General features: G+C 60.3%; 66 protein-coding genes and 2 pseudogenes (1 of these 68 running past the window's edge). 51 read left to right on the top strand and 17 right to left on the bottom strand.

From position 1 onward, the window contains the following. The first annotated feature begins 1,862 nt into the window (after nt 1-1,862). Nucleotides 1,863-3,065 carry a DNA-binding protein gene (locus tag GH657_RS17935; protein ID WP_153102354.1) on the top strand — a complete coding sequence of 401 codons (1,203 nt, stop codon included), beginning with the start codon at nt 1,863-1,865 and terminating at the stop codon, nt 3,063-3,065. Nucleotides 3,066-3,141: 76 nt separating this feature from the next. Here GH657_RS17935 and GH657_RS17930 read toward each other — a convergent pair whose 3' ends face one another. The 3 genes from GH657_RS17930 to GH657_RS17920 form a co-directional block, all read right to left on the bottom strand. Further along, complete coding sequence (locus GH657_RS17930) at nt 3,142-4,179, bottom strand: tyrosine-type recombinase/integrase (RefSeq protein WP_153102353.1); 1,038 nt, start codon at nt 4,177-4,179, stop codon at nt 3,142-3,144. 5 nt (nt 4,180-4,184) lie between these two features. Continuing rightward, nucleotides 4,185-4,607, bottom strand: coding sequence for a DUF2471 family protein (locus tag GH657_RS17925; protein WP_174770024.1), 423 nt, complete (start codon nt 4,605-4,607; stop codon nt 4,185-4,187). 94 nt (nt 4,608-4,701) lie between these two features. Further along, nucleotides 4,702-5,361, bottom strand: a complete 660-nt coding sequence (locus GH657_RS17920; RefSeq protein WP_425495773.1) for a helix-turn-helix domain-containing protein — start codon at nt 5,359-5,361, stop codon at nt 4,702-4,704. 123 nt (nt 5,362-5,484) lie between these two features. Between GH657_RS17920 and GH657_RS17915 the strand changes: the two genes are divergently transcribed. From GH657_RS17915 to GH657_RS17905, 3 genes are all read left to right on the top strand, one after another. After that, nucleotides 5,485-6,684 carry a glycine C-acetyltransferase gene (locus tag GH657_RS17915; protein ID WP_153102351.1) on the top strand — a complete coding sequence of 400 codons (1,200 nt, stop codon included), beginning with the start codon at nt 5,485-5,487 and terminating at the stop codon, nt 6,682-6,684. A gap of 13 nt (nt 6,685-6,697) precedes the next feature. Next, on the top strand, nt 6,698-7,726 hold the full coding sequence (gene tdh, locus GH657_RS17910; RefSeq protein WP_153102350.1) for an L-threonine 3-dehydrogenase: 1,029 nt from the start codon (nt 6,698-6,700) through the stop codon (nt 7,724-7,726). Nucleotides 7,727-7,891: 165 nt separating this feature from the next. Beyond that, a complete protein-coding gene (locus tag GH657_RS17905) occupies nt 7,892-8,443 on the top strand; it encodes a hypothetical protein (RefSeq protein WP_174770023.1) in 552 nt (183 codons plus the stop codon). Nucleotides 8,444-8,545: 102 nt separating this feature from the next. Here the strand turns inward: GH657_RS17905 and GH657_RS17900 are convergent, their stop codons facing one another. Further along, the gene (locus GH657_RS17900) at nt 8,546-9,307 is read right to left on the bottom strand and encodes an SDR family oxidoreductase (protein WP_153102349.1); all 762 of its coding nucleotides are present in this window, start codon (nt 9,305-9,307) and stop codon (nt 8,546-8,548) included. 491 nt (nt 9,308-9,798) lie between these two features. Between GH657_RS17900 and GH657_RS17895 the strand changes: the two genes are divergently transcribed. Next, a complete protein-coding gene (locus GH657_RS17895) occupies nt 9,799-10,494 on the top strand; it encodes an FkbM family methyltransferase (RefSeq protein WP_220094869.1) in 696 nt (231 codons plus the stop codon). A 236-nt stretch (nt 10,495-10,730) separates the two neighbouring features. After that, nucleotides 10,731-10,991: a hypothetical protein gene (locus tag GH657_RS17890; protein WP_153102347.1), complete on the top strand. Its 261-nt coding sequence runs from the start codon at nt 10,731-10,733 to the stop codon at nt 10,989-10,991. Nucleotides 10,992-11,010: 19 nt separating this feature from the next. On the opposite strand, the gene GH657_RS17885 is transcribed toward GH657_RS17890, so the two are convergent. Both GH657_RS17885 and GH657_RS17880 read right to left on the bottom strand, forming a co-directional pair. Further along, nucleotides 11,011-12,000, bottom strand: coding sequence for a DedA family protein/thiosulfate sulfurtransferase GlpE (locus tag GH657_RS17885; protein ID WP_153102346.1), 990 nt, complete (start codon nt 11,998-12,000; stop codon nt 11,011-11,013). A gap of 86 nt (nt 12,001-12,086) precedes the next feature. Further along, nucleotides 12,087-12,338 (bottom strand): hypothetical protein, encoded by a 252-nt coding sequence (locus GH657_RS17880; protein ID WP_153102345.1) that lies wholly within the window; start codon nt 12,336-12,338, stop codon nt 12,087-12,089. Between the two features lie 417 nt (nt 12,339-12,755). On the opposite strand from GH657_RS17880, the gene GH657_RS17875 reads away from it, so the two are divergent. From GH657_RS17875 to GH657_RS17865, 3 genes are all read left to right on the top strand, one after another. After that, nucleotides 12,756-13,871 carry a porin gene (locus tag GH657_RS17875; RefSeq protein WP_153102344.1) on the top strand — a complete coding sequence of 372 codons (1,116 nt, stop codon included), beginning with the start codon at nt 12,756-12,758 and terminating at the stop codon, nt 13,869-13,871. 308 nt (nt 13,872-14,179) lie between these two features. Continuing rightward, nucleotides 14,180-14,467: a hypothetical protein gene (locus GH657_RS17870; protein WP_246174226.1), complete on the top strand. Its 288-nt coding sequence runs from the start codon at nt 14,180-14,182 to the stop codon at nt 14,465-14,467. A gap of 705 nt (nt 14,468-15,172) precedes the next feature. After that, nucleotides 15,173-16,774 carry a peptide chain release factor 3 gene (locus GH657_RS17865; RefSeq protein WP_153102343.1) on the top strand — a complete coding sequence of 534 codons (1,602 nt, stop codon included), beginning with the start codon at nt 15,173-15,175 and terminating at the stop codon, nt 16,772-16,774. 75 nt (nt 16,775-16,849) lie between these two features. Here GH657_RS17865 and GH657_RS17860 read toward each other — a convergent pair whose 3' ends face one another. From GH657_RS17860 to GH657_RS17840, 5 genes and pseudogenes are all read right to left on the bottom strand, one after another. Further along, the gene (locus GH657_RS17860) at nt 16,850-17,986 is read right to left on the bottom strand and encodes a type VI secretion system protein TssA (protein ID WP_153102342.1); all 1,137 of its coding nucleotides are present in this window, start codon (nt 17,984-17,986) and stop codon (nt 16,850-16,852) included. 15 nt (nt 17,987-18,001) lie between these two features. After that, nucleotides 18,002-19,063, bottom strand: a complete 1,062-nt coding sequence (gene tssG / locus GH657_RS17855) for a type VI secretion system baseplate subunit TssG (RefSeq protein WP_153102341.1) — start codon at nt 19,061-19,063, stop codon at nt 18,002-18,004. Further along, nucleotides 19,060-20,948, bottom strand: a pseudogene (gene tssF / locus GH657_RS17850) (type VI secretion system baseplate subunit TssF). Before tssF ends, tssG begins: the two are co-directional and overlap by 4 nt. A gap of 66 nt (nt 20,949-21,014) precedes the next feature. Next, nucleotides 21,015-21,584, bottom strand: a complete 570-nt coding sequence (gene tssE / locus GH657_RS17845) for a type VI secretion system baseplate subunit TssE (protein WP_153102340.1) — start codon at nt 21,582-21,584, stop codon at nt 21,015-21,017. Then, nucleotides 21,581-22,306, bottom strand: coding sequence for a TagK domain-containing protein (locus tag GH657_RS17840; protein WP_153102339.1), 726 nt, complete (start codon nt 22,304-22,306; stop codon nt 21,581-21,583). Before GH657_RS17840 ends, tssE begins: the two co-directional genes overlap by 4 nt. A gap of 580 nt (nt 22,307-22,886) precedes the next feature. Here GH657_RS17840 and tssH point away from each other — a divergent pair. The 20 genes from tssH to icmH all read left to right on the top strand — a co-directional run bounded on the left by tssH (nt 22,887) and on the right by icmH (nt 48,931). After that, the gene (tssH, locus tag GH657_RS17835) at nt 22,887-25,577 is read left to right on the top strand and encodes a type VI secretion system ATPase TssH (protein WP_153102338.1); all 2,691 of its coding nucleotides are present in this window, start codon (nt 22,887-22,889) and stop codon (nt 25,575-25,577) included. Nucleotides 25,578-25,622: 45 nt separating this feature from the next. Next, nucleotides 25,623-26,162: a type VI secretion system contractile sheath small subunit gene (gene tssB, locus GH657_RS17830; RefSeq protein ID WP_153102337.1), complete on the top strand. Its 540-nt coding sequence runs from the start codon at nt 25,623-25,625 to the stop codon at nt 26,160-26,162. 27 nt (nt 26,163-26,189) lie between these two features. Then, complete coding sequence (gene tssC, locus GH657_RS17825) at nt 26,190-27,683, top strand: type VI secretion system contractile sheath large subunit (protein ID WP_153102336.1); 1,494 nt, start codon at nt 26,190-26,192, stop codon at nt 27,681-27,683. Between the two features lie 109 nt (nt 27,684-27,792). Beyond that, nucleotides 27,793-28,278, top strand: a complete 486-nt coding sequence (locus tag GH657_RS17820) for an Hcp family type VI secretion system effector (protein ID WP_153102335.1) — start codon at nt 27,793-27,795, stop codon at nt 28,276-28,278. 80 nt (nt 28,279-28,358) lie between these two features. Then, nucleotides 28,359-28,862 (top strand): type VI secretion system lipoprotein TssJ, encoded by a 504-nt coding sequence (tssJ, locus tag GH657_RS17815; protein ID WP_153102334.1) that lies wholly within the window; start codon nt 28,359-28,361, stop codon nt 28,860-28,862. Between the two features lie 31 nt (nt 28,863-28,893). Next, complete coding sequence (tssK, locus tag GH657_RS17810; RefSeq protein WP_153102333.1) at nt 28,894-30,240, top strand: type VI secretion system baseplate subunit TssK; 1,347 nt, start codon at nt 28,894-28,896, stop codon at nt 30,238-30,240. Between the two features lie 31 nt (nt 30,241-30,271). Further along, nucleotides 30,272-32,794: a type VI secretion system Vgr family protein gene (locus GH657_RS17805; RefSeq protein ID WP_153102332.1), complete on the top strand. Its 2,523-nt coding sequence runs from the start codon at nt 30,272-30,274 to the stop codon at nt 32,792-32,794. Nucleotides 32,795-32,963: 169 nt separating this feature from the next. Next, entirely contained in the window at nt 32,964-33,245 is a 282-nt protein-coding gene (locus GH657_RS17800; RefSeq protein WP_153102331.1) for a PAAR domain-containing protein, read from the top strand. Between the two features lie 211 nt (nt 33,246-33,456). Beyond that, nucleotides 33,457-34,074, top strand: a complete 618-nt coding sequence (locus GH657_RS17795) for a DUF3304 domain-containing protein (RefSeq protein ID WP_246174224.1) — start codon at nt 33,457-33,459, stop codon at nt 34,072-34,074. A gap of 119 nt (nt 34,075-34,193) precedes the next feature. Beyond that, entirely contained in the window at nt 34,194-34,763 is a 570-nt protein-coding gene (locus GH657_RS17790; protein ID WP_246174222.1) for a DUF3304 domain-containing protein, read from the top strand. A gap of 131 nt (nt 34,764-34,894) precedes the next feature. Beyond that, the gene (locus tag GH657_RS17785; RefSeq protein WP_153102329.1) at nt 34,895-35,482 is read left to right on the top strand and encodes a DUF3304 domain-containing protein; all 588 of its coding nucleotides are present in this window, start codon (nt 34,895-34,897) and stop codon (nt 35,480-35,482) included. Beyond that, nucleotides 35,479-37,686 carry a T6SS phospholipase effector Tle1-like catalytic domain-containing protein gene (locus GH657_RS17780; RefSeq protein WP_153102328.1) on the top strand — a complete coding sequence of 736 codons (2,208 nt, stop codon included), beginning with the start codon at nt 35,479-35,481 and terminating at the stop codon, nt 37,684-37,686. The genes GH657_RS17785 and GH657_RS17780 overlap by 4 nt, the downstream gene beginning before the upstream one ends. Before the next feature lie 111 nt (nt 37,687-37,797). Continuing rightward, entirely contained in the window at nt 37,798-38,364 is a 567-nt protein-coding gene (locus GH657_RS17775) for a DUF3304 domain-containing protein (protein ID WP_343031295.1), read from the top strand. A gap of 113 nt (nt 38,365-38,477) precedes the next feature. Continuing rightward, nucleotides 38,478-39,062, top strand: a complete 585-nt coding sequence (locus GH657_RS17770) for a DUF3304 domain-containing protein (RefSeq protein WP_246174219.1) — start codon at nt 38,478-38,480, stop codon at nt 39,060-39,062. Further along, nucleotides 39,059-41,266 (top strand): T6SS phospholipase effector Tle1-like catalytic domain-containing protein, encoded by a 2,208-nt coding sequence (locus tag GH657_RS17765; RefSeq protein WP_153102325.1) that lies wholly within the window; start codon nt 39,059-39,061, stop codon nt 41,264-41,266. Before GH657_RS17770 ends, GH657_RS17765 begins: the two co-directional genes overlap by 4 nt. Then, nucleotides 41,227-42,180, top strand: coding sequence for a DUF4123 domain-containing protein (locus GH657_RS17760; protein ID WP_281349423.1), 954 nt, complete (start codon nt 41,227-41,229; stop codon nt 42,178-42,180). The genes GH657_RS17765 and GH657_RS17760 overlap by 40 nt, the downstream gene beginning before the upstream one ends. Before the next feature lie 4 nt (nt 42,181-42,184). Then, entirely contained in the window at nt 42,185-43,501 is a 1,317-nt protein-coding gene (tssL, locus tag GH657_RS17755; protein ID WP_153102323.1) for a type VI secretion system protein TssL, long form, read from the top strand. Between the two features lie 25 nt (nt 43,502-43,526). Beyond that, the gene (gene tssM, locus GH657_RS17750; RefSeq protein ID WP_425495767.1) at nt 43,527-46,217 is read left to right on the top strand and encodes a type VI secretion system membrane subunit TssM; all 2,691 of its coding nucleotides are present in this window, start codon (nt 43,527-43,529) and stop codon (nt 46,215-46,217) included. A gap of 4 nt (nt 46,218-46,221) precedes the next feature. Further along, nucleotides 46,222-47,658, top strand: coding sequence for a type VI secretion IcmF C-terminal domain-containing protein (locus GH657_RS18590; RefSeq protein WP_425495766.1), 1,437 nt, complete (start codon nt 46,222-46,224; stop codon nt 47,656-47,658). A 43-nt stretch (nt 47,659-47,701) separates the two neighbouring features. Beyond that, nucleotides 47,702-48,931: a type IVB secretion system protein IcmH/DotU gene (icmH, locus tag GH657_RS17745; RefSeq protein WP_153102322.1), complete on the top strand. Its 1,230-nt coding sequence runs from the start codon at nt 47,702-47,704 to the stop codon at nt 48,929-48,931. 143 nt (nt 48,932-49,074) lie between these two features. Here the strand turns inward: icmH and GH657_RS17740 are convergent, their stop codons facing one another. Both GH657_RS17740 and GH657_RS17735 read right to left on the bottom strand, forming a co-directional pair. Further along, nucleotides 49,075-49,617: a hypothetical protein gene (locus GH657_RS17740; RefSeq protein WP_153102321.1), complete on the bottom strand. Its 543-nt coding sequence runs from the start codon at nt 49,615-49,617 to the stop codon at nt 49,075-49,077. A gap of 98 nt (nt 49,618-49,715) precedes the next feature. Further along, nucleotides 49,716-50,546 carry an IclR family transcriptional regulator gene (locus GH657_RS17735; RefSeq protein WP_153102464.1) on the bottom strand — a complete coding sequence of 277 codons (831 nt, stop codon included), beginning with the start codon at nt 50,544-50,546 and terminating at the stop codon, nt 49,716-49,718. Nucleotides 50,547-50,860: 314 nt separating this feature from the next. Between GH657_RS17735 and GH657_RS17730 the strand changes: the two genes are divergently transcribed. From GH657_RS17730 to GH657_RS17690, 9 genes are all read left to right on the top strand, one after another. Beyond that, nucleotides 50,861-51,922 carry a sugar ABC transporter substrate-binding protein gene (locus GH657_RS17730; RefSeq protein ID WP_174770022.1) on the top strand — a complete coding sequence of 354 codons (1,062 nt, stop codon included), beginning with the start codon at nt 50,861-50,863 and terminating at the stop codon, nt 51,920-51,922. After that, nucleotides 51,919-53,475 carry a sugar ABC transporter ATP-binding protein gene (locus tag GH657_RS17725; protein WP_153102320.1) on the top strand — a complete coding sequence of 519 codons (1,557 nt, stop codon included), beginning with the start codon at nt 51,919-51,921 and terminating at the stop codon, nt 53,473-53,475. The genes GH657_RS17730 and GH657_RS17725 overlap by 4 nt, the downstream gene beginning before the upstream one ends. A gap of 24 nt (nt 53,476-53,499) precedes the next feature. Next, a complete protein-coding gene (locus GH657_RS17720; protein ID WP_153102319.1) occupies nt 53,500-54,534 on the top strand; it encodes an ABC transporter permease in 1,035 nt (344 codons plus the stop codon). 30 nt (nt 54,535-54,564) lie between these two features. Further along, complete coding sequence (locus tag GH657_RS17715; protein ID WP_174770021.1) at nt 54,565-54,888, top strand: UxaA family hydrolase; 324 nt, start codon at nt 54,565-54,567, stop codon at nt 54,886-54,888. 10 nt (nt 54,889-54,898) lie between these two features. Next, a complete protein-coding gene (locus GH657_RS17710) occupies nt 54,899-56,266 on the top strand; it encodes a UxaA family hydrolase (protein ID WP_174770020.1) in 1,368 nt (455 codons plus the stop codon). A gap of 101 nt (nt 56,267-56,367) precedes the next feature. Continuing rightward, complete coding sequence (locus GH657_RS17705; RefSeq protein ID WP_153102317.1) at nt 56,368-57,483, top strand: aldo/keto reductase; 1,116 nt, start codon at nt 56,368-56,370, stop codon at nt 57,481-57,483. Nucleotides 57,484-57,488: 5 nt separating this feature from the next. Continuing rightward, a complete protein-coding gene (locus GH657_RS17700; RefSeq protein WP_153102458.1) occupies nt 57,489-58,319 on the top strand; it encodes an amidohydrolase family protein in 831 nt (276 codons plus the stop codon). Nucleotides 58,320-58,403: 84 nt separating this feature from the next. Then, the gene (locus tag GH657_RS17695) at nt 58,404-59,147 is read left to right on the top strand and encodes an SDR family oxidoreductase (protein ID WP_153102316.1); all 744 of its coding nucleotides are present in this window, start codon (nt 58,404-58,406) and stop codon (nt 59,145-59,147) included. A gap of 89 nt (nt 59,148-59,236) precedes the next feature. Further along, nucleotides 59,237-60,082, top strand: coding sequence for an ureidoglycolate lyase (locus GH657_RS17690; RefSeq protein ID WP_153102315.1), 846 nt, complete (start codon nt 59,237-59,239; stop codon nt 60,080-60,082). On the opposite strand, the gene GH657_RS17685 is transcribed toward GH657_RS17690, so the two are convergent. Continuing rightward, nucleotides 60,079-61,200, bottom strand: a complete 1,122-nt coding sequence (locus GH657_RS17685; RefSeq protein ID WP_153102314.1) for an AGE family epimerase/isomerase — start codon at nt 61,198-61,200, stop codon at nt 60,079-60,081. The two genes, GH657_RS17690 and GH657_RS17685, sit on opposite strands and share 4 nt — an antisense overlap. 244 nt (nt 61,201-61,444) lie before the next feature. Here GH657_RS17685 and GH657_RS17680 point away from each other — a divergent pair, with 244 nt between their 5' ends. From GH657_RS17680 to GH657_RS17665, 4 genes are all read left to right on the top strand, one after another. Next, the gene (locus GH657_RS17680; RefSeq protein ID WP_174770029.1) at nt 61,445-62,107 is read left to right on the top strand and encodes an MgtC/SapB family protein; all 663 of its coding nucleotides are present in this window, start codon (nt 61,445-61,447) and stop codon (nt 62,105-62,107) included. 138 nt (nt 62,108-62,245) lie between these two features. Further along, nucleotides 62,246-63,181, top strand: coding sequence for a hypothetical protein (locus GH657_RS17675; protein ID WP_174770019.1), 936 nt, complete (start codon nt 62,246-62,248; stop codon nt 63,179-63,181). A 372-nt stretch (nt 63,182-63,553) separates the two neighbouring features. Continuing rightward, complete coding sequence (locus GH657_RS17670; RefSeq protein ID WP_153102311.1) at nt 63,554-64,285, top strand: helix-turn-helix transcriptional regulator; 732 nt, start codon at nt 63,554-63,556, stop codon at nt 64,283-64,285. A 202-nt stretch (nt 64,286-64,487) separates the two neighbouring features. Further along, entirely contained in the window at nt 64,488-64,709 is a 222-nt protein-coding gene (locus tag GH657_RS17665; RefSeq protein WP_153102310.1) for a hypothetical protein, read from the top strand. Between the two features lie 73 nt (nt 64,710-64,782). Here GH657_RS17665 and GH657_RS17660 read toward each other — a convergent pair whose 3' ends face one another. Beyond that, complete coding sequence (locus tag GH657_RS17660; RefSeq protein WP_153102309.1) at nt 64,783-67,281, bottom strand: heavy metal translocating P-type ATPase; 2,499 nt, start codon at nt 67,279-67,281, stop codon at nt 64,783-64,785. Nucleotides 67,282-67,316: 35 nt separating this feature from the next. On the opposite strand from GH657_RS17660, the gene GH657_RS17655 reads away from it, so the two are divergent. Then, entirely contained in the window at nt 67,317-67,457 is a 141-nt protein-coding gene (locus GH657_RS17655; RefSeq protein WP_153102308.1) for a hypothetical protein, read from the top strand. Here the strand turns inward: GH657_RS17655 and GH657_RS17650 are convergent. After that, nucleotides 67,454-68,098: an FMN-binding negative transcriptional regulator gene (locus GH657_RS17650; RefSeq protein WP_153102456.1), complete on the bottom strand. Its 645-nt coding sequence runs from the start codon at nt 68,096-68,098 to the stop codon at nt 67,454-67,456. The two genes, GH657_RS17655 and GH657_RS17650, sit on opposite strands and share 4 nt — an antisense overlap. Nucleotides 68,099-68,376: 278 nt before the next feature. Here GH657_RS17650 and GH657_RS17645 point away from each other — a divergent pair, with 278 nt between their 5' ends. From GH657_RS17645 to GH657_RS17610, 8 genes and pseudogenes are all read left to right on the top strand, one after another. Continuing rightward, nucleotides 68,377-69,837, top strand: coding sequence for a DUF1254 domain-containing protein (locus GH657_RS17645; protein ID WP_153102307.1), 1,461 nt, complete (start codon nt 68,377-68,379; stop codon nt 69,835-69,837). Between the two features lie 154 nt (nt 69,838-69,991). Continuing rightward, a complete protein-coding gene (locus tag GH657_RS17640; RefSeq protein ID WP_153102306.1) occupies nt 69,992-73,735 on the top strand; it encodes a DUF748 domain-containing protein in 3,744 nt (1,247 codons plus the stop codon). Nucleotides 73,736-73,976: 241 nt separating this feature from the next. Then, complete coding sequence (locus tag GH657_RS17635; protein WP_153102305.1) at nt 73,977-75,077, top strand: ABC transporter ATP-binding protein; 1,101 nt, start codon at nt 73,977-73,979, stop codon at nt 75,075-75,077. A gap of 194 nt (nt 75,078-75,271) precedes the next feature. After that, nucleotides 75,272-76,533 (top strand): annotated as a pseudogene (locus GH657_RS17630) (ABC transporter permease). A 35-nt stretch (nt 76,534-76,568) separates the two neighbouring features. After that, nucleotides 76,569-77,405 carry an ABC transporter permease gene (locus GH657_RS17625; RefSeq protein ID WP_153102304.1) on the top strand — a complete coding sequence of 279 codons (837 nt, stop codon included), beginning with the start codon at nt 76,569-76,571 and terminating at the stop codon, nt 77,403-77,405. A 254-nt stretch (nt 77,406-77,659) separates the two neighbouring features. Continuing rightward, the gene (locus GH657_RS17620; RefSeq protein ID WP_153102303.1) at nt 77,660-78,703 is read left to right on the top strand and encodes an OmpA family protein; all 1,044 of its coding nucleotides are present in this window, start codon (nt 77,660-77,662) and stop codon (nt 78,701-78,703) included. Between the two features lie 323 nt (nt 78,704-79,026). Continuing rightward, complete coding sequence (locus tag GH657_RS17615) at nt 79,027-79,665, top strand: response regulator transcription factor (RefSeq protein WP_153102302.1); 639 nt, start codon at nt 79,027-79,029, stop codon at nt 79,663-79,665. A 31-nt stretch (nt 79,666-79,696) separates the two neighbouring features. Then, entirely contained in the window at nt 79,697-80,401 is a 705-nt protein-coding gene (locus tag GH657_RS17610; RefSeq protein WP_153102301.1) for an Hpt domain-containing protein, read from the top strand. Nucleotides 80,402-80,476: 75 nt separating this feature from the next. Here the strand turns inward: GH657_RS17610 and GH657_RS17605 are convergent, their stop codons facing one another. Then, nucleotides 80,477-80,834, bottom strand: partial view of a lytic transglycosylase domain-containing protein gene (locus GH657_RS17605; protein WP_246174214.1) — the end only. 452 nt of this gene lie beyond the right edge of the window; 358 of the gene's 810 nt are visible here — the last part of the coding sequence; its start codon lies beyond the right edge, outside the window — the gene reads right to left on this strand; the stop codon is at nt 80,477-80,479.

The following is an 80,834-nucleotide window of genomic DNA, read 5'->3' as shown; positions in this document are numbered from 1 at the left end:
GCGTGGGTACGGTGTAGGAGGATTGGATCAAAGCATACCGTCCGGGGTGATGCCCGTCTACAGGAGCAGGCTCACCATTAGGGGTGAAATACGTTTACCGTTCGAGACTCACCTCGAATGATTCCCGCAAACCCTCACCTTGCCCAGATGATACTTTTTGAGTCCCCCTTTATGCTGCCGAAGCGCTCGGCTTATTTCCGCCAACGAGGCCCAGATCGGCGGAAATTTTTGCGCCTTTTTTGCTCCCGTATCACCTCACCAAAAATAGTTGTCGCAGTTTCACGACTGCCCGGTTCGGTTCTCATGCACCGGCGAGCTTTTTGCCATCCTCTCGCGCGACCTTCATACGAAACAATACTGAACAATACTGAAGTAGCGTCATAAGCGACCCGACATCGGCGACAGAATGCACGCCACCTATCCCTGAGCCGCTCCAGCAAACAGACATTAAATTTGACGCCAAATTGCCAGCACACCCTTCATCCCCTGAAAACCCTCACCTTTGCCTGCGCCAACGCCATAAAACACAAGGCATTCGGCCGACACAGCCAACACCCGTCACGTTATCGCACCCGAAAAGCCTCACCTTTACCCCTCTACCGTTCCCACCAGCGGCATGGGTGAACCTCAATCTGGCCAAGCCCTTCCTCCCCCGAAAAGTCTCACCATTCGTTCAGCCGGCCAAAATACTCAATCATTTCCTGTACTTACGCACTATGCCAAGCTTGTTCCAGCTACCGTTGAATCTCCCGAATCAGCTCACCTCAATGAGCCTTCAACCACCGAAGCTTTGCTATCAACGCGCCATCACAGAGTCCCGCAAAACCTCACCTCAAGCCTAAGCGAACCGATAGCGACGGCCTCTTACTCTATGATTTATATGTATTTTTATGAAAGTGACCACCAACTTTTAATTCAACAGACGGGTACGACAGGGTGCCCAAACAGGGCAATCTCTCCTGCAAACACTCACCTTTTACGTGGGAATCATCCCGCCACTCAAGACACAAAGCGCCCTCCACCCGCTCCCGAATGACCTCACCCTCTCAAGCTTTCGCTGCTTTCCTGGGCCCGGCTAGTCAAGTCTTCCTGCAAATACTCACCTCAGGAACAGAACAACCCCAATCCAGGCTTGAGCTTTGAAAGTAACCCCGAAAAATCTCACCTCACGACCTCGTTTTATCCCGTGATCGCTCACCCGTTCCTCATTTCGCCCTTGCAAACCCGGTCAAATACGGCCAATTAACTCGCCTGAACCTTCTCACCTGACTAATCCGCCCTCCAAACAGCCCAAACTAAGCCTGACCAAGCTTGCTGCTGTGTCAGATCCCGAAAAACCTCACCGTTGGGATATCTTGAAATGAAACCCTGTCCTGAACTCACTCACGTTCTATCCCGGACCCTCTCACGCTCATCCCTGAACCCCATCACCTGAAGATCCTGCAAGCCCTCACCCAGTCTCCCGCAAAGATTCACCTTTATTCGCTGAAACCCTTGCCAGTAAAGGTTTTGCCATGGCGTTAACGTTTTTAACTAGGTTCAAAGGTGTTTACTTCTATTACTCTCAAGAACAATGTCGAGCTTTCACAGATAACTTCATGAACCCCATCGCACCGGTTTTCCGTGAAACATCATGGCAAGATGGGAAAATACAAAATAATTGATTTATATCAATAGCTTATAGACAAAATTTAGCGTTGTTTCACAGAAAAAGGCAATAGCTCGATGAGTATCGGTTTTTCCCTCGCTCAGTACGCTAACTAGGTCATGGAATCACTTTAAACAGAACGATTTGTAGCAAAATACATGTAATTTGTTATTATTAAAACGTTTCACCCTATCCAATAGATCGATAGAGACGAATGAACCTTGACGAAACACGCCTGCTCATCCGGCAAGAACTCGAAGCTATGCGAAAAGCGGGCACTCGCAGGCAAGAACTTTCACTTCATGCCTGCAAACGGCTTTTCTTCGATTTGGGTGTGCGGCCCACCATGGCCGCAGTGCGCGATTTAACTCAAATCGGAAGCGCGAGCGATATCCCCAAAGACATTGATCATTTTTGGGAACGCATTCGTAACGTTTCAAAAATCCGGATAGGCACGGGCGCGATTCCTCCCGCTCTTGAAGAAAAAGCGGGTGAGCTGCTAGGCGCACTTTTTGAAGAAGCCCAAGCCTATGCGCGTGCTGAACTCGACAACGAGCGCGCAACACTGCATGAAAGTCGTCATTTGGCCGAGCAGCAAGCACATGACGCAGCCATTCGTCTGGACGAAACCAGCGAAACCATGCGCCGCGCAGAAGAAAAAACCCAGTTAGCCTGGGAGCGCATTCGCAAGCTGGAAACCGAACTGGTCAATGCACAGGCACGACACGATGCTCTGCAGGAAACACGGCAGGCACTAACGCAACGGGCAAGCGCTGAAAACACGGAGCTGCGCGAACAATTACAGGCTGAACAGGCGGCTAATACTGCTTTACGTGACCGGATTGAAACGCTGCACAACGATTTGCGCGACCGGACTGAACACTACGCGCAGCAAATCAAGGAAGCCGTCGATGCTGCGGAGCGTCGCGTGAAACCTATGCTGGTTGAGCTGGACGCGCTGCGCGGGATGGCTGCGACGTATCAGTCGGGCGTTCGTGATGCAAACCGCAAGGAATTCGATTTTCTTCAACAATTAGCCTTGACCAAGGCCCAGGCAGACCGCTTCGGCGCTCAGGTTGACGAGCAAGCGGAAGAGCTTGACGTACTGACAAAAGAACTGGCTCGATTGCGTATGCAACCGCATCACGATCCTGCTGTCACGGCTTTGCTGTACTCGCTGGCGCGCGATGGACGGCTAACGGCGCAGGAGCTCGATGCAATCGGTACGGCAATGGATAACCAGATACCACTGCTTTCGCATTGTCCTAAATGCGACAAGGGTGAACCAGAGCTTGTCCAGACGAATGACCAGCACGAACTTATTTGCCCCGAGTGTGAGCATTCATCAGGTGCGCGGTCATCAAGACTGGACGCTGTTGCCCATTTTTTCTCCCCATCGCCATCGGCGCTTTCGTGACTCGTGGAATAAATAAAACGGCTCTCGGGGCGGCGGGCCGCATTTTTGTGCGATGCGTTTTAAGCACAAGGTGAGCTTATTCGGGAGTGCTTTCAGCGTCTGGCAGACTGTCCCGCGCTGAAGGTTCAGCGCACTGTACTTGCCAGCACTTCCATGCCAGGTGTAGCCGGGCGACCGAAACAGGCTGTACAAAACCAAGCCACCGCTTGATTTCTTCAGGATCAGCGCCGTCATCAAACAGGCTGGCGGCAAACGAATTACGGAGTGTTTGTGGGCTAGCGCGTTGTGTTCTTGACGGGCTAATTCCTGCATCTTCAACTAGCGTATCGACCGCACGCAAAACCGTTGCCTTGTGCATCGGACGGCCCGACGGTGAAGCGGGAAACAGGAGCTCACCTGACAATGCCCGAAGACGTCGTTCGGCCAACCAGCGTTCCAGAATACAGGCGGCAAACGGCAAGAGACGTATCTGTCGCGTAAAGGCCGGATGAGCGGCGGTGACACGCAAGAAAGATGTTTCCTCAACGCAACTAATGCAACTAACGGTCAAGTTTTTAGCTTCGCCCACCTTCACACCCGCGCCAAGAAAAACAGCAATCAACGCCCGGTCACGACACGTTTTCCAGCGCTGGGAGGCCGATAACCCATCTGGGAGCGGCGAACGCAAATGTTCGACCAGCATGGCGCGTTCAGTCACGCTTAAGAACCCGGTAGGATCGTTATTGCGGGCATTGCGCCATGTGGCTTCACCGTCTTGCGCAATGAACCGTGCTGGATTGGAGGACGCGAATTCGATCGCCCTGACGTGGTCCAGCACCCGTTCGATCAAACGTAAATAACGAACGCGCTGTGGCTTGCGAATGGACAACCCGGCGACGAAATGCGCAATGGTTGGAGTATCGACCGTCAGGAGCGTCTTGTGCCGTGCGTTTAACCAGTCGAGAAAAAGCCCCCATTGCGCACGATAGACATCCGCTGACGAATGGCGAAAACGTTGTTGCGCCAGCCATGTATCAAAGGCGATACGTGGTTCAAGGTACCAGTCTTCACGTTTTTGATTGAAAAGGTCCGTGGGCGTGTGCTGTGAGATGGCGGTTGACGTGTTCGAGGGCATACGCGTTAGCCGCCCCAGGCACGGTTGCGATGAGATGTGGCCTGACGCGTGGCGGATGCGGACAGTGTTCGCGTTTGCTGCTGGGCGGCCTCGTAAGCGTTCACCGCGAAAGCAAAAACCGCCGGCAGTGCGTTAGAGGCGCCGAAATCAACGGGATCGTCGGTTTCAGGATAGGGCAGCGCGCCCGGACGCTGAAACAGGCCGAGCAAGGCGGCATCGTGGCGGCTGGCAAAACCAAGATCAGCAAGGGCTTCAGCTTCGATGGCATGCAGTAGCCGCCAGGTCAGCGGCACCTGCTGTGTGATGTATCGCGTAGCGATACCCCGAACGATATGGTTCAGGTCGCGCGCGGCTTGCTGATAGCGCCGGGCAGCCAGATCGTGGTCGGAAGGATCGGTCAGGTCGGTCAGGTCGGTCAAAGGGGTCATGAGCAACTCCGGGTAACGTCGCAATACTGTACAAAGATACAGTATTTTGCGCAACCGTAACGGCGGCTCCGGAGTGCTCGAAACTTGCTGGCCGCTAGCCGTGAATCACGACCAGTAACGCTTTCGCCTCGCTTTTGCCCGGGTTGCGTATGACATGCGGCTGATCTGCGACGTAACGGGCCGTGTCCGCTACTTTCAGCCGCTTCACCGTGCCCCCTGCTTCGATTTCAAGTGTGCCGTGCAGCACCGTTAGGTGCTCGCGGGTTCCGGGTTCGTGCGCCGCCGAAATCAGGGCGCCTCCTGGCCGCACGATCAGTTCGTACCATTCGAATTTACCCGCCAGTTCGATTGGTCCCCAGACCCGCAACTGATACTTCGCGTCGGGGCCGCTCAGTGTGGGAATGTCGTGCGGCCCCGCGATGCTGATCGCCTCTGGCGCCTTGGGCGGCGCAAACAGTGAATCCAGGCTGACACCCAGGGCGCTGGTCAGCCGCCAGGCAACTGCAATGGTGGGGTTAGCCTTGTCACGTTCGATTTCGGACAGCATCGATTTCGATACGCCTGTCGCACGCGATAGCTCATCGAGCGTCATGTGGCGCTCGCTGCGCAAACGCTGGATCTGTTCGCCGACACGGGGCGGAATACCCAGCGCTGGTTCGGGCGTCGCTGCGGCAACGGCTGTTACTGCAGACACCGTAGCCACTGCGGTGGAGCGACGACGCCGGTTTGCGGGGCTTGCCATGGCTTGACCTATCGTTTAGAGTCGTTCGATATACCGGAATTTAGTTCGAAAAATCGAAAATTTCCGGTAAAAAGAAATCGACTATAACAGGCCGCCCAGCCATCAAGGTGGCCAACCCTATCAGGAGCCAACATCATGCGTGAGCCATACCTTGCCCATCTGCGTCGCACACTGGAACAGATTCGCACCGATGGTTTTTATAAAGAGGAACGGGTGATCGTCAGCCCGCAAGCGGCGGATGTCCGTCTTGCAGACGGCACGCAGGTTTTGAATTTTTGCGCCAACAATTATCTGGGGCTGGCCAATGATGCCCGGCTCATCGCCGCAGCCAAAAACAGCCTCGACACGGAAGGCTTTGGCATGGCCTCTGTGCGTTTTATCTGCGGCACCCAGGCCGTGCACAAGACACTCGAAAGCGCGCTCGCCGCTTTTTTGCACACCGATGATTGCATCCTGTATTCAAGCTGTTTCGATGCCAATGGCGGCCTGTTCGAAACGCTGCTCGACGAATCCGATGCCGTTATCAGCGATGAGCTGAATCACGCGAGCATCATTGATGGCGTGCGTCTGTGCAAGGCAAAACGCTTCCGCTATCGCAACAATGATCTGGCCGACCTCGAACTCAAGTTGCGCGAGGCCGATGCGGCGGGCGCGCGCTTCAAGCTGATTGCTACCGATGGCGTGTTTTCGATGGACGGCATCATCGCCGATCTGGCGGGCATTTGCGACCTGGCGGACCGTTACGGCGCGCTCGTGATGGTCGATGATTCACACGCGGTGGGGTTTGTCGGTGAACACGGGCGTGGCACGCCTGAACAATGTGGTGTGCTGTCCCGGGTCGATATTCTGACGGGCACGCTGGGCAAGGCGCTAGGTGGGGCTGCGGGCGGCTATGTCGCCGCGCGCAAGGAGATCGTGGCATTGTTGCGCCAGCGTTCGCGCCCGTATCTCTTCTCCAATACGTTGACGCCCAGTATTGCCGCCGCTTCGCTCAAAGTGCTCGAATTGCTGGCCAGCGACGAAGGCGCACAGTTGCGCCAACGCGTGCGGGCCAATGGTGCCCATTTTCGTGAGGCGATGAGCACGCTGGGCTTCACCCTCGTGCCGGGCGCTCATCCGATCATTCCCGTCATGCTGGGCGATGCGCAAATAGCTTCACGCATGGCGCAGGCGCTATTGCAGGAGGGGGTCTATGTCACGGGCTTTTCGTTTCCGGTCGTACCCAAAGGGCGCGCCCGGATTCGCACGCAAATGAGCGCCGCCCACACCACTGAGCAGATTGACCATGCCGTGGATGCGTTTGCCCGTGTGGGCCGTGCGCTCGGTGTTATCTGATCCTGGAGCAGACATGAAAGCACTTGCCAAACTCGAACGCGCGCCGGGCCTGACGCTGACTCACGTGAAAAAACCTGAAGTCGGCCATAACGACGTCCTGATCCGCATCCGCCGCACAGCGATTTGCGGCACGGACATTCATATCTGGAAGTGGGACGACTGGGCGCAAAAAACGATTCCGGTGCCGATGCAGGTGGGCCACGAATATATCGGTGAAATCGTTGAAATCGGCCAGGAAGTGCGGGGCTTCGAGCTGGGTGACCGGGTGTCGGGCGAAGGCCATATCACCTGCGGGTTTTGCCGCAACTGCCGTGCGGGCCGCCGCCATTTATGCCGCAACACCGTTGCCGTGGGTGTGAACCGCGAGGGGGCCTTTGCGGAATATCTGGCGATTCCCGCACTCAATGCCTTCAAGATTCCGGCCGATATTTCCGACGATCAGGCGGCCATTCTCGATCCATTCGGCAATGCCGCGCATACCGCGCTGTCGTTCAATCTGGTTGGCGAGGACGTGCTGATCACCGGCGCTGGCCCGATCGGCATCATGGCCGTGGCCATCGCAAAGCATGTCGGTGCGCGCAATGTGGTGATTACGGATGTCAACGAATACCGGCTCGAACTGGCACGCAAGATGGGCGCCACGCGCGCGGTGAACGTTGCGCATGAATCGCTACGGGATGTCATGGCCGATCTGCACATGACAGAAGGCTTTGATGTCGGGCTCGAAATGTCGGGTGTGCCGAGTGCGTTTACCAGCTTGCTGGACGCGATGAATCATGGCGGCAAGGTGGCGTTGCTGGGTATTCCGCCGCCCCAGACGGCGATTGACTGGACCCATGTGATCTTTAAAGGGCTGGAAATCAAGGGGATCTATGGCCGGGAAATGTTTGAAACCTGGTACAAGATGATTGCGATGCTGCAAAGCGGCCTGGACCTGTCGCCTATCATCACGCACCGTTTTGCCATCGACGATTACGAGCGTGCGTTTGCCACGATGCTCTCCGGCGAGAGCGGCAAAGTTATCCTGAACTGGGCTGGCTGATGTGCCATGCACAGGCCGTGCTTCCCGTGTCGAGATAGCTGGAAAATCATTTGAGGTACAGTGCGCAGCGCAAGACGGTTAAACCGGAAAAGCGGGCCATTGCGGCTTGAATAGGCAATCGGTGACAAGAAAGGCATGGGGTTTCGGCGCATGGCAAAAAGGATAATGAGTGCGAAGGGTGCGAAGGGTGCGAAGGGCACGAAGGGTGCGAAGGGTGCGAAAAGCGCAAAAAGCGCAGTGGCTGCGGTTTTCGCCGGCGTTACGTTCATGCTGGCATCGAATGCCCAGGCGGCCAATTGGTGCAAGGGCGGTATCTGGTTCGATGCGATGCTGGGCTCGTACCACATTCACCCTAAAAAAGACTTCGAGCAGTTCAATCCCGGCCTTGGCGTCGAGTGCTGGCTCGGTTCGGAATGGGCTGTGACGGGAGGCGGCTTTCGCAATTCGCTGCGACGGCCTTCATGGTATGGAGGCATGGTCTGGGCACCGGAATTCGCTCACTGGGGCTTGATCCGTCTGGCGGCGATGGGCGGGGTCATTACCGGCTACAACTATGGCAACTGGGGGTTGGGCCGGAATCATACGATTGGCCCGGTCCTCGCCCCCCTGCTGATGGTCGAATACAAACGTGTTGGAATGAACATCATTCTGATTCCGCCGATTCCCTCCAACGATTTGCCATTCACGGCAGGATTTCAGGTGAAGGTGAAGTTCTAATCTCGGGATTCCAGATCAAAACGGGCGCTAAAGGTGAGGATTTCCGGGGGCCTGGCGGGTTCAGCATCTCACCTTGGCTTTACTTCACCGCACTTCCGCACTTCAAGCGATCTCCCGGATATCGGCGACAGGCATTTGACCGAAGGTTTCGCTCAACAGATAAGCGACGAGTTTTGCTGCGGTGTCTTCAGGTGTGGCCAGTTGTCCGCTGCGTTTGAGTTCATCGAATTTCTCGCGCAACGGAAACTGCGCGGTTGAGGCGCCACGAATCTCGGCTTGCATCGCGGTATCGACCACGCCTGGCGCGATGCTGCTGATGCGTAGCGTTGGGTTTTGATCTAGCGCGACCGTTTGTGCGTGATGATCGAGAGCGGCTTTGGTCGCGCAGTAGATGCTCCAGCCCGCATAGGCATGACGCCCTGCTCCGCTGGAGATATGCGCGATGCGCCGCTCGACCCCGTGGGCGCTGGCGGCAACGAGCGCGTTCGCCAGGATCAGCGGCGTTGCCACGTTCAGTTCGACGGCCTGTGCGATGGCCTCCGGTGCTTGTGCGCCCAGGGGCCCCACGGGTTGTACCGTTCCCGCATTGTTCAGCAGCATGACGCAATGCGCGCCTTCAATGAAGCGACGTAAATCATCGCGGGCAGCCCATTGCGCAACGTGCCGGGCATGGGCCAGATCGAGTTCGATTTCGCTGAGCCGGGTGCCATAGCGGTTGGCGAGGGCAGCATTGCGCGAGCGCGATAAGCCCAGCACAGCGATTTCACGTGACAGCAACTGTTCGGCCAGCGCCGCGCCCAAGCCACGGGTATGGCCCGTGACAACCGCGCGCGTTATCAGGATGCGAGACGAGGGAGATGTCATATTGCGGCTCCAGATAATGAGAGAAAAAACATGTGGCATTTTCTCATGCGTGTGCATTTCGCTTCGGTAGTGGCGCTAAGGTGAGGGTTTCCGGGGGTGGAATGGGGGTGAAAATAAGGGCTGGGTTTAGTTTCAGGATGTCACGCGGGAGGCGCGCATAACGTTATAACCCGGAGTGTTTTATTTGATATAAAAACTCTTTTATCCTGATTTTCAAGTATGCGACACTTACAATTTTCGTGGTTTTTATTGCTCGCCCGTTTGGCAAAATTCGGCAAAAAGTGCTGTGTGTTTAACTGGAACCCAATTTCTTCTGAATAAAAAACTCCTTCTTTAATATGCAAACAGACTCATTTCCACTTATTCCTGCTTCAGCGGCAGGAACGCTTGTCAAAACCCGCCACGGCTGGATGCTTGCCAATCCGCACGATTTTTATATTGGCCGCGCCATGCTCGAATACGGCGAATATGGCGAAATCGAATCGCAGTTTTTGCTGCAACTGCTGATACGTCCGGGCATGCTGGTCGAGGTTGGCGCCAATGTCGGCGCGCATACGGTTGCGCTGGCCCGCGAAGGCGCCAATCAGGGGCGGCAGCTTGCGGTGTTCGAGCCGCAACCGTTTATTTTCCAGAACCTGTGCGCCAACCTGGCGCTCAATGGCATCACCAACGTCCGGGCCTGGCCGTTTGCCTGTGGCGAAACAGAGCGCACGATTTATTTTCAGCGCCAGGATTATCTGCAAACAGGCAATTTTGGCGGCGTGGAGATGCAGGAGCAGGCCGACGGCGACAGCATTGCTGTGCCGTGCATCAAGCTGGACGACGTACTGGATGGCGCATCAGTTGGATTGATCAAGATTGATGTGGAAGGGTTCGAGCTGCTGGTTCTGCAGGGCGCAGAGCAGATCATCGCGCAGTCGCGGCCCGTGCTGTACGTGGAAAACGACCGGGTGGAGAGCTCTCCAGCGCTTATCCAGTGGCTTATGGATAAAGATTATCGTTTGTGGTGGCATACCCCGAATCTGTTTAACCCCGATAATTTTTTTGGCAAGGAGGAAAATATTTACGGTCACGTCATGTCGTTTAATATGCTGGCCTTGCCTAAAGAAATAGATATTGCAGTAAATGGTTTGCTAGAGATAACCGATGCTGAATCCCATATCCTCGCAAATAAAAACGGCGAATAAAAAAGCAACTGGCTGCGATTGTCTGCGCGGTTACCTGCGCAGCTGTCTGGTTTGTGACGTTTTTTGTGGCAAGGGGCAGGCTGATTTTTTCGGCTTTAACAGGTGAGGCTTTGCGGGGGATGGCGCCCTGTGTCGTGCGGCATGCATGGACGGCCACCCGTGATCCGGTATATAACGGCACAAGCGCTAGCGCGCAGTTTTTAATCCCCGGACACAAAACCAGAACGAGCCTCACCATGACGCAAGACAACCTGCAACAAAAAGCAAAAGAAGCGGTGAAGCCCGCCGTGGAACATCTCGATGCGGCGCTCAGCCATGTCGATGACATGGTGTCGTCGGGCAATATCGCCGCGAGCGCGGCACGCGGCATGTTGTACAGCCTGATTGAAACGCTCGGCACGCTCGTGGGCGATCCTGATTTGCCCGAGCATGCCCGTTCGGGCTATGAAGGGCTGCTTGAAACCGCACGCGAACTCCGTGCGCGGCTAGAGCATTAGCCATACAGTCAGCCCGGCGCTACAGCGCGTTGGACACCGCTTTCGGGCCCGTGAGGGCTTGTTCCGTGCCGGGCAGCGGATCGAGCGGACGGCCCGCGTCGCGCCAGGTTTCCAGACCTCCGCGTAACGGCAGCACGTTGCGAAAGCCCGCATCGCTCAACTGTTTGGCCATCCAGGCCGCCGAGACTTCGTTCGGACACGCGCAATAAATCACGATCTGGCGCTCGGGGGCATAGGTGTCGATGATGGTTTTCAGATGGCGTTCATCCGCGAATTGCGCACCGGGAATCACATACGGATCGAGCAGTTGATGTTCGGCTGAGCGAATATCGAACACGATTGGTGCCTGGCCGCTTTGCATCAGTTCAAACAACTCGTTTTCGTCGATACGGGCGGCCATCAGTTCGCGCATAAGCTGACGCCGCCGCACCCAGCGAAAGGCCGCATAGGCTAGCAGCAAGCCCACGATCACCACGAACGTGATGCCCCCGAGGCGACCGGCCCCCGCGAAGAGCCAGTTGATCTGCCTGGCGAACAGCGCGCCCAGAACGAGCCCGGTGCCTGACCACAGCACGGCACCGATGCCGTTGTAACGCAAAAACGTGCGATAGCGGGTGCCCATCGCACCGGCCATGGGCACTGAAACAATCGAGAGCCCGGGCACGAAGCGCGCCACGACGAGCACGCGGATACCCCAGCGGCCAAAAAAGCGTTCGGTTTTTTTCACGCAGATATCGCGCGAGAGCGATAGCCGGCACAGCGTATTGAGCGTGCGTCCGCCGTAGCGCCGGCCGGCGAGGAACCACAGGCTATCGCCAATCAGCGTAGCGAAGACCGAGACCACCAGTACAGCCAGCAACTGAGGTGCGAGCGAGCCCGGATGCAACGAGGCCATCGCGCCAAACGCAATCAGTGTGGGCATGGCGGGCACGGGTAGACCGAGCGAAGCCGCCAGCACATTCAGAAAGACGATGAGCGGACCATATTGCGCGATGAGGTCATGGAGCATGGCGTGATCGTGATTACCGAGGATCGGTTCAGGTGATGCTGTCGCGGATCAGTACAAAACCGCTGTGTTGCCACAGCTCAAGCCGCTTATTGTGGACCGTTGTGCTGCTCGCCTGGCAATTCTGCACCATGCGCGCGAATCGCGGCAATCAGCTCAGCAGGGGTGATTTCGTGGCGTATTTCCCGATGGATACCGGGTTTGCATTCGTCGATTTCGATGAGAAGAATGCCTTTGCCATCGGACGTTGCCTCAAGACGCAGTGAGCGCAACAGGAGGGCGCTGGTATCGTCGTGTTCGGTGAGCAGGGCCATGGACCCGGAAGCGCCGGTATTAAGCATCGCAATTATCCTCGTGAGGTTGGGGTGGGGTCTTGGCTTTGGGTTAAGCAGGATGCGGATGGCATTGCCCTGGCGCGAAACCCGCGAGCCGTTTGCCAGGGGCAGTTTAACGCGATAAGGTGCGCGCCCCTTCTTGCGAATCGCATCATTCAGCCAGAAAGCACAGACTGTACGACCCGATGCCGCATGGCTGGGCGTCCGGCCGCACGGGATGCGGAAAGCATGTCGTCGTAGCGTCACCACAGCGCCAAGCTTTTCTTTACAGCGCCACTGTATTGATTTCATAATGCGAGCCGTTCTCATTAACGAGCGAGCCTCAACTCAAGGTTCATTCGTTTTATTCATACAAAAAACCTGCCTGCAGTTTCTATCCCGATTAATTCAAACTGCTTAACCTGTTTATCTGGAAGCGCTTTTATGTCACCGAATCTGAAGAAGACACTGGCTACACTGGCTGTTTCGACGGTTGCTGCCGTGCTGGGCACACCTGCATTGGCGCAAAGCAGCGTGACGCTTTACGGCGAAATTGATGCGGGTTTCGCCTATGCCAATAATGTGGGTGGCAATTCGCAGTACAAGATGACCAGCGGCCTGATCGACGGCAGCTACTGGGGCCTGAAAGGCGCGGAAGACCTGGGTGGCGGCAACAAGGCTATCTTCGTGCTGGAGCGTGGCTTCTCGATCGGGACGGGCGAATCGTTTAACGACCATCCCTACTATGTCGGTCTCGACAACGCGTCATACGGCACGGTCACGCTGGGCCATCAATATGATTCGATCCATGATTATTTCGCTCCGTTTACGCTGACGGGTGGCAATGGCGGTACGGCTTTCGCCCATCCGTTCGATAACGACAACGCGAATAACTCCTATCTCGCGCGCAACTCGATCAAGTACGCCAGCCCGTCGTTCGGCGGATTTAGTTTTGGCGGCATGTATGCCTTCTCCAATGGCGCAGGCCAGTTTGCCAATAACCGCGCTTATAGCGTCGGTGCAAATTATCAAAATGGCGGGTTTAACGCGGGCGCGGCTTACCTGCATATCAATGGCCGCGGCAATACCGGTAACGGCGCTTATGAATCCGTGAGCCTGCCTGGCGCGAGCAAGCTTGGCGGCGTGTTCAACGCCAATGTGCAAACGCAGAACACCTACGGTGCGGGTGCGAGCTACGCGTTGGGCAACTTCACGCTGGGCGGCGCCTGGTCGCGCTCGACCTACACCGGCGTGGTCAATGCGGATACGTCGACTGCGGCACCGTCGGTGGGCTTTAGCAACTACGAAGTCAACGGTATTTATCAGCTGACGCCGGTCATGTCGCTGGCTGGCATGTACACCTACACAAAGGGTAACGACACGCACTGGAATCAAGGTGCGCTGCAAATCGATTACCAGTTGTCGAAGCGTACCGATACCTACCTCGAAACCCTTTATCAACGTGCGGCTTCGGGTACGTCAGCGATCATCAACAGCTTTAATCCGTCGCAAAGCAGCAGCCAGTTCGTGGTTGCAGCGGGTATTCGTCATCGCTTCTGATCCAGGCGGCCGATGTTGGCCGCGGGCCTGAACCTTTGCGGATGATCGTGTTGTGACGTGTGGCCCCGCATTGCTTCATGCAGTGCGGGGCCACATTTACGTCAAGCAGGATGCACGGGAGCCGCTCATACAGGTTAAGTGCAGCAAGCTGGCGACAGCGTGCCGTTCAGCGCGGTCGAACGTTTGAAGCGTGAGCGCCTGAGCGCTGCAATCGGTGGCTCGAATAGTGGCCGCCATCTGTCGTTATTCCGGCCCTGGGCCATGGCACAATCGCATCGATTTAGAAAGTGTGCCAAACGGGGTTTTCCATGAAATGTAGTGATCCATCCTATTTTTTTGCCAGCCTGCTGCCGTCGCGGACGGCAGCCGTTACAGCCGGGTTGGCGTTATGCCTATGCGGCGCGCTGGCCGCTTGCGGCAGCAGTGCGCCGCTCTTTTTATCCGATGGCCGGCCGACCACCCAGGTGCAATGCACGGGTACGTTCGCCTCGTGTGAGCAGCAAGCTAGCGTGCACTGCAATGGCGCATTCCAAACCGTGAACCGCTCTAGCGATAGCGGCATGCTGACGTTGCTGTATGCCTGTCAAAAAAAGTGAGGCGAGGTGCGGGCTGAGCGAAAACATCCGTTTTGGCGCGGTATGCCGCGTGAAGTGAGCTCCGTGACAGTTTTTTTTGCACCCATCTTCTGTCCCTGAAAACACTCACCTTTAGCCCGCTTATGTCATGGCGCCGGTATGGGTTCGTGATGTCCGCCAGATGCTTGGGCGATGTCCGGCGTAATCATACGGCGGCCTTATGCGGGCCATGGCGAGAGTCTGCACAGCGGCTTGCCCGCATGCTGAAGAGTCCGCCGTTCAGAACGCGGCTGAATTCGCCAAAGCCTTTGCCATAAAGGGTTTCAGCGTTTCAAAAAAGAACTTGGAAGTTGCCTTGGCCGAGGCGTCCGCGCAAGCCTCGGCGCGCCATTTGCACGTAGCGGGGCAAGCTGAACCCTTCGTGTGTCGCGTTCAACCACCCTCACGGGAACACACGTAACAGGCACTTCAGCCCGCGTTCAAACCGGGTATTTCACCGCTCCCGAAAACGCTCACCTCTAACACCTCTGAACTTGCCTGAACGTGCGCTGTGGCACGCCCTGGGTCCGGGTGGCGAGGCGGGTTGCGTGTATCATCGGCGTCCTGCGACTCTGGCGCGACTTATGGCAGATACTCGGCCCGTGGCACACCACGGCCGGATATTCCCGGGCAACTGCCAGCCTTCAAGCCACGGGTCATCCCATTCCACGAGCCATTCCAGCACCGATGTCAGTCTCTGAACTCAAACGCCGCCGTACTTTCGCGGTCATTTCCCACCCGGATGCGGGCAAGACCACACTGACTGAAAAACTGCTGCTGTTTTCTGGTGCGATCCAGATTGCAGGCACGGTGAAAGGCCGCAAGAGCAACCGCTATGCGACCTCCGACTGGATGGAGATCGAAAAGCAGCGGGGCATTTCGGTGGCGAGCTCGGTGATGCAGTTCGAATACGGCGATGCCGTGATCAATCTGCTCGATACGCCCGGCCACGAAGACTTCTCGGAAGACACCTATCGCGTGCTAACCGCCGTCGATGCCGCCGTGATGGTGATCGACGGCGCGAATGGCGTGGAAGCGCAGACGCTCAAGCTGCTCGAAGTCTGCCGTAGCCGCCGCACCCCCATCGTCACGTTTATCAACAAGCTTGACCGCGAAGTGCGCGAACCGCTGGAGCTGCTCGACGAGATCGAACAGCATCTAGGCGTTGCGGCGATTCCGTTCACCTGGCCGATTGGCATGGGCAAGGAGTTTCAGGGCGTTTATGACATTCAGCGCGATCAGGTGCGGGTGTTTCGCGCGGGGCAAGACACGGCGGGCGGCGCAGTCGAAACCTTGCAGGCGCTCAGCGATGAGGAGGGTCTGCGCCGTTTCGGCCAGAGCTGGGTGCGGGCGAAAGAAGAAATTGATCTCATCACGGGCGCCACGCCCACATTCGAACGCGATGCGTTTCTGGCGGGCCAGCAATCTCCGGTGCTGTTCGGTTCGGCGATCAACAACTTTGGTGTGAAGGAGATTCTCGATGCGCTGGTCGATCTGGCGCCGCCGCCGTCGATGCGGATGACAGTCCAGCGCCCCGTGCTGCCTGACGAGCCGAAATTTACCGGCGTGGTGTTCAAGGTGCAGGCGAACATGGATCTGTCGCACCGAGACCGCGTGGCGTTCATTCGCGTGTGTTCCGGGCGTTTCGAGCGCGGCATGGCATTGAAAGTCACGCGCACCAACAAGATGTTTCGCGCCAATAACGTCGTCACCTTTTTGTCGCAGCGGCGTGAGACGGTCAGTGAAGCGTATCCGGGCGACATCATCGGGATCCCGAATCACGGCACGCTGAGCCTGGGCGACACGCTGACCGAAGGCGAGGTACTGCAGTTCGTTGGCTTGCCGTTTTTCGCGCCCGAGATTTTCCAGACGGTTGAAGTGGTGGACCCGATGCGCGCCAAACAGCTAGGCGAAGCGCTCAAGCAGCTTGGTGAAGAAGGCGCGATCCAGGTGTTCAGGCCTGAGCATGGTGGCTTGATGATTCTCGGCGCGGTGGGGCAACTGCAGTTTGAAGTGGTGTCGCACCGCCTTTCGACGGAATACAAGGTCGATGTGCGGATGATGCCTGCACGTTACCGGATGTCGCGCTGGGTCACGTGTGACGATGCGGCAGAGTTGCGCCGCTTTAGTGATGCCTACGCGGCGCGGATTGCCTTCGATGCGTCCGATGCGCCGACTTATCTGGCATCGCACGTCTCGGAGATCGAGGTGGCGCAAAAAGCCTGGCCGAAGATCGTGTTCAACGAACTGCGCGAGCATTCGGGCGCGCCATTCAGGCGCACGATGTAAGCCCCGTCGCGCGGTCGTCGGGCTCTCCATAAGAGCCCGTTCTCTCTTCTTCCTTCATTTCCGCCTTGGCGCAGGTCACGCGCGATCCGCCTCTTCCCATTGCAGCAGAAGTTCCGCAGGGATCGCCTTGACGGCTTCCGCATAGCTTTTGCCGACGAACCGTTCAGCGCGCCTGAGCAGTACCGGTATCGGGCTGCTGGGCTCGTTCGCCTCAAACCACTGGCGTGCCATGCTGATCAATTCCAGCGCCGCTTGCCGGCCCTCCAGTCCCTGCCCGGTGCGTGGGATAGGGGCCGCTGGGTTCGTGCGGGCGTGAGGCTCATTCTTCGCTAGCAGCGGTGAGGATGTGTCCTGAAGCGGCATGTTCTGGGGAACGGTCTCGTGAGGCTCGGCCGCAAGCACATGCCGCGTGTCCGAGGCGGCTTCAGCTTCAACTTCAACGCGAGCTTCGCCCTTGTGGAGCAATTGAAGCAAGTGAGTCAACGACGAAAAATCCGGCCGATGGCTTTCAAGATGTCCGGTGCACCATTCATTGATCGCGGCAAGCGTTGCGAGGGTTTCGTCGAATGCCTTCATCGTGGCGTGCTGCTGGATGCGCCAATCCCGCAGTTGCTGGATCACTGAATCGGGCGCAAGCGCATCGGCCGGATGCGGATGCGCAAAGGCACGTTCAAGGTCGCGCACCTGCAGGCGGGTGGCGGTCGATTTCATCAGCACGATTTCCCGCACATCGACCAGCAAGCCTTCGGGGTCGGAGAGCGCTTGCAACGCATTCATACGCATTTCCAGCGTGGCGTCCCGGTCATTGTCAGCGCTTGCCTGCGGATGGACTTCATCCGGAAAGGCTTGCAGCCATGCAGCCAGGAGTCCGATTCCTTCCAGCAGACCTGCCGCACCGCTCAGACGCGTGCGGCAACGCGTATACAACCCAGCGACCCGTATGTCCCGGGTTCGCATCATGAGCCGGCGGCAATCGCGTTCGATTTCGCTCCAGTTGAGCGGATCAGGGCCGCCTACGAAGTCACCGTACTGCACATCCTGTCTGGGGGCGGTGCGGGAGAACAGCACCACGAAGTCATGGTCGTATTCGAGGTCCGGGCCGCAGGGCGCTGTGTCGCTCACGGGGGCGAGCCAGTCGTGGTGCTGTGCGGGTGTCCCCGTGACGGGCACCCGGGCGGGTTGGCTCTGCGTGGCAGCGTGCTTTTTGCTCATGGTTTGTTGTTAGCGTTAGTGGCGCGAGGGTGGGAATTTGAAATAGCGGGCGTAACGTTCCGGCTCGAACCGCATGCCGGTAATCGGCTTGTGCGGGGCAGGGCGGCCCAGCCACCCGGACCAGCCCATTCGTTGCTGTCCGCCCATCACCACGGGGGGCGCGCTTTCCGGCTTGATGCGCAACTCGAGCTCCCACTCCAGTTCATAGCCGACAAACGTCCGGACCCATTCAACGAGCCGGGGCAGGTCCTCGCCTTGAGGTGTGAAGCGTAGATAGGCGCCGAGATCGAGCGGACCTATCACGATACGAAAACGGTGCTGACGATCCGGCACCACGCGGCCGAGCATCGCGCCCTGTCCCATGATCGCGGCCGCGCCAGGACGGCCCATGCGGCCCTGATCGGCCGGATCGAGGGCGATCCAGTGGAATACGTTTTCCTCGATGGCAACCGGCACGCCAAAGTACTGTTCAAGCGTGGCACGTAGTCCATCCGGATTTCGCGATTCGCGTACGAGGTGCGCTGAAGCGGCCAGCCGCGCATGGGGCGGCAAAGGGCGCTGGCTGATTTCCCCGATGTCCTGTCCGGCCAGGCTGGCGATGTAAAACGAGAACTGCTCGTGATTTTTGCGATCGAGCCCAGCCGTCGATTGCGCTGAGGCCCAGGCGCGATAGAACAGCGTGAAAAAGCGGTGATGGAAGATGTCGAGGAAGTCGACCGTGGTGGAGTCCCGCCGACTGTCCTCCCGATCCTTGGCGATTTCGGTCACGTGGAGGGGGAGCGGGCCGTTGGGCCCCAGCATGCCAAGGCTGAACAGCCGTATCTTGAGCTGGCCCGCCGCCGCCTGCGCACGGGCGATCTCACTCGGTGCAAAGGCGAGACTCGGTTGCTGGCCGAGCCGGAAGGGCTCGGAGCGAGGCCGCCGCGCGGTACCAATGGGATCAAGCCCCGGGTGCGCCCCGATGCGTCGCAGCAGCGACAGGAAGCCGAAGCGCCATGGCTCGGCGTGCAACTGCTCGATCAGTTCGGGCGACAAGGTACTGTCGTGCAGCAGGGCGGGTAGGGACGCGCGTTTCATAGCACCCCGCGCGTGCCTGTACGCACTGGCCAGCGTGCGATACGGCCGCGCTGCATCGAGTGCAGTTCGGTTTGCGTAAAGCTGTTGAGCGACACATGCCGTGCGAGCCAGTGCTCAAGAATCACGCCAAAGAGATAAGGACTCCCCCCGAGAAGCCGGTTTCATCAACCGTCAACACGCATTCGATGCCACGTCCGAAGGTCATTGGCCCGCATCCTGGCAGCTTGCGCGTGACAGGATGCGTTTTGACGCCGATGAGGCTCTCGATCTGCCGGCCGGGCCCGGATTCACCTTCGACGAGATACAGGCGCAGCAGATCACGCAGACCCTGGCCGCCTTCACGATGGTCTAGCTCATCGAGCGGCAGGTAGTTGAAGTTGAGCTGGCGGATCAGACGCCATGCCATCTCACGCTCGGCATACGGCGGCAGCGGTGCACTGGGCGGGCGAATGAGGCCGATGCTGGCGACCGGGGCCGATTGCGCTGTCTCCAGATCATGTACGCCGTCGCGGGGCACGAGGGTGGCGAGATCCCGGTTCGTCAGCAGCGCATCGACCGACAGAAAATGGATGTTCTCCGCATAGGGCGCTTCGTTCTGGTCGACCAGCGAGAGAAACACCTCGGTGCCGACATAAGGCGTGCGCGTGCCATAACGGCGCGCCGAAGCTGAAACGAGGCGCCGTTCGCGCCGCAATGAAAAATATCGTCCGTGGTTGCCTTCATCGTTGTTCAGCGTCTGGTAAAGCGGACGGAACTCAAGCTGGCTGGAGGTCGCGGCGACCTGTCCATGTACTTTTTCGACTGCGAATACTTCGTAGTCGAGGGGCGTGAGCCGTGCCGGCACCAGATGAAATTCGGTCTCGCGTGGAGAGATTTCGATGGGGTCGGTGTGCTTGCTGAAGAGATTGATGACAGGCGTGCAAAACAGGGCAAAGCGCGAGGCATCGACCAGATTGGCGAGCGGCCCCGGTGCCCGGTCGAGCAGCACGACGATTTCGGCCTCGCGGCCGTGCAAGCGCGACATGCCTTCAGCGAGGCCGTTCAGGGCGAAGAACCAGAACCGTGCGGGACAGGCAAAGTACTCGTGCAGCAAATTGTGGCCGTGGAATTTCGCCCAGGTTAGCGGAAGCAAGCTTTGCCCGGGGTCCAGGCCTTCGTGTTGTACCGCGTTCTGAGTCACGGCTGTAACGGGGTGGCCTGGCATGCCGAACTCGCCGGGCGTGCCAATGACGCAAGCGATGCCACCCGCATGCAGCAGTTCGTAGAGGTGCGAGGACACCTGCTCATCGCCTGCCAGATACACGGGAAGCCGGTCGAATCCTTTCAGGTCTGCCATGCGAATGTCGCCCGTGGTGGCAAGTTTGAGACGCAACGCGCCCCGCACCTGGGTATCGGGCGATACGTAACGGTCCAGCGCGGGAATGTCCGGCGGAATCCCCGTCAGACGTGCCTCCGTGATCGTGAGCGGCCATAGGGTGACGTCCTGGCCACTGGTGAACAGACAGGCCGTTTGCTCCCCATCCGGAACCCGTGCGGTGAACGACGTGCCGCGTGCGACCCGATACCCTTCGGCGAGATTGCCTTCTACCTCGTCCGGATACAGACGTGCGACGGCAATCGACGGTGTGGGCGCCACATAGTTCGGGTAGATGACTTCAAGTAGCCGTTGCGTGAAACGGGGGAACTCTGCATCGAGCTTGAGCTGCATGCGCGCGGCCATGAAGCTGAACGATTCGACCAGGCGCTCGACGTAGGGGTCGGCCACTTCGCCCGCATGCATGCCGAGACGTCGGGCGATTTTCGGATGCGCCTGCGCGAATTCAGCCGCGAGCTCGCGCATGTAAATGAGTTCCTGGTTGTAGTAGTCGAGCAGTCGGGGGTCCATCGAGAGGCCTCGCTGTTATCGTTGTCGTGTGGTTGTGTTGTTATGTTTGTTGTGCAGCGTGGCTGCTCAACGGGCTTGCATGCCGGTGATATGAATCTGGCTTGTTTCAAGGTCGAGTGAGCTTTGCACCATGAATTCGAGCGGATAGGGATCCATCTGGATCAGGCCGCGCACTTCGAACGCGAGGATGTTGTGATGTTCGCCGGCCGAACCGGTTGCAGGACGGGGCGCGACCGTCAGCGATTGAGGAATCAGCCGCGGCTCGAACGCGATAATCGCCTGGCGGATCATGCGTTCAACGTCGCTCCATTGGCGTGACGCCGTAAAGGTGCCCGCAAGCGGTGGCACGCCAAAGTTCACGGTCGATGCGGCTGCGTGCGGATGGCGCGCGCGGTCGATCTGGTCTTCGATACTCGTGGTGTTGAGCAGGTAGGCGAGGTCGCGTTGCACGATGTCGCGCATCTGTTTGCGCGTGACCGTATATTCTTCCGGGGCCTCGACCTGCCGCTGCGGGGCATCGTCCCGTAGCCGGTCGAGTAGCGTCGGCATCAGATGCGCGCTGGCGCGCCGCGGTGTTCTGACAGTTCGGATAGCCCGTGTCTCTGCGCCGGGAGCAAGCTTGGAGCGCTCAGTCATGGATGGTGTTTCCTGGGCGCGTTCTCGTTCTTCGTGTCTTCGCGTAAGGGGGCGGATAGCGGACTGTCTACCGCAAGCGTGTGGTGTTCGCGGCGCGTCAGCGTGGGCGCCTGGGCTGGCGTTCGGCGCGCGACGGCTGTGTGAAATTCGGGTGGAGCAAACAGTCGCAGGATCTCGGGGGCAGGGCCTGCGCCGGCGGCAAAACCGGAGCACACGTCGACGAGTGGGCCGAACGCATCCTCAAGCGTGACAGCGCCAGACAGGAGTGTTTCGATCGAGGTGGAATCGTGCGAAGGGCTGTGTAGGCCGTGGCTTGTGTTGTCGCTGGCGTTGTGGCCTGCCCGATGCTGCGGCATTTCGTCCACTGCTGGCACCCAGGCTACGTCATGGGGTGCATTGGGCGCGCTGAGCGCACGCCAGTATTGCGCATGCAGTGTGGCGATGAGGGCATCCGGAGCGTTGGCGGCATCTTGGGCATGGGAAGAGGCAGATCCGGCAGACCCATGCCCAGGCGTTGTGGCGCAATCCAGGTTGCCGATCCCGAAGGCGCCCAGGATGTCATCGCTGACGTGAGCGGCTCCGGCGGCTTGGGTTATCTGCCGCTCAGACTCAAGCTCGGGCTCAGGAGCTGTACCCACATGTGATGCCTTCTTGCCTCCCAGCACGGGCTCGGTGTGCGAGAGGCTTGACTGGCGATGCCAAGGCAAGCGGAACGAACGCATTTGCGTGTCCAATGATCAATGATCGATAGATAAAGAAGCCTGTATTTTAAACACGGGTATTGCTAATTCGTCCATCGCGTCGCTGAGGACGGACATATGAAAAGGAAGAGTTGGGTTAATTTAAAAATGTCACAAAACTGTTAAAAATATCAATTGTTAAATTACAATGTTTTATTAATCAGTGAATTGGCGTTTGTTGGTAACAATTCGGAAAATTTTAAAATAATTATCTCGTAATAGTGCTCTAAATATAAATTGGCGGATATTTATGCAATTCGCATTGCTATAGCAGTTCGTGGTCTGCTGGCTTAGTCCTGATTGGCGTGGAAAAGAGCGGAAAAATAGGATGAATCTCAAAATTTCCCCCGGTTTTTATTGAGATGCAGTGTGCGTTGACGTTAATTGAATTTCATGTGAATAATGCAACTCCAGTTCAAGGTGGTCGTTTTAATTGAATTGGCGAGGGCGGTAATGCGAGCATTATCCGGTTCATTGCGATTGATTTCCATTTGAGTATTCGGAATTTCACATTGCTATGGCACGGCGTGTTGGCGCCGTAGCGAACAAAACAAAAAATATTATGACTATTTCACGCCAGACTTTATTCGGAAAGCTCGGGGTTGAGCTTTATCGGGGGATCGAGTCGGCAACGAGTTTCTGCAAATTACGCGGTAATCCGTTCGTCGAACTTGTCCACTGGTTGCACCAGCTGTTGCAGCAGCCAGATGGCGACCTGCAACGGATCGTGCGTCACGCCGGGATCGATTACCACACGCTTGAGCGCGATTTCGCACGTGCGCTTGCCGCATTGCCGGCTGGCGCGAGTTCGATCAGCGATTTTTCATGGCATATCGAAGCGGCAATCGAGCGTGCCTGGGTACTTGCCACACTTGAGTTTGGCGACCAGCGCGTGCGCGGGGCCTGGCTGATTGCGGCGCTTGTTTCCACGCCCGATCTGCGGCGTGTGCTGCTTGCCATGTCCCCGGCCTTCAGCAAGATTCCGCTCGAGACTCTGAGCGACATCCTGCCCGCATGGATCAACGGCTCGCCCGAGGCGAACGAGGGTTCGTATGACCACAGCGCGCTCGCGCCCGTCATCCCTGGCGAAGCCTCCGGCGCCATGCCCCTGGCAGAAAAGGGCAGCGCGCTCAATCAGTACTGCACCGACCTGACCGCACGTGCCAGGGCCGGCGAAATCGACCCTGTTATTGGCCGCGAACTTGAAATCCGCACGATGATCGACGTGTTGTTGCGTCGGCGGCAGAACAATCCGCTCCTGACAGGCGAAGCCGGTGTCGGCAAAACGGCGGTGGTCGAAGGCCTGGCGCGTGCGATTGCCTCGGGTAACGTGCCGCCCAGACTCGCAGACGTGCGGCTGCTCAGCCTCGACGTGGGCGCATTGCTGGCAGGCGCGAGCATGAAAGGAGAGTTCGAGGCGCGACTGAAGGGACTGCTCGAAGCGGCGGCCAAATCGCCGGCTCCTGTGATCCTGTTTATCGATGAAATTCACACGCTGATTGGCGCAGGCGGGCAGGCGGGCACGGGAGACGCCGCCAATCTCCTGAAGCCAGCGCTTGCACGCGGCACGATCCGGACCGTGGGGGCGACGACTTGGGCCGAGTACAAGCGGCATATCGAGAAAGATCCGGCATTGACCCGCCGCTTTCAACTGCTGCAGGTTGCGGAGCCATCGGAAGCGGCGGCTACCAGCATGGTGCGCGGTCTCGCGCAAACGTTTTCAACCCATCACGGCGTGGTCGTGCGTGACGAAGCGATTTGCGCTGCGGTGACGCTATCGCATCGCTTTATCCCCTCACGCCAGTTACCCGACAAGGCCATTAGCCTGCTCGATACCGCCTGCGCGCGGGTTGCGCTGTCGCACTACGCGGCGCCGCGCGAGCTGGACCACGTCCGTCAGCGGCTGGCGGCCGCTCGTGGGGAGGAAGCGTTGCTGGTGCAGGAAGCGCGTATCGGTCTGGATGCCGACAAAGCCCTTTCGGCCGTACGAGGACGTATCGACACGCTATCGACAGAAGAAGTCGCCGTCGAGACCCGATGGCGTGAACAGATGGCCGCCGCAGAGGCGCTGCTCGCCGCGCGCGAAGCGGCAAGCGCGGTCAGGGATGATCCGGAGCACTTGTCTGTGCCGCTTGAGCGGCTGCGTGAGCTCGAACACGTGCTCGCTGAGTTGCAAGGGGATCGCCCGCTCGTGTTTCCACAGGTTGACGAGGCCATCGTGGCGGCCATCGTGTCGGATTGGACCGGCATTCCCGTAGGCCGTATGGTGACGGACGAGGTGGCCGCCGTGCGCCGCTTGCCCGAGACACTCGAGGCCCGCGTGCTAGGTCAGAGCGATGCACTGCGCCTGATCGGCGAGCGCATGCAGACTGCGCGAGCCGGCTTGAGCGACCCTAAAAAGCCGTTGGGCGTGTTCCTGCTCGTGGGCCCATCCGGCGTTGGCAAGACCGAAACGGCGCTGGCGCTTGCGGAAGCGCTCTACGGCGGTGAGCAAAACCTCATTACGATCAACCTGAGCGAGTATCAGGAGGCGCACACCGTATCGGGTCTGAAAGGCGCTCCGCCCGGCTATGTCGGTTATGGCGAGGGCGGGGTGCTGACTGAAGCCGTGCGCCGCCGTCCGTACTCGGTCGTGCTGCTCGATGAGATTGAGAAGGCCCATCGGGACGTGCACGAGATGTTCTTCCAGGTGTTCGACAAGGGCTACATGGAAGATGGCGATGGCCGCCACATTGATTTCCGCAATACCACTCTCCTGCTGACCAGCAACGTGGGCTCCGATCTGAGCGCGCGCCTGTGTGCCGACCCGGCACTCGCGCCCGACAGCGATAGCTTGCGCGAGGCCCTCGTTCCCGAGTTGCTGAAAGTCTTCTCCGCGGCATTTCTCGGCCGTGTGACCGTGGTGCCGTACCGGCCGCTGCCCGACAGTGCGCTTGAGCGCATCGTCTGTCTGCATCTGGATCACGTCGTGACGCGTATGGCTGACAGCCACGGCATCGTGCTGACGTATGACCCCGCCGTGGCCGATTACATCATGGGTCGCTGTTTCGTTCACGAAACCGGTGCACGTGTGCTGATTGGATTTATTGAGCAATACGTGTTGCCGCACCTCTCTGCGCTCTGGCTCGATGCTTTTACATCACAAGTTGCGCTGGCGCGTATCGCGCTCAGCGTCGCCGATTCCTCCGCACCGCCTGCGCAAGCACTGAGATTCGAGGTGATGCCTTTTTCCGTAGCCGAGGCGCCCTGTTGAGCCTCTCCGCGCCCGGTAACTTTCTACCCTTTCAGGAGATGGTTTATGTCCGCTAGCAGTTCACAGAAATTCATCGCGCGCAATCGTGCGCCGCGTGTGCAGATCGAGTACGACGTCGAGGTCTATGGCTCGGAGAAAAAGGTTGAGCTGCCCTTCGTGATGGGCGTGCTGACCGATCTGTCCGGCAAGCATCCGCTCGAAGCACTCCCGGCGGTGTCGGAGCGGCGCTTCCTGGAAATCGATATCGACAATTTTGACGAGCGCATGAAGGCTATACAGCCACGGGTGGCGTTTGCCGTGTCAAACACGCTGACGGGCGAAGGCCAGGTGATGGTCGACATGACCTTCGAGAGCATGGAGGATTTTTCGCCAGCCGCCATCGCGCGCAAGGTTGATGCTCTGCGCCAGTTGCTTGAGGCACGCACGCAACTGGCGAACCTGCAAACGTACATGGACGGCAAATCGGGTGCCGAAGCGCTCGTGACCCAGCTATTGCAGGATCCGGCGCTGCTCAAATCGCTGGCCAGCGCGCCGAAGCCCGAGCCGCACGACGAGGGCGTAGCCGAGCCGGGCGAAGTGAACTGACCAACGAACCGATCGAGGATCAACATCATGGCGAAACAGCAAGCACAGGCCGCGCAAGCGCAGGCGGCCACCCCGTCCGATTTCACGCAACTGCTCGAAAAGGAATTCCGTCCAAAAACCGAGCAAGCCCGCGAAGCCGTCGAACTCGCCGTTCAGACGCTCGCTGGGCAGGCGCTCGCGCAATCGGTCACGATCAGCGATGACGCTTACAAGAGCATCGCGGCGATCATCGCCCAGATCGACCATAAACTGTCCGAGCAGATCAACCTGATCCTGCATCACACCGACTATCAGGCACTCGAATCGGCCTGGCGCGGCTTGCATCATCTCGTGTCGAATACCGAGACCGATGAGCACCTGAAGATCCGCGTGCTGGATGTCTCGAAGACCGACCTGCACCGGACGATGCGCCGGTATAAAGGTCTGGCATGGGACCAAAGTCCGCTCTTCAAGCAGATCTACGAACAGGAATACGGCCAGCTAGGTGGCGAGCCGTATGGGTGCCTGGTCGCTGACTACTACTTCGATCACACACCGCCCGATGTCGATCTGCTGGGCTCGATCGCCAAGGTCGCCGCGGCGTCGCATACGCCGTTTATCTCAGGTGCGGCGCCGTCGGTGCTGCAGATGGAGTCGTGGCAGGAGCTGGCGAACCCGCGCGATCTGACGAAGATCTTCACGCAGAACCTTGAATACGCCGCATGGAACTCGCTGCGCAATACCGAGGATGCCCGTTATGTCGGCCTCTCGATGCCGCGCTTCCTCGCGCGTTTGCCGTATGGCGCCAAAACCAATCCGGTCGATGAGTTTGATTTCGAAGAGGACACGAATGGCTCGGATCACAGCCGGTACGGCTGGGCGAATGCCGCGTATGCGATGGGCGTCAACATCAACCGTTCGTTCAAACAATATGGCTGGTGTTCGCTGATTCGCGGCGTCGAGTCGGGTGGCACGGTTGAGGATTTGCCATGCCACACCTTCCCAACCGACGATGGCGGCATCGACATGAAGTGTCCGACCGAGATTGCGATTTCGGACCGGCGTGAGGCCGAACTCTCGAAGAACGGTTTTATCCCGCTCGTGCATCGCAAGAACACCGACCATGCGACCTTCATTGGTGCGCAGTCGCTACAAAAGCCCGCCGAATACCACGATCAGGACGCGACGGCCAACGCCAACCTGTCGGCCCGCCTGCCGTATCTGTTTGCCTGCTCGCGGTTCGCGCATTACCTGAAGTGCATCGTGCGCGACAAGATTGGCGCATTCAGGGAGCGCGAGGACATGCAGCGCTGGCTCAACGAATGGGTCATGCATTACGTCGATGCCGATCCGGCCAACTCGTCGCAAGACACCAAGGCACGTCGGCCACTCGCAGCAGCCGAGGTTCTGGTCGAGGACGTGGAAGGTAATCCTGGCTACTACCAGGCGAAATTTTTTCTGCGTCCGCACTTCCAGCTCGAAGGGCTGACGGTATCGCTGCGGCTCGTGACGAAGCTGCCGTCGATCAAGGAAGTCGCTTGACAGGCATCGCAGGAGCGTTGCTCCCCATGGGCCGCGTGTGCGCTTGCTGGGCGCTCTCCTCTTGTGAGGCACGGCTTTTTTTACTGACTAACGAAAAGGAAAACAACGTATGGCACAGGACATTTTTCTGAAGATCGACGGCATTCATGGCGAATCGCTGGATGACAAGCATAAGGACGAAATCGAAGTGCTGAACTGGGACTGGGAAATCCAGCAGGAATCGACGATGCATGCCGGTAGTGGCGGTGGCGCAGGCAAGGCGAGCGTCAAGGATCTGACGTTCGAGCACCACATTGATCGCGCCAGCCCGAACCTGATGAAGTACGTGCTGACGGGCAAGCATATCGACCAGGCCACGCTCGTGATGCGCAAGGCAGGCGGCAATCCGCTCGAATACCTGAAGCTCACGATGAGCGACGTGATTGTCACGCGGGTCAAGCCGTCAGGTAGCAAGCTAGACGCCGAAAAAAGCCGCGAGATGGTGTCGCTGTCGTTCGCCAGGGTGAAGCAGGAATACGTCGTGCAGAACGCCCAAGGCGGGAGCGGTGGCGCCGTTACGGCCAGCTTCGACATCAAGGGCAACAAGGAAGCCTAAGCCCGCAACGTGTCACGCGCGGCATGAAAGTCTTCCTTTCCGCGCGTGACGCATCGTGTCGTCCATCGAGGTGAATTCGCATGCGTTCGATTTTGACTGCCGCGCTGTTCGGCAGTGCTGTATGGCTCACGGCCTGTGCGAGTGGCGAGCCTAAGCCGAAGGCGCCAATCCGGCTTGAGATAACCGTCGTCGCGAAGGCTGACGTCAATCCCGATGATCGCGGACGGGCTGCGCCGATCGTCGTCAGCCTCTACGAACTGAAAAACGATAACGCATTCAAGACGGCTGATTTCTTCACGCTCCAGACCGGGGACAAGACGGTGCCAGGCGACGATGTCGTGAAGCGCGACGAGTTGCAATTGCGTCCCGGTGAGCAGCAGAAGCTTGTGCGGAGGCCCGATCCGGCAACGACGGCGATTGGTGTGATTGCGGCCTACCGTGATCTGCCGAATTCCGTATGGCGCGCTGTTTATACGATGCCCGTCGCGCCTGACAAGGCGTGGTATCGCTTTACCACACCCAGACTAAAACTGACTGTTGATCTCGAGGCTAAGGCCGTCAAGATCAAGGAGGCCAGAAAATGAACTACATCGCTCAAGCAAACGGACGGTCCGAATGAGCTGGTATGCCAAGGTTGCCTGGCAGGAAGGGCTGTTCTTTCGTCCACAACTATTTCAGCAACAGGATCGCTACTTCGAGAAATACGCGCATATGCGCGCGGCACCGCTGTCGCCGTTTTTTTTTGGTTTTGCGCACGCTGCACTCGATCTCGAATCGCTCGCGCTGGGCAAGGTAATTGTCAAATCCGCCGCTGGTGTATTTGCCGACGGCACGCCGTTCGATGCGCCGGGCAACACGCCGTTGCCTCCTCCGCTGACGATTCGTCCCGAACATCTCGAGCAGGTGATCTACCTGGCGGTGCCTGTGCGATTGCCGAACTGCGAAGAGACAACGTTCGAGAACACCCCTGATTCGCTCGCGCGCTATCTAGTGTTCGATACCGAGTTGCGCGATACGAACTCGATCGGCCTCGCGCCCGAGCCTGTGCAATTGTCGAACCTGCGGCTGAGACTGATCCCCGAAAAGGAGCTAGGCGATGCGTGGATTGGGCTCGCGCTGACGCGTGTCAAGGCGATGCGTGCTGACGGCAGCATTGAGCTTGATGACACGCTGGTGCCACCGGTATCGGGTTTTGGCGCAAGCGATCTGCTGACGAGCTGGGTCACGAAGATTCACGATCTCGCCCGCTTGCGTGGCAACGCGCTGGCGCGCCGGCTGGCTGGCACCGACGACACCATGGCAAGCGCCGCGACGGTTACCGATTACCTGCTGTTGCAAATCCTGAACCGGTACGAGCCCTTGCTGCAGCACATGCTGCGTGTGCCGACCACGTCACCCGTCGAGGTTTACACGCTGTTGCTGGCGATGTCGGGGGAGCTTTCAACGCATTTGCGTACCGATACACGTCGTCCACTCGAGACGCATCCGCCTTATCAGCACACGACGCCGCACCTGTGTCTGAAACCTGTCGTCGATGACACACACTGGCTGCTCAACGCCGTGCTGGTGCGCAGTGCACAGAGTATTGCCTTCGAGGACCGGGGGCACGGCATGCGTAATGCGGTGGTTGATCCGGGCCTCATGCAAGGGTTCTCCGCCCTTGTGCTGGCCGTTCATGCGGCGATGCCCCCGGATGTGCTGCAACAGAAGTTCCTGGCGCAGGCGAAGGCCGGGCCGTCGGACAAGCTGCCAAGCCTCGTGCGCAGCCATTTGCCGGGCATCGGCCTGCAGGCGTTGCCTGTCCCGCCGCGGCAGATTCCCTTCAATGCGGGCTACATCTATTACGAACTGACTCAGGGCGGGCCGCTCTGGGAGGAAGTCGTGCGTCACGGTGGTTTGGCGCTGCATGTCGCAGGGGAGTTTCCGTCGCTCAGGCTGGAACTGTGGGGTGTGCGGACGTAAGCACACAGGTTGCTCATGAGCGGAGATGCAGATGGCCTTGTTTGATGTACCACGAACCCTGTCGCTGAGCGGCGCCGCGTTGCCCACGTATGGCGCTCAACCGGTTTTTACGTTGGTCAAGATCAGCGGCGGCGAAACCCTTGGCGAGCTATTTACATACACGCTCGAACTGAAAACACCGGATGCGCTCGCGTTCTCGCCCAGTATCGCGGCGAATATCAATCTAGACAGGCTCATTGGCACCGAAGTAACCGTTTCGATCCAGCTCGAAGGCAAAGGGCATTTCATTCCAGGGCTGGCAGGTAACGCAGGCCAGGCGAACATCGGGGCGGGCACGCGCGAGATTACCGGTGTGGTCAGTGACGCGGCCATCTTGCGTGAAGCGGGCCGCTCGATCGTCTATGCGCTGACGTTGCGGCCCTGGCTCTGGCTGGCGAGCACAAATTGCGATTGCCGCCTCTTCCAGGACATGTCGGTGATCGAGATCACCGATGCCGTACTTGGCGCTTATCCATTCCCCGTCGAAAAGCGTCTGACGACGCCAAGGCCGAACAAGGTCTGGCCCAGGCGCGAGATTCAGCGCCAGCATTTCGAAAGCGACTGGACGTTTTTGCAGCGGTTATGGGAAGAGTGGGGCATCTTCTATTTTTTCGAGCACAGCGAAGGCCGGCATCGGCTGGTGTTGTGCGATTCGGTGGCGGCGTTCAAGCCGCTCAGCGAGGCTTACCGCACGATTCGCTATGAGGCGCCGAATAGTCGCCGCATCGACGAGGAGCACATTCATGAACTGTCGGTTTCGCATGCGCTCACCGCAGGGGCAGTGACCGGGGTCGATTACGACTACACGTGGCCGCGCGCCGATCTCACGGTCAAGCGCGAAAACCCGCGCGACACCGGCCTGGCCCAGCAGGAACGTTACACATGGGGCGACCATGCGCAGCCGCAGGCAGGCGCGGCTGGCCTGTCAGGCGACCATAACGATCCGCGAACCGAGGCGCAATATCTGACGCAGGTGCAGATGCAGGCATACCGCTGTCAGGGATTGAGGGCCTCTGGCAGGGGGAACCTGCGCGGTGTCGTGGCGGGTCAGACATTCATGCTGTCGCACTATCCGCAGGATGCAGCCAATCGTGAATATGCGGTCGTCACGAGCAAGCTGACGATCGAGGATACCGGCGAAGTGTCCGGCTCAGGTCAGCGCTATCAGTGCGATGCGGACTTCGTCCTTCAGCCTGTCAGTGAACAGTTCCGGCTGCTGCGCACGGTGGAAAAGCCGCGCATTACCGGTGTCGAGTATGCCGTCGTCACAAGCCCCGAGAACCATGAAATCTGGACCGATGCCTATGGCCGGGTGAAGCTTCAGTTCTTGTGGGACCGGCTCGGCCAGCACGATCAGCAATCGAGTTGCTGGGTACGCGTTGCCGGCGCGTGGCGCGGCGACCAGTTCGGCGAGGTCTTTTTGCCGCGTCGCGGGCATGAGGTCGAAGTCGCGTTCATCAATGGCGATCCGGATTTGCCGCTTGTCGTGGGTAGCGCACCCAACGCGTTCAACATGCCGCCGTTCGCTTTGCCGAAAAACCAGGCGCTGGCAGGCTACCGCAGCCGCGAGCTCGGCGGCCGACGGGCGAACACGCTTGCCTTCGACGATACCAACGGAAAAATACAGGCGCATTTGTCGAGCGACGAAAGCAGCTCGCAGCTCAGTCTTGGCTATATCACGCGGATCGCGGGTAACGCAGGGCGGCAGGATGAGCGCGGTATCGGGTGGGAACTGGCCACTCACGCGTGGGGGGCACTACGCGCCAGCAAGGGCATGCTGATTAGCACCGAGACGCGGGATGGCGCATCGGCCCCCGTCAAGGAAATGCGTGAAACGGTTGAGCGGCTGGAGGCTGCGCAGCAACTGCATGAGGCCTTGGCACAAAGCGCGCAGCAAAACGAAGCACAGGATGCGGACGGGCATCAGGCTGACGTGGCACAGACGATCAAGGCACAAAACGAACAGATCCGCGGACAAGGTGCAATGGAGGGCAACACTTTTCCGCAACTCTCCGAACCGCATCTGCTGATTGACGGCAAGGCCGGCGTTGAAATTACCACGCCGGCGACCGTGCACGTGGCGGCGCAACAGGTCGCGGTGACGACCGAAGGTCATGTCGGCCTTGCCAGTGGACGCAGTTTTTTTGTGACAGTGCGAGACACCATTCGGCTTTTTGCCCAGACCGCGCCGATTCACTTCGTAGCCGCTGCGGCGGACATTGTGCTGAACGCGCTGACGGCGTCGATTGTTGCGAGGGCAAAGAAGCGGATTCTTCTGGAAAGCGAAGAAATTCTTTTGCATGCAAAAAAATTCCGGGTCGAAGTTGAAGGCAGTTTTTTGCAGATGGATTCAGACGGCATCACGCAGGGTACGTCCGGCGCATGGGTGGCGCATGCGGCCGTTCACGACATGCCAGGGCCGAAGGATCAGAGAGTCGAGCTTGCGCCCAGAAAGATCTGTATTGATTGTCTGACGAGGGCGGCTCATGGCGGGGCAGCGCTCGTGCCACGTTAACGTGGGGCATAGCCATGAATCCCGTTTTTATTGTTAGGCATGTGTGTTTTTTTGGCCAGGAATGTCGTCGCTGCAGTGGGTGTCATGTCGCTGGGCTTCGATGACGGGCTTGTTCGCAAGCATGGGCCACATTCCTCAAACGTTGACCTTATCCGGACCTGAAAGAGACATGGCACTACAACTCATTGTCGTCGGTGATGAAACATCACATGGTGGCCGCGTCATTTCTGGTTCCGAAACCCATACGGTTGGAGGCAAGCGGATCGCCCGTCTAGATGATCTTGTCGATTGTCCGCTGACGTATCCAGACGGGCGCCCACATGGCATGAACAAGATTATTGAAGCCCATCCGACGTTCACCATCGGCGACAGACGTGTGGCGTTGCATGGTCACCGCACGGAGTGCGGCTGCACGCTGATTGGCAGTACCCGGACCGGTATTGGCGACTGAGTGGCCTACGTGACCCCCATCGCTTGCAATGGATGATGAAGGCTCTCATGACGGTACTTCTTGCGGGTCTTGCTGGGCGTGGCGGTTTGCAGGATGGGGTGCCGGGTGGAGTGATGACGTGGCGAGACTCGTGCACTTGAGTACATGCGCTCTGAGAGGCGTAGGGCAGGAACCTGAGAGCCGTGATGTCAAGCATTGCGGAGAGAGAACGATGAAATTTGATCGAAGGCGCGGCAAGAGGTGGGGCAAGAAGCACAGTGCCATGGCGGTATTTCTGTCGGTGGTCCTGTTGGCGCTGTGCGCCTGCCAGGAGCATAACGGCGATGTGCCGTCGCCGCTGGATGAGATCCCGCTGCCGCCGCAGTATGAGCTGGTAAGTGGCGATAGCTCATCGCTTAATTACACGCCCTGGTACATCCACAGTTTTGGAATTGAGGGACCAGAGGGGACGGGTATTGGAGGGGGGGGCTCGAATGTCTGGCCGGCTCATGAGGATGGACGTCCCTCGGAAGGGGGAGGGATGTGCTGCACGCGCGTACCTGCCGTGTGGCAGCCGGAACTGAGGCTGACGGTTAGGTGGTTTGTCGAGAAGAAGCTGGACGGCAAGACGCCGGGGTACTGGTACAAGGCGGAGAACGTCAAGATTGCGAAATACGGGAGAGTGGCGGCTGGTGTATGGGCGATTTTTCTGCCGGGTGACCGTGTGCGGATCATGGTTGCGGATGGAACGCACGATGGTGGGAACAACGTAAATGAACGTCCTGCGGATAACGATCCGTACATTGCACAGGGCGAGATAGATCACGAATGGAACCGTCTTTACCGGTAGGAAGGAGATACGCCATGAACCTGAGATGGGCCTGGCAGGAACCTGAGAGCCGTGATGTCAGGCATCGCGGAGAGAGAACGATGAAATTTGATCGAAGGCGGGGCAAGAGGCGCAGTGCCATGGCGGTATTTCTGTCGGTGGTTCTGTTGGTGCTGTGTGCCTGCCAGGAGCACAACGGCGATGTGCCGTCGCCGCTGGATGAGATCCCGCTGCCGCCGCAGTATGAGCTGGTAGGCGCCGGTACGTCAGCACTGAACTACACGCCCTGGTACATCCACAGTTTTGGAATTGAGGGACCAGAGGGGACGGGTATTGGAGGGGGAGGGCCGAATGTCGGGCCGGCTCATGAGGATGGCCGTCCGTCCGGTGGTGGCGCGGAGTCTTGCTGCACGCGCGTACCTGCCGTGTGGCAGCCGGAACTGAGGCTGACGGTTAGGTGGTTTGTCGAGAAGAAACTGGATGGCAAGACCCCCGGGTGCTGGTACAAGGCGGAGAACGTCAGGCTTGCGAAGTATGGCGAGGTGATGGGCAGCATATGGGCGATCTTTTTGCCGGGTGACCGTGTGCGGATCATGGTCTCGGACGGCAATCTTGAGGGTGGGAACAACGCTAATAATCGTCCTGCGGATAACGATCCGTACATCGCACAGGGCGAGATAGATCACGAATGGAACCGTCTTTACCAGTAGGAAGGAGATACGTCATGAATCTGAGATGGGCCTGGCAGGAACCTGAGAGCCGTGATGTCAGGCATCGCGGAGAGAGAACGATGAAATTTGATCGAAGGCGGGGCAAGAGGTGGGGCAAGAGGTGCAGTGCCATGGCGGTATTTCTGTCGGTGGTCCTGTTGGGGCTGTGCGCCTGCCAGGAGCATAACGGCGATGTGCCGTCGCCGCTGGATGAGATCCCGCTGCCGCCGCAGTATGAGCTGGTAGGCGCCGGTACGTTAACGCTGAACTACACGCCCTGGTACATCCACAGTTTTGGAATTGAGGGACCAGAGGGGACGGGTATTGGAGGGGGAGGGCCGAATGTCGGGCCGGTTCATGAGGATGGCCGTCCGTCCGGTGGTGGTGCGGAGTCTTGCTGCACGCGCGTACCTGCCGTGTGGCAGCCGGAACTGAGGCTGACGGTTAGGTGGCTTGTCGACAAGAAGCTGGACGGCAAGACGCCGGGGTATTGGTACAAGGCGGAGAACGTCAAGATTGCGAAATACGGGAGAGTGGCGGCTGGTGTATGGGCGATTTTTCTGCCGGGTGACCGTGTGCGGATCATGGTTGCGGATGGAACGCACGATGGTGGGAACAACGTAAATGAACGTCCTGCGGATAACGATCCGTACATCGCACAGGGCGAGATAGATCACGAATGGAACCGTCTTTACCGGCGGGGAGGAGATACGCCATGAACCTGAGATGGGCTGACCCGATGCCGGAGGGCGGGCGGGTGAAAGGCAGTGAGATTGACCAGAGGAAGGGGCGTGCGCTGGTGAGTGGTCTTTGCACATCATGTTCACAGACGCTCAATATCACCCTGTTCTTCGATGGCACGAACAACAACGATGTCGAGACGAATCCGTTTCGGGATTCCCTCAGGAACACCCATACGAATGTCTCCCGGCTTCACAATGCCGCCCGTGATGAACAGGACAAGGGGATTTTCAAATTCTACATTCCGGGTGTAGGCACGCCGTTTCCTGAGATTGGTGAAGAGGTCTATTCGACCCAGGGCAAATCGCTGGCAGTGGGCTTTGGCAGTCGCTGTGTATGGGGTTATACACGCGTGTTGAGCGCCATATATTGGGCTATTGCTTCGGATAAAACCAGACGACTGATTCAGGACGATGACGCCCCGCGCATATGCCGGGCGGTATCCAATGGCAACCCGCTCCCCCTTGCCCGTTATATAGACCGGCTTGGTATCGCACATAAACAGGCGGTAGACGAAGGCGCGTGGCCGCGCACGGTCAGCCAAGTGTGGATCAACGCGATCGGTTTTTCCCGTGGCGCGGCGAGCGCCCGGGTGTTCGTGCACAAACTGGTGAACGAATGGGCGCGCAATGGGCGGATCGGTTACCAGAGCGGCAAATATGCACTGCCGTACAGGGTGAACTTCGTCGGGCTGTTCGATACGGTCGCCTCGGTTGGCCCACCCGATTCGGCACGCGTTGCTGTCGATATTGGCCTGTTCGACGGCCACTTTTCGATGGCGTCGGGCGGGGCCCTGGATATTCCGGACGCAGTGCGATTCTGCCATCACGCGTTCTCGGTTCACGAGCAGCGGATGAGTTTTCCACTGGATTCGATCCGTAACGGTCCCGTTTACGGGAAGCACATTCGTGAAGAGGTGGCGTACCCGGGCGTGCATTCGGATGTGGGCGGAGGCTATGCCCCGAACGAACAGGGCAAGGGCCGCACGTCGCAGCCCCGTGACGACAGCCACAAGCTTAGCCAGATCCCGCTGCACGACATGTACCGGGTCGCGCTCTCCTGCGGCGTACCGCTTCTGGGCAGCGATGAGATCGACAGGCGAGATGATCTTATCGCCGACTTTGCGCTCTCCCCGGAAACGGTCATGGCCTTCAACGCCTGGCGCGAGACGGTGCCGAAGGCGAGTTCGGTGGAAGAAGCCCTGAAGGCAGGAATGGAGCAGATGCTGGCGTGGCGCACGCTGCGCGCGCGGATCAACACGGGCGACTACATCACCGAACAGACGTTTTTCGATAAGGCACACGAGGACCGCCAGACACCGCACAAGGTTGAGCAGAACCTGAAAGAGGCGATGGGTAAAGACCCGCAGACAAGCGCGCTGCGCATGCGGCTCGAGCGAATTCGCGCGGATGCCCTGACATCGGGAATAGGGGGTTACCTGTCTGCGCTGGGTGCGCGGCAGAAGGAACTGGATGAACTGAATACCGCGCTGGCCGAGCGCAGGCGAGTGCTGTGTGGCGAGGTGGCGCATCCGGGGATGCCCCCGGGCGCGGTGAGCCTGCGTCCTGGAGAAGGGGCGCTGGAGGCGACGACGAACGACCAGACGGATTTGCGCCAGGGTGCGGAGGATATGCGTCTGCTGCTGGGCCATCTGTATCCGGGGCAGTGCGAACAGTGGCAGGTGAACCGGATGCAGCCGCCGCCGGTGATGGTCAGGGGCATTTCGCATCCGCAGCCGGCGGTTCTGTCGGTCAGACGGGCGCAGCCTGGAAGCGATAGCCCGTGGGTCAGGCTGGAGGTTAGTGGTGTGCTGCTCAACGTGGCGTGGTCGACGCTGGTGCAGGCTTACCGTGCGGAAGACGATGTGATGGCGGCGCCGCTGCCTGAGGTGGAGGGTTTTCTGAGGCAGTGCACGTCGGTTGAGGCTGCGAGCCGGTTGCCCGCAGCGGCGGTGAAGCTGTTCGACGATTACGTTCATGACAGCCGCTGCTGGTTCCGTGTGCCGTATTTCCACGAATACGCGCCGGGTGGGTATGGCTTTCCGCGAGTGGTGTTTGTTGGGCAGGACAGGCGCAAAGCCTACCTTGGCCTGGCGGAGACCTCCGCGCCACTGTATGTGGGCAACAACGAGGTGCAGCCCGGATGGAGCCTGAACCAGGCTGCTGTAGCGGTCACTCTGTGAGCGTGAGGGAGCCGTGATGTCAGGCATCGCGGAGAGAGAGCGATGAAATTTGATCGAAGGCGGGGCAAGAGGTGCAGCAAGAGGCGCAGTGCCATGGCGGTATTTCTGTCGGTGGTTCTGTTGGTGCTGTGTGCCTGCCAGGAGCACAACGGCGATGTGCCGTCGCCGCTGGATGAGATCCCGCTGCCGCCGCAGTATGAGCTGGTAAGTGGCGATAGCTCGCCGATCAACTACACGCCCTGGTACATCCACAGTTTTGGAATTGAGGGACCAGAGGGGACGGGTATTGGAGGTGGGGGCTCGAATGTCGAGCCGGCTCATGAGGATGGACGTTCCTCGGAAGGGGGGTGGATGTGTTGCACGAGCGTACCTGCCGTGTGGCAGCCGGAACTGAGGCTGACGGTTAGGTGGCTTGTCGACAAGAAGCTGGACGGCAAGACGCCGGGGTACTGGTACAAGGCGGAGAACGTCAGGCTTGCGAAGTATGGTGAGTTGATGGGCAACATATGGACGATTTTTTTGCCGGGTGACCGTGTGCGGATCATGGTCTCGGACGGCAATCTTGAGGGTGGGAATAACGCTAACAATCGTCCTGCGGATAACGATCCGTACATCGCACAGGGCGAGATAGATCACGAATGGAACCGTCTTTACCGGCGGGGAGGAGATACGCCATGAACCTGAGATGGGCCTGGCAGGAACCTGAGAGCCGTGATGTCAGGCATCGCGGAGAGAGAACGATGAAATTTGATCGAAGGCGGGGCAAGAGGTGCAGCAAGAGGCGCAGTGCCATGGCGGTATTTCTGTCGGTGGTCCTGTTGGGGCTGTGCGCTTGCCAGGAGCATAACGGCGATGTGCCGTCGCCGCTGGATGAGATCCCGCTGCCGCCGCAGTATGAGCTGGTAGGTGGCGATAGCTCATCGCTTAATTACACGCCCTGGTACATCCACAGTTTTGGAATTGAGGGACCAGAGGGGACGGGTATTGGAGGGGGGGGGCCGAATGTCGAGCCGGCTCATGAGGATGGACGTCCCTCGGAAGGGGGGGGGATGTGCTGCACGAGTGTTCCTGCCGTGTGGCAGCCGGAACTGAGGCTGACGGTTAGGTGGCTTGTCGACAAGAAGCTGGACGGCAAAACGCCGGGGTATTGGTACAAGGCGGAGAACGTCAAGATTGCGAAATACGGGAGAGTGGCGGCTGGTGTATGGGCGATTTTTCTGCCGGGTGACCGTGTGCGGGTCATGGTTGCGGATGGAACGCACGATGGCGGAAACAACGTAAATGAACGCCCTGCGGATAACGATCCGTACATCGCACAGGGTGAGATAGATCACGAATGGAACCGTCTTTACCGGCGGGGAGGAGATACGCCATGAACCTGAGATGGGCTGACCCGATGCCAGAGGGCGGGCGGGTGAACGGCAGTGAGATTGACAGGAGGAAGGGGCACGCGTTGGTAAGTGGTCTTTGCACATCATGTTCACAGACGCTCAATATCACCCTGTTCTTCGATGGCACGAACAACAACGATGTCGAGACGAACCCGTTTCGGGATTCCCACAGGAACACCCATACGAATATATCCCGGCTTCACAATGCCGCCCGCTATGAACCAGACAAGGGGATTTTTAAATTCTACATTCCGGGCGTAGGTACGCCGTTTCCTGAGATTGGTGAAGAGGTCTATTCGACCCAGGGCAAATCGCTGGCAGTGGGATTTGGCAGTCGCTGTGTATGGGGCTATACGCGTGTGCTAAACGCGATATATCGGGCTATTGCTTCGGATAAAACCAGACGACTGATTCAGGACGATGACGCCCGGCGCATATGCCGGGCGGTATCCAATGGCAACCCGCTCCCCCTTGCCCGTTATATAGACCGGCTTGGTATCGCACACAAACAGGCGGTAGACGAAGGCGCGTGGCCGCGCACGGTCAGCCAGGTGTGGATCAACGCGATCGGTTTTTCCCGTGGTGCGGCGAGCGCCCGGGTGTTCGTGCACAAACTGGTGAACGAATGGGCGCGCAATGGGCGGATCGGTTACCAGAGCGGCAAATATGCACTGCCGTACAGGGTGAACTTCGTCGGGCTGTTCGATACGGTCGCCTCGGTTGGCCCACCCGATTCGACACGCGTTGCTGTCGATATTGGCCTGTTCGACGGCCACTTTTCGATGGCGTCGGGCGGGGCCCTGGATATTCCGGACGCAGTGCGATTCTGCCATCACGCGTTCTCGGTTCACGAGCAGCGGATGAGTTTTCCACTGGATTCGATCCGTAACGGTCCCGTTTACGGGAAGCACATTCGTGAAGAGGTGGCGTACCCGGGCGTGCATTCGGATGTGGGCGGAGGCTATGCCCCGAACGAACAGGGCAAGGGCCGCACGTCGCAGCCCCGTGACGACAGCCACAAGCTTAGCCAGATCCCGCTGCACGACATGTACCGGGTCGCGCTTTCCTGCGGCGTACCGCTTCTGGGCAGCGATGAGATCGACAGGCGAGATGATCTTATCGCCGACTTTGCGCTCTCCCCGGAAACGGTCATGGCCTTCAACGCCTGGCGCGAGACGGTGCCGAAGGCGAGTTCGGTGGAAGAAGCCCTGAAGGCAGGAATGGAGCAGATGCTGGCGTGGCGCACGCTGCGCGCGCGGATCAACACGGGCGACTACATCACCGAACAGACGTTTTTCGATAAGGCACACGAGGACCGCCAGACACCGCACAAGGTTGAGCAGAACCTGAAAGAGGCGATGGGTAAAGACCCGCAGACAAGCGCGCTGCGCATGCGGCTCGAGCGAATTCGCGCGGATGCCCTGACATCGGGAATAGGGGGTTACCTGTCTGCGCTGGGTGCGCGGCAGAAGGAACTGGATGAACTGAATACCGCGCTGGCCGAGCGCAGGCGAGTGCTGTGTGGCGAGGTGGCGCATCCGGGGATGCCCCCGGGCGCGGTGAGCCTGCGTCCTGGAGAAGGGGCGCTGGAGGCGACGACGAACGACCAGACGGATTTGCGCCAGGGTGCGGAGGATATGCGTCTGCTGCTGGGCCATCTGTATCCGGGGCAGTGCGAACAGTGGCAGGTGAACCGGATGCAGCCGCCGCCGGTGATGGTAAGGGGCATTCCGCATCCGCAGCCGGTGGTTCTGTCGGTCAGACGGGCGCAGCCTGGAAGCGATAGCCCGTGGGTCAGGCTGGAGGTTAGTGGTGTGCTGCTCAACGTGACGTGGTCGACGCTGGTGCAGGCTTACCGTGCGGAAGACGATGTGATGGCGGCGCCGCTGCCTGAGGTGGAGGGTTTTCTGAGGCAGTGCACGTCGGTTGAGGCTGCGAGCCGGTTGCCCGCAGCGGCGGTGAAGCTGTTCGACGATTACGTTCATGACAGCCGCTGCTGGTTCCGTGTGCCGTATTTCCACGAATACGCGCCGGGTGGGTATGGCTTTCCGCGAGTGGTGTTTATTGGGCAGGACAGGCGCCAAGCCTACCTTGGCCTGGCGGAGACCTCCGCGCCACTGTATGTGGGCAACAACGAGGTGCAGCCCGGATGGAGCCTGAACCAGGCTGCTGTAGCGGTCACTCTGTGAGCGTGAAAATGAATGTGAAAAAAACGGTTTCAAGACCTCGCCTGATGGGACTGGTCGATGCCGCGGCATGGCCGCAGCAGGTGGAGCCACTGTTGCAACAGGCGGGCGTTACTTACCGCTCGGTTTATTCTGGCTTGCCAGAAGAAGATCTGGGCTCGGCATCGCTGTTCCTCGTTCCGATCGACGATACGAAGGCTGGCTGGGTGAGCGAACTCGACAGGCTGGATCTTCATATGCCATGCCTGTCGCTGGTCTGGAGCCGGGTGGAGATTGATTTGCTGGCGATGCACCTGCGGGCTTTCCTGATCGCGGACATTGGCGATGGCATGACCGCACTGGTCCGGTTCTTCGACCCGCGCAATATCGATGTGATGTTGCGCGTCTGGGGCACCCCGATTAGTCGCATGTTCATGGGCCCGATCGAACGCTGGATGTATCGCGGCCGTCACTTGCAGTGGCAGCGTATTCAGAACGATTCACTGACAGGTGCACGGATCTGCCAATCCATTCTGCTCAGTCTGGATCAGGCCGACATCAATACGCTGGCGGATCATGCGGAACCTGACGCAATACTGGCGGCCATGATCGAAGATGGCGAGATTGACGGCAAACGTCCTTACCTGGAACGGTTTGCCGATTTTATTCCCCGATATCGGCAAGCCCTTCATTGGGGCATTGAGGAGCCGGCAGAGCGGAAAATTTTCTGCCAGCACACCTACCTCTATGGCGCTGGGTTTGATCGCCACCGCTACATCCACGCTCTGCTGTCGCAGCGGAAAGTGACGGATGAGCCATTTAGTACCGCTATTTACCGAGTGCCGGCTGCCATTTGGCGCGAGATCACTGCCGCACGCAGTGCGGCAGTGAGTTGCCGTGAGCCGGCTGGACGTGTGACGAATGACGTGAGGGATTGAGCCGATGGCAGCATTGAATGAACCAGGCGTTTGGGACTCGACAGAAAATTTCCCGCGATCGCCTGTGCCGGGGGCGGACGTGAGCGCCGCGGTGAGCAACGCGGAGACCGACAATAGCGAGCCGTTGTGTGTGCCCGATCCCGAGCCGTTCGAGGAACGTCTCGCCAAGGTACGCGCTTCCAGTAATCCGTTGCTGGAAGCAGCCCGTGTGCTGCTGCGTGCTCAAGCCGATATCCCGGATGCCCGTTTTGCTTCGAAGCAGGCCATCGCAACATTGCGTTTCCAGCTGCAGCAAGAAATCGAGACATTCCAGAAACTTTGCGAGCAGGCGAACATTCGGCGCGATCACATGATCGGTGCGCGATATTGTCTTTGTACCGCGCTCGATGAAGCCGCGATGCAGACCCGGTGGGGTCAGGGAGATTCGTTAGGAATCGAATGGAATAGCGAGGGGCTGGCGACGATTTTCCACGAAGATCGTCACGGTGGCGAGAAAGTTTATCTGTTGCTCGGCCGGTTGCTGGAAGACCCGCGTGAACACGGCGATCTGCTGGAAGTCATCTACCGGATTCTCAGTCTCGGCTTCGAAGGGCGCTACCGGCACGAAACAAACGGCAAGCGCAAGCATGATGCGATTCGCCAGCGGCTCTACAACGAGATCACCGCGCGACGGGGCACAGCGCCGATGACGTTGTCTCCTCACTGGCAATCGGACGTTAAAAGCAGGCACTGGTCGTTCTACGAGTTTCCGGTATGGATCACCGCAACCGTTCTGGCGGTGATTCTGCTTGGTCTGTTCGGCTGGTTCAGGTACGACCTGTCGCAGCGCAGTGCTGGCGTGCAGAAGCAGATTACCGATATCGCACGCCTGACGCCCCCTGCGCCTGAGGCACCCCGATTGCATCTGAAGCAATTGTTGAGCAGCGAGATTGCGGCCGGAACAGTGAGCGTGAACGAGGACGCGCAACACAGCGTGGTCACGTTCCGGGGCGATGCGATGTTTCAGCCTGGCGGCGCCTCGGTGCAGCCATTGATGCACCCGTTGATCACGAAGATCGCGGATGAGATTTCAAGGGTGCCAGGCAAAGTCACCGTGCTGGGCTATACCGACAACGTGCCGATCCGCAGCCGGCAGTTCCCGTCGAATGTGGCGTTGTCGGAAGAGCGGGCGGCCCAGGTGATGCAGTTGCTTCAGGCCGCAGGTGTGTCGATCAGTCGTCTTGAGGCCGTTGGCAAGGGCGATGCCGATCCAGTGGGTGACAACCGCACCGCGCAGGGGCGGGCACAGAACCGGCGCGTCGAGATCATCGTCGCGCAATGAGCCAGATTTGTCTCCGGGATAACTTATGAAGAAGTTGCTATCGTTTTTGGTTTCGCGCCAGTTTTTCGCTTTTCTCGCGCTGATTGTGGTCGCGCTGGTGATCTGGTTCGCTGGACCGTTCGTCGCGTTCGGCGGGCTTAAACCGCTGGCTGGGGCGGGCATGCGCATACTCCTGATTGCGCTGCTGCTGGCCGGGGTGTTGTTGTGGCTAGCGGAGAAATCGACGGGCATCGTGTTCGTCGTGCTGCTGTGCCTGTTGATCTGGTATGCCGCGCCGCAGCTTTCTTTTGGCCGTACTGAACCGTTCGTGCCGGTGTCGGCCAGAGTGATCACGATCGCACTGGTCATGGCGGTATTCGTCCTCTACTGGACGTTCAGGCTTTTGAGAAAGATGCGTGACGATGACCAGTTCCTGAAAAAAGTGCTGAGTTTCGGCAGCAAAAAGGAAGAATCACTGGCCGCAGCCCGTTTGCAGGAAGTCGCGGCGATGATGTCTGACACGTTGCTACGCTTGAAATCGTTGCGAACAGGCGTGCGCGGTCCCGGCCGGTTGTTCCAGGGCAAGCGCTACCTGTACGAGTTGCCGTGGTACATCACGCTTGGAGCGAACGGCTCGGGCAAGACGAGTGCCTTGCTCAACAGTGGCCTGTCGTTTCCCGTCGCAGAGCAGATGCAGCGCGCGGCTAGAGCGTTGGTGGCCGACGCGTCCCCCATCTATGGGTGGCTGACCAATGACGCGGTATTGCTCGACACGGCGGGTTACTACACCCGCCACGGTTCTTCTACGGTGGAGGATATTCCAGTCCTGGCTGGGCAGCCGGACGAAAAAACAGCCATCAGCCAGAACGTTGCAGAGAGCGAAGCAAAGGACGGAGCAGGAAATGAAGCGCGGGCAAACGGCGCTGGAATGACGGCCACGGCCCCGGAAGCCGCAGTGGCACCTGCATCGGATGCGAGTGCACCGCCGGTTTCGTCACCGTCATATCGAGACACGTACCGGCAGAAGGTCGACCGCGCCGAATGGTTCGGTTTTCTTGGCATCCTGCGCCGGCATCGTCCCCGTGTTCCTGTCAACGGGGCGTTGCTGAGCGTCGATCTGGCCACGCTAGTGAGTACCGACGAGCCAGCCCGTATCGCGGAAGCCGCAGCGCTGCGGGCACGGCTCGACGACATGAGGCGGGAGCTGGGCATCCGGTTTCCCGTTTACCTCATTGTGACGAAGATGGATCGCATGACGGGCTTTGCCGAATATTTTGGCAAGCTAACGGCGGAAGGCCGAGCGCAAGTGTGGGGTTTCACGCTGCCGTCCGACACGGGCACGGTAGCGCGCGAGAGCGTGCGGGCCCGCTGCCATCATGAACTCGTCCAGCTTGAGGAACGGCTTGCCAGTTCGGTCGATACGCATCTCGAGGACGAGTACGACATTAGCCGGCGACGGCGGCTCGCGGCATTGCCCGAGGAGTTTGCTGCGTTGATCGGGCCGCTGGTTGACCTGATCGAGCGGATATTTCTCGATTCGCGCTACGACGACACGCAGCTTCACGCGGCGTTACGCGGCGTCTATTTCACGAGCGCGCAGCAAGGCGGAAGTGACATTGCGGCGGCGCCCCGCACGGTCGTACAACGTCTTGCGCCGCAACTGGCGCGCGAGGCTGTGATTCCGGTGCACGCCCAAGGTCACCGGAGCTTCTTCCTGCACGATGTGCTGACCCGCGTCGTTTTCCCCGAAGCCCATCTCGTTAGCCCAAACCTGCGCTGGGAATACCGTTACCGGTTGCTACGCCTGATGGGGCATGCCCTCGCGCTGTTGCTGTTTGTCTGGCTCGCGCTGGGTCTACGCGTGAGTTTCAGCAATAACAGTGGCTACCTCGATGTCGTCGAACGCAAGGTGCAGGCCCTAGCGAGCCGCGTGACGCAACTCTATAAGGAGCCGAAGCCCGCAGCCGTCCCCGATGTGCTGACTGAAGCACGCGATCTGCCGGTCTTCCCGAATCTCGATGTGTCCAGCCCTGCTAGCACATGGCGTTATGGCCTCTACACGCCTCCTGGCATCGTGACGGAAAGCCGTCGCACCTACGATGCGCTTGAGGACAATCTGCTGCTGCCGCAGATCGTGCGCCGGATGGAGACCGTGATCTCAGGTGCGATGGCGAACAAGGATGCGAAGACGACCTACGAAGCGCTGCGCGTGTATCTGATGCTCTATGACAAGGCGAAATTCAGTGCCGGCGATGTCAAGGCATGGGTGCTGGACGACTGGGCGAAAAACGATAGCGCGGCCATTTTTGGGGGCCGGGCGTCGATGATCGAGCACGTGCAACAGCTTTTCTCGGGCGAACGCGTTGTGCAGTCGCCCTGGATCCGGAACGATGCCTTAATCCAGCAAGCCCGATCGTTTCTTGATGGCAGTAATGCAACGGAGCGCCTTTACCAGCGCGCAAAGGCCGCGATGCAAAAGGAAGCGCCGGATGAGTTCACGCTGCTGCGCGCGGTGGGTCCGCAGGCGGGCACGGTGTTTACGCGTGCCAGCGGCCAGCCGCTGTCGCGGGGTGTGCCAGGCCTCTTCACCTTCGATGGTTACCGCAATCTGTTCGACAAGCGGCTTCCCGAGTTCGTCCAGGCGGCGCAGGATGACGACGCGTGGGTCATGGGGCGGTCGTATCTGGCCGGTTTGCCAGCGGGTTTGCCCGATTCCGCTCAAAAAAAAAACGGCTGAGTTAGTGAGCGACCCAGGCGGTATGGACGACGCGCTGACAGATGCGATCCGGCGCGCGTATCTGATGGAGTATGCCCAGCAGTGGGACGCATTTCTCAACGATATCCGGACGGTAAGCGGCACAAGCCTCGCTTTCAATCTTCAGGTGTTGCGCCGCTTCGCGGCCCCTGATTCTCCGCTTGCGCGTCTGGCGCGCGCAGCCGTTCACGAAACGACGCTGACGCAACCGACGTCCAACCCAGACAGTTCGTTGTTGCAGAAGGCGGCCGACCAACTCAACCAGAAAGCCGGCAAGGCACTGGGTATTCGTGCATCCGAACGGATCGAGCGTGAACAGGTCGATAACCATTTCGCTGCGTTGCGTGAGGTCGTGAGCGGCAATGCCGAGGCTCAAGGAAGCCAGCAAGTGGCGGGGCAGGCTGGCAAGACCGGGCTTGATGGCGTGACGAACCTGTTGAACGATTACTTCACGGCACTGACAGTGTCCGACAACGCGCTGCTGAACAACAGCATGCCACCCGCGAACGATGCCGCAGCGAAGCTCAAGATGGCGGCCGACACGATGCCCGCACCTTTTCGGGCGGTCCTGCTGCAACTTGCCACGGACGGTTCGCGCGAGGTCAATCAGGGCATGGGCCAGTTGCTGTCGCGCCAGATGCAGGCTGTGGTTGGGGATACCTGCAGGCTTACGATCGAGGGCAACTATCCGTTTGCGACTGACAGCAAGCGTGACGTCAGTATCGACGACTTCACCCGCGTGTTCGCCCAGGGCGGGGTGCTTGATGATTTCTTTGCGAAGACACTCGCGCCATTCGTTGACACCTCCGCGAGGCCATGGCGCTACCGGACCCTGCCCGGTGCGACGGAACCGGTGCAAGGCCCGGATCTCAAGCCGTTCGAGCAGGCGCAGACAATCCGCGAGGTTTTCTTCAACGATCCGGGTCACAAGCAACTGACGTGGAAGGCCGAGATCCGGATTCCTGAACTTGATCCGACGATCATGAGCCTGTCGCTCGACATCGACGGCCAGACGTCGCTCTATCAGCATGGTCCGGTTGTGCCATTCGCCGTATCGTGGCCCGGGCCGCGTGGTGGTGTGCATACGGAAATCACAGCCAGTCCGCGCATTCGTCCCGACACCTCGACGCTCGCAACGGATGGCCCCTGGGCCCTGATGCGGCTGCTGCGGAAAGGGCAAATTGTTGCAACGGCAACGCCTGGACGTACCCGCATCGCGTTCGATTTCGATGGCCGCAAAGCGGTACTCGATGTGGCGAGCGCGGCAAGCGTAGCGAACCCGCTGACGAGCGATGTATTGAAGACGTTTCGCTGCCCGACGTCGATGCCTGTGTTCGGTCTGGCGGATAGCGGCCCGCCGCCCGGATTGCCGCGCGGCATGTTGCCAGGAACGCTGGGCAAGGTGACTCCGGTGACTCCATGAATGCACGAATCCACGAATCCATAAATGCCAGGAGGTGAACACGATGAAGGTTGCGGCAGCCGATTTGAAAAATCAGGCCGGCGTGCAGGTTTCTTTGCCTCTTGCCGTGCGCCTCAGGGCAGCAGAACAAGCGCCCAACCCGTTGCATGAAGCCGCACGCAGCTTGCTGCTGGCACTGGCTAGCACGCCTGCCATGCTGGACCCTGAGGCCGTGGCGCAACGGCGCCAATGGCTGGAGCATGAGCTCAGGATGTTTACGCGGGTTTGTCACGAACTGAAGCTTCGGGCCGATCACGTGGTCCGCGCGAGCTACGGCTTGTGCACGGCCCTCGACGAAGCAGCGATGCAGGCACAGTGGGGCAAGGGCAATATGGCGGGCGCTGACTGGCAGTCAAACAGCCTGGCGGTTGCATTGGACCACGATCGCCAGGGGGGTGACCGGTTATTTCGTTTGATTGACGAGGCGCTCCACAGTCCGCGCGAGCATCTCGACCTGATCGAGCTGTACCAGAACATTCTCGATCTCGGTTTTCAGGGGCGGTACCGCTATGCGGACACTCATCTGGTTAGCTTGATGAGCATTCGCAAACACGTGCATGACGTGGTGGTGACCGGCGGTCTGGGCGCCCTGCGTGACAGTGAACCGGTTCCGCTCCGGTTGCCGCGGCAGAGCGTTGATCCGTGGGTGCGGCCTGCCCAGGTTCGCCGATCACGGGTGTGGCTTCTGGCGGGCCTGGTCACGGCGCTGCTGCTCGGGGGTGCGGGATACGCAGTGCTCGCGCCTTGGGTTCGCAGCCAGCCTGCCGTCCTGGCGACGTCATCGCTCGATGCCCTGGCGCAGCGGCTCGAAGTGAGCCTGCGCGACGAGATAACTGCCGGGAACGTCGATTTGCGCCAGGACCAGGCAAACTACCCGAACACGCTGACGCTCAGGTTCAACGGCATGTATGCCTCCGGCGAGGTGACCGTGGCGCCCTGGTGGGCTTCTGTCGTGGCTTCGACAGGGCGGGCCATCGCCACGTTGGCGCCTGCCGCACGCGTCAGTGTTACCGGATATACCGACAACCTGTCGGCGAGTACGACGCCTCAGGGGACCAATCAGGCGCTCTCCGAAGCACGCGCACAGCAGGTCGCAAAAATTCTTTCCGCCTCGGGCGTACCGTTGCAGCATATCGACATGAGCGGACAAAGCGATGCCGAACCTCTAGCCGATAACGGTACGGCACAGGGGCGCTCAAGAAATCGTCGCGTGGAAGTAACCATATCGAACTGATGTGACTGACCCTGCTGGCAGGGTCATCGAAGCGCCCGATGACCTGATCGGCATACCGCACACAGGCGCGGTAACAAGCCAGCACAGCCAGCACAGCCAGCACAGCCAGCCCGGGCGAAAGCGCCGCGCGATTGCCTCGCGCGCTAACTCGCCAGCTTCGCGGCAGCCTCATCAATATGCTGCCGCGTCAGCGCAAGCTCTTCCAGCCACTCGCTCGCATAAGCCGCGCCTGTTTCGCGTTCCAGGCGCGCGATGGCCGCGGCGCAGCGCAACGTATCTTTAGGCGTAGCGATAAATTCCTTCACCGATAGCCCCGCGCGAAACGCCTCGAACAGCGGTACGCGCACTTCGTCAGGCAGATTGCGGCTCCACGGATAGGGCTTGCCATTGAACGTGATCGACGGCGGCAGCACGCGCTCTTTCTTGCTAGCGGGAATCAAGCCATAGGCGCGGGCCGCTTCACCGATCTGCTCAGGCGAGAACAACTCGTCTGGCGTCATGCCGAACTGCGCGATATGGGCTTCGACGGCTTGCATCGCGGCGGCGCGGTCATCGCGCTTTTTTTGCGCGCGAGCGACGATGTCACGCAGTTCGTCGGCTTCGTCGCTGGTAATCGTGAAACTGGCCTGCTTTTGCTGGAGTTCGGAGAAACGCTGGAATTCGGGGTCGGTCAGAAGTTTGGCCATGAGGGTCTAGATTGGCGCGCATGCGATGGAGCAATACATGCGGCGAGGTTTTAAGCGGGCCGCCATTCTAACGTCTTCGTCATGCCTGCGTGCCAGGTTCATTCCCCTGGCATTGAAGCGTCCGCCTGACGCATCAGCGATAGCCCACCAGCCGTCGCGCGCAAAAGCGCCGTGGTGGCTTCGAGCGTGGGCGCGGCATAACTGTCGATCCGTCGCAGATACGGGCAGGTCAAGGCGGCGATGGCCTGGCCTGCGGGCCCCAGCACCGGAAAAGTCACGTCGGTCACGCCGACCGTCTGCTGGCTGTCTTTCTGTGAAAACCCTTGCGTGCGAACGGCGTCCCAGGTGGCGTTGAGTTCGGTTTCGTCGAGCGGGATTTCGCCTTTGACGGCCGTGTGTTCGCTCAGCATCTGGGCGCGTTGCGCGTCATTCTGGAATGCCAGCAGTACCCGTCCTGAGCCGGTGCCAATCAACCCGACGCGCGAGCCCAGCCGTACCGAAATGCCCCATGTGCCAGGCCCGTCGACCTGGGCTATGACGAGCAGGTTGCCACGGTCGTACACGCTCAGATGACAGGATTGTTCGGCCTCGTCGGCGAACCGCTGCATCAGCGGCAGGGCCGCCACGATCAGGCGCTGCATGGGCGGATGGCGATGTGCCAGGGCATACAGTTTGAGGCTTAGCGAGTAGCGGTCGCCCCCCGCCGAGCGCGCCACATACTGGCGCACCACGAGCCGCTCCAGCATGCGATAGATCTCGCTGGCATTGCGTCCCAGTTGCCGGGTGATTTCGGCACGGGTCAGCCCGTCTTTCTGCTGCGCCAGCAACTCGAGAATATCCAGTCCCTTATCCAGCGCCGGGGCGCGATAACGGTCGGCATCGTCTTTCTCATCTTTCTCGTCTTTCCCGGTTTTTTCCTGTTCTTCCATCATCGGTGTTCGATCCGTTGGGTTTCGTGTGCCGCGCGAGCGTCAACGCGTGTGTCTGTCCGTGAACGCGCCGGGTCTAAATGTCACAAAGGCGTGAGTGTAAAGCCCGCCCTCTGCAATGGGGGCACCCAGCCTGGGGAAAGTCCTGGCCTCACAGACCCAATCCATTTCTTGACGTATTCTATTTGCATATGAATAATACGTTCATTGATGAATTAAGACGCGTCAGTTTTGAGAAAAAGCGTCAGGCGGTCAGGCCCGGTTTAACCTCGTTGGCTTAAATCGGGGCGCGTTAGCCCCATCAGGAGAGAGACATGACGTTCGCACGAGGGCCGCATGCGGTTCACCGGTTGTGGCGGCGCACCTTGCTAGCGGTAGCGGGTATGGCCGCTGTCTGCGGGGTGAGCCTGGCATTGAGTGCTCAGGCATGGGCCCAGGCGACGGACAAGAGCAGGGTTGGCGTGGTTTTACCGCTACTGACCTCGCCGTTTTGGCAGTCTTATAACAACTATCTGCCGCAGTACGCGAAGGAGCTGGGCCTGGATTTACTGGCGCCGGTCAATTCGAATGGTGATCCGATGCAACAGATCACCGACATGAACAACATGCTGAACCTGAGAGCTCGAGGCATTGTTGTGGGGCCCCTGGATTCGGCCGCGATCAGCCGCGCGTTAGACGCGGCTGCGGCCAGACAGGTGCCTGTGGTTGCCGTGGACGTTGCGCCCACGCAAGGCAAGGTGGCGCTGGTCGTACGGGCGGACAACCATGCATATGGTGAAAAAGCATGTGAGTACATTGGTACGCACGTGGCGGCAGGTAAGGTGGTACAGGTCATGGGCGATCTGGGTTCGGTGAATGGCCGTGACCGTTCGCAGGCGTTCAGGGCGTGCATGAAACGCTACCCTCGTCTGACCTTGCTGGAAATCCCGGCGGGCTGGAAAAGCGACGTTGCTGCGACGTCACTCGACAGCCTGCTGACCGCCAATCCTGATCTCAAGGCGATCTACCTGCAGGCGGGCGGTGTTTATCTGTCGCCCACGCTGCAAACCCTGCGGCGCAAACAGATGCTGTTTGCCCTGGGCGATGCCAGACATATTGTGATCGTCAGCAACGATGGCATTCCTCATGAGCTGGAGGCGATTCGCCACGGCGAGATTGACGCCACCATCTCGCAACCGGCCGATCTGTACGCAAAGTACGGGCTCTATTACCTCAAGGCCTTGCTGGCTGGGCAGCACTTCAAGCCCGGCCCTACCGCGCATGGCAGCGTGATCGTTCAGAGCCCCAACGGCACGCTCGAGGACCAACTGCCCGCGCCCCTCGTGACCAAAGCGAATGTCGATGAGCGGAATTTGTGGGGCAATACCCTCAAATGAGCGCGCTCTCTGCTACTTTTTCCGATTTCGCCGATTTTGCTGGTTTCGCGCCGCTGACTGACACGATCGTCCCTGTGGTCGAAGCCTGCAACGTGAGCCGCCGTTTCGGTTCGACGGCGGCCTTGCAAAACGTGAATCTAAGCGTGATGCCTGGCGAATCGCATGCGCTGGTTGGGCGCAATGGCGCGGGTAAATCAACGCTGGTTTCGCTGCTGACCGGTTTGCGCGGTCCGGATAGCGGGGAAGTGCGCTTCGCTGGCGTGGCTGCTCCCGCTTTGAGTGACCGCGAGGCCTGGCGTGCACGCGTGGCTTGTGTCTATCAGCATTCGACGATCATCCGCGAGCTGAGCGTGGCGGAGAACCTGTTTCTCAACCGCCAGCCGGGACGCCGTGGCCTGCTCGACTGGCGCGCCATGCGCCGTGAAGCCCGGGCGTTGCTCGACCACTGGCAAATCGAGGTTCACGAAAACGCTCGCGCGGGGGATCTGGGCGTCGAAGCGCGCCAGCTTGTGGAGATTGTGCGGGCGCTGTCATATGGCGCGCGTTTCATCATTCTCGATGAGCCGACTGCGCAACTGGATGGCGCCGCCATCAAGCGGCTTTTTGGTCGTATCACGACGTTGCAGCGTGAAGGCGTTACGTTCCTGTTTATTTCGCATCATTTGCAGGAAGTGTATGAGATTTGCCAGACCGTCACCGTGTTGCGCGATGCGCGTCATATCGTCAGCGCGCCCGTGGCGACCTTGCCGCGCGAGCCGTTGATCGAAGCGATGACAGGCGAGCGCGGCGGGCTCGCCGTCGCGGATGCCGCCGCGCGTGAAGCCCTGGCGGCGGATGCGCCGGTTGTGCTGGAGGTGGCGGCGCTGGGCGGGGCGGATTATCACGAGGTGTCGTTCGCGGTGAAGCGCGGCGAAGTGGTGGGGCTGGCCGGTGCGAGCAGCAGTGGCCGCACCAGCGTGGCGGAAGCGATCGCGGGCTTGCGCCGCTCGCGTAGCGGCGCGATCCGCATGCATGGCGTTGCGCTGCCGTCCGGTGACGTGCCCCGCGCCCTGGCCTGCGGCGTGGGCTGCGTGCCGAAGGACCGGCACCATGAGGGGCTCGTGCTGACGCAATCGGTGGCAGAAAACGCGTCGATGACCATCGCCCACACGCTAGGCCGTTTCGGCCTGGTTTCTCCCGCCAAAAAACAGGCCTTCGGCCAGCGCGCCATCGACATGCTCGGCATCGTGGCCCAGGGGCCTGCGCATGCGGTGGCGGGGCTGTCGGGCGGCAATCAGCAAAAAGTCGTGATGGCCCGCGCGCTGGCGACCAACCCCGGCTTGCTGGTGCTGATCGATCCCACCGTCGGGGTCGATGTGAAATCGAAAGAGAGCTTGCTTGCGGTGATCGAACGCGTGCGGACCGAAGGCCGCGCGGTGCTGGTGGCCTCCAGCGAGCTGGATGACCTGCGCACCTGCGACCGCGTGCTGGTGATGTTCCGTGGCCGTGTCGTGGCCGAGTTTGCCGCAGGCTGGCATGACCACGACCTGATCGCAGCCCTTGAAGGATGTTGAATGACGATGAAGGAGCCAGTTGCCATGAAACCGGGTATTGCTAGTGCGGCGAGCGCGGTGTTGAGTGCGGGGGCCGCGACCCGTGGAGTGCGGGCGCGTTTTGAATTTTTCCGTCTGCGCGATCTCGCCTTGCTGCCCGCGCTGGGGTTGCTGCTGCTGGTGGGCGCATGGATCAGCCCGAGTTTTCTGACGAAAGCGAATCTGATTAGCGTGCTGGGCGCGTCGGCGGCGTTGGCGCTCGTGGTGCTCGCCGAAGCGCTGATTTTGCTGACCGGCAAGTTCGACCTGTCGCTGGAATCGACCGTGGGTATTGCCCCAGCCGTAGGCGCGATGCTGGTGATGCCTGCCGCAGCCGCCGGGTTTGGCCTGCAATGGCCTGCTGCGGTGGGGCTGCTGGCGATTGTCGGCACCGGTGCGCTGATTGGTTTCATCAACGGTTTTCTGGTGGTGCGGCTGCGGCTGAATGCGTTCATTGTCACGCTGGCGATGCTGATCGTGTTGCGCGGCATGCTGGTGGGGACGACCCAGGGCGGCACGCTGTTCGATCTGCCGCCTTCGTTCTTCGCGCTGGCGACCACTCTGGTGCTGGGTTTGCCGCTATCGGTCTGGCTCGCGCTGCTGGCCTTCGGGCTGGCCGCCTTCATGCTGCGCTACCACCGTCTGGGACGCGCGCTGTATGCGATCGGAGGTAACCCCGAAGCAGCCCGCGCAGCCGGTATCCGGGTCGAGCGCATCACCTGGGGCGTGTTCGTGCTGGGGAGCGTGCTGGCATCGTTAGGCGGGCTCATCGTCACCGGCTATGTGGGCGCGATCAATGCGAACCAGGGCAACGGCATGATTTTCACGGTGTTCGCCGCCGCGGTGATTGGCGGCATTTCGCTCGATGGCGGCAAGGGCACGATGCTCGGCGCGCTGTCGGGCGTCTTGCTGCTGGGTGTCGTGCAAAACCTGTTGACGCTCGCCCAGGTGCCCTCGTTCTGGATTCAGGCGATTTACGGCGCGATCATCCTTGGCTCGCTGATGATCGCGCGGCTTGCCAGCGGCGAAGCCCCGCATTGAGCCGCGCACTGAGCCGCGCACGGAGACCCCATGAGCCTGGCGCTTGCCACCGATTCCCGCCTGATCCTGCTTAGCCCCCAGGACAACTGCCTGATTGCGGCGGCGCAGCTTGAAGCGGGGAGCGTGGTCGAAATCGAGGGCGAATGGGTGACGCTGGCGCGAACCATCGGTCTGGGTCACAAGCTGGCGCGCCATGCGCTGCGCCAGGACGAAAAAGTGCTGCGCTATGGCGCGGTGATCGGTCATGCCACCGTGCCTGTGGCGCGTGGCGAGCATTTGCATACACATAATCTGGCAAGCGACTACCTGCCCACTTACACCCATGACTCGGGCCACGAGTTTGTGCCCCACTGAAGCCACCATCATGACCACCGATGCCCCTGCCCTGACTGCCGAGTCCGCCGCACGTCCCGTCCTGCAGGGCTATTTGCGCCAGGACGGCCGCAAGGGCATCCGCAATATCGTGGCGGTCGTGTATCTGGTCGAATGTGCGCATCATGTGGCACGCGAAATCGTGGCGCCGTTCCGCTGGCTGCCCGACGATTTCACGCCGCTTGCCGCGCCAGCCGGCATCCTTGACATTCCTGAAACCACCGCCCCCCCAGAAACGGCTCCCCCGGTGCATCTGCTGGGTTTTCCTGGCTGCTATCCGAACAGCTATGCGGAAAAAATGCTGGAGCGGCTTACCACGCATCCGAATGTCGGCGCCGTGTTATTCGTCTCGCTAGGCTGCGAGAGCATGAACAAGCGCTATCTGGTGGATGCCGTGCGCGCCAGCGGACGTCCCGTCGAGGTGCTGACGATTCAGGACAGCGGCGGCACGCGCAGCACGATCCGCGCAGGCGTCGAATGGGTGCGCGCGGCGCGGCGCACGTTAGGTACGCAAGCACGTGTGCCGATGGCGCTCGGCGAGCTGATCGTCGGCACGATCTGCGGCGGCTCGGATGGCACCAGCGGCATCACGGCCAACCCGGCCGTGGGACGTGCGTTCGATCTGCTGATCGAGGCGGGCGCGACGTGCCTGTTCGAAGAAACCGGCGAGCTGGTGGGCTGCGAATTTCACATGAAAAGCCGGGCGGCGCGGCCCGAGCTGGGCGATGCCATCGTCGCCTGCGTGGCCAAGGCCGCGCGTTATTACTCGATCCTCGGCCATGGCAGTTTCGCGGTGGGTAATGCCGATGGCGGCTTGACCACTCAGGAAGAAAAATCACTCGGCGCGTATGCGAAAAGCGGCGCGTCGCCCATCATGGGCATCATCAAGCCCGGCGATATCCCGCCTGCTGGCGGCTTGTATCTGCTGGACGTCGTGCCCGATGGCGAGCCGCGCTTTGGTTTTCCGAACATCAGCGACAACGCCGAAATTGCCGAGCTGATCGCCTGTGGCGCGCACATGATCTTGTTCACGACGGGGCGCGGCTCGGTCGTGGGTTCGGCGCTGGCGCCGGTGATCAAGGTGTGCGCGAACCCCGTGACGTACCGGGCCTTGCCCGAAGACATGGATATCGACGCGGGCCGGATTCTCGAAGGGCGCGGCACGCTCGATGATGTGGGCCGCGAAGTGTTCGAGCTGACCCGGGCCGTGGCGCAGGGCATGGCGTCGAAGTCCGAACAGCTGGGCCACCAGGAATTCATCCTGACGTACAAACGTTTTGACCCGGTAGGCCCCGCGTGCCTGCCGCAGCAGGCTTCGCCCGTGGTGCGGGCGCTGCCGGGGGCGCCGCAGCCGGTTTGATCGCGCGGCATGAGGTCACGCGCCTCGCCCTGAATCACGCGCGTCTGGCATTTCCCCACGCCAGACGAAATAACGAAATAACGGAGTAACGGAGCTGCTTCATGACCGACAAGCCTGGCCTGAGAGCCGGACAACGGCGTAACGTGGGTCGCAGTACCGTGCAACTCACGGCCTTGAGCCTGGGCAGTGCAGCGTTGGGCGGGCTGTACCGCGATCTGTCCGATGGCGAGGCGCAGGCTGCCGTCGCGGCTGCATGGGATGCGGGCATGCGTTACTTCGACACCGCGCCGCACTATGGCCATACCAAGGCCGAGCTTCGCCTGGGCGAAGCGCTGCGGTGCTATCCGCGTGGCGAGTACGTGTTGTCGACCAAGGTTGGGCGCCATTATGTGCCGCGCACGACACCCTACGATGGCCGTGAAGGCTGGCACAACCCGCTGCCGTTCGAAGCGCGTTACGACTATAGCGGCGACGGCATGCTCCGTTCGTTTGAGGACAGCCTGCGGCGGCTCGACATCGGCCCCGTCGATATCGTGCTGATTCACGATATCGGCCGCATGACGCATGGCGAGCGTCACGCGCATTACTGGCGACAACTGACCGACGGCGGCGGGTTCCGGGCACTGGCGCAACTGCGCGACAGCGGCGTGGTCAAGGCGATTGGGCTGGGGGTCAATGAAAGCGCGGTGATTCTCGACGCCATGGCCGAGTTCGATCTGGATTGCGCGCTGCTGGCAGGCCGCTACACGCTGCTGGAGCAGGCGGCGCTAGAGGAACTGCTGCCTGCCTGCGCCGCGCGTCAGGTTAGCCTGATGCTGGGTGGGGTATTTAATTCGGGCATTCTGGCGCGTGGTCTGGCGAGCGCATCGGGCGGCCACGGCCACGCCAGTGAGCTGAAATTCAATTACACCGAGGCGCCGGCTGGCATCGTCGCTCGCGTGGCGCAACTGGACGCACTTTGCCAGCGGCATCAGGTGCCGCTGGCGGCCGTGGCGCTGCAGTTTCCGTATGCCCATCCCGCCGTGGCGACCGTGCTGACCGGCGCTCGCAGCGCCACTGAAGTGCGCGAGAACCTGGCGGCATTCGAGCAGCCGCTGCCTGCCGCGTTATGGAGCGATCTCCGCGATGCGGGCTTGCTCGACGCGCGCGCGCCCACGCCTGCCGCTGCGGCTTCTACTCGCGCTTCTACTTGCGCTTCTTCCTTGCAGGAGGTTTGACCATGCTGCATATCGACGCCCACCAGCACTACTGGAATCCTGGCCGCAACGACTATGGCTGGCTCACACCCGAGCAGTCCACGCTGTACCGCCCGTATGGCCCGTCCGATCTCACCGGGTTGCGCAAACGCGCGGGGATTGGCCAGACGGTCGTGGTCCAGGCCGCACCGACCATCGAAGAAACGCGCTACTTGCTGAGCATGGCACGCCATGAGGCGTCGATTGCCGGTGTGGTGGGCTGGGTGCCATTGCTCGACGCCGGCGCCCCCGCGCTGCTGGCCGATCTGGCGCGCGAGCCGAAATTCAAGGGCGTGCGGCCGATGCTGCAAGACCTGCCCGATCACCACTGGATTAACAATCCAGGTCTCACGCCCGCCATCGAAGCCCTGATTGAACACGATCTGGCCTTCGATGCACTGATCTTCACGCATCACGCCGAGGCGCTCGCCATCTTCGCCACACGCTTTCCGGCGCTGCGCATCGTGATCGATCACGGCGCGAAGCCACCGATCCGCACGGGTGGAGCGGGACGCGCGTCATGGGCCGAGGCGATGACACAACTGGCACAACTGCCTCAGGTGTACTGCAAGCTGTCGGGGCTCGCTACCGAGGCTGCGCCGGGCTGGACCGATGCAACGCTGCGTCCTTACGTCGACCATCTGCTGGCGAGCTTTGGCCCTGGCCGCCTGATGTGGGGCAGCGACTGGCCTGTGCTGAACCTGAATGGCGATTATCTGCGCTGGCATGCTAGCGCCCGGGCGTTGCTTGAAGGCCTGACGGAACAGGAGCGGGAGGCGATCTTCGCCAGAAACGCGATGACGTTCTATCGGCTGTAAGCCCGCGAGAGGGGTAGGAGGCTCACGCTGCCTCACGTTGCTATACCCGGTATGACTCAACCACACTTTGAAATGAGACAGTCGATGATACAAAGACTCGCTGGCAAGACCGCGTTGATCACTGCTGCTGGACAAGGTATCGGGCTGGCTAGCGCGCTGCGTTTTGCGAGCGAAGGCGCGCGCGTGATTGCAACCGATATCCGTCTCGATACCCTGGCTGGCCTGCCGCTTGAAGCGCGCCTGCTCGACGTGCGCGATAGCGCTGCGGTCAACGCGCTGGCACAGGAGTTAGGCGCCATCGACGTGCTTTTCAACTGCGCGGGTTATGTCCACGCGGGCTCGATTCTCGAAGCTAGCGAAGCCGACTGGGATGGCGCTTTCGATCTGAACGTGAAGGCGATGTACCGGACGATTCGCGCCTTTTTGCCCGCGATGCTGGAGCGGGGCGGCGGCTCGATCATCAACATGTCGTCGGCGGCCTCAAGCGTGAAGGGCGTGCCTAACCGCTTTGTATACGGCGCGTCGAAGGCCGCGGTGATTGGCCTGACCAAGGCGGTGGCGGCTGATTTCGTCACGCGCGGGGTACGTTGCAATGCCATTTGCCCTGGCACGGTGGCTTCGCCTTCGCTTGAGCAGCGTATCGCCGAGCAGGCGGCCAGCCAGGGCGCGAGCGTGGCGGCTATTCAGGCCGCGTTTGTCGCCCGCCAGCCGATGGGGCGCATCGGCACCCCGGACGAGATTGCCGCGCTGGCGCTCTATCTGGCCAGTGACGAGTCCGCGTTTACCACCGGCCAGGCGCATGTGATCGACGGCGGCTGGTCGAACTAGCCCAGCGGCTAGCACACGGCATGCTGCGCATTTTCACGGTTCACTGAACAGACAACAGACAACAGACAACCTACAAGGGACACGCAACGATGAAACTGCTTCGTTATGGGCCGCAAGGCGAAGAAAAACCGGGCTTGCTAGATACAGAGGGCCGTATCCGCGATCTGTCGGGCGTGGTCGCGGATATCACGGGCGCGACGCTGGCGGACGCAACGCTTGCGCGTCTGCGCGCTCTGGATCCGCAAACGCTGCCCCTGGTGCCGGGCGAGCCGCGTCTTGGGCCCTGCGTGGGCCAGGTCGGCAAGTTCGTCTGCATTGGGCTGAACTATGCCGATCACGCCGCTGAATCGGGTCTGCCGGTGCCGCCTGAGCCCGTCGTCTTCAATAAATGGACCAGCGCGATCACTGGCCCGAATGACGGCATCGAGATTCCGCGCGGCTCGGAAAAAACCGACTGGGAGGTCGAGCTGGGCGTGGTGATAGGCCGGGCGGCGAAATACGTCGACGCGGCCGATGCGCTGAACTACGTCGCGGGTTATTGCGTCATCAATGATGTGTCCGAGCGGGCCTGGCAAATCGAGCGCGCGGGCCAGTGGGACAAGGGTAAGGGTTTCGACACATTCGGCCCGCTCGGGCCCTGGCTCGTGACCCGCGACGCCGTGGCGGACCCTCAAAACCTCAACCTGTGGCTCGAAGTTGATGGTCATCGTTATCAGAACGGCAACACGAAAACCATGGTGTTTGGTGTGGCGCAACTGGTGGCGTATCTGTCGCAGTGCATGAGCTTGCAGCCGGGCGATGTGATTTCAACTGGCACGCCGCCCGGGGTGGGCATGGGGGCCAAGCCGCGTCCGGTGTTCTTGCGGCCGGGGCAGACGGTGCGACTGGGGATCGACGGGCTCGGCGAGCAGCGCCAGATCACACGCGCGGCTTAGCGTAGCGCTTGGCGCGGCAGGGCCGCATAAGCCGTCGTCAAATGGTAGGCGGTGGTGGAGGGCATCTCGGCGCGGGTGATCATGCCATCTGCCGCGCGACATTCGACCCAGCCGTTCGCGTGCAGAAAGCGCGCCTGAAAGCGCCTGATTTGCTGCGGCAGCATGTTGTGCGCCGCTTCGCCGCCGCGCGTGGCAAGCGCACGCAGATACTCGGTTTGTGCCCAGATGCGCTGCGTGCCATCCAGTACCTGGCCGGTTTCATCGAGGGCGGCATAGATGCCGCCCGTCGCGTGCTCGATGCCATGGCGCTGGGCGAAGTCAAACGCCCGCTCCAGCGCCTCATCCAGCCCCGAACCTGCCAGCAACCCGCGTGCCTCATGCACCAGCCAGAACCATTCGAACTGATGACCCGGTTCTAGCCGGTTGTCCGCGCTACCCAGCGGCAATTCGGCAATACAGCCGCTGGGCGCATGGACGAAGGCGCGTGCGATGGCTTGTCCGAGGCGGCTCAAGGCTTGATCGAATGCCGCATCAGGCGCGGCGTTGCGGGCGGCGAGCCACGCTTCGGTCAGATGCATCAGCGGATTTTGTATGGGCGTGCCCGTGACCGCCGCGAAGGGCCGGTCCAGGGCCGCGTACAGGAGCCCGTCAGGCGCGGCGAAGCGCGTTTCGACGAGCGCCGAGGTGTGGTGCAGGACATCGCGCGCCTCTTGGTTGCGAAAGCGCGCGAAATAATGCGCGCAGGCGAAGATGACAAACGCGTGGGTGTACAGGTCCTTGTGGGTATCAAGCGGGGCGCCGTGTGCGTCCACGCTATAGAACCAGCCGCCTTGCAACGGATCGGCAAAATGCCGTTGCAAAGCGGCAAACAGCGTATGCGCATGGGCTGCGTCATTCGCCTCCGAGAAGACGAACAACTGGCGGGCACATGCCATCGCCCGATAACGCACGACGGGCAACGGTGTGGTGCCATCGGCGCTGAGCGCTTCATAGGGCAGATGCAACGCCGTATTGAAGCCGGGGCCGCGCCACAACGGCAAAATGACCCGCTGAAAATGATCGCGTAGCGCCTCAGCAAGAACGGGGGCGGATGCAGGCGAAGAAGAAGAGAGGCTCATGCGCTGGCTACAATATCGGCGGAAAAAGTAGAAATCCGCGGGCGATCAGCCCGCTGAGGGGCCAAGGATAAAGCAATTGATCCGCGCTGGCATGGGCACAGCTCCGATGCGCCGCAGGCGCGCTGTACTGTGAGGGGCGGTATCGTGTGTTGCGGTCCCCGGCTGGCGTGGCGGGACCTGACACTGAAAAGGAGGGAAAGCGTTGCTAAACAATCTGAATGTCGAACTCATTGGGCGGCTGTGTATGGCGGCTGTACTCGGCAGCGTGATCGGCATTGAACGCGAACGGTTGTCGTGGGCCGCCGGATTGCGCACGCACATGCTTGTGAGCGTGGGTTCCGCGCTGATCATGATCGTGTCCGCGTTTGGCTTTGCCGACGTGCTGAAAGGTGAGCATGTCGTGCTTGACCCGTCGCGGATGGCGGCGCAGGTGGTATCCGGGATTGGCTTTTTGGGCGCGGGTTCGATTTTGCTGCGCGGCGAAATCGTGCGCGGGCTGACCACGGCCGCGAGCCTGTGGTCGGTGGCGGCGATTGGCCTGGCTGTAGGCGGTGGGATGTATACGGTGGCGATTGCGGCGACGATCATCATCCTGATCGTGCTGGCGGGCATCAAGCCGATTGAGCAGCGCTTCATCAGGGCGCGCCAGCAGCGACGGCTGATGCTGCTAGTCGAGCGCGGCGCGTTGACGTTTCATTCGTTGCACGATGTGTTGGGCACCACAAGCTCGCGTGTCAAGCAGTTCGTCATGCAGCAAAGCGATGATGCTCCGGAGTGCGATGAAGTGCACATCACGTTGCATCGCGTGTCAGAGCCGGAATATGTAGTATTGCGCGAGCAGTTGCGGCATCTGCCTGGTGTGAAGGCGCTGCGCGAAGATAGCGCGCAGCCGGAGCGGGAGGTGTGAGTTTGGGCGGTCCCCTGAGGAGGTCCGTTATGCAGGGTTCCGTGTCGGCGCTAGTCAAACGGATACTTCTTGCTGTTGAGGAAGAATTTTCTTTGGCTTGTGTCAGACTGTCGCGTTTAGGCTGTCATTACTTTCCTCATGTCTATGCCTTCCTACCCTTCTGAATCCAATCCGTTAGCAACCGATACGCCGCAGGGAGTCGAACCGCCGATGGCTGAAATAGATGACCGGCAGGGCACGCTAATGGGGTTTGAGTTGCCCGAGGGACCTGCTACGGCGGTGAGTGCTGAGACGAATGAGGCCGTGGCCGATCCGGCGGCAGCTCCGGCCCATGTACCCAGGGCCGAACCCGGGCCTGTGTTCGGGAGCAGTCCGCCCGCCGCTTCACACCCGTCAGGGGTATCTCGTGTGGCTGTCTCCGCCAAGGTCAGGACGAACCCGCAAGAGCCTGCCAGCACACTTCAGAAACCCACCCCGGAACCCAGGCGCCTCGCCAGCACGCAATCGCCTGCAGCGCAGTCTGGTGCAGGCGGGGCCGCTGCCACGACGCGCTGGAGTACATTGCATGCCAGTTCACCTTTTGCCCCACCACCTGCAGCGACACCGTCTGGCGCCGTTGCCAGCGGAGCCAGTGGACACGATGTGCGGAGCAATGAGTTACACCCGCTTGCCTTGAACGACCACTTGCAGCGCCTGAAATGGCTGCTGGCGGCGGTGGTCATCGTGGCGTTGCTGATCGTCTTAACCCTGGGCGTGACGCAAACGCGGCAACTCGCCCGGCTGACACGCGAAGCTAATGCCCAGCAAGCGCATCTGCTGCAACTGACGCAACAGCTCCAGGATCAGCAAGCCACGCTGGATGGATTCGGTACGACGCTCAGCGGGATGTCTGCCTTGCTGAAGCCCGTTGTGCGTAGCGCGCATGCTGTACGCGGCGCGAGTATGGCGGCTATGCGCAGCCCAAATGCCGGGGTGGCCAAACCTGCCAGCCCGCATCCCGCGAAGGCTGCGGCGCCCGCGCATACGCGCAAAACGAAGGGGACAGACATGCCAAAGGGAACAGGTACCCGCTAGGCGCGTACCTGTATGCTTTATTGACAAAGGGAAAACTACGAAGGAAAACTACGAAGAAGTACAGCAGAAAGATGAAAAAGACGGATGACCTCTTGGTGCGTATGGGGTAGACCCCGGTGGGTATCGCGTCTTTGACCTCTTGAAGAAAATTGCCCTCGGAAGGCAAGCAAACTATAGCCTGGTGATTTAAACGCCGCTACTACAAAAACAGGTAGGATAAGCCGTCAACATCAGGATTCTTAACGATGCTGGAAAACTTAAGACAAAAGTTAAAACGGGACGTTATTTTCTGGCTGCTGCACGTTCCTGTTTTGCCAGAGTCTGCCAAGGGGTGTCTGACTAACAGGATTGACAGGGCTAACAGGATTAGGCATGCCACTCGCTCCTGATTATTCGCTGCATCTTCCTGCGGTTCTCGCGCTGGGCTCCTGTACGGATGTCGAGACGCTGCGCGAGCAATTTTTCAGCGTGACGCGTCAACTGGGTTTTTCCGCTGTCTTGTATGCGGGGCGTTTTGCTGTCGATGGCGTACGGGTCGAGGCGCGTATCGAATCGAATTACGACAGCCGCTGGCGCGAGCAATACGAGGCGAACGGTTATGCCGCGATTGATCCTGCGGTCAATCATGCGTTGCATTCGCTGGCGCCGCTGGTGTGGAGCGATTCGATGTACGGTTCAGCCGCCCAGCAGCAATTTCGTGAGGAAGCCCTGGCCTATGGTCTGGGCACGGGCGCGACGTTTCCTGTGCATTCCCGCGAAGGCGATGTCGCGTTGCTGAGCATGTCGGTGGCGGGCTCCCGCCGTCGTGCTGGAGCGCATCTGAAGCAAAACCTGGTGTGGGGGCCGTTCATCGCCACGATGATGCAGGAAGCCATGCACAAGATCGTCAAGGGCGATGCACTCAAGCAGCGGCCCGAACTCACGCCGCGCGAAAACGAAGTGCTCAACTGGCTCGCCAGTGGCAAGACCAACTGGGATATCTCGGTTTTACTGGGGATTTCCGAACATGGCGTTGTGCATCACGTGCGTAACATTCTCGGTAAATTCGACGTGCCGACACGTCGTCAGGCCGTCGCCAAGGCTATCGCGCTGGGCATGATCTAGCGCGTTCTGGCGGGGTGCGCACGGCTTGCCGCTCAGGATGCAGGCACGATGCAGGCACTCAACGCTTCGCAACGTCTTCTTACAAGAACTCACATTTGACGTGCTGCATTGCCGCTAAAGTGAATTCCCTTCGGCGCCGCAGAACCCGGATTTTTCTGCGGTACCTGCCTTCGCATGAGGCATTTTGAACGGGAGATTCATCTTGAAAATGTGGAATAAAACCTTGCATTCGCTGATCGCCAACCTGCTTGCGGGCGGCATGCTGCTCAGTGCCAATAGCGCTTTTGCCCAGATCGCTTCCGCTTCGCTGCGCACCAGTCCTTTATCCGCCATCTATGGCGACCCTCCCGTGACGTTGATTGAATCCGACCCGTTGCAGGTTCGGGCTCGCCATCCTGATCCAGATTACAGCCCCCGGTTTTAAACCCTCATGGTTTTACCTGTTGTTTTACCCGTTGCCTGTTACCTGTTATGCGTTGCAGGCGACGCCAGGGCGTTCATTCATGCCGGCCGCGCCAGAAGCGCAATAGCAGCGCATTGCTCACCACGCTGACGCTGGAGAAGGCCATGGCAGCGCCTGCCAGCATCGGATTCAGCCAGCCGAGCGCGGCCAGCGGGATGCCGATCAGGTTGTAAATAAAAGCCCAGAACAGGTTCTGCTGAATCTTGCGCCACGTGCGGCGCGAGATATCGAGGGCATCTGCCACCAGGGCTGGGTCACCCCGCATCAGCGTGATACCGGCGGCCTGCATGGCGACGTCCGTGCCGGTCGACATCGCCATGCCGATATCAGCCGCCGCTAGCGCCGGAGCATCGTTGATGCCATCGCCGACCATTGCCACGGTGGCCCCGGTGCGGCTCTTCAGATCGTGGATCACGCGTGCCTTGTCCTCGGGCAATACCTGCGCGTGATATTCCCCGATGCCCAGCGCCGTTGCAACGCTCGCTGCACTGCCGGGGTTATCGCCCGTCAGCAACACGCTGCGCACCCCCATGCGCGTGAGCTGGGCGATGGCGGCGCCAGCGCCTGGCTTGAGCGTGTCGCCGAAACCAATGAGCGCCAGCACGGCGGCGGGTGAGGCCGCGTGATCGGCGCCGTGACCGATGCCAGCGCCTTCCTGTGTGACCTCTTGTGCCCAATGAGGCAGATCGGGTAGATCAGGTAGATCAGGCAGGCGCATCAGCCAGGAGACCGTCTGGCCCGCCTGCTCGATCTGGCGGGCGCGTTCGGCCAGTTTTCCGGGCACGGCGAGGCCCAGTTCCGCCAGCCAGCGGCTGCTGCCGATGGCCAGCGTCTGGCCTTGCACCTGCGCGGCCACGCCGCGCCCCGGCACGGCGCGGGCCGCCGAGGCTGCGAGCGTCGCTGATGTCAGCGCTGCCGCTGCGCTTTGCGTTTCAGCCCGGCGCAGCTCGAAAGCCTGTACCACGGCTTGCGCGAGCGGATGGTCGCTGTGGCGCTGCACGGCCGCGGCCAGCGCCAGGGCTCGATCGTGATCGTGTGCTTCCTGTTTCCTGTCAGGCCTGTCAGGGACTTCGAACGCCGTGACCGACGGCTGGCCGAGCGTGAGCGTGCCGGTTTTGTCGAAGGCCACCAGATTGACCCGATGGGCGATTTCGAGCGCCTCTGCATCCTTGATCAGCACGCCGCGGCGCGCGGCCACGCCGGTGCCTGCCATGATCGCCGCGGGTGTTGCGAGCCCGAGCGCGCACGGGCAGGCGATGACCAGCACCGCGACGGCGTTGAGCAGCGCGTTCTCGACGCTGGCGCCTGCCAGCAGCCAGCCGCCCAGGGTGAGCGCCGCGATCAGCAGGATCACCGGAACGAAAATCGCGCTGACCCGATCCACCAGCCGCTGAATCGGTGCTTTTCCGGCCTGGGCGGTTTCAACGAGGCGAATGATGCGCGCCAGCGTGGTTTCGGCGCCGGTCGCGGTGGTCATGATGAGCAGCGCGCCCGCGCCGTTGATCGAGCCCGCTGTCACCGGGTCGCCAGGTGCCTTGGGCACGGGCAGGCTCTCGCCGGTAATCAGCGCTTCGTCGACGTGCGTGTGACCTTCCTGCACCGTCCCGTCGACGGGCATCCGCTCGCCGGGCCGCACGACGACTTGCATGCCAGGGCGAACCTCGGAGAGCGCGACTTCACGTTCCTCATAGGATGTGTGCTGGGGTGCTCCCGTGTGCGCGGCGGCTTCGACGCGAATCCGGGCGCGCTCAGGGCGCAATGCGTTGAGCGCGCGGATGGCGTCGGTGGTCTGGCGCCGCGCGCAGGTTTCGAGCCACTTGCCAAAGCGCACCAGCGTGATGACGACCGCTGAAGCCTCGAAGTACAGATGCAAGGTGGCGCTGCTACCGGCGTGGCTGGCCAGTTGATACACGCTGACGCCATACGCCGCCGAGGTGCCGAGCGCCACGAGCAGGTCCATGTTGCCGCTGCCCGCCCGCACCGCGCGCCACGCGGCCCGGTAAAAGCGCGCGCCGAAGACAAACTGCACGATCGAGGCCAGCACGAACTGCAGCCAGACCGGGGGCATCAGATGGAGACCCGCCCAGGCGCCGAACATCGGCAGCGCGAGCGGCAGCGTGAGGGCGGCGCAAACCAGCACCAGCACGAGTTCGCGCTGGCTGGCTGACAGGCGTGGCGAACTGCCTGGCGTGACATCGGCGACACCGGCGACATCGGTGATATCGGCGGGCAGGCTGGCGGCGGCTTCGGGCGGCAGGCGCACGGTCGCCTCATAACCGGCTTTCGTGACGGCTGCAACCAGTTGCGCGGGATCGACTTCGGCATGCAGGTGCACGCTGGCCTGTTCGGTGGCGAGATTGACTGTGACGGAGGCGACCCCAGGGACTTTCGCCAGCGCTTTTTCGATGCGGGCGGAGCAGGATGCACAGGTCATGCCGCCTAGCTGAAGCTCGATGGTGGCAAGGGGTGCGGCCGGTGCCCCGGCGTGTTGTGGAGGATGCGGAGGCGAGGGGGAAAGGGAAAGATCAGTCATGGTTGTGCGGTATCCGGAATGAAGGAAGACGAGTCATGCCGGTAGTGTCAACCTTCCTGTACTGGGAAGGTCAAGCACGGGCGAGCGATGAGTTCGCGGAGCCGTTGCCTCAAGCGTTGCGTCCGGTTGAGCGTGATCTTCCGTGTTTTATCCCAGCCCTCAGCCTCAGCGCTTAACGCTCAGAAGGCGGCAGGCTCTCACGTATCGCTCCGGCCAGCGCGACCTGCTGCTCGCCGCCGCGTGCCTCCAGCGCCACAGCTGGGCCTAGCCGGTCGCGCACGGCCTTGTTCTGCCCGAGCTTCCATTTGCCGACCAGCCGCGTGATTTCGATCTCCAACCCGACGATGGCAGCCAGCATCTGAGTCATGAAATCGGCGGGCGCGTCGCTCATTTTCCAGGGCTGGGCTTCGTGGGCTTCCATCTTGCGCGTCAACCGGCCGACGAGGCCACGCAGGAACTTTTCGTCGTCGCGCACTACGATCCGCCCGTGGGCATGCACCACCATATAGTTGTAGGTGGGTACCTGCCGATGGGTTTCATGCTTGTCTGGATACCAGCTCGGCGAAATATAAGCCGCCGGGCCCTGAAAAATCACCAGGGTCTCCTGTGCCGCCGCTTCCTGCCAGACCGGATTAGCCCGTGCCACGTGGGCGCGCAGCGTTCCGAGCGGCCCGTTATCTGGTGCGAAGTCAAACGGTAGATGGTTGGCATCCAGCCCGGCCGGACCCTGTGTGACCAGCGTGCCAAAGGGATGATCTGCGATGAGCTGGTGCAGCGGTTCAGAGCGGTTTTCTGCGAAATGCGCGGGCAAATACATACGGAACTCCGATAAGGACGGCGATGAATACAAACCCTGGGCGTAGTGCCGGCAAGTTTCATGCGGAAACGCTACGATACCGCGCTGCAGCAGCGTTGCACGATTGTGCGAGAGACTTGTCGGGGTGCGGCGGATGCGATACAACTGCCGTTTTGCAGCGTTGCTGAGGGGCGTGCGTCAGCGTCATTATCGGGCTGGCCATGACACCTTGCACAGGCACGACCAAGAGGCTAGCGATGCTTTCAACCGGTTCTTCTTCCATCCGCTTGACACCAACAATGAAAAGCAATCACCGCACGCTGTTTGCCTGGCGCAAGACTTGCGCCGTCCTTGTCAGTCTTGTTGTGCTGGCGGGTTGTGCGGCCTCGCCGCCTGAGACGGCTTCACGAGCGGGAAGCTGGGTTCAGGATCAGGCCGCCGATGCCTATGTTTTTGGCTATCCGCTGGTGCTGATGACTACCGCACGCGACACCGCCATTGGTGCCGGGCCTGGTCAGGAGAGCCTGAACGCGCTGCGGCACGCGCGCGCGCTGCCTTCGCCGGGGGCATTGAATCCGGCTTTTCCCAGTCTCGATACGCTTGCTTCCAGCGGCTGGCTCGATGTCGGCGCGGAGCCGGTCGTGCTGACCTTGCCTAATTTCGGCGGGCGTTATGCCGATGCCCGCGTGCTCGACATGTGGACCAATGTAGTTTGGTCGGCGGATACGCCAGGCCCGTCCCGGGTGACGGGCCTCAAGGCGCAAACCATCGCCTTCGTCGGGCCGGGCTGGCAGGGCACCCTGCCGCGCAGCGTGACGCGTGTCGAGGTACCGACGCGCTATCTATGGGCGAATGTCCGGGTTCAGGCGAATGGGCCGCGCGATATCGCGGCGGTGCGCGGCTTGCAACGCGCCATGCGGGTCGAGCCGCTGAGCGTTTATCTCGGCCAGCAGCGCGCGTTCAGCGCGGTAGCGCGTAGTGATCGCCCTGACACCGCTGTGTCTTTGCCTGATACGCCGGCAGCGCAGCTCGCCGCGCTGCCGGCTGGCGCTTTTTTCGGACGCCTGGCCGAGGCACTTGGGGATAATCCGCCCGCGACGGCCGATGCGCATGCGCTGCAAGGACTCGCCGAGATTGGCGTGAAGCCCGGCGCGCCGCTGCGCATGCCCACGGGGGCCCGGCTCTCCCAGATAGAGCGGGGTGTGGCCACAGGCCGGGAGCGAGTGGCCACCGCACCGTCAAATTTGATGACGGACAAGGGCTGGTCCTGGCTAGGCGATGGGGTCGGCCAGTACGGCACGGATTACGCGTTGCGGGCGTTCGCGGCCTCGACGCAGCCAGGCATTGGCACGCTACGCGATGAACTGCGCGCGTGGGTGCGCACGGATAGCCGGGGGCAGCCGCTGAATGGCGCGAAACGCTATGTCGTACGTTTCGCGCCGGGCCAGTTGCCGCCAGTACGAGGTTTCTGGTCGCTCACGGCTTATACGCCCGATGGTGCGCTGGGCCAGGGCGCACAGCGCAGCGTGAGCGGTGGCGAGCGTCACGGCGCCAGGCGCAATGCCGATGGCTCGTTAGAGGTGGTGCTCTCCGCTAGCCGGGTCAAGGCCGCGAACTGGCTGCCTGTGCCACGTGGTGCTTTTGAACTCGTGCTGCGGCTCTATGCGCCGCAGCTGGAGGCGCTGGGTGGCGCGGAAGGGGACGGCTGGCAGCCGCCTGCCGTGGTGCCGCAAGCACAGCGGCGGGCTAAGCGAAAATAAGCGGCGGCCAGCGACGATCAGCTGCAAGCAGCGAAGCAGGCGCTGCCGTAGCAGGGGGCCCAAAGCGTCACGCGTAGCGCGTATGCGTATACTGGCTGCGGGCTGGAACTTCGTCATTGCAGCGGATTATCCGCCGCGTCATACATGGTCGAACATGGCATTCATAAATCGAACAACACTTGCTACCTGCATGTCACGCCTTCGCCGGGGCGTGATTGGGCTCATTATTTTTCTCGTGGTCGCGGGTCTGCTGGGCTTTTTTGCCGGCCCCCCCCTGATCCGCCATGTCGCTGAACAGCAGCTCGGCAAACAGCTTGAGCGGCCTGTCAGCATTGGCCGCATCGCACTCAATCCGTACACCCTCAGCCTCGAAGCGAACCGCATCCATATCGGCGAGCGTGACGGCGCGGGAGCCTTCGTCGATATCGAACGCCTGCTGGTGCGTCCATCGTGGAGTTCGCTGTTGCACGCGGCGCCGGTCATCAACGAGGTGCGGATTGATTCGCCGCGTGTGCATCTCGTGCGCTACGGCGCGCAACGTTTCAATTTCACGGATCTCATCGAAAAATTCTCGAAGCCCGCCGCCCCTGGGAGCAAGCCCGCGCTGTTTTCCGTGTCGAATATTCGCCTCGAAAATGGCCAGATCACGTTCGACGACCGTCTGCTTGGCGAGAAACATGTGCTCGATCACTGGAAGCTCGGTATTCCATTCATCGCCACGCTACCCACGAAAACCGATATTTTCGTTGAGCCGCTGCTGCGCGCACGGCTCAACGGCAACCCGCTGGAGCTCAATGGCAAGACCAAGCCGTTTATGGCCTCGCGTGAATCCGAAGTAGCGTTGCGTTTCTCTGGGTTCGATGTGCCGCGCCTGCTGTCCTATGTGCCGGTCAAACTGCCGGTTGTCGTGCAGTCCGGCAAGCTCTCGGTCAATCTCAAAATGGACTTCGAGATGTCCGGCGAGGCCCCGACGCTGCGCGTGAGCGGCACCACGGATCTGACCCAGGTTCATCTGCTCGACGCCCAGCACAAGCCCTTTTTTGCGGCGCAGGCGTTGCACCTCGCCGCCGCGACGCTTGAGCCCCTGAAACACAGCTATCGCTTCGATGAGATCCGCGTGGAGGCGCCAACCGTCAATCTGGCGCGCGACAAGGCCGGGGTCTTGAGCATTGAGCGGATGCTGGCGGCCCAAGCGCCCGTCGCCCAACCTGCGGCAGGCGCCAGCAAGACGCCTGTGGCGCATGCCGCGACTGCCGCGACCAAGGCGGCTCCCCTTAACCTGTCGGTCAAACATTTTGCGCTGAACAACGGCACGCTCAATTTCAGCGATGCCGCCGCGTCACGGCCGACGCAACTCGGCTTGACGAAGATCGCCGTCGGTCTCGCCGATTTCTCGACGCTCGGCAAAACCCCCGCGCATTTCACGCTGAGTACCGCCTTCCGCGATGCGCCGGGTTCGCTCGATGCCGCAGGCACGCTGGGCCTGGCAACGCATACCGCGCTGGCGCAAATCGATCTCAAAACCTTATCCTTGCCGCTGTTGCAGCCGTATCTGGATGGCGTGACGGCCGCTCAGGTGAGCGCGGGCACGGTATCGGCCAACGCGAGCGTCAGTGCGGACTGGAGTCAGACACCGCTGAATCTCAAGCTGGGCGAAAGTGCGCTGACCGTGCAGGCGCTCAAGCTCGCAGCGCCGCGCAGCAAGGCCCCGGCCTTGACCCTCGCGCAAGGCCGCATCGAAGTGAAACAGGTTGACGTGCCGGCTCGCCTGGCCGAAATCGCCCGTGTTGACGCGAGCGGCCTCACGCTCAACGCCGAACGCTGGAAAGACGGGCGCATCGACCTGGCGGCGCTCGCCGGGCCGCATCAGGCTGCCCCAGCGCGCAGCGCCCTGAAAAAACTCGAACAGGAGCCCGGCTGGCGCTATTCGATTGGCGAGCTGAATCTGACGGATAGCAGCGCGACCTGGCTTGACCGCAGTACCCCGCGGCCCGTCAAGCTGACGCTTGCGCCCTTGCAACTGAACGTGCGGCAGATCAGCCAGGATATGAAGCGCCCGCTGCCGTTGAATCTGCGCGTGACGCTCAACCGCAAGGGCACGCTGGCGGCCAGCGGCGAGGTGACCCCCACGCCGCTCAAGCTTTCGCTGAAACTCAATGCCCAGCGGCTCGATACCACGGCGTTCGAGCCGTACTTCGGCCAGGCGCTCAACACCGTGATTGCCAGTGCCTGGCTGAATGCCAACGGTCACCTGGCGCTCAGCCAGGCGCGCGCCCTGAAAGCCACTTATCGCGGCGACGCTGCGCTGGTGGACGTGCGCATGCTCGACAAGGTGACTTCCGATTCCTTCGCGGGCTGGCGCTCGCTGGCGTTCACGGGCCTCAAGGCCAACTACGACGCGAGTGGCGTGGATATTGATACCGCCCGCGTGACGTTCGCCCATTTCTATGGCCGCGTGATGCTCGATGCGCAAGGCAAGCTGAATCTGAAAGAGGTCGTCGCCCAGAAAACCGGTGCCGCACAGTCGCTCACGCGCGGTGCGGCGAGCGACGGGCATGAGCCTGTGCCACTGACACCGGAGGCCGCATCAGCGCCTGTGTCAGCGTCAGCGCCGGAGCCTGCCTTCGTCGCCAGCGCCGCCACTGCCGACGCCGCCTCAGGCGCATCGGTTCCGGCTACCGTGGTCGCGGCGGCCCCGCCCCAGCATCCGGTCAGATTGCATTTTGGCCAGTTGGTGCTGCAAAACGGCCGGGTGAAATACACCGATAACTTCATCAAGCCGAATTTCACCGCGGACCTCGTGCATATCAAGGGCACCGTGGGCGCTTTTGGCACCGAATCCAAAACCTCGGCGGCCGTCGATATCGATGCGCAACTCGCAGCGAACGGGCCGCTGGCGATTCGCGGCACGGTCAACCCGTTGATCCAGAAGCCCGCGCTCGATCTGACCGCCACGGCCCACAGCATTGCGCTGACCAACCTGACGCCGTATTCGGCGAAGTACGCGGGCTACCCGATTACCAAAGGCAAGCTCAATGTCGATTTGCATTACAAACTCGAAAACAACCAGTTGAGCGCGAATAACCATCTGTTCATCGACCAGTTGACGTTTGGCGATCACGTCGACAACAAAACGGCGACCAGGCTGCCGGTTCGGCTAGCGATCTCGCTGTTAAAAAATTCACGCGGTGAAATCGACGTGAATATTCCGGTGCACGGCTCGCTCGACAACCCGGAGTTCAGTCTGGGCGGGCTGATCTGGCACGCGCTGCTGAACCTGCTGCAAAAAGCGGTGACCGCGCCGTTCACGCTGTTGGCCAGCGCGTTTGGCGGCAATGGCCAGGAACTGGGCTACGTCGAATTCGAACCCGGCTCGGCGAAGCTTTCCGCCGCCTCGGACAAAAAACTCGACACGATCGCCCGAGCCCTGGCGGACAAGCCATCGATCCGCCTCGACCTGATTGGCCGCGTTGACCCCAAGCTCGACGAGCCCGCGTTGCGTGAGCTATACGTGGAGCGGCTGGTGAAGCAGCAAAAGATCAAGGGTTTGGTGGGCAATGGTGAAAGCATTGATTTGTCCACGGTCACGGTCACGCCCGACGAATACAGCAAATATCTGACGAAAGCGTACAAGAACGCTGACTTCAAAAAACCACGCAACCTGATTGGAATGACCAAATCCCAGCCCGATGAGGTGATGAAACAGGCGCTGGCGGAACACGCGTCCGTCGACGAGGCCAGTCTGCGCGAGCTCGCCCAGCGCCGTACCCAACACGTGCGGCAATACTTCGAAGGCAAGATCGACAGCAGCCGCATTTTCATCGTTGCGCCCAAGCTCGATGCCAAGGGCATCAGCGATAAAGGCGCGACCACGCGGGTGGATTTTGGTCTGAAGTAAGAACCCTGTAATTCATCCACCACCCGCCTGTCATCTACCCGATGCCGCATCAGTCCACGCAGGAAAGTGGACTTATGCGGATTAATGAATTGGCTTTAATGGCCACACGGCAAGCGGCTATAGTGGGTCACGTAAAAATTATCTTGAAATAATCGCGCGGCATTGAGCCGTGACGGCAGGGCAAGCCGGTTCGGTAACCCGGGCTTAAGCCCGATGAGCCATAGACAGGGGGACAGGAACGATGAAGACCAGCGACGTGATCGTCAGCTTTCGCGGGGTGCGCAAGACCTATGACGGCGAAACACTTGTCGTCAAGCAGCTTGATCTCGATATCTACAAAGGCGAGTTTTTGACGCTGCTAGGGCCATCCGGGTCGGGCAAAACGACGTGCCTGATGATGCTGGCGGGGTTTGAATTCCCGACGGGCGGTGAAATCTGGCTGGATGGCACCTTGCTCAATACGGTACCGCCGCATAAGCGCGATATCGGCATGGTGTTTCAGAACTACGCGCTGTTTCCGCATCTGACAGTCGAACAGAACATCGCGTATCCGCTAACGGTGCGCAAGATTCCGGCGCGCGAGCGCGTTGCACGCGTGCAGCATGCGCTTGAAATGGTGCAGATGGAGCGTTTTGGCAAACGCTATCCGGCGCAGCTTTCGGGTGGCCAGCAACAGCGCATCGCACTGGCGCGGGCGCTGGTGTTCGAGCCGAAGCTCGTGCTGATGGACGAGCCGCTTGGGGCGCTCGACAAGCAATTGCGCGAGCACATGCAATACGAACTTAAATCGCTGCACGAGAAGCTGGGCCTGACCTTCGTTTATGTCACGCACGATCAGGGCGAGGCGCTGACGATGTCCGATCGCGTCGCGGTCTTCGATAAAGGCATCGTGCAGCAGCTCGATAGCGTGGAGCGGCTGTATGAATCGCCTGGCAATGAGTTCGTCGCCAATTTCATCGGCGACAGCAACCAGTTGCGCGGCACGATCGTCAGCGTCGAAGGCGAATTCTGCGAACTGCATCTGCTGGATGGCACGCGCCTGAAGGGGCGCAATATCGACGGCGTGCAAGCGGGCATGGCGGCTGTCGCCTGCATCCGGCCCGAGCGCATGCATCTCGTGGCAGGGGCGGCGCGCACGGGCAGCAATGCGCTCGCGGGCGAGGCGCGCGGGCTGATTTATTTTGGCGACCACGTGCGCATGCGCTGCGGGCTGCGCGAGCAAAACGAATGCTTCGTCAAGGTGCCGCTCGGTACCCCCGCGCTTGATACCTTCGCGCCAGGCGTGCCGGTTGCACTCGAGTTCGCGCCAGAGCATCTGCGCGTGTTCGGTGCCGCCGCCTGAATGCGAGGCCCAAGCTAAAACTGGAATCAGAGACCCGGCGCCCGGCGCCCGGCGCGTGATGCATGCGGTATTCCGTGCATGGCGCCATGCTCTCCCACCATCCATCGTTCATCGTTCATTGTTTACCGCTCCACCGCTGGCCTTGAGGCCAGCCGCGGTTAACCGCCATGCAGGAGACCTCAAGCGTGAGCACTATAACGATCGCCGCTGACTCGACAGTCGAAGCGTTAGTCAAACTGAAACGCGAGCTCAAGGTCGCCGAAGCGAAAAAACGCGCGATGGCGCTGTTGCTCGTTGCGCCGCTCGCTATTTTTCTGCTGCTGATCTTCGTGGTTCCGATCGGCGTGCTGCTGACGCGCGCGGTGCAGAACCCCGAGGTGGTGTCGGCACTGCCGCATACGGTGGAGGCCTTGCGCGAATGGGATCGCAAGACGCCTCCTGCCGATAGTGCTTATGCCGCGCTCGCGGCTGATCTGAGCGTGGCGAAAAACGGCGAAGCGCTGGGGGGCTGGCGCGGCGGCTCAATACGGAGATTCCAGGGTTTCGCTCGCTCGTCTCGAAAACGGCTCGCGCGATGCCCATGGCCGACGACAATGGCCGTACGCTGCCTGCGGCACAAATCCGGGCGCGACTGCTTGACGTCGATCCGCGCTGGGCCGAAGTCGGTTATTGGCAGGCGATTGCGAAAAATGGCCGGGCGTATTCGCCGTTTTATCTGCTGGCATCGCTGGATCATCGGCAAGACGCGTTTGGCCACATCGCCCCGACGCATACCGACCAGCGTATTTACCTGACCGTTTTCGGCCGAACCTTCCTGATTGGCGCGGTGGTCACGATGTGCGCGCTGCTGCTGGGTTATCCGCTGGCTTACTGGATCTCGACGCTATCCGAGCGGCGCGCCAATCTGGTGATGATTCTGGTGCTCATTCCGTTCTGGACTTCGATCCTCGTGCGGGTGGCCGCATGGATCGTACTGTTGCAAACCGAAGGCCTCGTGAACAAGGCGCTGGTGGGCAGTGGGTTGTTGCAGACGCCGCTGCCGTTGCTGTTCAACCGCATCGGCGTTTATATCTCGATGACGCATATCCTGCTGCCGTTCATGATTTTGCCGCTGTACAGCGTGATGAAATCTATCCCGCCCACCTACCAGCGTGCTGCGGTGTCGCTAGGTAGCCATCCGTTTGCCGCGTTCTGGCGGGTTTATGTGCCGCAGACCTATCCCGGCGTCGGCGCGGGTGCGCTGCTGGTGTTCATCCTGGCGATTGGCTACTACATCACGCCAGCCTTGCTCGGCGGCCCCGATGACCAGATGGTCAGCTATTACGTCGCTTACTTCACCAATGTGACGATCAACTGGGGCATGGCCTGTGCGCTGGGCGGCCTGCTGCTGGCAGCGACACTCGTGCTGTATGTGATCTACGGACGCTTCACGCGTTCGCCAGCGAATCTCGGCTGAAATTCTGGTTAAACCTGCTACGGAGCCCTGGCGTGATGAAATTCTCAAAACCGGTGTTTGCGCCGCATACGTCGCTGCTCGAACGGGTGTGGTACTTCGTGCTGCGCGGCCTGGCGGCGCTGACGTTGCTGTATCTGATCTTGCCGGTGCTGGCGATCGTGCCGCTGTCGTTTTCCTCGAGTACGTTTCTGGTGTATCCGATCCCAGGCTGGTCGCTGCGCTGGTACGAAAACCTGATCGGTTCGAGCGACTGGCGTCTGGCGGCCAAAAACAGCTTTATCGTCGCGCCGTCCGCAACCCTCGTGGCGACCGTGCTGGGCACGCTGGCCGCCATCGGCCTGAACAAGGCGAACTTTCGCGGCAAGACGCTGCTGATGGCGATCCTGATTTCACCCATGATCGTGCCGGTGGTCGTGGTCGGCGTGGGCATGTACCTGTTTTTCGCGCCGCTGGGGATGGCGAGCACCTACCTCGGGCTGATCCTCGCGCATGCCTCGCTGGGGGTGCCGTTTGTCGTGACCACGGTGGCTGCAACGCTTCAGGGGTTCAATTACAACCTCGTGCGCGCTAGCCAGTCGCTGGGCGCGAGCCCGCTGCATACGTTTTTCCGCATCACGTTACCGGTGATTGCGCCGGGCGTGATTTCCGGGGCGCTGTTTGCGTTTGCGACGTCATTCGACGAGGTGGTGGTCACGCTGTTTCTTGCGGGCGCCCAGCAAACCACGCTGCCGCGGCAGATGTTTACCGGCATCCGCGAGAACATCAGCCCGACGATTGCCGCGCTGGCGACGATCCTGATTGTTTTTTCGACTTGCCTGTTGCTCGCGCTGGAATGGCTGCGCGGCCGCAGTGCCGCGCGGGCAGTGGCCTGAGGTCTTATCTGGGGTGGTTGGGCAGCAGATAAATAACCCGCTGCGCCACCTCATAAAAAAATGCGATTAAATAAAGATAATTTATAAATCAATATCGTGTTTTTGATTTGCTTTTTATCTTTAAAACATATTGTTTCATTTTTGCAAAAAAATTACTGTCTCTGCATAGTTTAGGAATTTTCTGTATGTAAATATGGCTTTGCATCTCTATCCTTAGTCACTTCTCGGAAGCGATAAATTTGGCTCAGGAAGCGATGAAATTTAAATTAACCATGCTGGCCTGTGCGCTAGCGGTATCTGGATGCGCGGGACAAGCGGCTCGTGAGCAGCTGGGCATCGAAGACGACACCGTGCTCAAGACAGGCCTCGGCGCGGCGCAGAACGCTTCGGCGGGCGCGGTGACACGCGAGTGGATTGACACCTATGGCCCGATTGGCAAACGGGGTGAGGTGCTCGACAATTTGCAGCAACGCATTGATGCGCTCCCGCAAGCGCCGGACAGCTACTTTCGTGCCAAGGCGCAATGCTGGGTCGATGTGGCGCAGCAAGAACTCAAAGCGGGAGACAACTGGGGTTTCGTCGAAGAAGCCATTGGCCAGGCCGCGCTTATCACGGGCAATCTGGCGCAACGAAGCGCGATTTCCGCCGCCAACCCTGTGTTGCGGACGGTATCCATGGTACGGCCGGACCTGTGGGATATTGCCAACGCGATCAAGGCGAACCCGACGCTGCCCAGTTGCCCCACGGCCCAGCAACCGCTTGCCTGTGCCGAGGTTGAGCTGATGCGCGCGGGCCATTACGCATGGAGACGTAATTTTTCCGCTGCCGAAAAACTGCTGCCAAACGTCCAGGACATGCTTAAGCGCTCGGCGCAAGCCACGCTGGAGTGCAAGCCACCTGCGCCGCCACCGGCTCCCATCCAGGACAAAGTGTCGTTCAAGGCGGATTCGCTCTTCGTTTTTGATCGCGGTGATGAAACGGGCATGCGGCCTGAGGGCAAAGCCGAACTGGATGCGCTGGTGAAGGTTTTGCGTGAGCGCGGCGCCAGCGTGCGCAGCATGCAAATCAATGGTTACGCGGACCGGATGGGCCGCGTGACCTATAACCAGAAACTCTCATTAAAGCGGGCGCAGACGGTTCAGTCGTATTTGCGCAAGCACGGGGTGGACTTGCCGATGACAGCGACGGGTTTTGGATCGGCCAAGCCATTGGTGAGCTGCCATCAAAAAGACCGTAAAGCGCTGATTCAATGCCTTGCACCCAATCGCCGGGTCGAAATCGAGATAAGCCGTTTGTAAATTCTTGTAAATGCCTGTAAATATTAATGAGCCTTGGGCCATGTTGCATGCAGGTTTGAACGGCCTTGGTTACTGCATCTACAGCATGAATTTTTAGCGTTGAGTGTCGTATATAGATACTGCACTGCGGCTAAATTTTGTCTCACTATGTTTATCTTGATTTTGTATTTTTGTTCAGTGAGATTTCATTGTGCAAGTAGAGAAATTTCATAAGCTGTATTACTACTACCTTAAGAAATGTCAAAAAATTGTCATTGCTGGAGTTGCCGAATTTTAGGTAGTCGATATATTAAATACCAAGATTTTTTTAGGAGAAGTTCGAGATGACGACCATATTGATCGTCGATGATCATCCAGCGCTCCGCCTTGTCATTAAGACCCATCTCACGCAACTGATCGGCGTTACCGAAATCATCGAGGCTGATAACGGGCAGGCTGCCATCGAAATGACACGGGTCCATATGCCCGATCTCGTCATTCTTGACCTCGATATCCCACGCATTAGCGGACTGGATGTGATTGCCCGGCTCAAACTGGTGCATGCGGATGTGCGCGTGCTGGTGCTATCGGGACAGGATCAGGAAACCTTTGTGCCGCGGGCGTTGCGGGCGGGCGCGCAAGGTTTTTTAAGTAAGTCGCAGGAATTACGCGACATCATGCGCAGTGTTGAGGCGGTACTTGCCGGGTACACGGTGTTCCCGGTGCTGGCTACGACAAGCCAGGTCACGCTCGCCGAGTCCGTGCCCGAATCAGACAATCTGCAACTGCTCAGCGACAAGGAACTGGTGATCCTGCAAATGCTAGCCAAGGGCATGTCGAACAAGGCAGTGGGTGATGCGCTGTTTATCAGCAATAAAACGGTGAGCAGCCACAAAACCCGGATCATGCAAAAGCTGCGCGTGAATTCGATGGTCGAGCTGGTTGATTTGGCCCGGCGCTGTCGCGTCGCGGTACCGCAATGAGCGGCGCACTTTTTGCCAGGATGGATGGTCGATGAGCCTCGCGTTACTGGTAAGTACCGATCCGCGATGGGGCGAGGCCAGCGGTTTGGGAGCGGCGCTTGGCAAGCTGGGGTTTTATGCTGTTCCAGGCTGGCGGGCCGACGCGTTATGCAGCATTCGTCTGGTACTGGTGGATTGTTCTTCTGGCGCGGCACCCAAAGCGTTCCAGTGTAGTGATAGCCGCTTAAGTTGTCCGTGTTTCGCGGTGGTCCCCGTGCAATTAACGGAGGGCATGACTGACGCCAACGGTGTGCCATTCGATGAGGTCGTGCCGATACCTGGCGCGGCGGATGAGATTGTCGCGGCGCTGGTGCGCTACGGCTACGCGGTATTTTCCGCTGAAGATGGCCAGAAGATTCCGTCACAACTGAATGAACTCGCCTGCGGCGACCGCAGCGTTGCGCAGGATATCGCACGCTTGCTGATTGCAACCAATAGCGAGAGCGTGGTGCAGTTGCAGGGTGCGCTTGGACGCGAAGCGCCGGACGAACTGCGCGCGGTCGCGCACCGGCTGAATGGGTCGCTGAAGATGCTGCGCTGTTCCATGCTGGTTGCGCTGGCGACCCTGGTGGAACAAGCCGCCAGGGAGCAGAATTTCGCGTTTGTGCAGAGCCTTCTGTATCTGGTGGCCGATGGCATGGACGGCCTTAATACGGCGCTTGGGCAATGGTCGGACGCGTCCGCTAGCGGAAGCTGAGCCTGAGGCTGAACCGCATTATTTTATTTGTTTAACCCTGATGCCCTGGATGAGCATGATTGCCTGTCCGGGGCTTTATCGTTTGCCAGACTCCGCATTGAGCGTTTGCCGTACCTGTATGAAATGGCCTTGCCTGCTTTCAGGCGCGACGTGCGCCGGGATAGCGGAGGACAACCGGTAATGCTGATACCGGCCTAGCACCTTGGGCACGTAAGCCATGGTTTCGTTATAAGGCGGGATCTGCATCCCGTATTTCATCACCGCACCTTCGCCGGCGTTATATGCCGCTAACGCCAGTTCGACCTTGCCGAACTGCTGCATGAGCTTACGCAGATAGCGCGCTCCCGCCATGATGTTCTGCCGTGGATCGAACAGATTGACTGCGCCATGACGCGAACCCGTTGCCGGCATTAACTGCATCAGCCCCGTTGCC

It is taken from the genome of Paraburkholderia hayleyella (assembly GCF_009455685.1).
GTDB lineage: Bacteria > Pseudomonadota > Gammaproteobacteria > Burkholderiales > Burkholderiaceae > Paraburkholderia > Paraburkholderia hayleyella.
This window is presented reverse-complemented; position numbering and strand designations above follow the sequence as displayed.

Excerpts from the sequence above, each read along its gene's own strand:
- GH657_RS17930 (WP_153102353.1), bottom strand. The coding sequence starts at position 4,179 with ATGCCCTCGAACACGTCAACCGCCATCTCACAGCACACGCCCACGGAC.
- GH657_RS17780 (WP_153102328.1), top strand. The coding sequence starts at position 35,479 with ATGAACCTGAGATGGGCTGACCCGATGCCGGAGGGCGGGCGGGTGAAA.
- GH657_RS17610 (WP_153102301.1), top strand. The coding sequence starts at position 79,697 with ATGAGCCTCGCGTTACTGGTAAGTACCGATCCGCGATGGGGCGAGGCC.
- GH657_RS17680 (WP_174770029.1), top strand. The coding sequence starts at position 61,445 with ATGGCGGCTGTACTCGGCAGCGTGATCGGCATTGAACGCGAACGGTTG.
- GH657_RS17870 (WP_246174226.1), top strand. The coding sequence starts at position 14,180 with ATGAAATGTAGTGATCCATCCTATTTTTTTGCCAGCCTGCTGCCGTCG.
- GH657_RS17790 (WP_246174222.1), top strand. The coding sequence starts at position 34,194 with ATGGCGGTATTTCTGTCGGTGGTTCTGTTGGTGCTGTGTGCCTGCCAG.
- GH657_RS17865 (WP_153102343.1), top strand. The coding sequence starts at position 15,173 with ATGTCAGTCTCTGAACTCAAACGCCGCCGTACTTTCGCGGTCATTTCC.
- GH657_RS17730 (WP_174770022.1), top strand. The coding sequence starts at position 50,861 with ATGACGTTCGCACGAGGGCCGCATGCGGTTCACCGGTTGTGGCGGCGC.
- tssG (WP_153102341.1), bottom strand. The coding sequence starts at position 19,063 with ATGAAACGCGCGTCCCTACCCGCCCTGCTGCACGACAGTACCTTGTCG.
- GH657_RS17635 (WP_153102305.1), top strand. The coding sequence starts at position 73,977 with ATGAAGACCAGCGACGTGATCGTCAGCTTTCGCGGGGTGCGCAAGACC.
- GH657_RS17740 (WP_153102321.1), bottom strand. The coding sequence starts at position 49,617 with ATGGCCAAACTTCTGACCGACCCCGAATTCCAGCGTTTCTCCGAACTC.
- GH657_RS17690 (WP_153102315.1), top strand. The coding sequence starts at position 59,237 with ATGAAACTGCTTCGTTATGGGCCGCAAGGCGAAGAAAAACCGGGCTTG.
- tssC (WP_153102336.1), top strand. The coding sequence starts at position 26,190 with ATGGCGAAACAGCAAGCACAGGCCGCGCAAGCGCAGGCGGCCACCCCG.
- GH657_RS17885 (WP_153102346.1), bottom strand. The coding sequence starts at position 12,000 with ATGCTCCATGACCTCATCGCGCAATATGGTCCGCTCATCGTCTTTCTG.
- GH657_RS17800 (WP_153102331.1), top strand. The coding sequence starts at position 32,964 with ATGGCACTACAACTCATTGTCGTCGGTGATGAAACATCACATGGTGGC.
- GH657_RS17655 (WP_153102308.1), top strand. The coding sequence starts at position 67,317 with ATGCCGGTAGTGTCAACCTTCCTGTACTGGGAAGGTCAAGCACGGGCG.
- GH657_RS17615 (WP_153102302.1), top strand. The coding sequence starts at position 79,027 with ATGACGACCATATTGATCGTCGATGATCATCCAGCGCTCCGCCTTGTC.
- GH657_RS17715 (WP_174770021.1), top strand. The coding sequence starts at position 54,565 with ATGAGCCTGGCGCTTGCCACCGATTCCCGCCTGATCCTGCTTAGCCCC.
- icmH (WP_153102322.1), top strand. The coding sequence starts at position 47,702 with ATGAAGGTTGCGGCAGCCGATTTGAAAAATCAGGCCGGCGTGCAGGTT.
- GH657_RS17695 (WP_153102316.1), top strand. The coding sequence starts at position 58,404 with ATGATACAAAGACTCGCTGGCAAGACCGCGTTGATCACTGCTGCTGGA.
- GH657_RS17720 (WP_153102319.1), top strand. The coding sequence starts at position 53,500 with ATGAAACCGGGTATTGCTAGTGCGGCGAGCGCGGTGTTGAGTGCGGGG.
- GH657_RS17725 (WP_153102320.1), top strand. The coding sequence starts at position 51,919 with ATGAGCGCGCTCTCTGCTACTTTTTCCGATTTCGCCGATTTTGCTGGT.
- GH657_RS17900 (WP_153102349.1), bottom strand. The coding sequence starts at position 9,307 with ATGACATCTCCCTCGTCTCGCATCCTGATAACGCGCGCGGTTGTCACG.
- tssL (WP_153102323.1), top strand. The coding sequence starts at position 42,185 with ATGGCAGCATTGAATGAACCAGGCGTTTGGGACTCGACAGAAAATTTC.
- tssH (WP_153102338.1), top strand. The coding sequence starts at position 22,887 with ATGACTATTTCACGCCAGACTTTATTCGGAAAGCTCGGGGTTGAGCTT.
- GH657_RS17875 (WP_153102344.1), top strand. The coding sequence starts at position 12,756 with ATGTCACCGAATCTGAAGAAGACACTGGCTACACTGGCTGTTTCGACG.
- GH657_RS17685 (WP_153102314.1), bottom strand. The coding sequence starts at position 61,200 with ATGAGCCTCTCTTCTTCTTCGCCTGCATCCGCCCCCGTTCTTGCTGAG.
- GH657_RS17710 (WP_174770020.1), top strand. The coding sequence starts at position 54,899 with ATGACCACCGATGCCCCTGCCCTGACTGCCGAGTCCGCCGCACGTCCC.
- GH657_RS17620 (WP_153102303.1), top strand. The coding sequence starts at position 77,660 with ATGAAATTTAAATTAACCATGCTGGCCTGTGCGCTAGCGGTATCTGGA.
- GH657_RS17785 (WP_153102329.1), top strand. The coding sequence starts at position 34,895 with ATGGCGGTATTTCTGTCGGTGGTCCTGTTGGGGCTGTGCGCCTGCCAG.
- tssK (WP_153102333.1), top strand. The coding sequence starts at position 28,894 with ATGAGCTGGTATGCCAAGGTTGCCTGGCAGGAAGGGCTGTTCTTTCGT.
- tssJ (WP_153102334.1), top strand. The coding sequence starts at position 28,359 with ATGCGTTCGATTTTGACTGCCGCGCTGTTCGGCAGTGCTGTATGGCTC.
- GH657_RS17650 (WP_153102456.1), bottom strand. The coding sequence starts at position 68,098 with ATGTATTTGCCCGCGCATTTCGCAGAAAACCGCTCTGAACCGCTGCAC.
- GH657_RS17640 (WP_153102306.1), top strand. The coding sequence starts at position 69,992 with ATGGCATTCATAAATCGAACAACACTTGCTACCTGCATGTCACGCCTT.
- GH657_RS17915 (WP_153102351.1), top strand. The coding sequence starts at position 5,485 with ATGCGTGAGCCATACCTTGCCCATCTGCGTCGCACACTGGAACAGATT.
- GH657_RS17705 (WP_153102317.1), top strand. The coding sequence starts at position 56,368 with ATGACCGACAAGCCTGGCCTGAGAGCCGGACAACGGCGTAACGTGGGT.
- GH657_RS17925 (WP_174770024.1), bottom strand. The coding sequence starts at position 4,607 with ATGACCCCTTTGACCGACCTGACCGACCTGACCGATCCTTCCGACCAC.
- GH657_RS17905 (WP_174770023.1), top strand. The coding sequence starts at position 7,892 with ATGAGTGCGAAGGGTGCGAAGGGTGCGAAGGGCACGAAGGGTGCGAAG.
- GH657_RS17660 (WP_153102309.1), bottom strand. The coding sequence starts at position 67,281 with ATGACTGATCTTTCCCTTTCCCCCTCGCCTCCGCATCCTCCACAACAC.
- GH657_RS17645 (WP_153102307.1), top strand. The coding sequence starts at position 68,377 with ATGAAAAGCAATCACCGCACGCTGTTTGCCTGGCGCAAGACTTGCGCC.
- GH657_RS17820 (WP_153102335.1), top strand. The coding sequence starts at position 27,793 with ATGGCACAGGACATTTTTCTGAAGATCGACGGCATTCATGGCGAATCG.
- GH657_RS17760 (WP_281349423.1), top strand. The coding sequence starts at position 41,227 with ATGGAGCCTGAACCAGGCTGCTGTAGCGGTCACTCTGTGAGCGTGAAA.
- GH657_RS17670 (WP_153102311.1), top strand. The coding sequence starts at position 63,554 with ATGCCACTCGCTCCTGATTATTCGCTGCATCTTCCTGCGGTTCTCGCG.
- tssB (WP_153102337.1), top strand. The coding sequence starts at position 25,623 with ATGTCCGCTAGCAGTTCACAGAAATTCATCGCGCGCAATCGTGCGCCG.
- GH657_RS17735 (WP_153102464.1), bottom strand. The coding sequence starts at position 50,546 with ATGGAAGAACAGGAAAAAACCGGGAAAGACGAGAAAGATGAGAAAGAC.
- GH657_RS17625 (WP_153102304.1), top strand. The coding sequence starts at position 76,569 with ATGAAATTCTCAAAACCGGTGTTTGCGCCGCATACGTCGCTGCTCGAA.
- GH657_RS17840 (WP_153102339.1), bottom strand. The coding sequence starts at position 22,306 with ATGCGTTCGTTCCGCTTGCCTTGGCATCGCCAGTCAAGCCTCTCGCAC.
- GH657_RS17770 (WP_246174219.1), top strand. The coding sequence starts at position 38,478 with ATGGCGGTATTTCTGTCGGTGGTCCTGTTGGGGCTGTGCGCTTGCCAG.
- GH657_RS17890 (WP_153102347.1), top strand. The coding sequence starts at position 10,731 with ATGACGCAAGACAACCTGCAACAAAAAGCAAAAGAAGCGGTGAAGCCC.
- GH657_RS17795 (WP_246174224.1), top strand. The coding sequence starts at position 33,457 with ATGAAATTTGATCGAAGGCGCGGCAAGAGGTGGGGCAAGAAGCACAGT.
- tssE (WP_153102340.1), bottom strand. The coding sequence starts at position 21,584 with ATGACTGAGCGCTCCAAGCTTGCTCCCGGCGCAGAGACACGGGCTATC.
- GH657_RS17675 (WP_174770019.1), top strand. The coding sequence starts at position 62,246 with ATGTCTATGCCTTCCTACCCTTCTGAATCCAATCCGTTAGCAACCGAT.
- tdh (WP_153102350.1), top strand. The coding sequence starts at position 6,698 with ATGAAAGCACTTGCCAAACTCGAACGCGCGCCGGGCCTGACGCTGACT.
- GH657_RS17935 (WP_153102354.1), top strand. The coding sequence starts at position 1,863 with ATGAACCTTGACGAAACACGCCTGCTCATCCGGCAAGAACTCGAAGCT.
- GH657_RS17765 (WP_153102325.1), top strand. The coding sequence starts at position 39,059 with ATGAACCTGAGATGGGCTGACCCGATGCCAGAGGGCGGGCGGGTGAAC.
- GH657_RS17880 (WP_153102345.1), bottom strand. The coding sequence starts at position 12,338 with ATGCTTAATACCGGCGCTTCCGGGTCCATGGCCCTGCTCACCGAACAC.
- tssM (WP_425495767.1), top strand. The coding sequence starts at position 43,527 with ATGAAGAAGTTGCTATCGTTTTTGGTTTCGCGCCAGTTTTTCGCTTTT.
- GH657_RS17860 (WP_153102342.1), bottom strand. The coding sequence starts at position 17,986 with ATGAGCAAAAAGCACGCTGCCACGCAGAGCCAACCCGCCCGGGTGCCC.
- GH657_RS17805 (WP_153102332.1), top strand. The coding sequence starts at position 30,272 with ATGGCCTTGTTTGATGTACCACGAACCCTGTCGCTGAGCGGCGCCGCG.